The following is a 115,343-nucleotide window of genomic DNA, read 5'->3' as shown; positions in this document are numbered from 1 at the left end:
TGAATGCACGCTGTTTTAACGGGCCTAGGACATTGGTTTCAAATAAATTGAGGCATTTTCACGGTGGCAGGAATGAGTCTGTCTTTTCCTCTCATGCGTTTCTTCCGGCCCTTCCTCCGCGTTGCCCCTCGGCAAGAAAAGAAAATGAATACCCGGCCCCATTTCCACCGATATGGACATTATCACAAGCAGGAGATACCCTCTTCTCCAACCAGCCGTTCAGACTGCCGGAAAAAGTCTGCAACTGCATCCATTCCGTCCACCCCTCCTGTCAAATTATCTCTTTCCTCTCATCCGACGGAAGACTCAATATGCTGAATCCCATAAAAAGACCCTTCTCCGCCCCGTACGTTTCCGCCAGCCAAAGCCTCTTTGCCGCGTGCATGAAGAAGGGCGGTTTGAATGGACATGCAATACCCTTCAAACCGCCCTGCCTGCAGGATTTCCATGACAGAAGAAACAGCCGGTAAACGAACACCGGGTGCCCTGCCTTCAAAGATTTTACCGCCTCATTTACCGGAAACAGAAGGCACCGGGCCTTCCAGTACGGCAGTAGCGCCCCTTGGAGCCGGTGGCGCTACCTCCAGGAACCTCTCCGTCACCGTCTCTTTTCTTTCCTCCGGATGGTCGATCAAAGAGATAACACGGTCCACCGCCTCGCATGCGTTGGGGTGCATTTCCTTCCGCGCCTCCCTCACAGCGCTGCAAGCCGTCCATGTGAATTCCTCCGTATGGGCATCCGCCTGTTTCATCACAGGCGCCAGAATCATGCCCTGATAAATGATCGCTCCAATAATGATCACCAGGCCGACACACCCGCAAGTCAGCGCGCCCCTGGCAGAACCATACGTCCTGTCATCACTCCTCTTTACCGCTACCGCTCCCAGAATAATAGCCAGAATGGCACAGAGAAGGCCGGGGACAATTGCTACCCACCCCAGACATGGAAGAAAGGCGAGCAACGCGAGAATCAATCCTACAATACCCAGAACCAATGCAAGAATGGTTGAAACGGTATCGGGGACGGAACGGCGGGGATCCGAGTAGTTTATTTTGTTCATCTTTCATTTTTTCATTGGATTTCCAGACACGGAAACGCTCTAATGTTAAAGAAAGCGTGTAAAATCTGTCAAGGAACCTCCCTGTTGCCCCTTGACGGCTCTCTCCTGTTCCAACATCCCCGGCTCATGTCAAAACAAAGACCGAACGCTTCTCAATGCGCTAAAAATAAATACCATGATTGCATGGTCAATCATACTGCTTCCCTAGTTGCATGCCTTCTTCAGAACATCGCCAGTATGACAAAAAACGCATGACACATCCATGGCCCTGCACCGGTCAGGAAGTTGTTTTTCCCTTTCCGCCTGCTGTTTTTTCATCCCGGAAGACCATTTTTCTTCCCCAAGCCTGCCCTCCTCCGCCAACACCATGCCAGATAAAACACGGCAGCTCCTCCATTGAGCAGCCCTGCCATAAACCAGACCGGAGCGCCCCGGTTCCTCTCCCATGCAGCGCGTATATTTCCGCGGGCCATTTCCACATACCCGCGCGTCATGCCGCACAAAGGACATTCCCGGTGCGGCACGGCCACGGAAGCCGCCAGTGAATTCATCCCGGCAGGACTGACTGCCAGGGCCATGAGGGACGGCGCCAACAACAGTAAGGACAGGATGGCCCATGCAGGCAGCCACACTTTCCTGGTCATCCAGCTATTGCGGCATGAACGCCACGCAGAGCGCATGCAATTCATCGCCGTGCTCCCTTGAAAGCGTTTCAGAAACTACAGGTCCTGGGAACCCGTTTCATCAGCGGGGGAGGAATCCTCCGCATCCCTGAGCCTTTTCAATTGCTCCTGGTTCTGCTGCTCCATCTGTTGAAGCTCTTTCTGGATCTCCTGCGCCTTCTTTTCCACATAATCCTGGTGCTGTTCCATGTAAGTCACGGTCGCGCTGGCCATCCATGCCTGCACAATGCCTGCTGCGGCAGATGCCGCCAACGCAATAATGGCGACGACAAGAGCGCCCTTGGGAGAGCCCTTGCTCACAGCCACAATACTCATGATGAGGGCAATAATGGCCAGCAGAGCCGCAGGAATCAGGGTAATCCAGCCCAGGCACGGGAAAAATCCGATCAACGCCAGCACCAGGGCAATAATGCCGAGGACCAAAGCAGCCGTGCAGGAGGGGGAACCGCTGCAGCAGGACGGAGGGGGAGAAGAATCAGGAGCATTCATCATCGTGTTATTCTATGGAGTTCAGTGAAAATTCCCTTTGGAACCTTCATCCCTTCCCTTACTGGAAGAGAGCATTCCTGTCAAGATGCAAGCTCTGCCATTCCGGACATCCGGCTGTCATTCCACGCCTCAAAGCATCAGATACCCCACCACCACAGCGGCTGTTCCCAAGAAGGCGCTGACCAGCATTAATTTCCGCTTCCCGCGGTTTTTCCACATCAGCAGAATTCCGGTAACATACAGTATAATCAGGGAAAGAGCCGCCCCGTATCCTAACGCAGTAAACCACCATCCCGCCTTCCCCTTGTGAGCCAGCATCAGATTGGGGTAAATGCCAGGCTCCACCACTTCCGCCCGGAGGGCATGGCCTTTCCTGAGGAACAGCACATGCGTATCCGTCATAGGACCCAGGAGGTAGTTCCCTTTGAACGGCCTTACCTTTCCTTCCGGCAATGCTACTCCACGGCGTTCCAGTTCCCTGCAGGAATCCTCATAGGGCGGCTGGTCGGCGGCATTCAGCTCATGCACTTCCACATGGGAAGTGAAGTGCTGGTCCACGCCGCCCATGTACAGCAGGCCGGTCACGGCATACACCACGATCATCGGCAGGAAAAACAGGCTCAGGACCAAATGAAGGGAATGGGAAGACAACGCTTTCATCATTATTCAAGTAATTATGTTATTATCCGTGGAGCAACTCCGCCAACGCTTTTCCCAACCGCCCGATCTGGACGGTCCGATGGGCCGCCGTTACCGTAACGCGCAGACGGGCCGTTCCGCGGGGGACCGTAGGATAACGTATGGCGGGAGCCAGAAAACCGCGTTCCAGCAACGTACCCGCTGCGGCCAGGGCGGCATCATTCTCTCCCATTACCACGGGGAAGATGGAGGAAACGGGCCTGCCGGGCATTCCCAGCGCGGAGGACAAGGCATCCGCCAGCACGGAAACATGACGGCGCAGTTCCTGCCCCTCTGCGCTCCGGATCACTTCCACTGCGGCCAGGGCGGCGGCGGCCAGGGCGGGAGGCGGAGCCGTGGAATAGATCAGGGACCGCGCAGAATTGATCATCACATCCGCCCAGGCGCGGGAACAGGCTACATAACCGCCGCTCACCCCGGCGGCCTTGCTCAAGGTCCCCATCTGAAAATCTATCCGGGAGGAGACGCCCAGTTCCTCCGCCAATCCCGCCCCGTGTTCTCCCAGCACACCGAATCCGTGTGCTTCATCCACCAGCAGCAGAGCGCCGAATTCATCCTTCAGGCGCACGATTTCCTGAAGAGGCGCGCGGTCCCCGTCCATGCTGAAAACGGATTCCGTCACCACCAGGATTCCGCCGGAAGGATTCGCGCTCCGCAAATGCTCCAGCTTTTTTCTCAATGATTCCATGTCGTTATGCAGGAACGTGGACAAGCGGGCACCGGACAGCCGCGCCCCGTCAATCAGGCTGGCATGGGACAGCTTGTCCATCAGCACCGTATCCTCCCGGTCCGCAATGGAGGTAATCACCCCCAGGGAGGTTGCGTAACCGGAGGAAAAGCTGACCGCCGCTTCAGTCCCCTTCAGATCAGCCAGGGCCTCCTCTAGACCGGAATGCGCCCGGCGCGTCCCCGTGACCAGGCGGGAAGCCATGGCCCCGGCCCCGCCATCACGCGCCGCACGGGAAAAAGCCTCCGCCAGGGCCGGATGATGAGCCAGGCCCAGGTAATCATTACTTGCCAGGTTGACTACCTCCCGGCCGTCCTCCATGCGGGCCATGCCGCCGGGCAGGCAATCCACATTCCGCAGAACGCGCAGCAGTCCCGCGGACTTCAACTCTGATAAAAACTGTCCAGGATTCTTCATAAGCGTTCTCGCTCCAGAAACATGTTAGCCGCCCACGTCAAGGCTCAGCACTACATTATGGCCGCCCATGGAAGCGGCGGACTTAACCAGCATCCGCCTCCCATCCAAAGGCAATTCTTCCGCAACACAAGCCGCACCTGCCGGGGAACTTACCCAGAAAGGATTAGGTGGCAAAGCCCCCTCCCTGATAAAAGCCAGCATCAGGGCCAGTTCCAGAATGCCGCTGCCGCCAATGGCATGACCCGTCCAGGGCTTCATCATCCTTAAATCCGGAATGCCGGTTCCAAAAACCCGTTTTAAAGCGGCCCGCTCGGAAGCGGCATTCCCCGCCGTTCCACTGGCATGGGGACAGACGGTCAAAGGAACTCTTCCATCCCAATTCCGCAGGGCGGCATCCAGCAGGGCGGCAATGCTCTTTCCGTCCTCCGGCATTCCCAGCGGGCTGTAGGCATCTGAATTCACCAGATAATCCTTCACGTAAATGCCGGGGCCGGAAGACAACTCCAGCGCCATGGCCGCCCCTCCCTCGGAAATGCACATGCCGTCGGCATGGGGACCGTAGGGATCATTCATTCCGTTGCGGGAAAGCATCCCGGAAGCCCAGTACGTCCCCAGCAGCTCCCGGCACAAGGGCAAATCCAGCCCGATAGCCAGCGCCCTCCTGACAATTCCCTGACGCATCAGCATGGCCGCCATGCCCACGGCATCCAGACCGGCGGCGCAGCCGCTCGCCAGCACGTGGTAAGGCCCGCGAATCCCCAGTTCAATGCTGACGCAGGAGGCAAGCTCACTGTGCAGGGAATTGGGAACGGCCAGAATCTTCATGGACCGCCGTCCGGGCCACGGGCTCAGCCAGCCGGAGGCGTTCCCCCGGGAACTGCCCACAATCAGGGCCGCATCCTTCAATTCTTCCTCTCCCCAACCGGCTTCTTCCACGGCCTGCCGCGCCAGCAGCAGCGCCAACTGGGAGGCAGGGCCGTTCCTGCGGCTGCATAAAAGCTTCCTGTCCGGAATCCACCCGCTCAAAACATCGCCCCACGGATGCCCCGCTCCCCACAGTTCCCTCAACGGCTTCAACACGCTGCGCCCTTCCCTCACTCCGGTGAGATGGGCTGCCGCCCCCATGCCAAAGCCGGAAGCCAGCCCCAGGCCGCATACCCGCGGCTCCGGTCTTCCGTGACTTTTTCCCCCCGCAATCATGACGGCGGCCAGACTACTGCCGCACCCGGAAAAACTCAAGCTTCCGGTACGTCAGGAACAGCCAGGAAAAACGGTACCCCTGCCGTCTTGCAACGGGCTTCCTTTTATGGCAATCATAGTCCCATGACCATTCAGACCGCCGGATTTTTATCTCTTCTCTTCATGGCCATTTGCCTTCCCTCCCTCTCCTTTTCCTCACCGCAAGGAAAATTCCAGGCGGCTGACTGGGCGGTACTCCATTCCTCCCGGAACGACCAGCGGCACGTCTCCTCCCGCGGCGTCGTGCAAACAATGCTGGAAAACATTCAGCCGGCATGCGCATTCTCTCCGGACATGAGACCGGAAGACTTCCCCGCCTGGCAGAAGAAAGTCCGGGAAGCCATGGAAAAACTGATGAAATTCCCCCTTCATGACAACCTTCCCGCACCCGTCCTGGTAAAAACCGTGCAGAGGGAACACTACCGGGTAGAAAAATGGGAAGCCTATCCCCTCCCGGGCGCTGCGGTACCGTTTCTGGTACTTGTTCCGGATACCGCTTCAGAAAAAAATCCGGTTCCCGTGCTATTCTGCATCCCCGGTTCTGATCAAACCAAGGAAGAACTGGCGGCGGAAACGTCGCCGGACCTGGCCCAGCCCCCCGTACCGCAGCCGGGCAGCAACGCCATGGCCTGCCACTACGTCAAACAGGGCTGGGCCGCCGTTGTGGTGGATAACGCCGGAACGGGAGAGGAGGGCGACGCCGAGCACGCCGCCGGCCGCTCTTCCCACGACTATGAAAACCTGGCCCGTTTCCTGCTGGAAATGGACTGGAGCTGGCTGGGCTACACCTCCTATATGGACCAATGCGTTCTGGACTGGGTAAAAACACGCCCCTGGGTGCAGAAAAACCGCATCATCCTGAGCGGCTTCTCCCTGGGAACGGAACCCATGATGGTGCTGGGCGTCCTGAATCCGGACATCTTTGCCTTTGTGTACAATGACTTCCTGTGCCGTACCTTGGAACGCGCCAAAGTCATGACCATGCCCAGCAGCAGGGGAGTGCGCTCCGCGCCCAACTCCATCCGCCACCTCATTCCGGGTTTCTGGAAGCAGTTTGACTTTCCAGACATTGTGGCCGCTTTGGCTCCCCGCCCCGTAATCTGTACGGAAGGCGGTCTGGACAGGGACTTCCAACTCATCTCCGCGGCCTACCGCACAGCCGGAGCGCCGGACCATTTCCAGTACCGCCACCAGCCCCGCTTTGCAGACCCGGCCCAACGCTGGCACGGAGAACATTTGCCCGCAGGGCTGGACAGAGACGCCTTTTTCCGCCTCGCCAATGTGGACCCGAGCAACCACTTCTTCAAAAAAGACCTGGTCATTCCCTGGCTCAAGGGCCTTTTAGGCAGGGGACAGCAATAAGCGGGAAAACCATCCCGTTCTCAAACACGAGTTGTGCGGAATAACGGAACAGAACGTTTCCCCTGCCTTCAGGAATGCAGAAACAATCTGCGGCACACTTTCCGGAAGGCACGGCCCAGCTTCCCGAAAAAGCCGACGACTGCACGGGCTTCCCTGTTAACGTCCATAGTCTTGAACAAATAACGCCGTACGGCATCCACCAGGGAGCAGCCTGCATACACCGCAACAGCCATTGCCAGTACCTTCACGACCATCAACGCAGGGGAAGAAGACGCGGCCCATTCAAAGACATCCCATAAAAACCATTTGCCTATCAAAACATTGCAATGCAGCACATAAACACTGAACGAGGCGGCCGCCAGCCATGAAATGCAGGCAACCGTCCTGCGGGATGAAAAACGCATGCGGGAAAAAATCAGGAACAGGGCAACCGCCGTTCCTACAATGAACGGAGAATTATAGGCAATAAACGTTCCGCCGCCCCTTATCTGTCCAATCAGGTACGGGGACACCACGTCAAGAACCATCTTGAACGCCCAGACAAAACATACACACCCGGCATAAAGCATCCATAAGGCGCCCGTCCTCATTCCAGTCAACAGGCCATGCTTTTTAATATACATTCCCAGCATGTAGAGAACGCCCAGCCACCAGACGGAATACCCTCCCTCTACAGGAAACACATCCCTGTGAAGCAAGGTGGGAACCACGGAAAACAGAACAAAAACGGTAACCAGAAGATACTGGAACTGTGATTTGGTAAGCCGGTTCCCCAGGACATTAAGGAAAGGAATAAAGAAAAACAGCCCTACATACGCCGTCACATACCAATACTGGACGGTTAAAACGGGAAACAACGAATTCAGGACGTCATTAAAATGAACCACCTGGGAGGAAAACAGCAGCACCAGCAGCAGACTGCCCGCCGTATAAAAAATCACCTGGAACCATAAGGTAACCACGCGTTCATACCTGAACGTCCCGTCACAGCATACATACCCAGTAATCAGCGCATAACAATTCACCCCGCAATAGGCGGCAATCTCCAGAAGCCACCCTACCCGGTAGGAAGCGGAATCATGATTGTCCAGCGGCAATACATGAGTGGCGGCCAAAAGATGAAGAACCAAAACCAGCATCATGGCGACAATGCGCAAGGCGTCTATTCCATAATTCCGCGACAGGGGAATATCCAGACTACCATAGGAAGAAGACTTTCCTTTTCCCTGATCACCAGCCGACAGCAAGCTCATGGGGATATTTCAACGGATTTCTTATCCGTGGTCAAGTTCCAAGCTTGAGGGAAAAGTATTTGAGAAAAAACCTCCGCTGGTTTAAGGGTATTCCGCCGGGAACGGCAGGCTTCCGGCTTTCGGATAAAGCATAAAATCCCAGGAGTGAGAAAGCGGCATATCCTCCTGTTCATATATCTTTTCAAGGACCGGGAGGCCCTTGTTCCCAGGGATTTCCTATTCTTTTTACACATGGCGTATCATGCTGCATCCCTGTGAAGAAAGGCTTTTCTTTCGGAAAACCTTTCCATCATTGATGAAAACGCGGATAAGAAATCCGCTGCCCATGATCAGGCAATCCGGCTATCCAAATCGAACACCTGCCCGGAGGCTGCCGTGAGGACTTCCTGCAAAAACAGAATAAACGCCGCGGCCTGCTCCGGCGTATTAAACCTGCCCAGAACATGCCTGGACAAAGCAGACTCCTTCACGCTCTCCCTCAACCCGGCCGTCATCTCCGTCAGCATGAACCCCGGCAGCACCAGATTAACGCGTATTCCCTCCTTTCCCCATTCCCGCGCCAGGCTCTTCACCAAGCCTTCCAGCGCAGACTTGGAAGCGGCATAGGCCGCCTGGGACGGAGCCGGGCGAAGCGCCGCATAAGAACCCACCATTACCACCTGCCCCTCCCGCTTCTCCCTCGCCATGGCTGCGGCGGCACAGCGGGCGCACCAGGCGGCTCCCGTCACATTCACGTTCATCACCTCGTCCCACTCCTTCTCCGTCTGTTTCAGGAATGGCCTGTCTCTGGTAATTCCGGCGGCGCACACCGCCAGGTCATACGGAGCATGTTCGTCAAACCAGCGGCGCACGGCGGAACGGTTCCCTACGTCCAGTTCAGCGTGTGACGGAGCATCCGCCTCCCATCCTGCGGCGGTAAAACACTCCACGGCAGCCCGCGCCAAACCGCCGTGGCCGCCGCTGATAAACATCCTTCCCATGCTGGAACCTCTCCGGAATCGTTAAAAGCCTCACTTGGGGTTCACCCACCGCCCGTACTCCTTGATCAGGTCCACCAGCCGCTCCACGGCCTCCTCCTGGGGAATGTTGAACTTGACGGGGGTGTGCTTCACGTACAGGTTGATCTTGTTCGGCGCGCCGCCCACATAGCCGAAATCGGCGTCCGCCATCTCGCCGGGACCGTTCACGATGCACCCCATCACGGCAATCCTCACGCCCTTCAAATGCTCCGTAGCCTTCCGGATGCGGGCCGTCGCCTCCTGAATATTGTACAAGGTGCGTCCGCAGGACGGGCAGGAAACGTAATCCGCACGCGTCAGGCGCGTCCCCGTAGCCTGCAAAATATTGAATCCCAGGAAGGAAGCCAGCCGGGGATCCGATTCCCCCTGAATCAGCACGGCATCTCCAATGCCGTCGCTCAGCAGGGAGCCGATATTGCGGGCGGCCACCAGCGGCACGTCCTCATCGGAAACGGAACCGGGCATCAGCGTATCCTTCAGCAGAATCAGGTGCCTGTCTTCCATGCGGGAAGCCAGAAGGCGGAACGCATACACGGGTTCCATGTCCAGGCCGTTCTTCACGGTGACAACGGACGGTTCGGCCAGTTCCTTCAGCGGCTCCAGCTCGTCACCGCAGCGGGGGTCCACCTCAATGGCCTCCAGTTGGCCGAAGGCCAGCTCCGGCATCATGTCCCCCATCGCATCCCGTTCCGTCTGGAGGGCGTAAAACCCCGCATCCGGCACCACCACGCGCACGGGCTGCTCCCAGCCCAGGCGCACCCCGTAACACATCGCCAGCCCTCCCTGCCTTTTGGAAAACTTCAGGGGATCATAGCTCAACTCCGGTTCGGGGAAGGAAGAAACGGGATCATCGGAACGCTCCGACGGCTGGAACGGATTGGACAGGCGGTAGGCCACAGGCACTTCCCGCACGGCGTCCTCCGTCAGGGAAACGCGCAGGGTATCCCCAATGCCGTCCGTCAGCAGGGACCCGATGCCCACCGCGCTCTTGATGCGGCCGTCCTCTCCGCCCCCGGCTTCCGTCACCCCCAGATGAATGGGATAATTCCAGTCCGGCCCCAAGGCATTCATGCGTTCCACCAGCAGGCGGTAGGCGGCCACCATCACCTTCACGTTGGAAGCCTTCATGGAAAACACCAGGGAATGGTAATCCAAGTCCCGGGCAATCTGAGCAAACTCAATCGCGCTCTCCACCATCCCCTCCGGCGTATCGCCAAAGCGGTTCAGAATGCGGTCGGACAGGGAGCCGTGGTTGGACCCGATGCGCATCGCGCGGCCATGCTCCCGGCAAAACAGCACCAGGGGCGTAAACTCCTCCCTCAGGCGGTCCAGTTCCTCACGGTATTCGGCGTCCGAATACTCCCTCACTTCAAACTTCTTCTTGTCGATGAAATTGCCAGGATTAATGCGTATCTTCTCCACCCACTTGGCGGCCTCCATGGCGGCGTCCGGCTTGAAATGAATATCAGCCACCAGCGGCACATGGCAACCCGCCGCGCGCAATTCACGGGAAATATTCTCCAGATTGGCCGCATACGCCTTGGTCTGGGCGGTCAGGCGGATAATCTCGCACCCCGCCGCGGCCAATTCCAGAGCCTCCTTCACGCAGGCATCCGTATCCCGCGTATCGGACGTCAGCATGGACTGGACCCGGATGGGATTGGAGCCGCCCACCCCCACATCCCCCACCATGACTTCACGGGTCACGCGGCGCGTATAACGGTAAGGACTCGGACAATAGGAAGACTGCATGAAACCACTCTACCGCGCCAGATTCCCCTGTCAACCATCCTTCAAAAACGGAAAGCCTTTTCACGTCAACCCATCAACATTGAAAAGGGAACGGAGCCGTTCCCGCTGCACGAAGACTTGATACGCTTTACAGCAAATTAACTATAACCAAGAATAACCATCATGTTTGAACCGCTCAGGAATGTCTTCATGCGAATAGCAGAAAAAAAGCAGGTAAAACTCCCCTCAACAACACCGGGAACAAGCTTTGGCTTGACACACAAAAAATTAACCCTGGACCACATTTCCTCCATGGGAGTCAAGGCAGGACTCTAAAAAAGATAAAGCACTGCCGGTTCCCACTAATCGCATCATTTCATCAATCCCTGTCACTTCTCAAGTTACCCATAACGGCAACGGCATCAGGAAAAAGAGCGGGCATCAGACAAGTTTTTCCGCAACTAAAAGCCCTTCTGAATCCGGAACCGGGTTACAACCTGGGAAATGCGGTTACACTTCCCTATTTCCCTGCATCGTTTGGGCAGATTGTATAAAGTGGTTCCTTTTAACATCATAGGGCTGCGTTATTTCTTTGGCGCTTCTTCCCATTACCCGGACTCGAATCACCAATCGACGCACTTCCAAACTTGAGCTATTTTGCCAATATTCGCTAAGCAATTAAATTTCAATCACAAGAAACCTACCGTGTTTCTTCGGGTTTCATGAACAACTGCATATTCTTAAGCAAAGCTTCGTCCATTTGTTTTGCCAATGGCAAAACGGAAATATCCATCGTCTCGTTTTTCAGCATAACGGCCGTATTACCCCGTATGAAACTAATTGAGGAGTATTCTCCCTGGGGTACGGGGACTCCCAATTCATTGATTACCGGTTTGAGGCAGACATCGTAATCTCCCACCAGACCGGGATGTACCTGCAGGATTTTTTTCAGGATATCCGGCTTGATAAGTTGTTTTGATTGCTCCGCCTGCATCGCGAACATCGCTCTCAAGGCCTGGTCTTTCGTATGAAGATGCAGAATCGTGTAGGTGACGGGATAATCCCGTCCATTCTTGTTCACGCTAAAAGTACCGGAACATCCGTTGATATGAGATTCGTCATGACCTTTTTCCGCAATAAAAGGGATATTTACGTGCTTCTTGAGCCAGCGCACCGTTCCGATGCCGCTATTAATATTGGGTATCATTTCAGGCCCCTTGTCTTCGTTCCCGTCCGGCATATTCAGGTTGAGAATATTATCATTCCGTTGCAGCTCACGAGCATTCCGATCAATCCTGTCGTATAAGCCCTCGGGCATGCCTTTTGTTAATTTCCTTAATTCTTCTTCATGCCTGGTCCTCTTTTGATAAGGCATCTTTGAAATATCCTTCCACTTTTTCACCGCCTGCCGCGTCCTTTTCGGAAAATACCCGAATTGGCGTTTTCCATTAAGTGCGGCGAGTATGGTCTCTGATATTTCAAAAAGTTCTTTATCCTTAAGCTCTTTTCTAATAAGCGGAAAGAACCAGTGGTCAGCGGCAATGAGGGAAAACCCCTCCTGTTCTGCAAAGAATTCCCCACATAATTTTTTATCTTCGTCTAAAATAAACGGGACTTGCAGAAATGCCATTTTTATACCGTCACCAAACATGGTCCATCGGTATTCACGGTTACGGTTGACCGGAGGTCCCTGTTTTTGTGAGACAAGCATTTCATCTACTGCTTTCTGACGACTGTAGACGGGGTTTGGGGAGTAGAACATTTTGACGGCCATGTAGACGTTTCCCATGATATCGACAATGACCCAGTAATTCTGCTCATAGTCCCATCCCAGGTAGTACTGAGATATATTGAGCCCTTCCATGTCTTTTGCCGCCTCGGACTGTCCAGGAACAGGATTCCCGCCTGGTTTAATTTCCTCATACAGGTTATACAGACGGGCCTTGCGCTCAGCAGGATTGGATTTTATGGTGGTCTGGTTCCATACTGCGGCCGGTTTTATTTCCCAGACTGTTTGGCCGGGATACAGGTCATTCCCTGCAACAGGCGCCCCATGAAGAATCTGCCCTATGAGGGTTACGGCAATGAAGAAAAAGGGGAGAATTTTCATACTGTGCGTGCAAGTCATGATGGTTATTTGTTAAATGAGAAGTAGCAGCCGCCAGGTTCGGTAAAATTACTCCTGTTTTCATCGGATTTCAAATCGTCTTTTATGTAATCACTTTCCGATTTGTTGGTAGGACCTGCATTGTAGGGAACAGGGTTATGTACTTTACCTCCATAAAGGCACCAGGCATGGCCGGAGCGCCAGGATTTTGTCTCCTCCTGTCCTTGTGCGTTTGTTGTTTTTCTAGTTTCCGTCCACCCGACTCCTCTGGAACTGACTCCGCCCGAGCCGAGAACCGACGCAGAATATTCCATAAGACCGGCAGCTTCCACACAGATGATTTTTGCCGTTCCTTTGTCGATGGCATCTACCATTCCGGCTACCGACAAGGGCATGGGGTTTTGTTTCTGATCCACATACAGGGAGCCGGTTTTTCCCACTTCCGGGTTCCATTCATCGTAATAAGAAGCACTGTTGGATATACCGCGACTAAGCCTGTCCATAAGCTGATCATGGGTGGTCGCTCCGCTGAAGTTCCACTTCCCAAAAGCTGTTTTCAGCAGGGTTTTCCAAGGCTTGTCCAGATTACCCCTGTCAAGAAGAACATAGCATTTGCTGATGGTCATTTGTTCCTTGGCGGATAACTTCACTCCCAGAACAGAGAAACTCCAGGATGCATTTTCTGCGCGTCCCCGGCATTTTCTCTCCACGGCTTCCTTGGCGGTGACGACACCCTCGGCTTTTCCATTGGCAATGGACAATTCAGTTGCTTCAGAGGCAAATATTCCGTCGGTGCACGTTGCCTTGATTGTTTTCATGGAGTCCGGCAGCGCCTTGAAGGTGACAGTAAAGGAAGGAATATCCCCTGCATAGTACCCTACGGGTGATTTATCGTCATCCGGTGTTTTATCCTCCCTTTTGAATTCCGGAACCGGAACAGGCTTCCCTCTGAATTGATCGTGAATGGTGAAACCATTGCCCCCGGCATTTTCCCTGAACTTGGCGAACTGTATTTGAATTAACGGAGCTATGGCATCCATTTCATCTTCGGCCACCTCTCTTTTTCTCTTTGGACCGACCACCCCCATGTTCACCTTAACTTTGACCTTGAATTCAGTTCCCCAGTATTCTTCACTGGGAGAGCAAATTCCCGTAGAAGAAAATCCTCCCTTTCCCCTGGGAGGGTCGCTCGTCATGATTGGCGCAGGTTCCCATATATACTTTCTTGTTTTACCATATCGGTATTCTACCCATTCCTGTTCTGAGTCAGGAGTAAATTTGGCAACAGCTTTAAATTTGTAAACTTTGCCTTCCTGCTTGTCCAGTATGGCTTTATCCCCATCTTCGGACATGGCGACATTCTCGCCAGGAGTTATTTTTACTTCGCACTTGTAATCCTCCGCCGCGTGTAACGGCATCAGATGAAACAGTAATGCCGGCAAGAAGATGGCAGTAAATAATTTAATGCTCATTATTTTTTATTCTTTAACCATTCTTTCATTTGTTGAACGTCAAGTTCCGGTTTCTTGTTTGAACCCGGCAAATACTGTTTCCAATCAATTTTCAAAGCGGACATTTTTCTGACTTCATCGACTGAAAAGGGAATGGTGGTATCCGGCGCGAATGTAGCCCATTCAGAAGATCTGTAGAAATAGACCGTATCCTGCAAACTGGCCCACGCTTTTTTCATTTGTTGCCGGAAGTCCTTCCTGTCCTCCGTTTCCCATATTTTCAGTCTCCATCTCCAGTTCTTTTTGATTTCATCTGGAGCCTGGGTAGCAAGAAGGTGTCTGTAGGCATAAATTCCAAGTTTTCTTGATGAGAAGATTTCTTTCCCGTTTAACAGCCTCATGTCTTGGCTGGCAGCCCATAATTTTAAGAGGCTAGAAGAAAGTTTACTTGCCTGCTCGGAGTTCAAAGGAGGGGGAGATGGTATGCAAAGCCCATAGTAGAATGATTTTTGATTTAGTCTTTCCAGGAGTTTGTCGACAGCAATTTTCGTTTCGTCCAGGGATGAGATAAATACTCCGTTGAGGGTTGTAGAAACTGAGTAGTTTTTCAATATTCTGACGTAGTACCACCCTGAGCCTTCGACGATGAAATTCTTGTAAACTCCACATCCGGCAAATGATTTAACCCTGCTTCGCGCCAGAACAGGCAGGGGTATGTAATCCTTAAGCCCGTCATAGGAAGGTTCCCGGAATAAGTCTTCTTCCTGAACTTCCTCCTCTTTTCCAAGTCCCAGGAAGGAGTCAAAATCAAAATTGGCAGGTAGTTTTCTGATTTCGAGTATGTAATCCTTGAGGCTGTTGTCCAGATCATTGTCGGCAAGCGGGGTTGGATCATAAAAATAAAAGGAGAGGAGCTGTTTTTTGTCCGGAACCTGAATCAGCACGCCAAGGTCCGGACCGTCAAAGTCTCTGTCTACGGATTCTCCCCGGTCACTCCACCGGGCAAGCGTTCTGGTCGTGCTGATGGGGCAGTAAAGGATGTTTTCGTCACCCCGTTCATTTTCCCAGATAACTTTTCCGGATACACCGCTTTCACCCACTTTGACGTGTGGACCCTTGACGGATTCGCATCTGTATGCATTGTCAAAAGCCTCAAGGACGGAACCCATAGGACCGGCAGCTCCGCACAGGAGCATGTAACTCCGTCCATAGCGTTCGCACCAGTCGCCCCGGGTAGCCCAGTCTTCATACCAGAAAAGGGCTTTTGCAGGGGGATTTGTTTTTTTCATTCCATCAATTGCTGTCCTGGTTTTTAAAAGTTCCGACAGTTGTCCAATGCCCGGGAAAGAAGGATGCTTCACATCATTCAACGGGAAAATCCGTTTTCTCTCTACATGGCCCAAATGCAATAATCCTTTTCCATACGTTCCGGCATACAAGCTGCCATCCGGCAGAGAAGCAAAACTGGTCACGCTGACCAATTTTTCCACTTCATCGTCACAGGGCATATCCACAGTCTGAATTTTTTGTAAATTTTTCCGCACAAAAGAAACGCCCTTTTCCCTGAATCCTATCCACATCCCTTGGGAAGACGGATAAAAACAGGTGATATAATCCTCCGGCAAAAGAGAATCGTCATTGTTTTCCCTACGGTTCATTTTCAAGAGTTTTTGAGCATGCCGGACAGACGTTTTCTCATCCGGTTTCCATAGTCCTTCATTTTTCGCCCCATAGTCCCTGCCCCTCAGAAAGTTCCAGTCTGTTTTATTTTTAGAGTACCCGAGTCCGGAATTGGTGCCTACCCAAATCCAGCCCGATTCGGCACAAATCGCGTTGCAAAAATTTGAAGGCAGGCCTTTCCCTCTGGCTTCAAATGGTTGGCGAACTCTCTGCAGCGTATCCCAATACCACTTTGTCTGCACTACATTCCACCGTGAATATCCGTTGGAAGGTTCTGCTGAAGCCACTCCGGAAGTTTGAAAAGCTGCCCAAAGAGTTCCTTTTCGATCAAAGGAGAGAGAAGCAATCTGGTCCTCCGGCAAACCTTCCGCCCTTGTGTAATCTTTCCATGATTCCGTTTCCGGTTGATAAACAGTCAGGCCGCCGGAAGTAGCAATAGCCACATCTCCACTGACAGGAGATACAGCCATGGCGAAGATCCTCTCCCCCGGCAAGGCATTTGACTGGTTGTACTGTTGCCATGATTTCCCATTCCACACAGCCACTCCTTTATTGTCTGTCCCCACCCAGATACGCCCCTGCCTGTCTTCGAGAAGAGCATAGAAATTTGTTGTATCAGGCAGCCCGTTTCCTTTTTGCTGCTCCCATTTTTCCCCTCCGTATGGCAAGCGCATCAATCCCTTCCCTTCCGTCGCAACCCAAATATCTCCTGAACGGTTGCAAACGATAGACGTAATAAAGGAAGCTGGACAAGCAGGCAATTCTCCGCCATTTGAAGGAATGCCCATGTATAAAAAACAATAGATCCAAATAAATAAATAAGATCTAACAATCAGAAACATAAAAAAATAGTAAAATAAACACGTAAAAAGTCAATTGTTAAGTCTAATTGCCAAGGAGCGCAAAAAAGATGACTGAGCCACTGGTACAGATCCAGTTCAACGAAACCGGCCCAGTCTGCTGAAAAATAACTAAACTAAAAATGAACCCCTGAAAAGAGGAACACGCTTCCTCCCCCCCGGTTTGTTGAAAATTAATTCATTGGAAATAAACGTAGAAGATGTCAACGACATCGAACTTGACTCCGCGAGAAATAGTCTAAGCCGTTTTTAAGTCATTAATTTCATCATCAACAATTCCTCCGGGACATTTCACAAGCATAAGCTTTTCCCAAATCCGCGGCATGCTTTTCCGCCCCTGCGGAAAGCCGGATGGAGCCGGCAGGCGGAATGCCTTCAACGCAGGGCCTGTCCTCCATCAGCCCGAGGATTTCATCCCTGGTCAGCATCACGTCACGATGAAGCATCCCCATGATGCCGACGGCGGCATAGGCGGCCCACGGAGGAACGGGCAAAACCGGACGACGGGCCCCGTCACCTTTCCCAGCATGGAAAACAATCCACGGAACGTATACGTTTCCGGCCCCACTGCTTCAATCACGCTGTTTTACCCGTCTTCCCGCAACGCTTCCCGGGACCGCCAGGAGCGGTCAAATCCTGTACATGAACCGGCTGAAGGCGGCTTTCTCCATTCCCCGGAAACCGTTACAGCATGGACTGCACCACAAACAACACGACGGACCCCACATAAACGGCCGCCAGCACCACGGCGGCGCAACACAGAAAGAGCCTGTATCCACAGGCCAGTACCATCCTTCTGAGCTGGGATTCCGGATGCCGCCGCGCCCACCACGCATACAGCAGAAAAAGCAGAGCCGTTCCGGCTGAAACAAACAGAGATTCTTTCAACAGAGGCGGATAATAATCAAACACCACCCTGTTCCGCCCCTCCTGAAGGCGCACCGCCATCAATTCCCCCACCTTTTCCACGGGCACGTCCACCCCGTTCCGCGTGGCCTTCCATCCACGGTCATGCACCACCGGAACCATCAGCGCCTCCCCCTTTCCGGCAGAGAGGGACACTTCCACATGGCCTCCGCGTCCGTGCGCCTCCAACCCGTATTGATCCTGGCCTTTCCCCAGAACCGGAACATCCTGCTCCGGCATTCGCGCCGCAGCCGCCAGAAGAGGAGCCTCCACCAGCCGCCGCATCCTTCCCTCCACCACGGTTTCCCCGGTTACACCCGCACGCTTTAATTCCAATGCTCCATTATAGGTGCGGCACGTCCCGCCGGGGGCCTTCTGCGCTTCCGCCATGACGGGCACCGCGCGGCCATTGACGCGGAGTTCCTCCGTATCCGTCTGCGGGAAGCCGTACACCGCGCCGGGATATTCCGGCACGCTCATCCGGTAAAAGTTGCCATTCCTCTCCGTCCGCACTTCCACGGGAGCATACAGGGGGCCTTCCGCTGACGGGCAAAGCGCGGCATGCAGGGCATTGAGATTGCTGAACACGCCGGCTTCCGCATCCAGCCGCAGCCCCAGCGCGCTCTGGGGAACCACCAGCCCCCAGCGGGCGCCCGGAAGCCTGTATAAATACATGCCTTCCCGGGAAAGCACGCTCTCCATTCCTTCCACGGGACGGGACGCCAGCAAAAAGCCATGGCCCAGCAGCAGATCGGAAAACAGGGTACCCCCCTGACCATACGTGCGCGTGAATTCATCCCGGTACCCCAGGTTTTTCAGAAAACGGAAATGGCTGATGCTCGTGGTATGCCGGAAGTTGCCGATGCTCGGGACAGGCCCCAGGCAATCCGCGTTGTCCACCAGCAGGCGGTCCCTGTCTTTCACGCGCAGAAGCCCGGCGTACCCGTCCATTCCGCGCGCCAGCCATTCCGCATTCAGGGCCAGTACAGCGGCCTTTTCCTCTTCTCCCTGCTTCCAGAACGCGGCAGCCCCCACGGGCAGCCCCAGCAGAATCACGGCGGCTATGGACCACCCCAGCCTTTTGCCTTCCGCATGCCGCCAGCACAGCCACGCGCATGAAAAAAACAGCAGAGGCAGAAGGCGCGCCACCAGGTCCATATCCGTCACGTGAAGGACAATCAGGGAGACGGCAAACGCCGCCACGGGAAGGCCAAGGCTCCATCCCCAGCCCCAGCGCCGCCCCGCCGGCTGCGGCAGCCTCCCGCCGGACAGGATCCAGGCGCAGAACGACGCCACCACCAGATTGGGAATGAACCCGAACCGGACCGGAAAATCCACGTAGCTCCACAGATGGGCGGCGCGGTGAAGGGGTTCAATGAACGCAGGGAGCACGGACGCCGCCAGCAGGAGAAGAAACAGCCGCCTCCCCTTGTTCGCCGGCGGGGCCTCCTTCCTCCCGTAAACCAGATAGACGGCAGCCAAAGCGGTGCACGCCATTCCCGGCAGGCAGGAATACAGGCGTTCCAGGAATTTGGGAGGGTCAAACGGCCAGGACAGTTCAAAAAAAGTGGGGGGAGTCATGAACAGGGACCGCATGGAATCCCGGCTCATCTCCATCATGGGCAGCCAGTAATAGCAGGTCGCCAGCGTCACCGCCGCCGTGTACCAGAACACGCGCGCCAGCCGGACGCGGCGTTCTGCCGTCCCTTTCAGGGGAAGCGTGAAGGCCCACGCGAACAGCCAGCCGGTCACGACGGCCATGAAAGCGCTGTACATGGAGGTAGCCAGCAGAAAGAGGCCGACGGCATACAGCCACCCCCTCCCTCCGTTCACCAGCTGGTAAAGGCCCAGGGCAAACAGGGGGAACATGGCGGCGTGGTCCAGGAACTGCATGAACCCGTACTTGGTCTGGAAAAATCCCCCCAGGGCATAACCCGCCGTCAGCAGCACGGTCCAGCATACGGGCAGGGAGGGGAAGACGCGTCTCAGAAACCAGGAAGCCGTCAGGCAGATGCAGGCCGCGTCCGCCAGCATCACCCATACCATGTCCTTCAACAGAAAGGAGTCTCCCATCGCCACCACAATCCAGGTGGAGGGAACCAGCAGCTGGTGCGGCAGGGAGGGGCTCACGCGGATGCCCGCTCCTCCATTGACATCATAAAAGAAGGACCCGTCCAACGCTCCGGTCATCAGAGCGGAGGCATAATATTTCAAGGTGGGATACACCATCTGCCCGTTATCCATGTATTCCAGGTAATGGCCGCCAAGCGGCCAAATTCCGCGCACCGCCAGGAACAGGAACAGAACAGCCAGGGCGAACGCAACAGACGCCAGAGACGTCAATACCGGGCGGGAAGAAGCGGGTTCCATGGCTCAATCAGCGGACAAACGGTTCGGCGGCCTGGACCAGGCGCAGGGCGCGGGCGCATTCCTCCACATCATGAACACGGTGAATACGGGCGCCGTGCAAATGTCCCCATACCGTCATCACGGCGGTGCTCAGCGGCGCACGCCCCTGCTCCGCATCACCCAGAACGGCTCCCAGCATGCGCTTGCGGGAAAGGCCCAACAATACCGGACGTCCCGCCACCTCCAGCCTGTCCATATTGGACAGCAGGGCCAGATTGTGTTCCAGCGTCTTGCCGAAGCCGATGCCAGGGTCCCAGCAAATCTGCTCCGGGACCAGGCCGCGGCCCAGCAGAAAATCATAACGCTCCTCAAAATAGCCGCGCACCTCCCGCACCACGTCTTCATAAAAAGGCGCGTTCTGCATCGTTTCAGGCCGTCCCTGCATGTGCATCGCCACTACGCCGCAGCGCGCCTCCGCACACAGCTCCGCCATTCCCTCCTCCTGCAATCCGGAAATATCATTGATCACGTCCGCTCCCGCTTCCAGCACAGCCGCCGCCACGGCGGCATGGCGCGTATCCACGGAAATCACGGCGTCCGTGCATGGGCGGAGTTCCCGCACCACGGGAAGCACCCGGTCCAGTTCTTCCTCCACGGAGACCTCCGCCGCACCCGGCCTGGTGGATTCCCCCCCAATGTCCAGAATAAGGGCTCCCTGCCGCTCAAGCTCTTTTGCATGGGAAACGGCGCGTTCCACCGTATGGAAACGCCCTCCGTCGGAAAAGGAATCCGGAGTGACGTTTACAATTCCCATCAGCACGCCGCCGCGCGCCACATTCAATATGTCTCGCCTTACAAGCCAGTTCATCTAATTACGTTCTTGTCAAAGGCACTATACATCACTTTAATAAGTCAGAAACACTTTTTTCACCATGAAAACAACGCCCCTGCTTCTCATCATCCCCCTGCTCATGACGGCCGGAGCCCTGGCGGCCAGCCAGGATGATTTCAACGTCCAGACCGCTTCCTCCCGCATGGTCAAGCATGAAGACGGGTCGCGCAGCTACTTTGAAAAGACCGGGGACGGCAAGGGGATGAAAAAAACCACTTACAACATCCACAACGTTCTCGTTTCCGTAACCCTCTACAAAAGAGGCCCCTTTGGAGAACTGCGCTCATGCCTGATCTTTGACGGGCAGAAGAACGAACTCTTTTTCGTACGCTACGGTTACGACGGCAACGCCAACCTGAGGGAGGAGCAAATGTTCGATTCCAAGAGCAAGGAACTCGTGCGCCGCTTCCTTTACACATATGACGACATGGGCAACCGCAGCAAGCCCGTGTGCATCACGCTGGTCAAGAGCACCAAGGACATTGAGACGCACGCCGTTCCCACCGCTCCGGAAAAGGACCCCTTTGCCGACGATTTTAAAAAGAAGAGCAAGTAAGCGCCGGACCCGCGGGGCAATGGTTCCCCCTTCGCGCATGCCATCCGTTTTCTCCGTCTTTCAACCGGCCGCCGTCTCTGTGATGCGCGGCCGGTTTGACGTTATACCGCCGTGCGGGAAAATTGCGGCGAGTTCCGGAGACGGACGTTTTCTTTCCCCAGAAAAAGACCTGGTCCAAAGGCATGCCCGAGGTTTGAAACACGGCAAATCCGCGCCAACCACCCTGGCCAGGCGCACGACGACCCATTTAAAGGAGGAACAGCTTCCTAAAAAGCCCTTTTATTCTCCATCGCTGGCTTCCAGCCTGTTACGCCAGCGGCGGGCCACCCAGGGGCGCACCAGCCCGTAAAGCAGGTAAATGGAGAAAATGACCGCGGGCATCACCCACGGGAATTTGAAGATGCAGATGACCGTCAGCACAATGAGCACGATCGCGTACATGGTCCCCCGCGTGCGCATGTTGATGTGCTTGAAGCTGGGATAAACCACACGGCTCATCATCAGGACGGACACTCCCGCCATCGCCAGGGCAATCACGTACTTGAACACGCCCAGGTCCATGGCCCCGTCCGGAGCCCTGCCCGCCAGATACATCACCAAGTACATGGTGGAAACCACGGCGCCCGCCGCCATCGGAACGGGCAGCCCCACAAAATCGCTGCTCTGCCCCTCCTTCCGGGGAGCGGCGGCCATGCAGTTGAACCGCGCCAGGCGCAGGGCGGCGCACAGCAGATACAGGATGCCTATGCCCCAGCCCACCTCCGGCGGAGAAAGCTGGAACAGGACCGCCTTGGCCACCAGCAGCGCCGGAGCAATGCCGAAGGAGACAATGTCCGCCAGGGAATCAAACTCCCGTCCGAACGGGCCGTCCTGCCCGCGCATGCGCGCAATGCGGCCGTCAAACAAGTCAAACAGGCACGCCGCGAAAATCAGGAACGTGGCATTCTGGTAATAGGAGAAAGCCGCCACGGCGTCGCTGTCCGCCTGGTTGATCCCTTCAAAAATCGTCAGAATGGCGAAAAACCCGCACACCAGGTTCCCTGCCGTAAACAGGTTCGGCAGAATGGGAATCTCAGGTTCGTCCGGAAAAATCTTCTTGTCCATGGTCGGTGTCCAGTGGGGCGCCCCGTGAAGGGCTTACCCGTTAATGATGTTGCGTGCCGCCGCGGCCAGCGCCTGGGGATCGGCATCCTGCGGGGCGGAACCGCGGGCCTGGTCCGGCCGACCGCCCCCCTTGCCTCCGGCAAGAGCGGAAACCTCGCGGATCATATCCCCGGCGGACAATCCGTCCGCAATGGCATCTTTGCCACAATAAGCGCCCAGGAGCAAGGAAGAACTGTCCACGCACAGCAGGAAGGCGGCGCCCGCATACTGGCGCTTTTTCAACCCGTTCAGCAATTCCTGGAGCAATTCCCCGGCACCCTCCGCCACCTGGATCAGGGAGGCGGGGTCATCGGAAAGCCATTCATTCAGCAGGGCGTCAGCCCTGGCGGCGGACTGCCCGGCGCGGGCCTTCTTAAGCTTCTTTTCCGCATCCAGGGCCGTCTGCTTGAAATGCTCCACGGAAGCGTCAAAACGCGCCAGGGAATCATTCACCGTCCGGATGTCGGAAGCGCCCAGGGCGGACAGCCCCGGCTTGTCTTCAATCGTGGGAACCGGAACCTGTTCCAGCCCCATGTCCGCCAGCTCATAATTGACTTCCTTGATCTTTTCCACCGCCCTGGCGATTTCCAGGCTCCTGGCAACGACGTGCTGACGGATCATCTCCAGGGCGGCGTCTCCCGTCATGGCCTCAATGCGGCGCACGCCGGAGGCGATGGCCCCCTCGCTCTTGATCTTGAACAGGCCTATATCCTTTGTATTGGCAATGTGCGTGCCGCCGCAGAACTCCATGGAAACGCCGTCCAGTTCATTCCGGCAGCCGCCCACCTGGACCACGCGCACCACGTCCCCGTACTTGTCGCCGAAAAACTGGGCAATCGCGGAATTTCCCTTCACGTCCGCATAGGCGCGTTCCGTGCAGTGCACCGGCAGGGCCTCCTCAATCCAGCCGTTTACCTTCTCCTCAATCCGGCGGAGCTGGTCCGGCGTGACGGCGCCGCTGTTAAAGTCAAAGCGCAGGCGGTCTTCCGATACAAAGGAACCCTGCTGGGCCGCATCCGGGCTGACCACCTGGTGCAAGGCGCAGTGAAGAAGGTGGGTGGCGGTATGGTGCGCCTCCACACGGCGGCGGCGTTCCGCATCAATGCTCAGATGCACGCGGTCCCCCGGCTTCACGTCCAGCCCTTCGCGGGCTTCCACCACATGGGCGCGGGCATTCCCGATCTGCTGGACGGCCATCACATGGTAGCTGTCCCCCCCTATTTCAATCAACCCGGCATCGGAAACCTGGCCCCCCATCTCCGCGTAAAACGGGGTCTTGTCCGTAATAATGAACAGGGAATCCCCCTGGCGGCTTACTTCCAGCACCGTGGCGGCGCATTCGTCCACATCGTACCCCGTGAACTCCGTCACGGCGTCCGTCTTCAAATCCAGGGCACGCACCACCTCGCTCTTGCGGGCGGCGCGGGCGCGTTCCCGCTGCTCGTCCATCAGCCTGTTGAACCCGTCCATGTCAATTTCCAGCCCGCGTTCCTCCGCAAGCAGGGCCGTCAGGTCAATCGGAAAACCGTACGTATCATACAGCTTGAAGGCAAACTCCCCGCTCACCTTTCCGGCGGAAGCCGTTTCCGCGTCAAACAATTCCAGGCCGCGATCCAGCGTTTCATTAAAGCTGGCCTCTTCACGGTTCAGCACCTCCTTCACGGTGGAGGCGCGGGCGGCCAGCTCGGGGAACACCTGTCCGAAAGACTCCACGAGCGTATCCACCAGCTCCGCCAGGAACGGCTGGGTGAAGCCCAGGCGGCGGCCATAGCGCACGGCACGGCGCAGAATGCGGCGCAGCACATAATTACGGCCGTTGTTGCCCGGCAGAATACCGTCCGCAATGGAAAAACTGAGCGTGCGCAGATGGTCCGCAATCACGCGGAAGGCAATCGCCTCCTGAAGAGAATCATCCTGCGCGCCTACCTTCTTGGACCCGGGCGCCGGATACACGTCCGCATACTTCCGTCCGCTCAGCACCTCCAGGCGGTCAAACAGGGGGCGGAACACGTCCGTGGCGTAATTGGACGGCTTGCGGGAAAAATCCTTGAACCCGTCCGTGCACTGCATGATGGAGCACGCGCGTTCAAAGCCCATGCCCGTATCCACGTGGCACGCCGGAAGATTGCGCATGGAGCCGTCGCTCTCCGCATTATACTGGATGAACACCAGGTTCCAGATTTCTATGCACTGGTCGGAATCCTTGTTCACCAGGCTGCCCTTCGTATCCCCCTCCGGGGTCAGGTCCACGTGCAGCTCGGAACAGGGGCCGCAGGGGCCGGTTTCACCCATCATCCAGAAATTATCCTTCACGTTCCCGTGCACGATCTGCACGTCCGGGTCCAGCCCGCGGGAACGGAACAGCTCCGCCCAGTAATCCCAGGCCTCCTGGTCAAACTCTCCGGGATCGCCCTTGCTCTTGTCCGGCGCGTATACGGTGGCGTACAGCCGTTCCGCCGGGAACCCCCACCGTTCCACCACCAGCTCCCAGGCCCACCGGATGGCTTCCTTCTTGAAATAATCCCCGAAGGACCAGTTCCCCAGCATTTCAAAAAACGTATGGTGGTAGGAATCATAACCCACATCCTCCAGGTCGTTGTGCTTGCCGCCGGCGCGGATGCACTTCTGGGTGTCCGTGGCGCGGGCGGGCGTCCACGGCGGAGTCCATACCCCCAGGAAATACGGAACAAACTGGTTCATGCCGGCATTAGTGAACAACAATCCCGGGCTCTGGGGCATCAAAGAAGCAGAGGGCACGACCGTGTGCTGTTTCTCGCGGAAAAAGTCCAGGAAGCTTTGGCGTATCTCGGTGGCGGTCATCATATCAATAATAGGAAAAGTAAAAGTCGCCGGATTATGCCTGTTCTGACCCCGTTAGTAAACCGCTAATTCCTTCTCCGTCATGACGGCTGTATTTTACTTGTAAAAAATTATACAGATGTATAAATAGAGACATGAAAAAGCTGGTGATCCTCCTGATTCTTCTTTGCGCGGCAGGAGCGGCAGCCTGGTTCATTTACCGGGAGGCTCCGTCCGGGCCTGAGGATAAAGCCGTCCTTTACGGCAACGTGGACCTGCGCCAGGTGGACCTGGCCTTCCTGATCTCCGAGCGGATTGACTCCGTGCTGGTGGACGAGGGGGACACCGTGGTCCCCGGGCAGAAACTCGCCACGCTGGAAACGGTGCGCCTGCAGCAGGCCGTGGATGAAGCGCGGCAGACAACGGAGGCCGCGCGGCAGAACTACCTCCGCGTTAAAAACGGCCCGCGCGCGGAGGAGATAGCCCAGGCACGGTCAAACGTGCAGGCGGCGGAAGCCACGCTGAACAACGCCGCAGTGCGCAGCAAGAGGCTGGTGGCGCTGGCCGACACCAAATCCATCTCCCGCCAGGAGGCGGACGACGCCGTAGCCTCCCAGCAAGTGGCGGCGGCCAATCTGGACGTAGCCAGAAAACAGCTGGAACTGCTGCTGGCGGGCTCCCGCGTGGAAGACATTGCCCAGTCCCTGGCCCAGTACAACCAGGCGAAGGCCAATCTGGTCATCAGGGAACAGAACCTGAAGGATGCCGTGCTTTACGCGCCGGGCAACGCCGTGGTGCGCAACCGGATTCTGGAAAAGGGGGACATGGCCTCCCCGCAGAAACCTGTTTATAACCTCTCCCTGAACCACACCAAATGGGTGCGGGCCTATCTGACCGAATCCCAGCTGGGAAAGGTGAAGCCCGGCTTCTCCGCCACCGTGCACAACGACAGCTTCCCGGATACGGACTTCAAGGGAACGGTAGGCTTCATCTCCTCCGTGGCGGAATTCACGCCCAAGAATGTGGAAACGCCGGACCTCCGGACTGCCCTGGTCTATGAAGTGCGCATCATCGTGGACGACCCGGACAACCGGCTGCGGCTGGGCGCTCCCGCCACAGTCACCATCCCCCTGGACCAGAATGCCGGAACGCAGCCTCCGGAACAGCCCAGGCCATGACTACGGACTCCCAGCCCCTGATTGACTGCCGGAACGTCCGCAAAATGTTTCCGGACCCGGCGGGCGTTCCCTTTCCCGCGGTGGACGGCGTCTCCTTCCGCCTCTCCGCCGGCGAAATCGTGGGACTGCTGGGGCCGGACGGTGCGGGAAAAACCACGCTCATCCGCCTCATCACGGGGCTGATGAAACCGCATGAAGGCTCCATTTCCGTACTGAACTTGGACTCCGTTAAAAAGGCGCGGGCCATTCAGGCCTCCATCGGGTACATGCCTCAGAAATTCGGCCTTTACGAGGACCTTACCGTAAAGGAAAACATGGAGCTTTACGCCCGCATGCACGGCGTCTCCGGCCAGGACCGGGAAAAACGCTTCCGCAGCCTGCTCTCCATGACCAGCCTGGAACGCTTCACCACGCGCCTGGCGGGCAAGCTCTCCGGCGGCATGAAGCAGAAACTGGGGCTGTGCTGTTCCCTGGTCTCCTCCCCTCCCCTGATTCTGCTGGATGAACCCACCGTGGGGGTGGACCCGCTCTCCCGCCGGGAACTGTGGAACATCCTGGGGCAGTTCTCCCATGAGGAAGGCGTGGGCGTGCTGGTCAGCACCTCCTACATGGATGAATCCGCCTACTGCAACCGCACCCTCATCATGTACAAGGGGGGCCTGCTGATGGATGCCCCGCCCGCGGACGTCATCGCCCGCGCGGAAGGCATGTGCATCACCGTGCGCACGCCGGAAGGCATCCATGCGCGCCAGTTCCAGAGCAGGCTGGCCGCCCTGCCCGGAATTATCAACGCCACTCCCCAGGGAGGCACCGTGCGCATCATCCTGCCGCAGGACCACCCCACACGGCGGAAACTGGAGGAATACCACCCGCAGCCGGGACAGCCGGACTTTTCAGACGGCTTCATGACCCTGCTGGCCGGACAGGCGGACCTCACCCCGCAGGACATCCCCGTTCCCGCGGAAACTCCCCCTCCCGGCCAGGGAACAAGCGGGGAAACCATCATCCGGGTAACGGACCTGGTACGCAAATTCGGCAACTTTACCGCCGTCAACCACGTCAGCTTCTCCGTCAGCCGGGGGCAGGTCTTCGGCCTGCTGGGGCCGAACGGGGCCGGAAAAAGCACTACGTTCCGCATGCTTTGCGGCCTTCTTCCGGCAACCGGAGGCACCCTTAACGTGGCCGGAGCGGACCTGAGAACCGCCGCCGCAAGGGCGCGCAGAAAAGTGGGGTACGTGGCCCAGAAATTCTCCATGTACGGCATGCTCACCACGCGGCAGAACCTGGAATTCTTTGCCGGGGCCTACGGCATGGCCGGAAAGGAACGGCGGGACGCCATCCGTTCCATGGAAGAGGAATTCCACCTCACCCCGTACATGAACGCCCCCGCCGCGCACCTGCCCGGCGGCTACAAGCAGCGCCTGAGCATGGCGTGCGGACTGCTCCATTCCCCGGACATCCTCTTCCTGGACGAACCCACCTCCGGCGCGGACCCCCTGGCCCGGCGCGACTTCTGGCTGCGCATCAACTCCCTGGCGGAAAAAGGCGTCACCATCATCATCACCACCCACTTTCTGGGAGAAGCGGAATTCTGCGACAACATGCTCATCATGATGGACGGAACCACACTGGCGGAAGGCTCTCCGGATGAAATACGCCAATATGCCCCGCCCCGCGAAGACGGCGCCCCGGCCTCCCTGGAAGACGCCTTCCTGACCATCACGGAAGAACACATGCGGAAGGGAGGGGAAGAATCATGAAGGCCTCCCTCAAACGCATCGGCGCCCTCATCGTCAAGGAACTCCACCAGGTGGTGAGGGACCCCGGCAACATCGGCATCGCCGTCATTCTCCCCGCCGTGCTCCTGCTCCTCTTCGGCTACGGCATGAGCATGGACATCAAAAACGTGCGCATCGCGTACCTGGCCGTTCCGGCCTCCAGCGAATCCACCAACCTGGAAACGCGCCTCACCCTCTCCAGGTACTTCCAGACCACCCGCGTCTTCTCCTCCCGCGAGGCGGAGGAAAAGCTGCGCACCCATCAGGCGGACGCCTTCATTGCCCTGCAAAGCAACGCGCCGGACACGCTCAACGGCGGCGTTACGAAAGTCCAGATCGTGGTCAACGGAGTCAACGCCAACCAGGCTACCCTCATACGCAACTACCTCCAGGCCGTCGTCGGTTCCTGGGCGGCCTCCCTGAGCGGCGGGGCCGCCCCCGTGCTGGACGTGCAGACGCGCACCCGCTTCAATGAAGCCAACGACAGCCACTACTACCTGGTTCCCGGCGTCATCGTCACCATCATGACCATGATCGGGGCGCTCCTCACCTCCCTGGTCATGGCGCGGGAATATGAACGGGGCACGCTGGAAAGCCTCTTTGTCACCCCCGTGGGCAGCGGGGAAATCCTCACCGCCAAGGCGGCCACCAACTTCCTGCTGGGCATGGTCAGCCTGGCCATCTCCATGATCTTCGCCGCCTTCGTCTTTGACATCCCCATCCGCGGCTCCCTCACCCTGCTGCTGGCGGTCTCCGCCCTGTTCCTGATCGTGGCCCTGGGGCTGGGACTCGTCATCTCCACCGCCACGAAAAACCAGTTCCTGGCCTGCCAGTTCGCCATCATGGGCACCTTCATGCCGGCCCTCATGCTCTCCGGCTTCCTGTACGACATCCTGAACATGCCGCCCGCCGTGCGCGCCCTTACCTACATGATCCCGGCGCGCTACTACGTCACCCTGCTCCAGACCCTCTTCCTGGCAGGGGACATCCCCTCCGTCATCATCCCGTGCTGCATCACGCTGGGCGTCTTTGCCGTCGTCCTCATGGGCATCGCCCGGCTGAAAGCCCCCAAATCCCTCGAATAACGCCATGGACTTCTTCGTCAGAATAGCCTCCCTCGTCAAAAAGGAACTGCTGGCCGTGCTCAGGGACAAAAAAAGCCGCATGGCCCTGATCATCCCGCCCGTCATCCAGATATGCATCTTCGGATACGCGGCCACCATGAACGTCACGCGCGTGCCTTATGTCGTGCTGGACAAGGACGGCGGGGAAACGGCCGCCCAGTACATCGCGGACCTGGAGGGAACCGGCATCTTCCGGCGGCAGGCCGCGGCAGCCACGGAAAAGGACATCGACCGCATGATCGACAACCGGGAAATCGTCGTAGGGCTCACCATTCCTCCGGACTTCTCCCGCAACCTCCAGACGGGCCGCCCCGCCTCCCTCCAGCTCATTGCGGACGGGCGCAACGCAAACACGGCAGCCATCGCCCTGGGCTACGCCCAGCAAATCGCCTCCGGCTTCGGCGCGGACCTGACCGCCAGAAACGGCGGCGCCTCCCCGGTGGAAATAGAAGCCCGCTCCTGGTTCAACCCCAACCTCATCACGCGCTGGTTCATCGTGCCCGGCCTCATTGCCGTCCTGGCCCTGATCAACTCCATCCTCTCCGGGGCGCTCTCCATCGCCCGGGAACGGGAGGAAGGCACCTTCGACCAGCTCCTGGTGGCCCCGTACAACCCGGGGGAAATCCTGCTGGGCAAAGGCATCGCCACGGTCATCACCGGCTCCATGCAGGCCGTCTTTGTGGTGCTGGTGGCCATGTTCTGGTTCCGCATCCCCTTCCAGGGCTCCATCTGGCTGCTTGCCGCGGCCATTCTGCTCTTCATCATCACCGCGGCGGCCATCGGGCTGTGCATCTCCTCCTTCGCCCAATCCCTCCAGCAGGCCATTGTGGGAACCTTCCTGCTGCTGGTTCCCATGGTCATGCTCTCCGGCTTCGCCACCCCCATCTCCAGCATGCCGGACATCTTCCAGGACCTTACCCTGCTCAACCCCATGAGGTATGGGCTGGAACTCATCCAGCGCATCTTCCTGGAAGGGGCCGGATTCCTGGACCTCTGGCCCCTCTTTGCGGCCATCATGACTGTTACGGTGGTGGCCGTTCTGGCAGCCATCTTCTCCTTCCACCATAAAATCTCCTGACGGAAAACTCTGCTCTCCCGAGCCCGGAACATTCTGGCGCCCTTTTGCCATTAGTCTTTGGTCTTTAATATTTTCATCACGCCAATCCCGTCACCCGTATAAAAATACTTGCATCCGGCCCGTTTTTTCTATTCTATCTCTCTCGTTCCTTGGGAACATGGGCTCGTCGTTCAATGGATAGGACATCGGTTTCCGGTACCGACGATGTAGGTTCGATTCCTACCGGGCCTACCAGACTTTTCATACCGCAAGTTGCTGTTTATCAGTGCTTGCGGTTTTTGTTTGATTGAAATCGCAAGACATCGGAACGGCGTTTGATTACCCCTCCGCACCGTCTGGCGGCAACGTTCCGCCTGTGCAGGACATTCCCTGCCCCCCTTAAAGGGCGGTGCCCTTTTTCGGCATAAAAAGGCGGGACATGTCCACTCCCTCAAGCTTCAGAAGCCTGATTTTCGCGGCAATTCCGCCGGCATAGCCCGTCAGGCTCCCGCCTGCGCCCACCACCCGGTGGCACGGGATAATGATGGAAATGGGGTTATGCCCCACCGCTCCTCCTACTGCCTGAGCAGACATGCTCCTTCTATTCCCGCGCGCGGCCATCTTCCGGGCAATCTCTCCGTAAGTGGTAACCTCTCCGTAGGGAATGTCGCAGAGAATCTTCCATACGGCCTGGCGGAACTCTCCCCCCACGGGGGCCAGCGGCAATTCGGCTACCGGAGGCCTGCCGCCCGCAAAATACCTGTCCAGCCAGTCTCTTGCCGCGGCAAATACCGGCAGGCCGTCCCTTTCCTCCATGTCCCCGCTGACGGTATCTCCAAAATACTTCTGGCCCTCCAGCCACAAGCCCGCGAGATGTTCCCCATCGCTCGCCAGTGTGAGCGGACCAAGGGGTGACGAATAGTGTGTTGAGTAATACATCATCTTTCTATTATTTCAGTGTTGTTTCAGTGAATTCCATAAATTGACGGCAGCATAGCCGCGCCACGGCCTCCAGCCTTCCGCCAGAGCAAGAATTTCCTTTTGCGTGCGCGGGGAGAGCGCCTCTCTAATGCCGGGATCGGTTGAAGGAAAGGCATCCGTCCATCCAAAGGCCCGCATGGCGATATACTGCGCCGTGCATATTCCGATGCCGGGGAGCCCCGCCAGCTTTTTCATTTCAGCCTCAGGATCGGCCCGGAAACTGAAATCAATGCTCCCTTCTTCAAACGCGCGCGCCAGCTCGACAACCGCCCTGCCCCTGGATGCGGTCATTCCGGGAATGTCCCATCCGGCGCTTCCCGGGCCGCTCAGGGAAAGAATCTTCCCCGGCGCAGGAAACGCATGGGTCAGCCCCTCCATCCCCGTCCGCACGGGCTCGCCATGGCTCCGCGCCAGCCTCCCCGCCAGAGCATTCGCGGCTTTCATGGAAATTTGCCGTCCCAGCGCTGTCCGCACCGCCAGCTCGTAAGGGTCAAAACAGCCGGGCAGACGGGTTCCCGGAACATACAGTCCCGGAGACAGGCCGTTCATGGAAGCCAGCGTTTCATCCACCGCGGCCGGGTCACAGTACAAGTCAAACAAATGGCGTACCCTTGCAAGAACCTGGGACAAGGCGGGAAGCAGAGACCTCGCGATCACCACGATCAGCGCATTTTTCACGGGGCAATGGCCCACCCGTATCCAGCCATAGACATCTTTCCCCCTTCTGGTTGCAAGACGCACGGTGCGGCCATACTCCCCGCCGCGTACGGCCTCCACGCCGGGAATGGCCCGCAGCGCGAGGAACTCAAGCAGCCTCTCCCACCGGTAGGGAGGGCGGTAAGGCAGCGTCAGCGTTATTCCGGAACCCTCCTCCTCTTTTCCCCCCTTCCCCAGCTTCCGCAATGCCGCCGGGGAAAGCCTGTATTCCTTTTTGAACAATTCATTGAAGCGCCGCAAACTGCCGAACCCCGCGCTCATGGCAACGTCAAGAACAGAAAGCCTCGTGCTTGTCAGGAGATTCTTCGCCAGCAGCAGCCGGAGAGTCTGCAAATACTGGATGGGGGAAACATTGAACTCCGCGGCAAAAGCCCGGCGCAAATGTCGCCCGGTGCAGCCAAGGTGGGCGGCAAGCTCTTCCAGGCTTTCCATGTCTCCGCAATTCTCCTCCAGGAAACCGGCCGCACGGCGCGCCAGGGAAGCGGCGGCGTCCACCGGAGCGGTTCCGGGCGCCAGCTCCGGGCGGCATTGCAGGCAAGGCCGGAATCCGGCCCGTTCCGCTTCAGCCGCTGTGGCGTAATAGGTGCAATTCCCGGCCCTGGGCAGCTTTGCGCGGCATATGGGGCGGCAGTAAATGCCCGTAGACGCCACCCCCACGAAGAAATGGCCGTCAAAACGGGCATCCTTGGATTTAAACGCGGCATACCAGGCCTTTTCATTTCCTTTCATGGTTTTGCAAACTCCACGGTTGAGGCTCATGATAGCAAACCGCGGACATGATTCCCGCCATTTTCGGACATGCATCCAAAAAAATTATTTTGACATTGGGGAATAATTATATAACCAATTACGTAATCAGTTACATTTTTAACAATACAACAGGAGACGGGAATATGGATTTCTTCAACCGGACAGGAAAAATGGCCATTGGAAGCAGACTGCGGATGCTGACGGATAAAATAACGAATGACGCCGCCCTGATCTTCCGCATGTACGGCGTGGACATCCGCCCCAAATGGTTTCCCGTGTTCTTTGTCCTGTCAGAGGGGGAAGCCAAGACCATCACCTCCATTGCCAGGGAAATAGGGCATTCACACCCGTCCGTCAGCAACATTGTCAAGGAAATGGGCGCCAGGGGGCTGGTGAAAGAAAAGAAGGACAAAACGGACGGACGGAGAAACCTCGTCATGCTGTCCGCCAAGGGAAAGAAAATGTCCGATATCATGGCGGAACAATATCCCGACGTGGAAGCCGCCGTGGAACAAATTTCCCGCCAAACCCGGAACGACCTGTGGCGCGCCATTGAAGAATGGGAAGGGCTGCTGGCGGAAAAAACGCTGCTGGAACGGGTGAAGGAAGCAAAAAAGGAACGGGAAGGCAGGGATGTCTCCATCATTCCCTACGATCCCCGCTACCGGGCCGCTTTCAAGGCGCTCAATGAAGAATGGATTACGGCGCACTGGCAGATGGAAGAACCGGACCATCACGCGCTGGACCACCCGCAGGAGCACATTCTGGACAAGGGCGGCCACATCTTTGTGGCGCTTTACAGGGAAGAGCCTGTCGGCGTATGCGCCCTGTGCAGGAAGAACGATCCCGTTCATCAGTACGAACTGGCCAAACTTGCCGTCAGCCCCAGCGCGCAGGGCAAAGGCATCGGCATGCTGTTGTGCCGGACCGTCATCGCCAAGGCGAAAGAACTGGGCTGCAAAAAAATCTTTCTGGAAAGCAATACCCTGCTCCGCCCGGCCATCCAGCTATACAGGAAGGCGGGATTCAGGGAAGTGGAGATTTACCGCCCGTCCTATGAAAGGGTGGATATCCAGATGGAACTGGCGCTCCAGTAACACGCCGCCATCCCGGCCCATTCCGAAGGAAGGGCCACTATCCTTTCCTCCGGCCAAGAAATTCATGCCCCTCATATCGCCGTCAAATGGTCATCACTCGTTTTCCGGTGAAGCAGCCTGGTATCTGGTGAACAAACTTCATCAAAAGACACGAAGATGATACCCCCGGTTTGAGAGCTGCACATCAGGGCGCCAAAACAATCAAGGCCATAATCGTCCCTGACTGCGGGACAATCGATGATTTTCAGAATCACGTTATGATCCTCGCCCCCGTCCGTGGTGATATGGTCGCCTATTTCAATCTCCTCTCCGGAAAAATACCTCTTCATCGCCGTTTCCTGATGTTCGGTTTTTATCATGAAGTCACCATTTCTCCAACTGGTTCCGTGCCCGGCAGTTTTTTCTTAGGAAAAAAATCCGGAGCATGCCGTTCCTTCATGCCATGAACATAACACCTTCGCCTCAAATACCCCGTGATCAAGAAAAAAATGTGGGCAGCCAGAGCCTCTGATCTTTTTTAAAAAATCTCCCTTGTTCCGGACGATGGCGAAAGTCGCACTGCCATCAAGAGAAAAGGCAAAGGCGTCCGCGTCCTTCGCCTTTTCCATGCCCCAACGCCAACAAGTCCGTTTCCTCCGTGCAGAGGGGAAACTGCCTGCTGTTTTTCCCTCCAGCCCGTTCCCTTCATTTTTCCGCTTCCTTATCAAGTGCAGCCACTCCCTCTTTTATCGGGTTCCCGGCAAAAAAACGAATCTCCGGACTAGGAAGAAGAGAAGTTCCTTTCAGCACGGCGCGACCGGAGAAAGAGATACTTTCCCTATTAGTCTGACGGCGCTCCATTTTCCTCTGGAAATTCCGGTGCTCAACCACCTTCCTCCAAACCGTTTCATTCAAAATCGCCGCCTTTTCCAAAAACCTCCCTTTCTTTCATTTTCAAGCCTTTCTTTACCCTGTCCAACTGGACTTGGCAGGCAAATCGCGTTATGATGCGGCCGCTCCTTTCCTCATGATTTCCGCTTTAACCGGGATCATGAAGCGCACCCATGAAACAGAGAAAAATCATCCATGTGGACATGGATGCCTTTTACGCATCCATCGAACAGCGCGACCATCCCGAGTACCGCGGCAAGCCCATCGCCGTAGGAAGACCGGAGATGCGCGGCGTGGTGGCGGCGGCCAGCTATGAGGCGCGCCGCTTCGGCGTGCGTTCCGCCATGCCTTCCATGAAGGCGATGAAGCTTTGCCCCAAGCTGATTTTCACCCGCAACCGCATGGACGTGTACAAATCCGTTTCAGCGCAGATACGCTCCATCTTCCACCGTTACACGGACCTGGTGGAACCCCTTTCCCTGGATGAAGCTTTTCTGGACGTTACGGAAAACAAGCCGGGCATTCCGCTGGCCGTCGACATTGCACGGCGCATCAAGAGGGAAATCAGGCAGGAACTTCATCTGACGGCTTCCGCTGGCGTTTCCTACAATAAATTCCTGGCAAAGATCGCTTCCGACTACCGCAAGCCGGACGGCCTGTTCACCATTCATCCCTCCCGCGCGGAGGAATTCATCGCGCGGCTCCCCATTGAGGCCTTCTGGGGCGTCGGCCACGCCACCGCCGAACGCATGCGCGCCCTCTCCATCACCAACGGGGCGCAGCTCCGGGAACGCAGCCTGGATTTCCTGCTCCGCCATTTCGGCAAGATAGGGGGGATCTTCTACAACTTCGCCCGCGGCATGGACGACCGCCCCGTGGAACCTTCCCGCATCCGCAAATCCGTGGGCTGTGAAGAAACCTACCGGGCAGACGTCACCAGGGCGGAGGCCCTGGAACAACACCTTCCCCTGCTGGTGGAAGAGCTCACGGGGCGCCTGGCGCGCTCCGGCTTCCGGGGCAACACGCTTACCCTGAAGGTTAAATTCCCGGACTTCGTCCAGAAGTCCCGCTGCATGACCGTTCCGGATTCCCTGACGGAGAAGGAGGACATCCTGCCCCTGGCCCGGACTTTGATGGAAGACCTGGATTCCGGGGACCGCACGTTCCGCCTTCTGGGGCTGTCCGTCTCCCACCCCCAGGAAGAACAGCGGCAAGGAATCTGGGAGCAGCTTTGGCTGGATTTAGAGTACTAATCCTCCCACAGACTCCCATATTTTTAGTATTCTCCCCTTAAAATCAACCTTATCCACAAGATATTGGTGTATGAATGAGCGAAATCCGCTCCAACCTGGTCATAGGTACGTATGAATCAGGAAGAACGTAGACACTGGGCATCATGGATAGGAACGATTGCGGAAGGGGTGGCAGGCGTCATGGCTGTGGACGGCGGAATTCCCGCCTCCCAGGGCGTGCCTGATCCCGGCCCATCCCGAACGCGCCGTCCCCTCACGGAAACGGAAAAGCGCATCATCGAGCACCAGGGAACGGAACCGCCCTTTTCCGGGCAGTTCGTCAGCTTCTTTGAACAAGGCACCTATGGCTGCCGCAAGTGCGGGGAAGCCCTGTTCCGGTCGGAAGACAAATTCGACGCCGGATGCGGCTGGCCCTGCTTTGACGATTCCCTGCCGGACGCCGTCAGAAGCATCAACGCAGGCCAGGGGCGGCGCACGGAGATCACATGCGCCCGGTGCGGAGCACATCTGGGGCACATCTTCACCGGAGAACGCCTGACGCCGAAAAACACGCGCTACTGCGTCAATTCCCTTTCCCTGGAATTCCAGGCTGCGCCGCAGCCGGCCATGGCGAACAGCCCCCATTGACGCGCACGGCACGGAAAAAAGGACCGGACGGAAAAGCCGGGAACCGGATAAAAGCTCCGGGAAAATTCTATTTTCCGGAAGAAACGCGCCTCTGAAACATTCATTCCCGCGCCTGCGTAATGTGGTATCATGAGAATGACCACCCTGCGCATCATCCCGGTCCTGCTGGCCCTTTTCCTGGCGCACGCCATGGGCGGGGAGCCCAGAATCGCCATTTTGGGGGACAGCATCCCCTATTCCGGACAATGGCCTGCCCTGGTGGAAGCGGCCCTGCGGCAGACTCCGGCCTACCGGCACGCGGAAATCGTCAGCATGGCGCTCCCCAGTGAAACGGTCTCCGGCCTGTCGGAACCGGGCCACGCCGGGGGCGCCTTCCCCCGCCCGTGCCTTCATGACCGCCTGGATTCCATTCTCTCCAAATACGCGCCCACCCTCGTCATTGCCTGCTATGGGATGAACGACGGCATGATGCAGCCCTTTTCCGAATCAGGCTTCCAGGCCTATCAACAAGGCATGGAACGGCTGAAAAAAAGAGTGGAAGACGCCGGGGCCCAATTCATCGCCATCACGCCGCCTCCCTATATGGCGGATACCCCGGAAAAGGATGCGGCCCGTTACAACCAGGTGCTGGACACTTATGCCGCATGGCTCGCCAGCCGTAAAAAGGACGGCTGGAAGGTTGTGGACATGCGCCCGGAGCTGGGCCGCCAAATCCGGGAAGCGAAGAAAAGGAATGCCCGCTTCATTTACGCCGGGGACGGCGTCCATCCCGGGCAGGAGGGCCACTTCATGATTGCCAGGGCCATTTGGCCTCCCCTCGCCTCCATCCTCCGCGTGCCCGTCCGCGTCCGTTTTCCGGAAGGGGACGAGTTCAGGAAAGCCCTGGAGCGCCACAACCTGTACAAGCTGGCGTGGCTGACGGAAACGGGCCACCGCCGCCCCGGCATCCCGAAGGGGGTTCCGGTCTCCGTTCTTCCCTGCATCCGGGAGGGAGTGGCCGTCTCGGACTGGCACGGCTTCCCGTCCCTTCACTTCAAGGTAGCGGGCAGGAACGCCACCCTCGTTCTCCCCAAAACCCCGGCGGAAAACAGGCCGTGGATCTGGCGGCAGGAATTCTTCGGGAACGAGCCGCAGGCGGACATAGCCCTGCTCAAGGAAGGGTTTCATGTGGCTTACGTGGACGTGCAGAACATGTACGGCGCGCCCGCAGCCATGGACATCATGGACCGGTTTTATGAAACATTGGTCCGGGACTACCGCCTTTCCCCAAAAACGGTGCTGGAAGGGTTCAGCCGCGGAGGCCTCTTTTCCTTCAACTGGGCGGCCCTGCATCCCGGCCGGGTGGCCGCCATTTATGCGGACGCCCCCGTTTGCGACGTGGCGAGCTGGCCCGGCGGCAGGGGGAAGGGAACAGGCTCCCCGGAAGACTGGCTCCGCCTGCTGGACGTTTACGGCGCTACGGAACAGGAAGCCCTGAGCGGAAAGCTGAGCCCCGTCAACAGGCTGGCGCCGCTCGCCAACGCGCGCATTCCGGTACTCGCCGTGGTGGGGGACGCGGACAACGTGGTGCCCCTGGAGGAGAACATGGCCGTAGTGGAACGGAAATACCGCGCCATGGGCGGCAGCATCCGGGTGATCCATAAACCGGGAGCAGGCCACCATCCCCACAGCCTGCCGGACCCGGCTCCCATTGTGGAATTTATCCTGAAATCCGTTCGCGGGACCGGCTCCGCCGCGGCGGAACAGGGAACGCCCGTATCCGGAAAGCCCTTGTCCCCCAGCAGGAAAGCCCCTTCCGCATTCCCCGTTCGCCCCGCACTGGGGAACGGGGGGGATTAGCTTGACTTTCCTGTAATGTCGCCTATTCTGACTCAAGCATTATTTGCAACCACTCACACTTATTATGACCGACCGCAGAATTGTTATCACCGGCATCGGAGTGATCAGCCCCTTGGGCAATGATCTTGCATCCACCTGGGAAGCCATGAAGGCTGGCCGCAGCGGCATTGACACCATCAAGTCCATGGATGTCACCGACTACTCCACGAAAATCGCCGGTGAAGTCAAGGATTTCGATCCCACCCCGTATTTCAAGACGCCCAAGGACGCCCGCCGCGTGGACCGCTTCACGCACTTTGCCATGGGCGCCGCCGGAATGGCTCTCAAGGACTCCGGAATGGATCTGGAAGCGGAGGACAAAACCCGCATAGGCGTCATGGTGGGCAGCGGCATCGGCGGTCTCGGCACGCTGGAAAGCCAGCACGCCACGCTTCTTTCCAAGGGGCCGGCCCGCGTGTCCCCCTTCATGATCCCGTACATGATCAGCAACATCGCCTCCGGCCTCATCTCCATGGAATACGGATTCGGCGGCCCGAACATGTCCATCGTCACGGCCTGCGCCACCTCCAACCACAACATCGGGGAAGCCTGGCGCATCATGAAATTCGGCGATGCGGACGTCATGGTCTGCGGCGGCGCGGAAGCCACCATCCTGCCTACGGGCGTCTCCGGATTCAGCAACATGAAAGCCCTCAGCTCCCGCAATGACGAACCCCAGCGCGCCTCCCGCCCGTATGATGTGGACCGCGACGGCTTCGTCATGGGCGAAGGCTCCGGCGTCGTCATTCTGGAAACGCTGGAACATGCCCAGAAACGCGGCGCCAAGATTTACGGGGAACTCGTCGGCTACGGCATCTCCGCAGACGCCCACCACCTCACCGCTCCGGACCCGGAAGGCCGCGGCGCCGCACGCTGCATGCAGATGGCCCTGGAACACGCAGGCATGAAGCCGGAGGACATTGACTACATCAACACGCACGGCACCTCCACCCCGCTGGGGGACATCTGCGAAATCAAGGCCATCAAGGCCGTCTTTGGCGACCACGCCAAAAACGGGCTGCTCATCAGCTCCACCAAATCCATGACCGGCCACCTTCTGGGCGCCGCCGGCGGCGTGGAACTGGCAGCCTGCCTCATGGCCATGCAGGAAAACATCATCCCGCCCACCATCAACGTGGACAACCAGGACCCGGAATGCGACCTGGATTGCGTGCCCAACAAGGCCCGCGAGGCCAAAGTGGACGCCGTCCTGAGCAACTCCTTCGGTTTCGGGGGGCATAACTCCTCCGTCATCGTGAAGAGATTCGCCTGACCCTTTCAGGAAACCCCTTCCCGGCGGAAGCGCTGATGTTTGTGTCCACCGCAGCCATCGCGCTTCCGCCTTCTTCATTTCACAGCCATGCCTTCCAAAACGCACCAGGACATTCTGCTCATGCGGTGGGCCCTGTTCTCCGTAGCGGGGATCATCCTGATCGTGGTGCTGTATTCCCTGGGCGTCACCCCCGCCTGGGCGCAAGCCCTGAAGGGAGCCATGGCCTCCGCTCCGTTTCTGCTGGCTGCAGATGCTCCGGCCCTCTCCCCCGGCATGGGCTTCCTGCTGTGCATTGCGCTGACGCTGGCCCTGGTTTACGACCTGATCCTGATCCGCGGAACACTCCGTAAAACGGCCGTTCTGGCCGCCTTCCTTCTTCTGCTGGCCTGCTTTACCCCGGTGCTGGGGCTGTGGGGCATCTTCTTCAACGCCGTTCCGTGCCTGCTCTCCGCGGGGAGCGCGGGTGCGCTCGCCATCCTGTGGCCCCAGCCGTCGCCCGGCCCGCATCATTCCGAACATCCCCCCACTCATGAATAATCTGGACTATCCCCTTCCCGTGCTTGAACTGGTAACCGCCCTCAAACAGCTTCCGGGCATCGGCACCCGCGGAGCGGAACGCATGGCCTTGTGGATGCTCCAGGGGCACATGGGAGAAGCGGAGGCGATTGCCCGCACCATCGGCCAGGCGGCGGAACACGTCACGCCGTGCCCCGTCTGCGGCTTTTTCAGCACCGCCGGAGAACCCTGCGCCGCCTGCCGGGATGAAGAACGGGACAGCCGCCTCATCTGCGTGGTGGAACAGGCCACGGACGTCATTCCCATTGAGCGCAGCAGCGCCTACCGCGGGCTGTACCATTGCCTGGGCGGCAAGCTCTCCCCGCTGGACGACGTGGAGCCGGAAGACCTCAATATCCAGTCCCTGGTGGAACGCGTCACCCGGCTGCCGGGCTGTGAAGTCATTCTGGCAACGGGCTCCGACGTGGAGGGGGAAGCCACGGCCACCTACCTCCACCACCTGCTCAAAGAACTGGACTGCAAAATTTCCCGCCCCGCCCAGGGCCTGCCCGCCGGCGCCGGCCTCAGCCATGCGGACACGCTGACGCTGATGAAAGCGCTGGAAGGCAGGACGGCCCTTTGAAAACGCTCTAAAAACAAACCCGGACTCCCTTTGAAAACAATCAGTCACGCATGTAGCAACATCGCTGACAACCAATTCATTAATATACAGCAGATTAAATCTCACGGGCGTATTGTCTGGATTGACATTTGCCGGGTACTCACCATGCTGTGTATTATAGCATCCCATGCCAATGTATGGAACTATTTCAGCGATAATATAATAGGCGCTTGGTCCGTCTTCGTTTTCTTTTTCATTTCAGCCTTGTTTATTAAGCAGGACAGTAAAAAGGCGCTCAATTACAGCCGTTTTCTCAAACTGTTCATTCCTTATCTTCTCTGGTGCCTGATTGGAGCGTTGATCTACTTCAAATTCAATCTTCATGCCATCTATGCCAACATGGTTGCCGTTTTCGGCTGTAATATCTTCAACACCTTCCCCGCCTACGGAATACTGTGGTTCTTGAGGGAACTGCTGCTGTTAAGCCTTGTCAGCCCTCTGTTAAGTAAATTGAATGATGCGGCACTGTTGTTATTTACCGTCATTTTCCAAATTCTGGGGGCTGCCCCCGAATTAATTTACCATGCGGGTTTAGATGACATCCCCTTTTTATTTAAAGCACAGGGAGCGTACGGCATGTCCTGGTTCCTGCTTGGTATTTTTTGCGCGCGCAGGAAGCGCATTCATCCGTCTTCACGCATGGATTTGCGAGCACCTTGCCCTTGTTTCATCCTTGACGCTGGTAATGCTGCTGTGCGCCGCAGTTGGCAAATACGCCATGCAGGATGCCGGAGGCAGCCAGCATGTCGCCCTCATATTGATATCCGTCCAAAACATCTTCATGGTCATTTTCCCCATGGTATGCGCCATAGCCTGCACCCGGCTATCCCCGGAAACGGCTACTAAACTATCCAGCCTGGCGCCTTCCGTCTTTTTCGTCTATGTCTTCCACCCCATAGGCATTATGCTATTCTATCACAGCATACCCGCCAGCATTGAAAACAGCACGCTGCACTCCATCCTGAAATTCTTTGAACCAGTTCTTGTCTTTGCTGTTTCAGTCTTTGTATTCAACATCCTCAGACGCTTTAAAACGGTGGGAAAATGGATATGCCTTTCCACATGAAAATGCCATAACGGCTAAAAACAGAATAAAAATCCGGAGGGAGGGGCCACGGAGCCCGCATGGCAGAATCCATCCCGCAAATAAAATGGATCTGCACAAACGTACCCCTGCCGTGTGCCAAAAAGTCCACGTTCCCAAATATGAGGAGGGGAATGAAAACAGCTTGAAATATGCCGTTGGAACCTCAATCCCCCGTCATTCCGCCAGGCCGTCCACGCGGGCGCGGTCAAAATCCGCCGGGCAAATCGTCACGTTCACCCGGTCGCCCGGCTTGAGCACATCTCTTAACGGAGCGTTCTTTTTCTCCACAAAAGCCACAGTAGTCTTGCCGTTCGGCAGGGTGGCGCGGAAAGCCGTATCCGCGATGCGCTCCGCAATAACGGCCACTGCCTGCACCGTCTGGTAGGGATAAAGTTTCATCTGGAAAAATCAGGTTACAAATTCATCAATCCGTTCATCAGGTCGCTCCCGGTCTTGAGCCCCTTCTCTGCGGCGTCCTGAAGCTGGGGCATGACGGGAGCGGGAACCTGGTCTGCGGCCGGAATCCTGAACCCCCCGTTACCCTTTTCCGTGCCATCCTTCCCCCTGCCTTCCCCGGCCCCCTTGTTCAGCAGGCGCGACGCGACGTCCGCCACTTCCGCCACCTTGCCCATGCCGATCTCCGTCAGGCGGTCTCCCGCCGCCTTGATAAGCCGCGCGGACAAGTCTTCCGACGGGTTGTCCAGCGTGCCGCCAATGTTCACATTGGCCCACACCAGATTGCCTCCGGCTCCCTGGCGGGAAGCGGAAAACACGTCGGAAAAGCCCGGCAGGGCGCTCCACAGGCCGTCGGACCGCAGGCCCACCTGCAACCTTCCGTTAAGCTCGCCTCCTTTTCCGATTTCCAGCCAGCCTTCCACCCTCACCAGATTTTCGCTCTCCACCAGAATGTCGGAGACATGCCAGGCGGCTTCCTTATAGCGGAACTGGGCGGACGCCTTGTGCAGGGGGAGCTGGCGGAATCTGGAAGAACCGCAGAAGAGAGCCAGCCTGTCCAGGACGGGAAGCCCGGTCAGCATCCCGTCCTGCAATCTTACCAGCCCGGCCACATGCGTCACGCCGTCCCGGCCGCCGCGCAGGTCCACCCCGCCGCTCACACTGCCCTGGACATGCTTCTTCCAGTCATTTTCCAGGATGGAAGAGGCGGGAACGCTGTTCACCACCATATTCGCCGTCCAGGAGGAGGAAAGGCCGTCCCAGTCCCCCTTGATGTCCACATAGCCGCCGGCATCCGTGGTCAGGCGACAGGAGGGAACGTTCACCCGCCTGCTGGAATGGTTGAACTGCGCCGTGCCGGACATCAGGGAAAACTCCGGACAGCCCTTGAAGGGAAGGAGCAGCCTGCCCCCCTGCACGTCAAACTTGTACTGGCTGGACCCGGCATCATGGGTACTCTCCACACGGGTTCCGTTCAGGGCGTACAGCCTGCCGGGAACACCGTAGGAGACGGACAGGGAATCAATGCTCCCCTTTTCCAGGCGGAACGTATCCGGCAGGATATTCTTTTCCACCCAGCTCCTGGGTCCCTCTTCCTTTTCCCGGAAACGGAAGGGCGCCGGGGCCAGTTGAAGCTTCAGCTCCGCAATATTCACGGAGGTAATCACAAAGGCGCGCTTCAGCAAATCCCAGCGGCTGAACTCCGTTTCAATGTTTTTTGCCTGGAGGGAGGTTAAAAACTCATGCCCTTCCATCGTCACGCCGTCGCACCGGATGCCGGAACCGTCCCAGTCCAGCGGGGCTATCCTGGCGGCATCCACATTCATGTCGTCAACGGCGGACTGCCCCAGCATGGTTAAAAAATCGTCACTCTTCAAATAGGACCTGACATACAGGTAGGAGCCGGCTACCGCCGCCACAGCCAGCACCAGAGCCCCCAGCACGCCCCACAGCAGCAGCTTTTTCCAAATGCCTCCGGCACGGGGCTTTTTCCTGCGTATCCTCCTCATTCTGGACATGGTAACAGACTATATCAAATCCGGCGGCGGTCAAGCCTCCGGATTGGACCTCCGGCTGCCGCAAGCCACGGATAAACGGACATCCGCGCCGGTTTTCCCCCGCCTACCGCGGGCCGTGGTACACCTTGTGCCTTCCGGACGCCATGGTGATAAAGAGCAGGAACAGGGTGTAGGCCGCCAGAAAGCCCATCGGAATAACCGCGCCATGCTCCCCGCGTCCCAGCGCTTCAATGGGGGCGGCCTGCTTCACCCAGATGTTCTGGGCCAGCCAGGTCAGGAAAATCGCCAGCAGCAGCGTGGGCGTCACGAACTTCATGATGAAGCGGTAGATTCTGGGAATGCGGATGACGGAACCGTCTTCCAGATCCATCAGCCCCCGGTCCACTCCCAGCTTCCAGGAGAACAGAATCATCATCACCATGGCGCTTACAAAGAAACACAGGGTGCCCAGGAAGAAATCATACGTATCCATCGCCAGCAGGTTGCCGCTGTACCAGGCGACGATCAGCGTGCCCGTGGCCGTGAAAAAACCCTGCACCACCACGGCCATCTTGCGTTTCAACCCCATGAACTCTTCAATAAAGGACAGGCCCACCTGCATCATGGAAATGGAGCTGGTAACCGCCGCCACGGTCAGGAGCAGGAAAAACAGGCTGCCGAAGATCACGCTGGAGCCCATCTTGGCAAAGGCCTGCGGAAGCACCATGAACCCCAGCGCAAAAGTTCCCTGCCCGGCGGCTCCGGCCACCCCCAGGAACGCCACGGCGGCAGGCACCGTCATCATGCCGGCAATGCCCACCTCGCACACCTCGTTGGAGGCGGCCGCGGAAAGGCCGCTCAATGCGATGTCCTCCTTCTTCCTGACGTAGCTCGCATAAGTCAGGATCAGCCCCGTCCCTACGGAAAGGCTCAGGAACACCTGCCCGGCCGCCGCTATCCAAAGTTCAATGTTTTTCAGGCCGTCCCACAACGTCACCTCGGTCAGCCTGCGGGTTCCGCCGGACATTTCCACCTGCCGCACGGCTTCATCCATGGCCCCCCGGTGGGAGGCGGACACCATGGAAACCGTCTTCCACTCCCCGCTGTCCCGGTCCTGCTCCTCCACCAACACCTTGCTGGGATTCCACATATACCCCAGCCCCTGCTCAATGCTGCGGTCCGGATAGGATGGGTCCGGCGTGCCGATGCACAAAATGCGCACCAGCAGCACCAGGGAAATCAGCAGGAGTATCGGCATGAACCAGCGTGAAAACATCTCGATTCCCTTGCTGATGCCCCGGTAAATGATTCCCAGGTTCAGCAGGATGACCCCGCCGACGATCCAGAGCAGCCCGTTGTCGGACAGCAGGGCGCTCCCGTCCCCGTACATCCCCGTGAAACTGAAAAAGGTCTGCGCCGTTCCCTCAGCCGTGGCAAATACCTCCGGCTGGGTCAGCATCTTCCAGAAATAGCCGCAGCACCACGCCTCCACCACCATGTAGTAAAAGGCCACGGAGGAAGGGCCCAGAACCGCGAGCACCCCCAGGAACTTCCACAGCCTGGACCCCTTGGTCAGGTACCAGAATACGCCGGGGGCGCAGTGGGCTCCCATCTGGCCGCCGCGCCGCCCGATGGACCACTCCGCCCATGCCACGGGCACGCCCACCAGCACCAGCATGAGACCGTACGCCACCATGAAGGCGCCCCCGCCGTACTGGGCCGCCAGCCCCGGAAAACGCAGAAAGTTGCCCAGCCCCACGGCGCTCCCGGCCACAGCAAGAATCACGCCAATTTTGCCGGACCACTCGTCTTGTTGCGCCTTTGAGGATGACATGCAGGCAATACTGACAAAAAAAGCTTCATTTTCAAGAGAAAACAGGCCCTTTTGCCACAGAGAAGGCATCATTGCCACTTGACTTTCGTTCGTTTTTTGGAATCATTCTTTTAGAACCAAACCAAAAAACCGACCATGCTCCTCATAGGAAAACCGGCACCTCATTTCAGTGCAAACGCAGTTGTAAACGGTACCATCGTACCGGATTTCAGTCTTGACCAGTTCAAAGGCAAAAAGTACGTGATCCTGTTCTTCTACCCGAAGGACTTCACGTTTGTGTGCCCCACTGAATTGATCGGCTTCCAGGAAGCCCTGGGCGAATTCGACAAGCGTGACGTAGCCGTCGTAGGCTGCTCCACGGACAGCGAATTCTCCCACTGGGCCTGGGTGAACACCCCCCGTGACCAGGGCGGCATCCAGGGCGTGAGCTACCCCATCGTTTCCGACATCAACAAGACCATTTCCGCCGACTACGGCGTTCTGGCCGGAGACGAGGAAATTGACGAAGACGGCAACGTGGAAGTCAACGGGGAACTGATCGCCTACCGCGGCCTCTTCCTGATTGACAAGGACGGCATCGTCCGCCACCAGCTCATCAACGACTTCCCGCTGGGACGCTCCATTGATGAAGCCATCCGCGTGGTAGACGCCCTCCAGCACTTCGAACTGTACGGAGAAGTCTGCCCCCTTGGCTGGCACAAGGGTGAAGCGGCCATGACCCCGTCCCACGAAGGCGTGGCCTCCTACCTCAGCAAGTAAGCTGCCCCGACAATATTTCAAGGCCGTTCCCTTTTCCGGGGAACGGCCTTTTTGCCGCTTTTCTCTAACATATAAGTATTGACAACGGATCCTTCCGTTCTAATTTACCCGGAATGAACTACTTCATGCCGGCTTTCCTGTTGATTTCTGCCCTTGCAGGCTCCGTCTGGGCCGCAAATGCCCAAGCGCCTGAAAACATCAGGGACCTTGAAACAGCCTATCAAAAATTCTGCACCAGGCGCGGGGAAGCTCTTCTTCCCGCATTTTCAAAAAAACTTCTCGCCCTCCAGCAGCAGGCGGTCAATCAATCCGACTTTGAAAAAGCCAAACAGATACAATCCGTTCTTCAAAACATCAAAAAAGATATTCTCTCTCCGCCTTCTTCCAACACCATCGACCCGTTCTTCATAGGAAAGGCGTGGAAAAAGAACGGGGACAGCAACGAATTCACGCAGTTTCTGGATGCCGGACTGAGGCGGTTCTCAAAAGACATTAAACAAACAGCATTCCAGCCCCAGGACCAGTGGGCGGACCCCGGAAAATCCTCCCGGGAAATAGTGGTCTTCACCGGGGAGCCCCTGCGCATCTGGGTTAAAAAAGACGACTCCACCATCATTCAGATTTACAAGGACTCCAGTACTGACTGGCTCACCCTGCAAGACGGCAGGCAAAACATCATCAAATCACCGGAGCCGGGATTGAACAACCTGCATCAGGAATTCCTGACGGAATACTCCAAGGCGTGCCAGCCGTTAACCCGGAAATATCTGGCCGCCGTGGAAAAAAGGCAGAAGCAGCTGGCCCAGCAGGGAAGCATGGAGGAAGCGATCGCCATCCACAATTACATGAAGCCATTCAATTCCGAGGGCAGACCGGTGGACCAGCTGTTAAACGGAATCTGGAAGAACCAGGCGGGAGAGCTGTATGACTTTTCCAATAAATCAAAAGCGGCCAAGAAAGGCCCGGACGGTTCCCTGAAATTTTATCTGGTTTATACGTCCGCCAGTCCTGCAGGGGAATGGAAAATGGCTCGTGTGGACCGGGGGACGGAAAAGGGCATGGAAGTCATTTTCTTTTCCGCCGGAGGAAAAGTGTACCTCATTCCGAACAGGCCCTCCCGCTTTTTCTCTATCTTGACGCGCGTATCCGGTACCTGACGGCCCTTTAAGGCGCACATTCCCGGCTATCCCCCCTCCCCGGCCGCGGCCTCTCCCTTTCCGGAAATGCCGGAACTGTCATAAATCAGGAGGAATACGCGCACGCCCCTTGAGCCGCACAGGGGTGTTTGCTACATCCTTGGCATGAATATGGATTTCATGGCAGCCGCATCCTCCAGGGAAGATATCTGGACAAGAACCATGGATTTTCTGAACATGCCGGACTGGCTCAAGCTGGAGATGGTGCAGTCCGTGGGCGCCAAAATCCTGCATGTGGTGATATGGCTGGTGGTCAGCTGGATTCTCCTGAAGCTGCTCTGCCAGGTGCTCCGGAAAATCACCGCCCTGAAAATGTCCCCCCAGGCGTCCCGCCTGACCGTTAAAATAGTCAAGGAGGCAGGCTACATCATCATCGGCGTGGAAGCCTTCGCCCTGATGGGGTTCGACATCCTCACCCTGCTGGGCGCGGCCAGCATCATCGGCGTGGCGGTCGGCTTCGCCTCCCAGACCTCCCTGTCCAACATCATCAGCGGCCTCTTCCTGGTGGGGGAAAAGCAAATCAACCTGGGGGACATGATTGAAGTGGGCGGCATCACCGGCAATGTGGACTCCATCAACCTCATGTCCGTCCAGCTCCGGCTGCCGAACAACACCATGGTCCGCATACCCAATGAAATGATCATCAAAAACCCGGTGAGCAACATCACCCGCTTTTCCACGCGCCGCTGTGACCTGGACCTGGGCGTGGACTACAATTGCGACATTGAACACGTCGTGAGCATATTGCAGGAAGTGGTCAAACAGAACAAGCTCTGCCTGGACGACCCGGCTCCCGTCATCATGTTCACCGGATTCCAGGATTCCTCCCTGGGATTCAAAATCGGCGCCTGGTGCCTGAAGGACAACTTTCTGGACTGCCAGAAAACGCTTGCCCACGACATCAAGCACCGCTTTGCGGCAGAGGGCATTTCCTTCCCCTTCCCCACCCGCAGTCTGGAGAGCAGAAGCCCCATCCAGGTGGAAATCTCCGGCACGGCGGAGAAAAATCAGTAGGTGCTCTCTTTTTGCTTTCTTTTTGCCCCGTGAAATTTCAATCTTGTCTGCGTAAAATCCGCATCTATGTCTGACACATCCGCACCCGCCTATCAAAGAATCCTCCTGAAACTCAGCGGAGAAGCCCTGCGCAGCCCCGGCAGCATGGACAACATTTCCCCGGAAATCGTCGCCCGCATTGCTGAAGAAATCGCCCAGGCGCACCGCGCCGGCGTGCAGATCGGCCTGGTCGTGGGCGGCGGCAACTTCTGGCGCGGGGCTAAAGCCAGCGTGCGCGGCATGGACCGCGCCACGGCGGACTACGTAGGCATGCTCGCCACGGTGATGAACGCCCTGGCTCTCCAAAGCGCGCTGGAACGCGCGGGAGTCCCCTGCGTGGTGCAGTCTGCCATTGAAATGAAAAACGTGGCGGAATCCTTCATCCGCCTGAAAGCCCGCACCTACCTGGACAACAATAAAATCGTCATCTTCGCCGCCGGCACCGGCAATCCGTTCTTTTCCACAGACACTACGGCGGCCCTGCGCGCCAGCGAGATCAATGCGGAAGTGGTCATGAAGGCCACCTCCGTGGACGGCGTTTATGATGCGGACCCCAAGAAGGTTTCCGACGCCAAGCGCTTTGACGCCATTTCCTACCAGGAATGCCTGGAACGCCAGCTCAAGGTGATGGACTCCACGGCCTTCACCCTGTGCATGGACAACAAGAAGCCCATCATCGTATTCGACATGCACACGCCGGGCAACATCACGCGCGCCCTGCTCGGGGAACCCATCGGCACCACCATCAGCTGAACTCCGCACGCCCCTTTTTCCAACCTACAAAAAACACTTAGCACCCACCACAATCATGGACGCAGAAACATTAATATTGGAAACGGAGGAATCCATGCTCAAGGCCGTGGACTTCGCCAAACAGGAATTCTCCGGCGTACGCACGGGAAAAGCCTCCCCCGGCCTCGTTGAAAACCTGGACGTGCACGTCTCCAGCTACGGCTCCGTCATGAAGCTGAAGGGCCTGGCCGTCATCAGCACGCCGGAACCCCGCCTCATCCTCATCCAGCCCTTTGACCCGAGCACCGTCCATGACATCGGCCGCGCCATCAATGAAAGCAAGTTGAACCTCAACCCGCTGGTGGAAGGCCGCTCCATCCGCCTGCCCATTCCCGCCCTCACGGAAGAACGCCGCAAGGACCTCGTGAAGCTTGTCAAATCCCAGGCGGAAGAAGCCCGCGTGCGCGTACGCGGCGCCCGCAAGGCCGGCATGGACTCCGCCAAAAAGCTCAAGGCGGACAACATCGTCACGGAAGACGGCCAGCGCGATCTGGAAACGCAGATCCAGAAGCTCACGGACAAGTACGTGAAGGACATTGACGAGCTGGTGGCCGTCAAGGAAAAGGACATCATGACCATCTGAGCCAGAACCATCCATCCCCAACCATTTTACGACAATGACAGACAACGTAACAAACTTCCTCGCCTCCGGCATTGAAATCAAGGGAACCATCCGTTTCCAGAACGACATGCACATCGACGGCAAAATCGAAGGTGAAATCATTTCCGACAAGGGAAAAGTCACCATCGGAGAAACCGCCCAGATCAAGGGCGACATCACCGCCGGAGACGTGCGCATCTACGGCAACGTAGAAGGCAAGGTCACCTCCGACCGCTGCGAACTCAAGCAGCAGGCCCGCGTCGTCGGGGACATGAAGACCCGCAGCCTCGCCATGGAAGAAGGCGCCCACCTGCTGGGCCGCACGGAAATCGGTTAAAACCGCGAACCTCATTTTTTCATCAAGCCGTTCCTTCCTGCGCGAGGGAACGGCTTTTTTACGCCCGGTGGCAGGGCAGCCCGGCAGAAAAAGAGGAATACTCCGCTTGAAAAACCGGTAAAGACGGAAAACTCCCATCCGGGAGCGGAAGGCTCCCGCCTTTCGCATTTACGTCCGTCCGAAGCAAAGCTGGGCTTTCTTCCCTTTCTCCCGCAGCCGCACTTGATGAGGACCGGAAGGCCCTCATTCCCGGGCGGAACGCCGATTCCCACTTTTGCGGCAGGCAGGCCAGGCCCCCGGTGGAACCTGGCCGCCAACAGGGCAAAAAACGGGAGGTGGAGCAAAAGCCGCTCCGTTATCCCGCTTCCTCAGGAAAGGGGCGGACGCACGATGGACCAGGAACGCGGCTGCGCGGGGTCCAGCACCTTCTTGATAAAGGCGTTCACCTGGTCCAGCTCCATGTTCCTGATGGCGACTGTCTGCCGTTCAAACGCATCCAGGGGCAGCCCGAACAGGATATCCAGAGCCAGCATCTGGCACAGGGCTCCGTTGGACTGCATGGCCAGCAGGCGGGAGGAAAGGGCGGACGCCTTGGTGCGTTCCAGCTCCTCTTCCGTCATGCCGCGCTCATGAATCATCTCCAGAGTCTTTTCCAGCCGCCGCCCGGCTTCCTCCAGTTGTTCCGGAGAGGTGCCCAGGTAGAAGCAGATGCCTCCGGCGTCCATGCCGATGAACAGGGAGGAGCTGGCATAGTAGGCCAGCCCGGCTTCCTCCCGGATGTTGGTGAAAACGGGACCGGCCATGTCACTGCACCAGGCCTGGAACAGCAGCGCCTGCGCCATTTCCGGGGAAGCCACGTCCACGCACGGCATTCCCACCACCAGCACGGCTTGCTGCTTGTCCAGCACGGACACCTCCCGGCCAGCGCGCAGCGCGGGCGTGGGAGTCAGGACCGGCGGCATTCCGGCCCTCATTCCGCCAAGACGCTTTTCCAGAAGAGGGAGAACCTCCTCCTTCCTGACATCTCCGGAAATGCATATCACGGCATTGGAGGCGCAGATGATGCGTTCATACTGTTCCTTCACGTCCCGCACTGTCAGTGAAGAAAGGCTCTCCGGCGTGCCGGACGGGGAATTCCCGTAGGAAACATGGCCGTAGGCCACCTTCCGTTCCTGCCGGAACGCCACGGAAAGCGGATCTTCCAAATCCTCCTCCGCATCTGCCACAAAGGACTCCTTCTCCCGGAGGAAGGCGTCCTCCGGGAAGGAGGGATTCATCACCACATCCGCCATCAGCTCCAGTCCGGAATCCAGGTCTTCCGCCAGAATCTGGCAGCCCACGCTCAGGGAATTGTTGCCTGTGGAGGTATTGATGGCCCCTCCGATGTCCTCCAGAAAACGCGCTATGTCCCCTGCAGAACGCGTGGCGGTCCCTTTCAGCAGGCATTCGGACATCAAATCCGTCACCCCGGCGTCATGTTCATTCTCCGCACGGCAGCCGGCCTTGAAGGCCAGGCAGGCATAGGCCAGCGGAAGGCGGTGGTCCTCACGAATCACCACCTTCATGCCGTTGCCAAGCACATGCTCGCTCAGGGCCGTTTCCGTCCCGGCGGCGGAACCGTCTTCCTCCGCGGCGTTGCTGCCCACGGGATCCAGGCTGACTTCCGTCACATTCGGGGAGGACAGCCAGGTGGAGCACACGCGGTGCAGGTCTTCCGTGGTCACCCGTTCAATGGCTTCCTGCCATTCTGAAGACAGGTTCAAATTGCGCGCCCCGAACCAGTCCGCCCCCATTTCCGAGGCCACTCCGGCGGCGGAACTCCTGCGGCGCAGGCGGCTGACCCGCGTCTGCTTGCAAACTCTCTTCAAATCCTCCGTAAAATCCTCCTGTGCCAGATTCCGCAGTTCCTGGAGCACCAGGTCCCGCACCTTGTCACGCTGGGCGCGGTCCACGTCAATGCTGATGGTGAACGCCCCTTCGTCAGTCTCGGACTGGTTGGAATGCACCTCAATGCTGTACACCAGCCCCAGGCGGTCGTGGAACTTTTCATAAAAACGCGCGGAACGGCCCCCGCCCAGGATGCTGGCCAGGGCGGAAAGAGCCGGCGTATCCGGATGGCCTGAACAGGGCAGGCGCCAGGCAAGGTTCAGTTTGGAATAAGGCACGGCAAATTCCTTGCGCACCCTGCGGGAACCGAACTGGTGCGGTTCATGGGGAATAAGCTCCCGGTTCAGGGGGCGGGACTTTAAATCCTCCACCAGCAGTTCCAGATGGGAAAAAATCTCCGCGGCATCCACATCTCCCGCGATGGAAAGCACCACATTGTTCGGAACATAGCGGCTGGCATGGTAATCCAGCACGTCCTGGCGCGTCAGGCAGTCAAACGCGGCGGGTTCCCCCAGCACGGGCCAGCGGCGCGGATGCTTGAGATACAATGTCTGCATCAGAAGCTGGTAAGCCACGGAATCGGGATCGTCCGCGTACATGGCCATCTCCCGGCGCACCACCCCCTTCTCCCGCTCCAGTTCATCCTCCGGGAACGTGGGGAAAAACACCAGCTCCGTCAGAAGGTTCAGGAAAATCTGCCAGGAATCCGCAGGGCCGTCTATATAATACACAGTGCGGTTCACGCTGGTATAGGCATTCCAGTGGCCGCCGCGTTCCTGGACCTTGCGGGCCAGGTCCTGCCCGGAATAATGCTCCGTTCCCTTGAACACCAGGTGTTCCAGCAAATGGGAAAGGCCGCTCCCCTGCCAGTGGCCCTCATTCATGGACCCGGTGCCCACCCAGTACTGAAGGGACACTACGGGATGGGACTTGTCCTCCTTGATCAAAACCGTCAAACCGTTTCCGAAACGGCGCGTCACAGGCTCCTTGGCTGAACTCATGTTTCTTAGCGTGCCTTAAGACGGCAGGCCATGCAAGCCGCCGCTCCGTCCACGCCGCGGCACTGTCAGACTTACCCCGGTTTTAAAAAACGCAGTTGAATCGAAAACCTTCCTAAAAAAAACATGCTGACTGCACATTTTTTTGAACAAATCTTAAACTCTGTTACTCTATCAGTCGTAGAACGGCAGATTATGTGCCGTTTATCATCAACAACACCAACCTCACACATCATCATATGAAAAAGATCCTCGCTGTAGCAGCCTTTGCTTTCGCATTCAGTGTCAACGGTTACGCCCAGGAAGCCGCCGCTCCGGCCGATTCCTCCGCCCCCGCTGCTCAGAAGTGCTGCAAGAAAGACAAAAAGTGCGACAAGAAATGCGACAAGGAAGGCAAGTGCGGCAAAAAATGCGACAAGCCCTGCAGCAAAGGTGAAAAGCCCTGCGACTGCTCCAAAAAGGAAGAAGCTCCCAAGGCCTAACCTCACGGAAACCATCACAATGAACGCGAACCCTTGCCGAACCCTTTCGGCAAGGATTTTCTCCACCGGGTGGGCGTAAAACCGTCCGTCCCGTTGACCATGAAATTACTTGATTTGAACCTTCAACCCATTTTATAAATTGTCATCATGAAAACGACTTCCATTCTTACCATCGGCTGTGCGGCCATCGCGCTGTCCATCACCTCCTGCACCAACTTCGGTTCCCCGAACGCCTACAACCTGAACGAAATCGGCGGCGCACAGGAAACCTATACCGGTACGGTCACCAGTGTGGAAAACGTCAAAATCCAGGCCAATAACGCCAATACCGGCACCGGCATCGGTGCAGTGGCGGGCGGCCTGACCGGCGCCATGTTCGGCGGCGGCAACGCCAAGTACGCCACGGCAGCGGGCGGCGCCATTCTGGGCGGCATCGCCGGCAACCAGATTGACAAGGCCGTGAACAACACGACCGGGGAACGCATCACCGTGCGCCTGGACCAGAAAAGGAACGGCACCCGCAACTACACGGTCGTGCAGGTCGCCAGCAGGAACAACCCGATCCAGGTCGGACAGCGCGTGCGCGTGATCATCGGCAACAACGGTTCCCGCGTGCTGGCCTACTAATTGGCCCTCCTTCACTGACCAGCTACATACCGGCATGATCTTCGGCACCTTACCCGGCGGCGCTCCAGTAGAACTGTTTGAACTGTCTTCCGACAAGCTGACGGTACGCATCAGCAACTACGGGGGGCGCATCATCTCCGTCGTCAAGGACGGCATGGACATGATCGTAGGGCCCAAGCACTTTGAAGACATGCTGAAAGACACCTGTTATTGCGGTGCGATTTGCGGCCGTGTCGCGAATCGCATCGCAAAAGGCAGGTTCTCCATTGACGGAGACTCCCATTCCGTGGCCGTCAACAACGGCCCCAACCACCTGCACGGAGGCGTGCAGGGCTTCGACAGCAAAATCTGGCAGGTGCAGGAAGCCACGCGCAACACGCTGGTGCTTACCCTGCACTCCGCAGACGGGGAGGAAAACTATCCCGGCAATCTGGAAGTGGTAGCCACCTATACCGTGGTGGAAGAAACCCTCCACCTCCGGCTGGAAGCGTACGCGGACGCGGCCACCATCGTCAACCTCACCAACCACGCCTACTGGAACCTTTCCGGCAAGCCCACCATTGACTCCATGACGCTGGAGGTGCGGGCTTCCGCCTACACCCCGGTGGACGCCACCAACATTCCGGACGGCCGCATCCTTCCCGTGGAAGGAACGGACTTTGACCTGCGGAAGGCAGCCCTGCTGGGAGAACGCAACTCCGCCGCCCATCCGGACACCGCCGCCGGACTGGACCACAACTACGTGCTGGATTCCGAACCCGGCGACAAAATCGCCGCCATCCTTCTGGACCCGGAATCCCGCCACCGCCTGATCGTGGCGACGGACGCGCCCGGCCTCCAGGTGTATACCGGGGAATACCTGCCCCAGGCGCGCCAGGGAATCGCGCTGGAAGCCCAGGGCTTCCCCAATGCCGTCAACACGCCCCACTTCCCCAGCGTCATCCTGCGTCCCGGCCAGTCAGCCACGCGCAATATCACCTGGACCGTCAGGTAAAAGGCATATCCGCAGTCCCCTGCGCGGGAAAGGCAGGAAATGTTCCGGCGCGCCAAACTCCGGAACCCCGTCTTTCAGCTTTTCAGGCGTGCGCTGTCAAGACGCCGCATAAAGGGCTTCCGCCACCACCTTTTGCAGGCCTTCCGCCATGCGTTCCATGGAACGGCCCACAAAAATCAGGTCCGCCACGGAAATCAGATTGTCCTGATACTGTTCCGGCAGGCGCGTGAACGTATCCGTCATGGCCGCCGCATGCTCCGCCAGCGTCTCCAGCGCGGGAACCAGCTCCGCCAGAGCCTTCCCGTCCCAGGAGGAGACGGCCTTGTTCACCGCTCTGAACTGCTCCGCCATCTCCCGGTAAACGGGGTCCGCCTGGGCAGCCTCCCGGATGCGGGGGCGCTTGTTAAGCTTGTTGGCCCTCTTGGCGATCGTCACGGCCTCATCCCCGATCCGTTCATACATGGAAGACATGCGTATGGAAGCCAGCACCACCTTGAGATCGGAGGCTACGGGACTGAAAAAAGCCAGCAGATGCAGGCCTTCCCGGTCCACCGTCATTTCCAGCTCATCCAGCTCCTCATCCTCCGCAATGGCCTGGTTGGAGGCGGATTCATTCTGCTGCAGCAGCCCGGCGGCAGCCAGGTCAAGGGCGCTCTGCGCCTTGTAGGCCATCTGGAGCAAATGCGTATTCAGGGAGGAAAGGGCGGCGTCAAACTCCCTCAGGGTGTGCGCGTCGTGATTCATGATTAGGAATATTGGCTTGATGACTGGCGGCGCTTTTGCCGGCATGGTAAAAAATGTGCTGGCGGCGCAGGCTGTTCCTTTTGGCGGAGGATGCGGCCAGCCTCCGTACAACGCCGGAGGAAAGGGAAAAATGCCCGGCTCCCTTTCTGGAAGTAAACTTTGAAAAAACCATAAACAACTCTCTGTTAACTGAATCTTCCCGTGATATAATCCTCCGTTTCTTTCATGGAAGGATTGGAAAAAATCTTCTCCGTGGAATCAAACTCCACCAGCCTTCCCAGCATGAAAAAACCGGTCAGGTCGGAAACGCGGGTGGCCTGCTGCATGTTGTGGGTAACTACGATGATGGTGAACTCCTCCTTGAGCCGGTGCATCAGCTCTTCCACCCGTACCGTGGCAATGGGGTCCAGGGCGGAACAAGGTTCGTCCATCAGCAGGATGCGAGGCTTCACGGCAATGGAACGGGCGATGCACAGGCGCTGCTGCTGTCCCCCGGAAAGGCCGTTGGCGGAAGCATGCAGGCGGTCCTTCACTTCATCCCATAAGGCGGCATGCCTCAGGCTTTCCTCCACCGCTTCATCCAGAATGCCGCGGTTCCTTACCCCCGCCAGCTTCAATCCGTAGGAAACGTTCTCATAAATGGTCATCGGGAAGGGATTGGACTTCTGGAAAACCATCCCCACCTCCCGGCGCAAATGGATGGGGTCCAGGGACGGGGAAGTCACGTCCACCCCGTCAATGCGGATGGAGCCGCCCGTGACGCGGGCCTCCGGAATGCGGTCATTCATCCGGTTGATGCAGCGCAGCAGCGTGGACTTTCCACATCCGGAAGGGCCGATGAACGCCGTCACCCGGTTCCTGGGAACCTTCATGGTGACATGGAACAGGGATTGCTTGCTCCCATAACAAAAATCCAGGGAATCCACCTCTACGGCGGTCTGGTCGGCGGCGGCTGGATGCGGAGTCATGTTCGGTCAAATGGCGCGTCCTGCGCCGTTGACCGCATGGTATCCCAAAAACGAAGCTCCAGGTCTACTACGGGTTTGTGACAATTTCTTAACCTGGCTTTTTGAGAAAAAGAAAAACACGCAGCGGATTTAGAATCCGTTTACTTTTAATTGACTATAAAACTAAATGAGTGTGAATGCAAAAACACGTTTGGTCTTTTCTTTTTAGAGATACGTTTTTACTTGCAAAACGAGAACTATTTTTCTTGCCCGGAAAGAACTATTTTGTATGTTGATATGACGTGCCGGAAAACCTATTGGCAGCAGCTTTGCGTCTCCCAGTTTTTATAATAGATTTTAATAATTTTCAGGAAAATTACGATGAAAAGAACAATTCCGCAAACCCAAAGATTTAAACATATAAGCAAGGGTTTTGCCCTGATTGCCACCATCACCCTGATGATGCTCCTGGCCCTCCTCAGCGTTGGCCTTCTTACCATTGCATCCTCACAGGTCCGCATTTCCGAAAAACAGCTCTTTGCCGCGGAGGCCAAATCCCTCGCCAGGTTTTCCCTGGAAGTGGCCCTCGGGCAGCTCCAGTGTGAGCTGGGACCCGACCAGCGCGTTTCCGCCAACTCGGGCATCCTTTCCTCCGGCGCCAGCGAAGGCAACGCCCCGTACATCCTGGGCGTCTGGAACAGCTGGGACACCTGGCTCAACAAGACTAACTCCCAGGGCATGAACATTTCTTCCACCTACGATACGGGAAGAAAGTCCATGTTCCGCCGCTGGCTCATTTCCGACCCGGACCTGCGCAGGCTCAGCACGCTGGAAGCGGGCAAAAGCCTGCTGGGCAAACGTTCCCTTACCAACCAGAATTTCCGCAGTGTCGCCTTGGTGGACCATGGCACGGTGGGAACGCCCGTAGGCGCCAAGAACCAGGACAAAAAGGAAATCTACGCCCGCATGGTGCGTGTGGACGATTCATCCAAAACCATTGGCCTTAAAAGAAATTCCAGCGTGCGTAAATACATTGCGTGGTGGGTAACGGGAGAAAACCAGAAGGCGCGCATCAACCTGATGCCGCATGCCTCGGAAGAAAGCACGGATGCCCTGACGGTGATGCGCTCCACGTGGGACACGCCCGGTCCCGATTTGGAGCCCCTCAACCTTTCTTCCATGATGGCATCGAGTTCCGGAAACGACATGTCCACAGTCAGAAAACTCATCTCCCTTGATACGATACTGGCTAACAGTAAAAACGGCCGGCTGAAAGACTTGGGAGAGGTGTACCATGACATCTCCCTGGTTTCTTCCAGTCTCTTGACGGATTCTAAATTCGGTGGATTGAAAAAAGACCTGAACATCATGTTTTCACAGGAAAAACTGCCTGAAGATTTCCGTGGAGACACCTCTGATATCGGCCTCCGCCCGTACACGTCAGAGGACGGCAGCCCAACCGAGCAGAACCGCCCGATCGGTTCCTGGAACCAGCTCTACCTGTGGGCCAACGTGTGGGACTCCTCCACGAAGAGGGACGGACAAGATTCTTCCGCCGCCCTGCAATGGGACGGCCGCTCCCCCAGCACATTGATTGCGGCTGATGCCGCCGCAAACATGGAAATGATGGACAACCGCTACACGTACATGCGCCATCCCATCCTGCTGCGCTTCTACTCCTTCGTAGGGATTCAGTACGTCAAACGCGAGGCCCAGCACGGAGCCCGCGGAGGCCATATTGACGTGCGCGTTTCCGTGATCCCGGTGTATGTCTGGTGGAACCCGTATAACGTGGACATGAAATTCCAGGGAGCGGAAGGCGGTCCCTGGGGCTCTTTCTTCGGAGAGCACCGCTACATGCCGCTCATGCAGACCAATAATTATGGCCGCATGCAAGGCAATCTGATCGAAAACTGGGATCCCTCTACGGCCACCTATTCAGAATCACCCTTTTCCCCGTATTCCCCCAACGACGGCTATAACAACCGCCAGATTGCCGACTTTGGAGCCTCCTTCCGGAAAACGTCGCAATTAACCTCGGGAGGGGTAGGAAAAGCCGGGGAGCCTTCCACGCTCAAAGCGGGCGAAATCGTCATTTTCGCCCATCCCGTCGTCGAACGGATCGAACACGGCAACATGGTCACGCAATCCAAGGCAAACAAGAACGATGTGCGCGTGGACAACTTTGCTTTCAAGGAAGGCTGGGACCAGAGCCCCGGACAGGTCAGTTCCTATGCTATCAACCAGGCTGACGGCATTCAGTACCAGTATCTTTCCGGCAGCGGTTATGAAGACAGGGGAACGGCCATGATGTCCATCAAATTTGCGGAAACGCTGGACGATCTCAATTACACGCCTAACAGCGTTGTTCTCTGCACCAAGTATACAGACGAATTTTCCTCCAGTTCCAACAAACTCGGTTCCATCGTCATGGTTTCCGGCATCATGGATCCCAAGCAAATTGGCAAAGCAGGGAATTTAACCGCAAACACCGGAGCAGACATGAATGTTTTCTCCAAAGCCATGCCCTCTATTCTGAACCTGAACTGGGGCGCGTGGGAAAAACCCCTGCTTGACCAGGTCAAACTGCCTGCGGACATGTTCCTGGACAATGAAGGACCGGACGACAACCTGAAACGCCGCGGCAAATACGGCAGTGCGGCCCAGGATTCCACCTTCGTGGCCTACTACGGAGTATCGGTCAAATGGGGCAAGCCTCCGGTGATCGGAGCCTACCCGGAAGGCAAGGACTACCGCGCCAAGACATGGCAGCACTCCAGCCCTCTCTTCTGGGGTGGGCAGATGCCCACCGCCTCCGAGCTCGGACGCCTCTACAGCCCCTACCAGTTTGAAGTCAAAAACGCCAACAGCGACTTCTTCCCCATCACCATCTCCAACATCCTCTCCAACGACGGCACCAGGCTCTCCCCCTTCGGCGGACCGGGCGCCGAGCAGGTCAACAAGATCGTGGCCGCGGAACTCCCCTTCCAGCAGCCCTCCAGCCTCGCCGGCTTCGCAGGCTGCCGCCTCACCCCGGGATGGTACAGGAGCGACTCCAAGGCGGCCGTCGCCAAGCGCTTCGCCTACCAGTCCGGCGTGCCGGGCGTGGGGATCGGCAACGCTTTTGCCGACCCCATGCTCCCGCCCGACAAGGTCTTCTCCCACAATGAAATCATGGGAGACGCCTCCCTGGGCGACTTCTGGGACCACGGCCTGATGGTCAACGACGCCCTCTGGGACTCCTGGTTCGCCTCCTCCCTGGCCGCGCGCCCCTCCAGCATCGGAGGCACGGGCAGGGAGGAACTTAAAACCGTGCTTCAACAGGCCTTCTCCACGGACGCCTCCTCCAACAAGGCCGCCGGCATTGCCAACAGGCGCTTCGTGCCCGACCTCCAGGGCAAGCCCTCCGAGGCCGTCGTCGAAGAACTCTCCAAGACCGACGAAGGCTACAAGCACGCCTCCAAGTACCTCACCGTGGCCGGGGGCTTCAACGTCAACTCCACCTCCCAGCGCGCCTGGGAAGCCACCCTGCTTGGGCTCAAAAAGCGCAAGCTCCTCTACTCCCGGAGCGGGACCCCCTCCGTGCTCAACAACAGCCAGACGGCCTTCTCCCGCTTCGGGGTGGCCAGCAGCGACAAGTCCCACGTGGACGACTACGGCTCGGTGGGCGTAACCCAGGGCATCCCGGACGGGGAGGCCATGGCGTGGTCCGACCTCAGAACGCTCAGCGACTCGCAGATCAAGTCCCTGGCCCGGAACATGGTCCAGGAGGTCAAGAAGAGGGGCCCCTTCCTGAACATGTCCGACTTCGTCAACCGCCGCCTGCAGAGCGGGGAGATGGGGGTGAAGGGGGCGCTTCAGGCGGCCATCGACGAAAGCTCCATCAACAGCACCTTTGACGAACTCTCCGACATGGTCATCACGCCCAAGGGAGGGTACCCGAACCAGGACGCGGCCAAGGGATCGGTGTACACGGCGGCGCCCGGCTACCTGATCCAGTCCGACGTGCTGGCGGTGCTGGGCAATATTTTAACGACGCGCGACGACACGTTTACGATCCGGGCCTACGGGGAGCTGACCAACCGCGAGGGTGTGGTGCTGTCGCGGGCGTGGTGCGAGGCGGTGGTGCAGAGGGGGATCAACTACGTGGACCCGGTGGACAGCCCGGAGACGCCGGTCAAGAAGATCAACATGAAGAGCGGAGCGCTGGAGGAGACGGAGCTGAGCGCGGTGAACAAGGCGTTCGGGAGGAAGTTCAACATCGTCTCCTTCCGCTGGCTGTCTCCCGAGGAGGTGTAATAAAAGAGAGAGTTCTTTTTCTTCTTCCCGGCCAGCGCCGCTTCCCATCCACGGGGAGCGGCTCTTTTTGTGCTTAAGGGGAGGGAGGAAAAGCAAGATAGGGGTTATAAGGTTTATAGGGGTAATAGGGATAATGGGGGGGGTGCAATTATAGACGCATATTTTTTAAGTGAGCCTCCATTTGAGAATTACGAAAAATATAAATCTGCAAGTACGAGGCCGGCTTGCTGACATGTTTACTATCCAGAAAGAGAAGGAACGTCTTTTGTTCGAGGAACTTACAAGGCAGCCAATTAAAGAAAACAGGCCTTCTGAAATCCTGGCAAAATGGGCCTTTGCGGATTTCAAGCCGCGGGGGCCTGCATCTTTTATCCCGAACCTCCGAAAGAGGGTTTCTATCATTCCATGTAACCACCCCCGGCATGAGAATTATTCCACTGCATTCCAGAGCAGTTTTTATGTGAAGCGGGAACGGCTTTTTCACGAAATCCATCGCGACAGACAGACCAGTGCAGAGACTTCTGCATTTTTGCTCGATGGGGAAGACCTCAACGAACGAATTTTCAGGCTTTTCCCGAAGGCGAAAAAGTGAAAAGTTGTAAAGCGGATATTATTTTACTCTCCTTGCCGTTATTTAAAAGAGCCAAAGACAAGGTACAGCCCACATTCCATAGGGACGTCATTAACCCGCTTCTATAAACGTTATCCACCACTTATTTTTTAAGCTCAGCAACAGCCACTTCATGCAATATGTCAAATTCAGCAGGAGCAATTTCAGCAAGCAGTTTCATATGCTCCTGTTTCCGTGCCTATATCAAGCATATTCCGGCCACTTACACATAGTTTGCGATTGATGATTTTATCGTAAAATTCCTGCGGATAAATATCACGGAACATTGCACAGGATGCCGAAGTTCCGCCCCAGTCAAATGCTTTTCCTCCGCAGATGTCTTTATCTCACTTTTTCCGCCAAGAGGGCCCTTCCCACAAAACGCATCTTACCCGGCCAAGGCGAATAACCAAGGCTTCCTATCCTTTAAATGCAATTATTTTCCTGTGGAGATGTCACATAACTTGTTTTTCATCATTACTCCATGTACCTGCACATAAGCCATTTTATTCATTCAGATACTATTTTACCCTGTGCAGATGAGGTCATGCGTAACAGAAATGCTGAATCCGCAGGCTTTCCCGGCAGAAAAAGGGGGCCAATTACCGCTGGAATTTTCTATTTTTTATCTTCAACATCCCTACTTTGAGCTTGCACGGCCTTCCTCATTCCTGTACTTCACAAGGGATATAAAGTCCATCAAGGCTTGCGTCCGTACCCTGTTGCACGCCCCGATGGATTCAGCCTGCTGCATTCTCTCCCGCAAGACTGTCCGTCAAGGGTCCATGCGCCGGCCAAAAGCCCCCTTTTATTTTTCACTCCCCCGAATATATGCGCATTTTACCCATCCTCGCCTTTACCTGCCTTCTCGGAAGCGTTTCTTTCGTCCATGGACAGACCCGCACTCCTTCCAAGCCGGAGCCGGCTAAACCGGAAACGAACGCCCCGGCGGCTGATACCGTGGACAAGTCCCTCTCCCCCGCCGCCGTCAACGGCATCCGGTTTGTCCTTAAGACGCCCATGCCCCTCCCCTCTCCCATTTACATGCCCATTGATTCCAAAAGGCTGGAGAAAGTGGAAATCCGCGCCGCCCTTCCCGGACGCCGCAGCGTTTATCCCAGGAGCAAGATTATTACCCTGTTCGGTGGCCTGGACCAGAAGGGGATGCCGACCAACAAGCTTGTCAGCAAGCCCCTTCCGACCGACCTTGGCCCCAAAACCCTGGCGCTGGTAGGCAAGAACAGCAGCGGAGAGTTTACCCTGGATTTTATCAATGAAGCGGAACTTCCGCTTAATTGCGTTTACATTCAGAATCTGACCGGGCGCACCTTCACTCTGGAGCTTCCCAAGCCCCCCGCGGGAGAAAAGAGCGCCATTGAATTGCCCAGCAAGTCCATTTACATTTTCGGCAAGGACTCTACGGACAGCAACGTTTCCCGCACCACTGCCGCCAATTTGACGTACATGACTCGTTTGAAGAACGGCAAAGTCGTGAAGGTGAAGGACAGGGGCATGATGCTGACCACCTACCCCGGGCGGAAAGTAGTGATGATCATTTCCCCGGATTCCACCGGACGCACCGTCGTTCTAACGGAGCTGATGATTTTCAAGGAAAAACCGGTGGCAGCCTCTTCGGGCAAGTAAGTTTTCCCCCTCAGCCTCCGGCAATACGGGGGCGAAAGATATTCAAGAGCCGGAAACCAATCCGGTTTATTCGGAAAAACGGGCATTACTGCCCGTTTTTTTACGCCATCATCCCATCCTGCCGCCATTCCCGGTGAATAAAATGCTCCGCGTTTTCCCGGCAGGAGAAATTGCCGCCGCCATTTAGTTTCCTCATGCGGCAACCCATTCCTCCGGGACAACAACGGCACGATTCCCACAAGAGAAGGAAGTAAAAACAGCAGGTAAGGCAGAAAGTTCCTCCCGGTCAAAACCGGACGGCATGAAGAGCACGAAGATGCCTCGAATACTCCAGGCTCCCGGGCGGTTCATCTCTTCACCTCCCGGAAACCAACCGAGCTTAATAGACCTTAGGCACCAGTCCCTGGCGGCTCATCTTGTCCTCCACCTTGCGGCGGTTTTCCTCCAAGCGCCGTGCGTCATAGGAGTCGTCCACAGGCTGGGCATCCGGAATGTTTTCTCCGCGGCCGGCCTGGTACTGCTGCACCTGCGGAAGCACCCCTTCCACCAGTTCCCGGCATATCCAGGAGGGGAGAATGTAGGTTTCCGTACGTCCGGCGCGGCTCAGGGCCAGCCCCACAAATTTTCCGTTAACGTCAATGACCGGGCATCCGGCGCGTTCCGGGAACAACGTCATGTCCGACTGGATGACCAGCGGGAATTCGTCCCGCTTCAGGCTCATCCGGTTGCCCATGGAGTTCATCATGTCCAGGCGCTTCTGGGGGAATTTCATCACTTTGGGCCTGGGGCCCGTGAGGAGCTTCCCTTCAACCACCTGATCCCGGCGCTTCACTTCCACGGGAACCGTCTCACCGGGGCGCACCCCGACCATGGCGGCACGGATGGAGTACATGCCGTCCACCGGCTTCCCATTCAGCTTCATCAGCACATCGCCGGCCAGCAAACCGCTGCGGTGCGCTCCGCTTCCGGCCTCCACGCCGCCGATCATGACTCCCTCCCCGTCCCAGCGGGGATCGGAAACGATGCCCAGGTAAGGCTGGTCGTCCGCCCGCAGGCTGCGCTGCGCCACGGAAACAACCCCGAAGTCACTGACATGCCCCGTGGGGGACACGGCCGCAATCACGTCCCCTTCCTGCGCCTGCACGTAGGAGTTCAGGTCAATGGGGGGAGCGGGAAGCCCCGGGACGTCCATCATCAGCAGATCGTGTTCCGGCAGGGCAAAGAGCACCTTGGCGTCATACACCCGTCCGGAAGAGTCCACCAGCATGACCGGCCGCCGTTCCTTCTGAAGGTCGCTCAACTTGGTAAGCACTTTCCCTTTCCCCACCACCGTTCCCAGGGCCACCTGGGTATTGCCGGCCACCAGCGCCACCACGGACTGCCCCACAGGTACAGCCACCTTGTCCCATTCCCGGAAGATTTCCTTGGCCTGGCTATCCAGCACGATTTTGTCCTCCGGGGCTATCATCTGGTCCGGAGGGAGCGGGGACGCTATTTCCTGGGCACACGCGGAAGCCGCCGCGAATGCCGCCCATAAGTATTTCATGATCATCCTTGAGTTTGTTCCTGGTATTTCAGGCCGGACATCAGATCGCCGCGCCTGCCGAATGTAAGATCCGCCTTGTAGGCCGTACCTTTCCTCACCACTACCACCGGAACGGTTTCCCCGGGACGGTGCCTGCCCAGCTCACGGAGCATGTCCCGCACGGAACGGAGGCTGCGGCTGTCCATGTGGGTGATGACGTCCCCCGGCTTGATGCCCGCGGTATCCGCCGGAGAGTTGACCACCACGTCTTCCACTACCACTCCGTCCACGCCCAGCACGTCCATCATGGCAAATCCCAATACGGGGGATTCCGGGTCAGCCATGGGATGAAGTCCAAGCTGGCCCCAGTGCCGCCCGGAGAGCAGCTTGTCCCAGTCCCTCCGGAATACGGAGACGGGGACATGGTTGTTGATTTTCAACATGGGGCCGATGGAGGAATGAATGCCCACCAGTTTGCCGGACAGGTCAAAGAGAGGGCCGCCGGAATCCCCGCCGATGAGCGTGCATTCCGAGATGAGAAAGCGCTGTTTTCCGTCCGTGCACAGCCTTCCCATGCGGATGGGCGCGCGGCGTTCCGGGTCAAAGCCCTTGGAATGGCCCAGGGCCACCACAAAGTCCCCCACATGCAGGCCGTCGGATTCCCCCAGTTCCACATGGGGATAATTTCCGCCGTCCATGATCTGCACCATGGCGGCGTCCCGCGTAAAGTTGGCCCCCAGCACGCGCCCCTTGACTACGCGCCCGTCGGCAAAAACCACGCGCATGATTTCATCGCCGCCCACCACGTGGGCCGCCGTCAGGATGAGCCCCTGCGGAGTGACAATCACGCCGCTGCCCGTCTCCCCCCCGTCGGAAACCAGCGCTACCGTAGCGGCCGTGACCCTGGAAGCCACCTGATGCACATGCTTCTGCAAGTCCGCCATGGAAGAGACATTCCCCGCAAGACTCATTCCTCCTAACAACAGGGACACAAGCCCCCCAACGACCAAGTAATAAAAACTCGTCATCCTGAATGCTGATATCATGAAATTATCGATAATCGAATGATAGGACATATCCTACCAGATAAACGTTCAAACCGGTACGAATTTGTCTAAGGATTGCGACATGACGCTCCATCTTTTGCTTAGACCATTCCGGTTGTTTATGATAAAATTCCCTCACGGATGGGTTTAAACGACAAATCACGGAAACGAAATGCCGGCTCCTGGCGGGAACGCATCCAGGACGGTGAGGCGGCTTCCCGTCCCCAAACGGAACGCAAAAAAAGGCCTGCGCCCCGTCCGTCCTATCCCGGGCTGCCGCAGGAAGATCCCGGTCCGGCAGTCATTCCCGGCCCCACCCGCAGAACAAGAAATTCCCGCAGCGGTTCTTCCCGGCATGACACACCGCCCCCGCGCCCGCGGCGCGCTGCCCGTCCGGCTCCGCAGGAGGAGTATGAGGACTACCCTGAAGCGGAAGGAGAATCCCGTTCCGCACGCGCAGGAAGGCCGCGCAAGCCGCGCTTCACGATTTTCGGCGCCCTGCTGTTTGTCCTGCTGATGCCGTTCCGCTTCATCGGCTCCCTGACGCGGAATATCCGCTGGTTCATCAGCTGGCCCCTGCGCATCCTGCTGGGGTGCTGCTTCGTCGGCATTGTAATCGGTTCCATCCTGGTGTTCCTTTACGGAACCATTTCCAACCGCTATGACATTTCCGAGGTCAAGAGCAACATTCCGGAACGCACGGTGATTCTGGACCGCAAGAACCGGACCATCGGCACCCTGCACGGGGAAAACCGCAAGCGGGTGTCCCTCCGGGAAGTCCCCCCCATTTTCATCGACGCCCTGATTCTGCGTGAGGACAACCGCTTTTACGACCACGGCGGCGTGGACTGGATAGGCGTGGGCCGCGCCTTCGCACAGGTGCTCAAGCACAAGAGGGCCACGCAGGGAGCTTCCACGCTGACCATGCAGCTCGCCAAGATCACTTACAACCACCGGGAGCGCAACCTGCATTCCAAGCTGACGGAGGTGGCTCTGGCAAAGCGCATTGAAGCCACCTACACGAAGGATGAGATTCTGGAGACCTACATCAACCGCATTTTCTGGGGACACACTTTCCTGGGGATTGCGGCGGCGGCGCGCGGGTATTATGACAAGGAGCCCCGCGACCTGTCCCTGGCGGAATGCGCCACGCTGGCCGGCATCATTTACGGCCCGAATGATTTTTCCCCCATCAAACACCCGGAGGAAGCCAAAAAAGTGCGCGACATCGTCCTGGGACTGTTGAAAAACGAGGGCAAGATCACGGAGGTGCAGTATCAGGCGGCCCTGGCGGAACCCATCGTCACCCGGACTCCCCAGTCCCGGTCGGAGGAGAATTACGCCATGGACCTTGTGCGCCGGGAACTGGACGCCATTCTGGAAGAAGAAGACATCCGCCTGGGCGGTCTGGTGGTCCACACCACGCTGGACCTGGATTTGCAGAACGCCACGCTGGACGCCATCAACAAGCATATGGAAGCGCTGGAAGCGCGCAAGGATTTCAAGAAGCACCTGGCGTCCCTGCAAGCCAAACGTGAGAAGAAGGGAATCCTGAAGAACAAGCTGACCACCAAGGCAGAATATGAAGCAGCCCTGGCCGCCTGGAAGGCGCTGCCCGCGGAACGGAAGGAGGGAATGCAGCCTCCCATGCCCAATTACATCCAGTCCGCCGCCGTAGTCATGGACAACGCCACGGGGGCCCTCCTCGCCGTCGTCGGCGGACGGGATGCGGAGGAATCCAAGCTGAACCGCGCCATCCAGTCCAGAAGGCAGACCGGCTCCCTGTTCAAGCCGTTCATTTACGCCACGTTTTTCCAGCAGGGCAATTCCGCGGACACCCGCATTTCAGACGACCGGATCGCCTACGGGGAAGTACGCGGAGCCGCCAACTGGTCCCCCCGCAATTCGGACGGCACGTACCGGGGCATGAAGCCGGCCTCCTTCGGCCTCATCCTTTCCCGCAACACCATGTCCGTGCGCATCGGCAACCGGGCCGGGCTGTCCAACGTCATCCAGTCCGCCCAACTGGCGGGCTTCCACGGGAATATTTCCCGCACCCCGGCTCTTTACCTGGGCACGTGGGAGGCCTCCCCGCTGGACATCGCCAGCGCCTACAGCGTCTTCGCCAACGGCGGCGTGCGCCCCACTCCGTACATCATTGACCACATTACGGATTCCCAGGGCCAGCCGCGCTTCGCCATCACCAAGAGCAAGCGCACCGTGTATTCCCAGCGGGCGGCCAACATCACCTCCTCCATCCTCCAGCAGGTCTGCAAACCCGGCGGCACGGCGGGCAGGATCACCGCGCTGGGCTTCAAGTCCCCCTGCGGCGGCAAGACCGGGACCACGAACAATTACACGAACGCGTGGTTTGCCGGATATACTTCCAATCTCACGTGCAGCGTATGGGTGGGGTTTGACTCCTCCACCAAGATTCTGGAGAAAGGCTACGGCGGCACGCTGGCCCTTCCCGTCTGGGTGGACATCATGCTGGCCGCCCAGAAGGAGGGCTACCCCGCCAACGCCATCCGCACGCGGCCCGGTTCGGAAGGACAGGCCGTGCTCGTCTGCCGGGAGTCCAACCAACTGGCCCATTCCGGCTGCCAGTATGCCAAGACGGCGTATTTTGAAACTTCCGCCGGCTACCAGGCCCCCACCAGGATGTGTGAAAAGCACATCCCCATGGCGGAACCGGATACAGAAGAGAATATTCCCTATGCGGAGCCGCTGGACGGCAGCGACGACAATATTCCCCTGGCCGAACCCGTAGAAGAAACGGACGCCATCCCCTACGCCACCCCCATCTGATTGCCTTACCCTTCTTATGACTTCTCCCCTGATTCCCTGGTTTCTCGCCCTTCTGCTGCTGGCCGCCTGCGTGGCACTGCTGATTCTGCTGCTGCGCTACCGGGACCGCTCCGTCCGGCTTGAAGCGGAATCCCGCTCCTGGCAGGAACGGGCGGAGGATAGAACACAGATGCTCCACCGGGCGGAAGAGGTGCTGAAGGATTCCTTCGCCGGCATTAGCGCGGAAGTCCTCCGGAATTCGGAAAAACAATTCCTGAACCTGGCGGAAACGCGGCTGCAAAGCCAGCGCCAGCAGGCCAACCATGACCTGGAATCCCGCAAACAGGCCATTGAGTCCATGCTGAAGCCGGTGAGCGAGTCACTGAAACTCGTGCAGTCCCGGCTGGGAGAGATGGAAAAGGAGCGCGTGGGCGCCTATACGGACCTGAAAACGCAAATCCGCTACATCCTTTCCGGGAATGAAGCCCTGAAGAATGAGACCGCCAGGCTTTCCCAGGCCCTGCACCACAACAGCTCGCGCGGCCAGTGGGGGGAACTCCAACTGCGCCGCGTGGTGGAGCTGGCCGGAATGGTGGAATACTGTGATTTCACGACGCAGGAGACCCGTTCCAGGGAAGAGGACCGGGTGCGCCCGGATATGGTCATCCACCTGCCGGGAGGCCGTTCCATCATCATTGACGCGAAGGCCCCCATGTCCTCCTACCTGAATGCCGGGCAGACGGACAGGCTGGAGGAGCGCAGCCAGTGGATGTCCCGCCACGCCGCGGACGTAAAAAGACACCTCCAGCAGCTGAGCGCCAAGAATTATTTTGCCCAGTTTTCCCCGTGCCCCGAATTCGTCATCATGTTCCTGCCGGGGGAAGCCTTTTTCCAGGCGGCCCTGGAAGCGGACCCCTCCCTGATTGAATTCGGCGCGGAGAACAAGGTGATCCTTTCCACGCCCTCCACCCTGATCGCCCTGCTGAAAGCCGTCGCCTACGGCTGGAAGCAGGAGCAACTGGCGGACAACGCCAAGAAAATCTCGGAAGCGGGGGCGGACCTGTTCAATACCTGCTCCATCCTCACCGGCCATTTTTCCTCCCTGGGCAAGAGCCTGAACCAGGCAGTGACCCAGTATAACAAGACCGTTTCCTCCTTTGAGCACCGGTTCATTCCCCGGGCGCAGAAGTTGAAGAATCTGGGCGTCACTTCCACCAAGGACCTGCCCGGCTCTCTGGAAGACATCACCGTGCAGGCCAAATCCGCAGATATTCCGGACATTCCGTCCTAAACGCGCAGCAGCAACACGGCAGCCATGCCCGCGTCCGGTTCCGGGCCGGGAATGCCGCCAGCCCTTGCGTTCACTGAATTTCTTTGCATCCGCAGGATGCGCTGGTGTTCAAAAAAGCGTGTTCGCGACTCCCGCATTGTTTTGGATGCCGCAGGCCACGGAGCGCTCCAGGATTTTCAAGGGATCGTCCTGTGGGCGGAAACGGGAAACGGCAGGCTGTCTTCATCCCGCAGCCGGGCGGACAGTTCCGTTACAGAGGCGCACACCGGCACACGGAAGACGTCCAGCGCGGCGCGGGAACTGTAGCCCCACCCTACCAGAACAAGCCGCGTTCCGGCGTTCACGGCCGTGTTGCCGTCGTGGGCTGAATCCCCCACCATGCACACCTGCTCCGGCTCCATTCCCCAAGAACGGACGATGGACAGCAGGGAATCAGGCTCCGGCTTGCGCGGAAAGCGTTCGGAAAAGCCCATCACCTCCCGGAAGGGCACCTCTGGCAGGATATGGCGCACCAGCGGTCCCGTGACCACATGAGGCTTGTTGGACAGAACGCCCAGGGGGTGGCCTGCAGCGGCCAGTTCCAGCAGCATTTCACGGATGCCTGGGTACGGCACCGTGCCGTCCTGCCAGGTATGGGGGTATTCCCGCATGAATCCCCGGTGCACCGCTTCAAAGGCTTCCTCCGGCACTTCTCCGTTGAAACAGCCTTTCAGGGAAGCCAGGCAGAGTTCCCGCGCGCCCCTGCCCACCATTCCCCGGATGGCATTCACGGAGTGCTCCGGATACCCCAGGGACTTCAAGGCCAGGTTCAGGCCGCGGGCGATGCCGGGAATGGAGTCCACCAGCGTTCCGTCCAGGTCAAAGACAAAACCTGTTTTCATGGCCTCAGTGGCAGAAGCCCCGTTCGGAAGTTTCCACGAACTTGACGATTCTTTTCAGACAGGCATTTTCCGCGTAGTCCGAGTTCCGGAGCTCTTCCAGCGCTTCATGAACGGTCAGCTTCTTGTTGACGAAAAGCTTTTTGTAGCACATGCGTACGGCCCGCAGGTCTTCCTCGGAAAATCCGCGCCTCTGCATGCCGATGGAGTTGACGGAGCGCGTCACGGCCGGATGGCCTTCCACAATGGTGTACGGCAGCACGTCCTGGCTCACGCGGGCCATCGCGCCCACCATGGAGTGCTCCCCGATGCTGACGAATTGGTGCACGGCGCAGCATCCCGCCAGAATGGCGTAATCCCCCACCGTAACGTGGCCGGCGGCAGTGGCGAAGCCGGAGAAAATCACATGATTGCCGATCTGGCAGTCATGCCCGGCGTGGCAGGAAACCAGGAAGAGGTTGTTATTCCCTATCCGCGTCGTGCCGCCGATGTCCGTAGCCCGGTTGATGGTGGCGTTTTCACGGAAGACGTTGTTGTCCCCCACTTCCAGATAGGTCGGTTCCCCCTTGTATTTCAAATCCTGGCTTTTCAGGCCGAGGACGGAAAACGGAAAAAATTCGTTGCCGCTTCCGAAGGAGGAAGGTCCTTCAATGACCACATGGCTGTGCAGCACGCAGCCCGGGCCCAGCTTTACATGTTCTCCGACAACGCAAAAGGGACCGATTTTAACATCATCCGCGATCTCCGCAGTAGGATGCACTACTGCCGTTGGGTGTATTTCTGGCATGGCTGGGACGAGTATGAAACAAATTCAGGTGATTAAAAGGCTAAATCCCGCGCGGCCGGTCTTTTTGTCACATTTGCCCGGAGGCGCCCATGTACGCCTCCATTTCCGGCAGCCAGGGAATCAGCAGCACGTACATGACCTGGAGGCACAGGATGACAAGCACCAGCGTCATCACCACCTTGCGGAGGGTGAGTGAGTCGTTCAGCACGTCCGTGGTGCCCAGCTTCCTGTCCCAGGGAGTGAAGCCGAAGCGGCGCACCCACCACCAGGAAAAGAACAGGGCCAGCAGCATCAGGGAGGGGGCAAAGCAGCCCAGCCCCAGCACCATGACGAACAGGGAGCGCCGGAACGCCGTGGAGAAGGAAAGGCGCTTCCCCCGGTAGTCCCTGACGGAGACGCCCAGCATGGCTTTCCCCGGAGTGGTGCCCAGCGTTCCCAGAAAGGCGGTTTCAATGAGCACCATCGGGAGACAGAGGTAAAGGAGGGCTTCATAGGAACCGGGAAGAAAATCGGGGCTGAAGGCCAGGCCGAAGATCCTGAGCACGGCCAGATACAGCGTCATGTGCATCATCACGTCCGCCATTCTTCCCAGAAAACGGACGTACGGGTAGGGAACTACCAGAGGCGTGCCTTCCTCCACAGCCGTTTCCTCTTCTTCCGGCAGGGAATCCGCGTCCGTGGTGCCGGCGGCGGCATCTTGCGCCGCTTCATCCTCCGGCACATCTTCCTCCACATTACGCCGTTCTTCCTCTTCCTTGCGAACGGCGAACATTTCCTTCAGCGCCGGCAGGTCATGGATGCGCACCCATTCCGCGCATCCGGCATGCCACGCCCGGGCGGTTTCCGGAATGAGGCCCGCCTCCAGCATGGAGATTACCTCCACCTCCGGCAGGGGGCCCTTCTTTTCATGATCCTGAATCCAGTAAATATCCATGGGCGGTTTCCTGTTACATGCTGCGCAGGGAGCGGGCCGGGTCCTGGCGCGCCGTGATCAGGGCCGGAATGATGGAGGCCACCACGACCATGACGAAGGCTTTCACCGCCTGCCACGCCAGCTCCGCCCAGTCAATCACCACCGGAATGTTCGCCGTGCCGTGGAAAGCCACGGGGAACGGGTCAAAGCCTATTCCCGCCAGAAAGCCCTGGATCTGCATGCGGTATTCCAGCACCAGCAGTCCCAGGCCCACGCCCAGGAGAGCTCCCACAAAGCCGATGATGACCCCCTGCCACAAGAAGACGCGCACCACCTGGAACGGCGTGGCGCCCAGGGCCTTCATCACGGCGATTTCCTTTTTCCTCTGGATGGAAACGGTAAACATCACCGCCATAATGCAGAAGGCGGAAATCAGGGAGATGAAGGACAGCACAAAGCTCATCATCATGCGCTCCTTCTGCATGAGTTCAAACCACGCGTTAAAGCGGTCATGCCAGGTTTCCAGCGTCCACGCGGAAGAGGGCTTTTCCTTTTCCAGAGCCTGCATCACGGGGGACAGCATCGTTTCCACATGGTAGGGGTCGTTCACGCGCAGGGCCACGGCCTGCACCACGTCATCCTCATAACCCAGCAATTCCTGGCCGATGACCAGCGGAATGAAGAGATCCGGGCTGGGCGTATGCTGGGAGGCCCGGTAAATGCCGATCACCTCCAGATCCTTCGGCATGACCAGCTCCCTGATCTTGCGGAAGCATTCCATGTCCGCCTCATTCCTCTGCCCCGCCTTGAAGCCGCCCAGAATGGTTTCCCATTCCTTCCGCGTGCCTTCCGGGAAGGCCACCCTGCCGTTGTCCACGGCTTCCCCGTCATTCAGCACGGCAAGCAAATCCATCAGGCTGGAGCGCTCCGCATCCCTGCGGGGGACGGACAGCAGCCCGTTGAGCAGGGTGAATACCTTGTCCACGGAGGCCTTGCCGGCCGTTTCACGCTCTCCCTCCCTTTTCAGGGACTTGCCCCACTCCTTCAAATCATTGAGTTCCCGGGCGTTCTTTTCCGCCAGCATCGGCAGTTCCGTCTGCTGGTAGGCGTGGGAAATTTCCTGGAAATTGCGGGTAGTGTACACCCGGACCACATCCCCCACGTTCAGCCCCATGTTCTCCGCCACGATGGAGGAAACCACAGCCTTTTCCCCCATGTCCAGCTCCGCATTGCCGGCCACCACCAGGTGCTTCAAATCTTCCAGCTGGGCGGCGTTTTCCGTATCGATGGCCCGGAAAAAGCAGGGCCTCTGCCGTCCCTGCACGTCTACCAGCGCGTAGTCTTCTATCAGGGCATACGTGGACTGGACTCCGGGAACGTGCTTGAGCTTCTCGCTCAATTCCATCCAGTCCGGAATCACCTCCCTCACGCCGAAGTCATTCCGGTAGCACACCTGGACGTGCGGGGAGTGCGCAAACAGGTTCCCCTGGATTTCCTTCTGGAGGCCGCCCATGACGGACAGCACGACGATAAGCACCATCACCCCCAGCGATACGCCCAGCAGGCAGATCAGGGTAATGATGGAAAAGAAAGTCCGCAGCGGGTTCAAATACCGCAGCGCCAGGCTCAGGCTGATGTACCGGCTCAATAGGTTCTTCATGAATAACGCGGCACACCTTGCCTGATAGCGGCCCCCTTTCCAAGCTTAAAACATGTTCCGGGGAAGGCCGTCCGCTACTTGGCGGCGGCGGCCTGCCATTCCGTGCACAGCCAGCGGGCCATGGAGGCGATCACCTTCTCGCAGGCGGGAGCGGAATCCTTTGAATCCATGACGAACACGGAGACCGCCATTTTCCGCCCATTGGGAAGAACGATGATGCCGACGTCATTGACGGCGGTGATCACGCCCTCCGGAGTGGTGAAGCCCGATCCGGTCTTGTGCGCCACCACATAATCCTGCGGCAACTTCCCTTTCAGGCGCGTAGTCCCCGTAGCGCAGCCGGCCATCATGTCCCAGAGAAGCCGCTGCGTGTCCTTGTTCAGTATCTTACCCTCGTCAAACGCGCGCAGCAGGGCATTCATGGCTGACGGACGGCTCGAGTTGGCGTACTGCAATTCATGATTCCGCAGCATCTCGTCTTCCGTAAACCGGACGTTGATGCCGCTGATGCCCCATTCCTTCAAATCCTTCTGCACGGTCTCCGTCCCGCCGATGAGGGCAAACAGGAGGTCGCACGTGTTGTTGTCGCTCTCCTGAACGGTCACGCGCAGCAGTTCCTTTAAAGAAAAATCACCGCCCTGCGGAAAGCGCTCCCGCAGGGGACTCCACGTGTCTTTTACCAACTGCTCCGGGCGTATATGGATGATCTGTTCCAGATTCAGGGCTCCCTGGTCCACCCGCTTGAGCACGGACAGGGCCAGCACGAATTTGAAGACGCTCTGCATGGGATAGGCAGTCTCATCACCTACCGCCACGGCCTCCCCCGTGTCCAGCATCACTGCGGCCATGCCCACACGGGCTTTCAGGGAATGAGCCAGCTTCTGCACAGCGGCGGAATCAGCCGCGGGAGACGCGGCCACCACGGGCATAACACCCAGAGAAAGAGCGCAGGAGCACACCATGCAGCCACGCAGAAAAGAACCGGTGAAAGTCATGGGCGCCATTCTATACCACGCTCGCAAAAACCGCAACAGCAATCCATGCACTTCCCCCCTTTTTTCCGTCATCCGCAAGCCGGGCAGAAGCCTTGCCACACGCCTCCCTTCCTGATAAGAAGGGAGGCATGCCACCCGTCCTTTCAGAAACCCTCGTCTGGTGCGTCACCCTGCTGCTGTTCGGCATGGGGCTGATCGGCACGCTTATTCCCATGCTCCCCGGCATCATTATCATTGCGGCAGGGTGCATCTGGCAGGGAGTGATGGGCAGCAGGCACCTGGCGTGGTGGGAATGGACCGTCCTGGCGCTGATGGTTGCGGGCGGCCTGGTCATTGACAAGCTCTCCGGAGGCATGGGGGCCAAAAAATTCGGCAGCACCGCCGCCGGCATCTGGGGAGCCATCATCGGCGCCGTGGTGGGCGGCATCCTTTTCACCCCCATCGTGGGCCTTCTGTTCATGCCGTTCCTGGGGGCGCTGCTGGCGGAACTCATCTTTGCCAGAAAAGACATCATGGCCGCCTTCAAGGCAGGCTCCGGCGCGGCGCTGGGAATGCTCACCGGGCTGCTGCTGGAATTCACCTGCGGCCTGCTCATCATCGCCTGGTTCTGCTCCTGCTACTTCCTGTTTTGACGCAAAAAACAGGCCGCGGCGCTGCCTTGCGAAAGCTTCCGGCAGAAAAAACAGACGCTTTTTCTTCCGCTGAAAAAAAACCATTTCCCTAACGTATTCCCTTAAAGACCACTCTACGTACTTATCCGGGCGAGTTGCCGCGGACTTTCATTTCCCCCATTTTTCCGGCTTATGGATGCACCTATTCTGATACCCGTCGCCATGATGGCAGGCTTCATCATTCTTGGAGTCATTCTTTCCATGGGAAAATGCTCCTTCCTCATCGCAGGCTACAATATGATGAGCAAGGAACAGAAGAAGCAGTACGATGAACGCGCGCTGTGCCGGTTCATGGGAAAGCTCATGTACTGCCTGGCCTTCGCCATGCTGCTGTGGCTCATCAGCATTATCCTCCAGAATTCCGTGCTCCTGTCCGTCTCCCTGTGCCTTCTGGTGGGCAGCATAGCGTTTGCAGTCATTTATGCCGGTACCGGAAGCCGGTTTAAAAAATAGCGGCTTTTTACATCAACCTCCTCTTTTACGGGACACCCATCCTCTCTCATGACTGTCTCTACAACCTTGAAATATTTCTTCCTCCCCTGCCTTCTTGCGGCGGCCGTCCCTCTCCGGGCCGCTCCCGCCCCCATGCAGGCCACTTCCACCGAACCTGCACGGATCTGGACGGATGGCTACGGCACGGGCAACGGAAGGCTGGGCATTCTTTCTTTTGGCGTTTTTCCGAAGGAAATCGTCGTTTTCAATGAAGGAAGCATCTTCGCGAAGAAGAATTTCCAGATGAAGGAAGGCGCCGCGGAGGCCCTGGACAAGGCGCGCGAACTTTGCAAGGAAGGAAAATACCGGAGCGCGGACCAGGTGTTCCGGAAGGATATCCTTCCCCCCGGCAGCATCGCGGGGGATTACCAGCAGGGAGGTCTCCTCCAGGTGGAATTCCAGGGGCTTCCCGCCGCTGCCTCCTACCGGCGCACGCTGGACATGCAGCGGGGCAAGGCTTCCACCCGCGTTCAATTCGGCACGGGAGAATTGTCCACGGAAATCCTGGCGGCTCCGTCCAGCGATTGCGCCGCTTACCGCATCACCTGCACCCTTCCGGCCGGGTGCCACGTTGCGCTGGACTTGCAGCATCCGGACCCGTCCGCCCGGATTGACGCACGGCCCGATGGCTGGGTCCTGACGGGACAGGGAAGCAACGGGGGCACCCGGTTTGAAAACAGGGTGGTCATCCTGGCTCCCGGCGCCGCCATATCCCGCAAGGGGAAAACGGTCGTTCTGGATTCCGCGCGGGAAGTGCTGGTGCTTTCCTCCACCTCCACGGATTACAATATCCGGAAGCCGGAAGAGCCCCTGACCCATTCCCTGGCAGACAAGAACAGGCAAATTCTGGCGAAGGCACAGAAAAAAGGCTGGAAAAAACTGGCGGCGGAAACGGAAGATTATTTTTCACGTCTCATGATGCGCTGCCAGGTGGACCTGGGGGATTCCCCTCCCGAGGTTTCCGCCATGACCACCCCTGAGCGGCTGGAACGGGTCAAACAAGGGGAAAAGGATCCGGACCTTCTGGAACAGCTTTTCCAGTTCGGCCGCTTTTGCACGATTGTCCACACCAGGCCGGGGCAGCTTCCCTGCGGCTTGCAGGGATTGTGGAATCCGGAGCTGCGGGCGGCGTGGATGGGCTGCTATTTCCTGAACATCAACAGCCAGATGAACCAGTGGCCCTCCTATGCCACCGGCCTGGGGGAATTCCAGCAGCCCTATCTTGAATTCGTCCGCAGCCTGCGCCCTCATGGAGAGGAATTTGCGCGCTTCATCAAACGGGACGGATTCTGCTTCGGCCATTACACGGACTGCTGGAAACGCACCTATTTTTCAGGAAATAACCCGGAATGGGGGGCCAGCCTCATGAACGGGGCGTGGGCGTGCGCCCACCTGGTGGACAGCTACCGCTTCACCGGAGACAGGGAAGACCTGAAGAAGTCCCTGCCCATTCTGGAATCCAACGCGCGTTTCATCATGTCCTGGTTTGAGGAGGACGATCAGGGGCATTACCTTTCCGGCCCCGGCGTCTCCCCGGAAACCGGATTTTACGCGCCGGACGGCACAGGCCCCAACGTGCTTTCCTACGTTTCCAACGGGACTTCTCATGACCAGCTTCTGGGCAGGGAGTCCCTCCGCAATTACATTTACGCCTGCGGAGAGCTGGGCATACGGACGCCTACTCTGGTTAAAGCCGTTCAATTCCTCAAAAAGATTCCCCAGCCTGCCATTGGCTCCGACGGGAGGGTGCTGGAATGGAGGCAGCCTTTTGAAGAAATGCAGAAGGGCCATCGCCATATCAGCCATCTTTACGGCTTGTTTCCCGGCACGGAATGGGACGTGCTCAATACGCCTGAATATGCCGCCGCCGTGCGCAAGTCCGCCGATTTCCGGCGCAAGTACGCGGACAAGGGGAACAACGGCATCAGGACCGGCTGGAGCACCGCATGGCTCATCAACCTTTATGCCGCCCTTGGCGACGGAAACGCCGCGGAGGACAGGATGTACGCCATGCTGAGGCATTACATCAATTCCAACCTTTTCGACCTGCATCCCCCGTTCCAGATCGACGGCAACTTCGGCTTTGCCTCCGGCGTGGCCCAGTGCCTGATTCAGAGCCAGATCACGCAGGACGGCTTCCAGGTTATCCTGCTGGCTCCGGCCCTGGCGGACGATTGGAAGAAGGGTTCCGCCACGGGGCTGCGCACCCGGGGAGGGCTGAAGGTGGACCTGTCCTGGCAAAACGGCAGGGTGCAGGCCACAGCCACCGCCACCCGTCCCGGCAGGTTCCGGTTCATGCACCAGGGCAGGAAAAAGGATCTGGCCATGAAAAAGGGGGAAACGGCGCGGCTTGATTTTCCGCCGCTTCCCCACTAGCATTCCTTCCTCTCCCCACCCTCCAACTCCCCCATGAATGTCTCATCCAGAACTCTCAAGTACGGGCTGCTCACCGCGGCGGCCTGCGTCGCCCTCGGCTCCTGCTCCAAGCTTTTTTCCCCCTGCGGAAGCGGAGAAATTCCGGACACGGACCAGACGGAAACACTCCTGAAAGCACACGTGTTCCATCTGGCGGATTCCATCGGGGAACGCAACGTCTACAAACCCGGCACCATGGAGCGATCCGCCCGCTACATTGAAAAAACCCTGGCGGACATGGGCTATGCCGTCACGCGCCAGGCCGTGAACATTCCGCCCTCCGGGGAATTCGGCGCCGTGAAGGACAGGACGGCGTACAACCTCATCGCCACCAAAAAGGGAACATCCCTCCGCCCCAGAATGCTCATCGTGGGCGCGCATTACGATACCAAGGTAGGCATGGACAACTGGCACGACCACGGTCCCGCCAGACCCGCCCGTACCGGAACGCCGGGCGCCAATGACAACGCTTCCGGCGTGGCCGCCCTGCTGGAAACGGCGCGCGCCCTGACGGCCACTCCCACCCTGCACGACGTGTGCCTGGTGGCTTATGCCAATGAAGAGCCGCCCTTTTACCAGACGCCCTCCATGGGCAGCGTGGTGCACGCCAAATCCGTCGCACGCCATCCGGGCAAGGACAGAATCATCGGCATGATTGCCCTGGAAACGCTGGGCTGCTATTCCCCGCGGGTGAACAAAAAACGCCAGTCAGCCGTGGTTGCCGGATTGGCCGGGCTGCCGGACCGCTGCGACTACGTGGCCTTCATGTCCACCAACACGGGCCGCAAGCTGGCCCGCTCCTGCGCGGAGGAATTTGCCGCTTTGAGCCGCTTTCCGGTCCGTTCCGCCGTGTTCCCGTATTACACCCGCGGCGTTTCCTGGTCCGACGACTGGGGATACATGAAGGAGGGCATTCCCTCCTTTGCCGCCACGGACACGGCCTTCCTCCGCTGCGACGACTACCATGAAACCAGCGACACGGCTGAAAAGCTGGATTATCCCCAGTTTGCGGAAGTGGTGCAGGGCCTTTCCCAACTCGTCATCTCACTCGCCAATAAACCATGAGCATGAAGCTTGCCTTCCTCCTTCCCGCCCTTTTCCTGGCCTTCCCTCACGGCCACGCCGGAGCCGCGCCGTTTGAACCGTCCGTGCTGGAGGCCCTCCAGCCGCCCGCGGAACACGGAGCCTTTCATTCCGGGTGGATTTCCCTGGGGCTCAAGGCGGCGGACCTGGAGGAGAAACAAGTATCCCCCGGACATATTACGGACGTGGGGGAAGCGCAGATGCAGCTCTACTTTCCCGCCGGATGGAAGCCGCAGGACAGGCGCGCGGCCCTGTGCATTTTTCCGGGCGGGGGCTATGCCATCCAGGCCATTGAAAAGGAAGGCGGCCATATCGCCCGCTGGGCGGCGGAGCACGGCATGGTGGGCGTCGTCGTAAAGTACCGCGTTTCCGGGAGCAATGATGCCGTCGGCAGGTTTCCCGGCCCTCTGCTGGACGCCCGGCAGGCTCTGCGCGTAACGCGCCGGCATGCCTCCGCGCTGGGGGTTGACCCGCACCGCATCGGCGTCATGGGCTTTTCCGCAGGCGGCCATCTGGCTGCCATGGCTTCCACGCTCTGGAACCGCCCCCTGCCGGAAGAAGCGGAAAACCCGCTGAAAAGCGTTTCCGCCCGGCCGGATTTCTCCCTGCTCATCTACCCCGTCATCACCATGGACCCCAAAACCACCCACGGGGGCACCCGCAGCAGGATTCTGGGGCCTGCCCCCGGCGCGGATCTGGCGGAGCTGTGTTCCGCGGAACGGCAGGTGACGCCGCAGACGCCGCCCGTGTTCCTCGTCCACGCGCTGGACGACGGCGTAGCCAGCGCCAACAGCAGGCTGATGGAACAGGCCTGCCGGGAAAAGGGCGTTCCCTCCAGCCTGCATTTTTATCCCTCCGGAGGGCATGGGTACGGCATGGAGAAGCGCGGCCAGCCCACGGACAAATGGCCGGAGGCCGCGGAACAATGGCTCGCGGAACGGGGAATTCTCCCCTCCCCGGCTCCTGCCTGCGGGAATGCGCCTTCCGGTGCGGGCACCCCCCCCCGGAACACGGCGGGAATGAATGCGCTAGGCCCTGATTTGTGCCGCACCGCAGGGTTGACCGGAAACGGGCCCGGTGCTACCTTTTTCGGGCATGAGTGCGCCCGAAAAGAATTATAAAGACACCATCCTGTTGCCGGAGACCGGCTTCCCCATGAGAGGGGACCTGACGAAAAACGAACCAGTACGCCTGAAAAAGTGGGAAGACACCGGGCTGTACGAACGAATTTTGTCCCGCAGGATAGAACAGGGCGCACCCCGTTTCCTCCTTCACGACGGACCTCCCTTTGCCAACGGAGACGTGCACATGGGCACTGCCCTGAACAAGATTCTCAAGGACCTCGTCCTGAAGTCCAAGACCATGGCCGGCTACGCCGCCCCCTACGTTCCGGGCTGGGACTGCCACGGCCTCCCCATCGAATTCAAGGTGGTGCAGAAGGCCCGTGACCTGGACGCGGCTGAAATCCGCCGCCGCTGCGCGGAATTTGCCGAAGGCTTCATTGACATCCAACGGACTTCCTTCCGCCGCCTGGGCGTTTTCGGTGACTGGGAGCATCCCTACCTGACCATGAAGCCGGCGTATGAAGCCAACATTCTGCGCGTGTTCGCCAAGCTGGTGGAAGACGGCGCGGTCTACCAGAGCCGCAAGCCCGTCCAGTGGTCCTACGGGGCCTATACCGCGCTGGCGGAAGCGGAAATCGACTACAAGGAGAAGATCAGCTCCTCCGTGTTCGTGCGCTTCCCTCTGCTGGACAATCCCCTGGACCTGAAGGCCTCCATGGTGATCTGGACCACTACCCCGTGGACATTGCCTGCCAACGTGGGCATCGCCCTGCATCCGCGCTTCACGTATGTGGCCGGCAAGTTCATGAAGGACGGCCAGACGGAAACCCTCATCATCCTGAAAGACCTGCTGGACGCCTTCGCGCAGAAGACGGGCTGGGCCCTAGCGGAAACCATCCGCGAGTTCAAGGGCGCCGAGCTGGAAAACTGCGAGGCCCGGCACCCCTTCCTTCCCCGCACGTCAAAAATCATCCTGGCGGACTTCGTGACCACGGACACCGGCACCGGCGCCGTGCACATCGCTCCCGGCCACGGGGCGGACGACTACAACGTAGGCCGCCAGTACGGACTGCCCGTCCTTTCCCCCGTGGACGACGACGGCAAGTACACGGAAGAAGTGGGCGTTCCCTCCCTGGTGGGCAAGCACGTCTTTGACGCCAACAAGGACATCATCTCCATGCTGGAGAAGGACGACAACCTTTTCGGCGTGGAGGAATACCGCCACCAGTACCCGCACTGCTGGCGTTCCAAGACGCCCATCATCTTCCGCGCCGTGGAGCAGTTCTTCATCTCCATGGACAGGCTGCGACCGCAGGCCCTGGAAGAAATAGACAAGGTGCAGTGGCTGCCCGCCTGGGGCCGCAACCGCATTTACGGCACCGTGGAGGCGCGCCCGGACTGGTGCATCTCCCGCCAGCGCACCTGGGGCGTGCCCCTGCCCGTCTTCTTTGACGAAGACGGAAAGGCCGTTCTGGACGCCGCCCTGGTCCGCAAAATCGCGGATATGGTGGAGGCCCACGGCTCCAACATCTGGTTTGAGCTTTCCGATGAAGACCTGTGCGAACGCCTCGGCCTGCCGAAGACCTGGAAGAAGGGCAAGGATACGCTGGACGTCTGGATCGATTCCGGCTGTTCCCACATGGCCGTCATGGACGCCCGCCCCGGGCTGGACGCCCCGGCGGACCTGTACCTGGAAGCCACGGACCAGCACCGCGGCTGGTTCCAGAGTTCCCTGATGCTTTCCGTCGCCTGGCGCGGCAAGGCCCCGTACAAGGCCGTGATGACCCACGGCTTCGTGGTGGACAAGGACACCGGGAAAAAGACCTCCAAGTCCGACGCCAAGAGCGGCAAGCCCATTGACGCCGCCTACTACTACGACAAGTACGGCGCGGACATCGTGCGCCTGTGGGCCGCCTCCGTGGACTGGCAGAATGAAGTCCCCTTCGGGGAAGACCTCTTCAAGCAGGTCACGGAGCCCTACCGACGGCTGCGCAACACCCTGCGCATCCTGCTGGGCAACATCAGCGGGTTTGACTTCGCCACGCAGGCGGTCGCCCCGGAACACATGCCCATCCTGGACCGCTGGATTCTGGAACGCCTGAACGCCGTCATCAAGGAAACGCTGAAAGCCTATGAAGCCTATGACTTCCGCAAGGCGTTCAGCGTCATCAACCAGTTCTGCACCAGCGACCTTTCCGCCCTGTACGTGGACACCACGAAGGACCGCCTGTACTGCGACGACGTCACCTCCGTGCGCCGCCGCGCCACCCAGACGGCCATGACCATCGTCTTCAAGGCCCTGTGCCGCCTGCTGGCCCCTATCCTGGTCTTCACGGCGGATGAAGCCTGGGAATACGCCGGGTATGAAGGCAGCGTGCACGAGCAGGACTTCCCCGCGCCGATGCCGGAGTACGACACCCAGGAGGCCTCCTCCGCCATTTCCCGCCTCCAGGAAATCAAGTCCGTCATCCAGGTAGCCATTGAAGAGCAGGTGAAGGCCAAGGCGTTCTCCAAGAACAATGAGGCCTCCATCACCCTCACCGTTCCCACGAATGAAAGCGAGGACGTGGTGGCGCTGCTGGAAGACCGCGCCTTTGCCACGGAATTCTTCATCATTGCAGACCTGGACGTGAAGAGCGGTCCGGAGCTGGCGGCCACCGCCGCCAAAACGGAACACGCCATGTGCCCGCGCTGCCGCCGGTATGAACCCGCGGCGGACGGCAGCGACGTGTGCGAACGCTGCTCGGAAGTCCTTTCCTGAACTGAAACCATTCCCCGATCTTTTATGGATACCCAGACGGAAAAGGAACCCGGCCCCCATAAGAAAACGCCTCCCGGCTGGCTCTGGTGGAGCCTGCTGGGCGTAGGGCTGTATGTACTGGACCAGGCAAGCAAGCTGTGGATCGTCCACCGCTTCCCGCTGAACTACCTGAACGAGAAAGTCCACAAGTACGCCTACCTGCCGGACTTTCCGGGCTTCCACCACGTCAATGCGGACGGCACGCTGGACTTCGCCACGAACGGGCACATACCGGCGGCGGACATGGCGCAGTTCCAGGACCTGAACCCGAACACGGTGGACGCCCTGAACAGGCTGAGGGAGCTGGAACCCATTTCCTTCCTGGACGGAACGATGAACATCACCCGCGTGCACAACACGGGCGTGGCCTTCGGGCTGGGCAACGGAACGGCATGGTCCAGCTACCTGTTCCTGGCGATTCCCGTGCTCGCCATCGTGGCCCTGGTCGTGCTCTACCGGAAAAACTTCTTCCATACGGTATGGCTCAAGCTGGCCTATGTGCTGCTGCTGGCCGGGGTGGCGGGCAACCTGACGGACCGCCTGATGCAGGGCTTCCTGATTCCCTACGAACAGCCGCACGGCTTCTTCACGAAGCTCATGAACGGCTACGTGGTGGACTTCATTGACGTCACCATTCCCCTCTTCAACTACCGCTGGCCCGCCTTCAACGTGGCGGACTCCTGCATCTTCGTGGCGGCGATCATCTTCTTCATCGCCAGCATCTTCTCCGCCAGGAAGAAAGAGGAAAAACCATCCTGAAACGACCATGACCATCCGGACCATTATTCTGTCAGGACTGCTGCTGTGCGGGGGCCTCGCCTCCGGCAAAAATGAACTGTCCTTCAAGGAAACGGTGGTTCCGGTAAAGGTGGCTCCGGACCAGGACAGCATCACGGCCTCCTTCCCCTTCACCAATACCTCCGGCGTTCCCGTCACGATCAGCAAAATCCATGTCTCCTGCGACTGCACCACCGCCGGGGCGAAAGATAACAAGCTGACGTACGCTCCGGGGGAATCCGGCGTCATCAGCGCCGTGATGAAGACCGGCAACTTTTCCGGCACCGTGGACAAGGACATGACGGTGCACGCCAACGGCTCCGCCTACAAGCTGGTGATACGCGCGCAAATCCCGGACATCATCCGAATGGAACCCCGCAAGCTGGAATGGACCAGGGGAGAAGCCCCTGCCCCCAAGACCATTAAAATCACCATCTCCAAGGAACTGCCCGTCAACCTGACCACGGTGGACCTGACCGGGGACGCCTTTGACTATGAGCCCGTGACCGTGAAGAAAGGCAGGGAATACAAAATCATCATCACTCCCAGATCTACGGCCAAGCCGGCCTTCAACACCATCTGGGTGCGCACGGATTCCACCGTGCCGCGCTACAAGCGCCAGATGGGGTTCCTGACCATCAAGGAAAACTGACCTTCCCCACATGAGAGACGCCCTTTCCACCGCCCTGAAGCTCCTGCTGGCCGTATTCCTGCTGGCCGTGGGCATCGCCGCGCTGGACCTGCGCGTCATCCAGCCGTTCCGCACGCCGCCCTGCAATCCGGAGACGCTGGAGGAGGGGCACGTGTGCCTGGCCCAGGTGCTGAAGGAATGGCCGGGAAAAGTCATCTGGATAGACGCCAGAAAACAGGACGACTTTGAACGCCACACTATCACGCAGGCCCCCGTCTACCCCATCCGTCCGGCGGACGCCAATTACCAGGAACTCCTGGCCAACGCCATGGAAGCCCTGATGACGGCGGAAGACAAGGGCTGCTGCATCGTCATCTTTTGCAGCAGGGACTGCACCTCCAGCGCAGCCGTAGCCAATGAACTGAAAAAGCCGGAATACGGCATCCGCGCGCCCATCTTCATTCTGGAAGGGGGCTGGGACGAATTGCGCAAAGAACCTTCACTCGTACCATAGCCATGCTTGACACAGCAACCATCCGCCCGCAGTTTCCCATCCTGGAAACCAGCGTGCACGGCAAACCGCTCATTTACCTGGACAATGCGGCCACCACGCAGAAGCCCCTAGCCGTCCTGGATGCCACCCGGAATTATTATGAAACGCAGAACGCCAACGTGCACCGCGGCTCCCACTACCTGAGCCAGCTTGCCACGGAGGCGCATGAAGAGTCGCGGGAAACGGTGGCCCGGTTCATCAACGCGCCGGAAACGGCGGAAGTCCTGTTCACCTCCGGCTGCACCATGGGCATCAACCTGGCGGCAGACACCATCGCTAGGTCCGGCACGGTCAAGCCGGGGGACGAAGTTATCCTGACCGCCTGTGAGCACCACTCCAACATCGTCCCCTGGCAAATGCTCTGCGAACGCACGGGCGCGGTCCTCAAGGTAGTCCCGCTGACTCCGGGCCAGACGCTGGATATGGAGGCCTACCGGAACCTGCTTTCCCCCCGCACCCGCATCGTGGCCGTGGGCCACGTCTCCAACACGCTCGGAACAATCAATCCCGTGCAGGAGATCACCGCGCTTGCCAGGGAAAACAGGCCGGACACCATTGTGCTGATTGACGGCGCCCAGGCCGTCTCCCACATGAACGTGGACGTTCAGGAACTGGGATGCGACCTGTACGCCTTTTCCGGCCACAAGCTGTATGCTCCCACCGGCATCGGCGCGCTGTGGGGAAAAAGGGAGCTGCTGGAAAAGCTGCCGCCGTGGATGGGCGGCGGGGAGATGATCAAGGAAGTCACCTTTGAAAAAACCGTCTACAACGACATCCCTTTCAAATATGAGGCTGGGACGCCCAACATTGGCGGAGCGGTAGGTCTGGCGGCGGCCATCCGCTACGTCTCCGGACTGGGGCTGGACAACATCGCCGCCCATGAACAAAAACTGACGGACATGGCCGTGGAAGGCCTCAAGGCCATACCGCGCCTGACCGTGCTGGCCCCGGACGTGCCGCACAGCGCCGTGGTCTCCGTCCTGGCGGAAGGCATCCACCATTACGACCTGGGCACCCTGCTGGACCAGATGGGCATTGCCGTGCGCACCGGGCACCATTGCTGCCAGCCTCTCATGTGCGCCCTGGGAACTACGGGAACCACCCGCGCCTCCTTTGCCCTGTACAATACGGAAGAGGAAGTTCAGACCTTCCTCAAGTCCATGAACCGGGCTCTGGACATGCTCTCCTGACCTCTCCGCCCCCTTCTCTCCTTGTTCATCATGAAAACGGCTTCCGCCCTTCTTCTAGGCCTTCTCATGGGCCTTTCCGGCTGTTCCCTGCACCACCAGCAGCAGGAAAGGGCGTACGCCCATTACCAGGATGACGCCGTAGCCATCCGGGAAGCCCAGGCCGCATGGCTCATCCTCTCCTCTCCCCACCGCAGCAGGGAATGGCCGGAAGCCAGAAAAAAATACAACGCATGCATCCGGAAGCTGGCCTCCCACCTGAAAGAGGCCAAACGGGAGGGCGGCATGAATGAGAAGAAGCGTCAAAGCCTCCCCTTCATCATTGAAAAATCTCCTTACGCCAAGGACAGCAACCCCTGGTTCTACGAGGCCATCTTCATGTCCGACGAAGTGGACCCCACCTTCCGCCTGCGGGAAAGCGTAACCGTGGAGGGAATGGGCATTCCCCTGGCGGGCCTGGCGCCCCAGGGCGTCTCCCGGCCCCATGCCAACGTGCTCAAGGACAACGGGAACGTGCACACGCTGACGGCCATCCTGGACTTTGACCGCATGGTGGACGGGAAGCCCACCCTCCGCACCATTCCCCGTCTGATGAATGAGCACGTCTTCATCGGCAAAAACAAGGTGCGTCAGCCCCTGGCGGCCAACTTCTCCGTTCCCATCGCCCTTTTCTGGAAGCTTTCCGACGCGGACGGAACGGAACTGCTGGGCGCGTTCCGTCCCAAAAAGGCCATCAATACGATGGGGCTTTATTTTTCCGAACCCTATGACCCCCGGAAAATTCCCGTGGTCTTCACCCACGGCCTGATGTCCGGCCCCGCCACCTTTGCCAACCTGACCAACCGCCTTCTGGTGGATCCCGTCATCCGGGAAAACTACCAGTTCTGGTTCTTCGGCTATCCGTCCGGCCTGGCCTGGACCATTCCGGCCAGCAGGCAGCGGAAGGCCCTGGAGGAACTCATGCAGGAATACAATCCCCGCGGCGACTCCAGGGAAATGAACAACATCGTCATGGTGGGGCACTCCATGGGCGGCCTCATCACCCGCTTCAACAACTCCACCAAGCCCTGGACGCTGATGAAGGGCCTCTTTGAACTTCCCCCGGAAACCTTTGCAGACATGACGCTGGAGAACTGGAAAACCGGGCTGGAACCCCTGCACTGTGACGAGCCCATGCTTGAACAGCTCCAGAACAATTTTATCTTCTCCCCCGCCAGGGGCGTCACGCGCATCGTGTACATGGCCACCCCGCACCGCGGCTCCACCTTTGCGGACAACTGGATAGGGCGGCTGGGCCAGCGCCTGATCGACCTCCCGGCGGACATGCTGGAGGAAGTCACCCGCATCGCCACCCTCAGCCGCGGCATGTTCCTGCTCAACCCCCTGCAGCTGAAGGACGAACTCACCAGCATCCGCCAGCTTTCCCCGAACTCCTCCCTGGTCAAGTACATGTCGGAGCTGCGCGGGGACCCGAACGTTCCCGTCCATTCCATCATCGGGGACAGGGGCAGGAACGATACGCCCCACTCCTCCGACGGCGTGGTCAAGTACCGCTCCTCCCATCTGGACTGGAGCGCCAGTGAAAAAATCGTCCCGTCCGGGCACAGCGTGCAGGACGACCCCGCCGCCGCCGTGGAACTGCGGCGCATCCTCCGGGAGCACCTGGCCAAGGTCAAGGGCCGCCAGGCGCTGGAGGAAGCGGACGCACGGGCCGCCACCCCGGTATGGCAGTCCAACCCCGCCCCGCCCATCATCCTGAAAAGGCCGTAACAGAAACCGGAGCTGCTCTTCCAAAGAATCGTCCGTACCCTTTGTCTCCGGGGAAAAGGATTTCTTCATTCCACACAGTTCCTCCCCTTGCCCGTGCCGGCAAACTTAAACGGACTATACAGGCAAATTTTAAGAAAAATGTATATCGTCTTTCATCCTATTGTGGATTTTTTCTAACAAATAGATAATATTAATGTCTGTAAAAGGAAGGTACTGAGCGTAATAATTATTATATTATTTTTTGATGGAAAAAATCGTTATGTTTCATAGGCAAACAAAAATTTGCAAATAAACTTTATTGACACTGGCTCTGGATCATGCTACTGGGAAAATGATCATGGAGGATTGCTCTCCTCTAATTTCATCATCAATCCCAGTTCTTTAATGCCTTATGAATACTCCAACTACTTCTTCTGCCGGCACCCCTTCTTCCATCCCCGCTTACCGCAAATGGTACTTTGGCTCTACGGCCAAACCCATGCCGCGTGGCATGCGCGCCTCTCCGGAGCCCGATCCGCTACCGTTCGAGGAAATCCACGAACACGATGAAATTACCGTGGGACCGCCCAGTACGTCGGCGGATGGACACAGTGCTCACGGTTACTTTACCATTCCGGAAGGAGCGGACGGTAAAAAGCTCTACGGCACCTGTTCGCTCTTCCTGGGGGTGGACGACTGGGGCAGCCTGGAAGTGAAGGACTCCAGCGGCAGCGTGGTGGCGCAGGTGGACCTGAAGAAAGACTCGCAGACGGCAGGCAAGCAGGGCGGCCATAAATACCACACGGGGACCGGCGGGGCGCAGCTGCCCTCCGGCTCCTACATTTGGGAAGTCAACCAGACCAACATCGACTACAAGCCTGAAAAAGACAACGTCTCCATCTGCAACTATAGCATCGACGTGGTGCCGACGGAGCCGGGAGGCAAGGAGGAGCCCGAGAAGTGCCCGTGCGAGGGAGACACGTGTGATAACAGCGGCGGAACGCCGCCTTCCCCGTCGCTGGCCCGGTCGGGCTCCGCGGTGGGGAATAGCACGCTGGGAAACTACTCCTCCGCAGGGTGCAGTGTGAGTGCGGAAAGCACGGCCACCCTGATGTACTGGTCCTGCAACTTCGGAATGTTCCGGGGACTGGGAGGGATTCCTGCGGGCCTTGTGGAACTGAGGGCTGAGGAAACTGTCTCCGGCCTGGAAAGCCCCTCCTCACTGGCCTACAACCATCCGTTGAACAGCCGCCTGGACGTGCCCGAAGGGGGAATTGTACCCGGAGTGCGTTTTGATCTGGTGCAGGGAGACCGGGTGATTGCCATGCGCTGCTATATGAACGGGTCCGTGCTGCCCGTTGGCGTGGACACGTCGGGCGGAGGACGGGCAACGCTGGACACGGTGGAAGGACAATCCTGCCTCCGCTGGATCGTGGAAGACGGCAGCCAATACCTCTTCTCGGCGGAAACAGGAATGCTCCTCTCCTACACCACCACCGACAAGCAGGTCATCTCCAACGCGTCATCCTACCTGGACGTCAAGCATGCCGAAGACGGCTCGCTGAGGCAAATCTGGAACCTGTGGGACGGCCTGCTCAACGTGGAAAACGTCACCTCCACGGGCTACATCATCGCGCTCTACACGCCTGGGCAAATCACCGGAACGGACGAACAGGGATTTTATACGGTCACCGGGACACCCTTTAAAACATTCAACCTTTCCCTTTCCGCGGACGGCCACTTCACCGTCACGGAACAGGCGCCGGCTAGGCAGCCCTACGCCGTCACCTGGTGGAACGACGGCCTGGCGTGGAACATGCGGCAGGGCACGGGGGAAGACGCCGTCACGACCATCCGCACGCGCACGGAGCTGGAACCGGAAGACTCGGTCTGGCAGCTGGTGACGGAAATCTCCAAAGGAGGTATCGTGGCAGAGCGCACCTGCTCCATATATCAAACGACGGACGTAGGCGATCTGCTGCTCACTCAAGTGGAAGGCTATCAAAGCCAGGAAGCCCAGACCACGCAATACGCCTACGACCAGTGCGGACGGCTCAAGACGGAAACTGCCCCGGACGGCAGCCAAATTCATTACGCGTATGACCTCTACGGACGCCTGCTCTCCCGCGACGAACCGTGGGCGGAAAGCGGCAGGCGCATCACGCGCTACACCTATGCCTATTCGGGAGAAGCCGACTTCAACGACGAACCCGCCACGGAAACGGTAGACCTGCTTCCGCTGGAAGGACACGTCAAGACGCTGACCACCATTGCCTACAAGTACACGACGGCCAATCACGTCAAAAGGACGGAAAAGCGGGTCACCGGACTGGGAGTAACGGGCACGCGCCTGACGGCCACGGAACAATGGCTGGCCGGCGCGCCCGACGTCTATGCCCGCGGACGCACCCGGATGACCCGGGACCTCACCGGCGTGCAAACCTGGCACGACTACGCGGCAACGACGGAGCACGGCGCCCTCTACACGGAAACGTTGGAAACGCGCGTCAACGGGGAAACCGTGCCGGGACAGAGCACGCGCACCACGACCTGGATCACGGCGGAAGGGCAGCGCGTCAGGGAAGAAAGCTACGCCCTGCTCACCGGCGGGGAATGGGCGCTCACGGACAGCGCCTCCTATGAATTTGACACGCAGAACAGGTGGGTGAAGCGGACGGCGGGCAATGGCCGAATAACGGAGCGCGAGCTGATGTGCGACGGGCGCCTGTTGTGGGACATTGATGAAAATGGTGTAAGAATGGACTATGCCTACGACACGGCGCGCCAACTGGTGGAAACCACGCGTTCCGCCGTAATGGACGGGGAAACCGTCATCACGCCGGAAACCATCACCACCTACACCCTGGATGCGGCGGGGCGCATCCTCTCTACGCGCCGGGATACGGGGGCCATGACGACCAGCGAAAGCTCGGAGTACGACTTGCTGGGGAGGATAACTTCCTCTACGGACGTCCTGGGACGAGTCACCACCTACGCCTACAGCGAAGACGGTCTGACGACGACGCAAACCACTCCCTCCGGAGCCACGTTCGTCACGCGCAACGCGCCGGACGGAACGGTCCTGGAAGAATCCGGCACGGGACAGCGGCATATCATCTATTCCCTCGACTTGGTTGCCGACGGCGTTCGGACCTTCACGAAAGCCGTCTCCGGGGAAACGGAAACCGAACTGCAGCGCAGCGTCGCCAACGGTGCCGGGGAAATTCTGCGCACGGGCCGGCCCAACACCATCGGGGGAGTCATTTACACGAGGAACACCTATAACGCCAAGGGACAGCTGACCAAGGAACAGACAGATGCGGAAACCGCAGCTACGACGATGGCGCCGACCCTGTGGGAATACGACGACTTCGGCAATAAGGTCAAGGAAACCTGGAAGCTTGCCGATCCGGCCACCGTGTCCAACTCGCGCATCACCACGTGGAGCTATGGCGTGGAACAGGCGCAGGACGGCGTCTACCGCGTCGTCACGGCGACTAGGAACAACGGCCAAGGGACTACCTATGGCGAAACGCAGAAGACGCTGGTTTCCTCCCTCTCGTCCACGCTGGAAAGCAAAACCGTCTTCATCGGTCCCAGAGGAAATATATCCACACAGTGGAGCGAATACGGAACAGGCGCCCTGCGGACGCAAAAAAGCAGCATCCCCACTTCCAATGTCACGGCCACCGCGACGGTCATCGACGACTTTACTACCACGCAGACGGACCACGCGGGCATTACTTCCACGCAGACCCGAGCCTATGCGGAAACCGGCATCATCTACACTAACACGGACGGACGGGGCAACACCATTACGACACGTACCGACATCGCCGGGCGCACTGTTTCCGTTACCGACGCGGCGGGCAACACGGCTTCTACCGCCTACGATCCCTGGTTTGACCAGCCTTCCGCCGTCACCAACGCCCTCGGGAAAACGACATGCTACAACTACGATCTCCGGGGCCGCAATACGGCGCAATGGGGAACGGGCGCCCAGCCCCTGCTCTTCGGCTACGACGAAGCCGACAGAATGGTCAGCCTTACCACCTTCCGGGAGGACGCGGGCGACATCACCACCGACCCCACGGGACGCACGGACGGAGACGTCACCACCTGGAGCTATGATGAAGCCACGGGGCTGTTGGCGCGTAAAACCTACGCGGACGGAACGCATGAGGACACCGCCTACAATGCCCTGAACCTCAGATCCACGCTCACAGACGCGCGCGGGGTGGTCACCACCTGGGGCTACAATCTGAAGAAAGGGGTCAACACCTCCGTCTCCTACAGCGACTCCACGCCCGGCATCCAGTACGCCTACAACTGCCTCAACCAGCTGACCCAGGTGACGGACGCCTCAGGCTCTCGCACCATCACTTACACTCCCTACAACGAACCGGACACCGATAGCATCACCATAGGAGGCGCCTCCTGCCAGCTCCAGGAAAACTACGATGCCTACGGCCGGTCCTCCGGCTATACCCTGAAACAGGGAACCGACGTCCTCCAGGAAGCAAGCCAGGGCTATGAAGCCAACGGGAGGCTTGCCGGCGCCGGAATCGTGCACGTAGGAGAATAACCAACCTTCGCCTACGGCTACCTGGCGGGAAGCAGCCTGCCCTCCAGCCTCGCGATGCCCAACGGCATCGTCCGGGAACTTGCCTATGAAGAACACCGTGACCTGGCAGTGGCCATAAGCTGCCGTCTGGGGGGAACCGCGCTGGTCTCCCGCAGCCAGAGCTACGACGCATTGGGACGCCCGGTCACCCGCACCCAGCAGCGGGGAACCGAAGCAACTCGTACTGACAGCTTCAGCTACAACGGCAGAAACGAACTCACCGGGGCTACTCTGGGAACAGCCCCCTACGGTTACAGCTACGACAACATCGGCAACCGCAAGACGGCGCGGGAACTGGCCGAGGAACTTTCCTACGCGGCCAACAACCTCAACCAGTACACAAGCATCGAAGAAAAAGCGGAGGCGCCTTTTGTGCCGACGTACGACGCCTCGGGCAACCAGACCCTCATCAAAACCTCGACGGGCATTTGGACAGTAGTCTACAACGCGGCCAACCGCGCGGTGAGCTTCACCAGCCAGGGCGGCAGTACGGTGGTGGAATGCGGCTACGACTACCAGGGACGCCGCTACATGAAGAAGGTCACCGTCAACGGAACGGTCGTCAGCCATGAACGCTACCTGTACCGTGGCTACCTGCAACTAGCGGCGTTGGACATGCTGGACAACCGGAACGTGCTTCGGACACTGCTGTGGGATCCACTGGAACCGGTGGCAACGCGTCCCCTGGCCCTGGTGCAGGAAAATGCCCTTTACTGCTATGGAGTTGACTTTAACAAGAACGTCACGGAGGTGTTCGCTGGAGAGGGAGCTATTGCGGCAACTTATGACTACTCGCCATACGGACAGGTTGTTTCCACGGGGGACCTCGTCCAGCCGGTGCAGTGGTCCAGCGAGATGAACGATGTAGAACTCGCCCTGGTCTATTACAACTATCGTTATTACAATCCCGCAGACGGCAGGTGGATCAATCGTGACCCCATCGCTGAAGAAGGCGGATGGAATTTGTACGGGTTTATAGAAAATGTTGTAATAAACAAATATGACGGTTTAGGGTTAAAAAAGGGATTCACAAAAACAGGCGATCCGTGTCCGAAATGTTGTAAAGGATGTGAAAGATCGCAGGAAAGGCCAGTTATTAAAGATGCAGGAACAAAAGGAATTGATGTTAAGGCATCAGTTGAAAGTCCTATGTTCACATCCAAATGCGAACATAATGGTACATGTAATGAAAATTGTTGCTATGTAGTTTATACTTGGTTTGATTGCTATAACAAAACATGTTATAGTCAAACAGGTGATACTTTCAATAGAAAAGTCCAACCTTTGAGAGGAGTAGGAAGAGCTCGGAGTGCATTAGGAGTAAGCGTTCAAGCCTATAAATGGTGTTCCTGTAATAAGGGAAAATGGGAATGCCATAATGTATTGTTGTTAAGTAATACATTATTATATCAAGTAGATAATCCGAATAATCCGAAAGAATGGATTCTTATAATTCCTAATAAAAAATAATTAATAACTATGAATAAAATATTTTATGTAGCTTTTATATTGTTATGTACGCACTGTTCTGACATTAAACAACAAAATGTTGAGAAAAACATTTTTAGTGAATTAAGTGATAAGGCGCATTTTGATCTTATTTATACAGAATGGTTTATGTACCAAGCAGGATCCCTTCGCAATCTCGTTCCAGGAAAATATAATTTCTCTAAATTTGATGTTACTCCAAACGATATCATCGAATTTCAGAAATTAGAAATTAAAAACAAGTATAGTCAGAAAAATGATTCACAAAGAAAGAAACAAATAGAGACTTGGATAGAAGATCAAAGAAATGCAATTGCTGCATTAAATATGGAGAAGCATATAAAATTAGAAAAAACAGATATTCAGAATTTAATAAATATGCTTAATGAACAGGCGAAATATGTCAATAAGCTGTATTTACAAATGTCAGTACTGGATTTTCCTGAGAAAATAAATACTCCAACTTATGATTGCGCTGGGGCATCCGACTACCCGCACCCAGTAGCGGAAAAACGAAGTAGTCCATAGCGACAGCTTCAGCTACAACAGCAGGAACGAACTCACCGGAGCTTCTCTAGGCACGACGCCCTATGCCTCAGCTAGACAACATCGTCAACCGCAAGACGGTGTAGAAACTGGCCGAAGAACTCATCTACGCGGTCAACGAACTCAAGCACAGTACACTAGCATCACCCTCCACTCTGGATCTGGATCAACCCTTTGTTCCCGACTATAACGCTTCGGCCAACCAGACGCTGATTAGAACTTCAACGGGCATCTGGACCACAGTATACAATGAAGCTAACCGTGCGGTGAGCTTCATCAGCCAGGACGGCAGTACGGTGGTGGAATGCGGCTACGACTACCGAGGGCGCCGTTACATGAAGAAAGTAACTGACAGAGTTGAAACGATATCTATGAATCGTACATCGTATTTGGTGTTTTTGATCAGGCAATAGGCAAGTTTATACAAGAATTATCGACAACGTTAAAATGTATGATTCTTCGTGATAGGCAAAAAATACTCATCAAGAAAGAGATCAACGGCTCCAGTGCCTGGAGACATCCAATTTCTCCATAACATCTTCCTTACATACCCTGCATGACCTGCCCCCTCCCTCGGGATCAGGCATCCGCAGTCGCGGAGGCCTGGGAACGCTCCCGCCTCTCCCCCTCATCTACTCCAACTCTGAGAACGAACGCTTCCTCATTGAAATTTCAGGAAAAACCCTGCGCGTCTTCTCTCTCGCCTCCGCGAGGAATTAGTCCAATTTGACGCGGAATTCGGGGAGGAAAAGGCTCTGCACAGGAAGCGAGTAAATAAGCTTCTCCTCTTCATCCATCCGGCATACCCCGCATGTTCTGAAACGCGAAAACTATCAAAGGAAGTTCGAACCCTGCTCCTTCAAGGTCCCTTGACGCCACCCCGGCCACCGAAGAGTTTCTGAGGCGTTCAATGATAAGATTAACTTGAGGCTGCAAAAATTGAAGCTTTATCTTTCACACCCAGATTTACGATGTACTGGGACGATCGGGTTCCCTATCATGCAGAAAAGGCCGTAATGCCCGCGCTTATTTCCCGAAATTCCCCCGTTCCGCCCCATGCATGACATCCTATGGCTGCTCCTGACGTCCCTGCTGACCGGCTGGATGATGTTCAGGACAAGGAAGGAAGAACATTTTTCCGGTAAGAAACAGGTTCAGGAAATCGTTAACAAATACAAACTCCTTGCTGAGTTTGCCGGCTCCCTATTCCTCATTCTGTTATGCCTGTTGCTCGCATCCGCCGTTTTCCTGTCAAACGGATGTCCGGAAACGGCTCTTTTCCTAGCCACCCTGTACATGGTGGCTTTAACAACCGCCACAGTTATCCACCTGCTTTGCCGCATCCGCAAGAATTGGGATGAACATGATTTTTACATGGCCATGGCCAATCGGACAGGAATGTCTCTCAGGCGCCTGAAGCAACTGAAATTTTTCCTGCTGATTGCGGCTTGCTCCGGACTGGTTTGTTCAGCCTTCCGGGTTTTGCCCAGCAGGTAAGGAAAAAGTTATTTCCCGGCCACGGAATGAAGAGGAAACAACCCTTCCTGAAAACGGAGGGGGCATCCGGCTTTTCCAACAAACTTCCCCGTCAGGAAAAACCATTGCGCCAGCGGAAGGAACAGGCCCGTCAACCGTATGGATACGGAAAGAACGGCCCCTCGGGACGCCTTCTTCAAAGGAGAGCGTCCGCCCCGCCCGGAAAAGGCCGTTCCGGCCCGGCACGAGCGGTTTCCGTTCAGCGTCAGGACATCCCGCCAGCAAAATATGCCCGCTTATAGAGTTGCTTCCGGCAAGGATTTTAAGGTAGACTGTTTGCCGATACTATTCCACCTCCCTTTTCCATGCCTGCCGACGATTCCCTTTCCATGGACCAGATTTCCGCCCTCTTCCCCCAGCTGGAAAACATCCAGCTTGTCGGGGCCAAAGGCCCCCAGCAAATTTTCACCGCCACCCTGAAATCCAATTTCGCTCCCGTCATGCTGCGGGTGGTTCCCACGGAGGAAGCCGGAGTCTTCGGCTGGGATCCGGAATTCATCGTCCGCTCCCTCACCATTGTGGAACAGGCGCACCAGGGCCTTCTGCGCGTTTACGAAGTGGGACAGGCAGGACCGTTCACCTTCATCATTTCCGAACACTCCCCCTATCCGCGCCTGGCGGACCTGGAAACCCTCCCCCAGATATCCCCCCAGGCGGCGCTCAACCTGGTGCGGAACATGGCGGAAGGCCTGCTGACGCTGCACCGGAAAAACATCTTTCACGGCGGCATCACGCCCAAACTGATTTCCCTGCGCGCGGACGGCGGAGACGCCCTGCTGCTGCCCATCAACATTTATCCCGCGCAGCCCCCGGTAGACATGGGGGACTTCGCCTCTCCGGAATGGGTCACCGGGGCGGAAGCCGCCTTCACGCCGGGCATGGACATTTACGCCCTGGGGCTGACGCTCTACATCCTGCTGACCCGCAAGACGCCGATGGAAGCGGGCTTCGCCATGCCCTCCACACTGATCAAGTGCAGCGACGCCGTGGACGCCGTGGTCTCCCGGGCCATCAATCCGGACACCCGCGAACGCTACCGGAACCTGGGGGACTTTATCACGGACCTGGACAAGGCCATCGCCAGCCCCACGGGAAGAAACGCGGCAGCCATTCCTCCCCGGCCGTCCTCAACGCCCGTCCCCGCCATGAATATGCAGAAAGGGCAGACCAATGTTTACTACTACCTTATCCCGGCCCTGATCGTAGGCATTGTGCTGACCTACACCTGCATCCTGTACAAGAAGGACGTCGTCAGAATGCGCAATGACTACAACGAACAGGTGCAGAAGGAAAACAACGCGAAGGCGGATGAGGCGAGAAAAGCGAACAGGGAAGCGCGCCGCCATGCTCCGGCAACGCCTGCGCCCTCTGCCCCGGCCGTCGCGGAAAACACCACTCCGGCCCCTGCGGTTCCCGCACCTGCCCCGCTCCCGCATCCGGAACCCGTGCCTGCAGCTCCCAAACCCTCCGCCGAACCCGGCAAAGTCAACTGGAGCCTTCAGCCCGGCGTCAAGGTGCGCCAGAGCTCCAACCGCAACATACTGGGCGCCTACGGTCCGGAAAAGGCCGTGGACGGCAATACCAGCTCCGAGCTTTCCGACGTTTCCATCAGCGCCACCGGCGTGGCGGAAGGAAAAACCGCCTGGTTCGGCATCGACTTCGGCAAGGAGACCAACCGCACCATAGAAAAAGTGGTTATTTACACGCCAGCCAACCTGACTCTGCTGGGCACCATGGAGGAATTCAAGGTGATTCTGTACGACAATGACAAGAACGTGCTGGCGGAAAAAACCTTCAACACCACACCCTCGGAAAAATCCACCAACGTCACCACCTGGAAGCTGGAAGCTCCGGTCAAGGCGCGCGCCCTGCGCGTGGAATCCACCGATCCGGCCCATCCGCTGGCGCTGACGGAAGTGGAGGCATACGGCCCGGAAGAAGCGGCGGAAACACCGGCCCCCGCACCTGCGGAAGAATAATGCCTGCGGAACCGTTTTCAGCCGGAATTCCGCCCCTCCGGAAGCTCGGCGTCCTCTTGTTCCTCCTGTGCCTGTTTGCCCTGACGCTGGCCGGGGGCACCTTCTATCTGCTTTTCCACGATCTTCCCCTGATTCAGCAAGCCATCTCGGAAACGCTGGCTCAAACCATGAAGGAACTCCAGGAAGGGGACCGCGCCTCCCTTTCCCTCTCCCTTGCCAGGGCGGAGGCAGGCTCCGCCGCTCCGTTTACGCTGGACGGCGGCCTGTTTTACCTGTCCATGGCCGGGCTGGTGGTCTGCTGGCTGATGCTGGTTTACCGGCTGGCGCAGAATGCGGAAACGGTGAAGAAGGGAGCCATGCGCGCCTCTCCCCTGCTCTGCGTCCTTTCCTTCTTCCTCCCCGTGGGCAATATCTGGATGCCCCTTCAAGCCATGCTGGACGTCAACAAGGCCCTCTCCTTCCCCGGCCCTTCACGCGGAAAAGGCTGGATATGGCTGGCCTGGGCCGTCAGCGTGCCGGGTTCCCTGCTCATCTTCCTGTATACGCTGTTCCAGCCCCTGTTCCATTTCTCGGAGACGCTCCGGGCATGGGCGGAAGAAAGCCCGGAAAACGTGCTTGCGCTGGACCGGGAGCTGGAAGCCCTGCTGAACGGCATGGTGCGCCCCGTCATCATGTACAACGGAACGGCCTTCCTGGTGAGCCTGGCAAGTTCCGTGCTGATGATGCTCCACTTCTATTTCCTGCAAAAGAGGCTGGCCAACCGCCTGCCTTCCTGATTAGCTCCCTCCCCCCGGCAAAGCCCCGCCGGAAGGAACGGAAAAGCCGGAGGACTTGTTCCATCCCGTTCCTTTTTCTTGCCGGCTTTCTTTCAGCCTCTCTCCCCCTTTCCGGAACTTTCACCGGGAAAAACCGTGTTGCCCTCACAGGGGGGTTCACGAAAATTTTTTCACGCCTTCCTTTCCCGTCCGGCCCCTTCTTCCTCCGGGGTGGAATAAAACCTTCCGGGCATAAAAAACCCGGCCTCGCCTCACGGCGGGCCGGGCCAGCAAAAATAGCAATTTTTCCGATTACCGGTTGGCGGACTTCACGATCATGGCGTCCTTGCCGATACGGCCGCGCAGGTAGTGAAGCTTGGCACGGCGGACTTTGCCTCGGTTCACGACTTCAATCTTGGCGATGCGGGGGGTGTGCAGGGGGAACACGCGCTCCACGCCTTCACCGTAGGAAATCTTGCGGACCGTGAAAGCTTCATTGATGCCGGAACCGCGCTTGGCGATCACGATGCCCTGGAAAATCTGGATACGTTCCTTGCCGCCTTCAATAACACGAGTGTGAACCTTGATGGTATCACCTACGTTAAATGGGGTCACATCCGCCTTGAGTTGCTCTTGCTCGATTTTGTTGATAATGTTCATCTTGTGTTATCTATTGCTGGTGAATATCAGTAAAAGGAAAACTTACGGGACGCAGAATATGGGCCATAATCCCCTAAAAGGCAATCCAAATTTGCCGTACGGCCTTAATTTTATTTTTTAGGCGGGGGCGGCGGCGGAGCTATCCTTGCATGCCACTCCTCCAGCGCCGGGAGAAAGGCGGAGGAAGACATGAGGGCGCGGACGCTGTCCATCCGCAGCAGGAAGGCCTTGTCCCCGCCCTGGGCGCGGTCCGCCAGCAGGGACTCCAGCAGAAGACGGGCGCGGGTGCGGGCGTCCGACGCGCCGTCAAGGGCGGAGAAAACCAGCTCCCCGGCCCGTGCTGGCTCCTTCCGGTACAGGTATTCCAGCGCCAGCGCTTCATAAAGGCAGGAGGAGGGTGCCTTCCGGGCGGATTCCAGCAGGCGCGCGGAACGGTCCCGCCAGCGGTCCCCGAACTGTACAGAGGAAGCCCACCAGCCCTGGAAATAGCGGTCCTCTTCCGTCGGCTTCACGTCCATGTTCTTCATGCGGGCGTACGGACGGTAGAGGGGGTCCCCGAACACCACCCCCTGCCAGGACAGTACGGGCATGCTCATCCAGGAGGCTTCCGCCACGGTATAGCCGTCCAGCAGGCGGTCCGCAAAAATGTCAAAGCGGTGACACGCGCCCAGGAACGGTTCATACACGTTCCCCACCGTCACGTCCGCCCCCTTTTCCAGCAGGGCGGAACTCCACCCCCTGCCGGGAATCTTGAAATCGGAGGCGCTGAAGGAATGCAGGTGCATGGCGACCGCTCCGGGCCGGAAACGGAAGGTTGGGTCCGTAAACGGACCGTTCGCATTCCCGGTGTACCAGCCGCAGTAAAGCGCCGTGTCCCGGCTCAGCGGAAATTTCTCCGGAAGAGTCTGGGGCCAGTCATCCAGGTAAACGGGGATTCCCGCTTCCCGCACGCGGCGGAACACGGCGTCCAGCCACTGGTCCCCCTGGGCGTAGGGGCCGCCCCGGTCCACCACCGCCCACCCCCACAGGCCCTTCTTCTCCACCTCCGCAGGTTCCGTGACCAGCCGCAGGCAGGTATCCGCCGTCAGACCGTCCAGGCGGCACACCAGGAACGTGGGCAGGCCGGAGCCCACAAAATCCTCCTTCCTGTCAAAATAGGGGTTTCCTACCCAGGCCTTCCTCTCATAACCGTCCACCGCCAGCAGCGCCAGTTCGGAATCCACGGCGGCGCGGTCCGTCTGCATCTGGTTGATATCCTTCCCGGGAGGGGGAACGGGCGCTTCATGCCGTATCTTCATTGGCAGGTCCGCCATCAGCACCAGCGCAAAAATCTTCCGGTCCATCATGGGGGCGGAGGCAATGCCGGACGGCACCCACCACCGCTGCTCCTGCGCCGTCCGCAGCAGGGGCGCACGGATCAGGTCTTCATACTCCTTCCGGGAAATCTCGTTGGCCGAGGGGCAGTCCAGGGAAACCAGGTTCCCTTCCGGCACGCCGCGCACCCGCGCATACTCCCTGGCCATGCGGCGGCTCAGCTCGGATTTTCCGTTGTAAACCACGGCCACATGGGCGGGCAGCAGCTCATAGGCACACGCGGCGGAAAACCACGACGCCAGCAGGAACAATACGGCTAATCCCCTCTTGAACATGCCCCTACCATACCTCATCTTCCGGGGCAATCAAGCAGGTGAAACGGAGCGGGCGCGATTTCGCCATTTTTCCGCTTTTCGCTTCACATCTAAAAAAAATCCGCTTTAATGGCTCCTGATGTATTGCAGGCTTCCACCTGCATTCCCTACAACCATCATACGCATATGATTCAACAAATTGACCATATCGGCATCGCCGTCAAGAGCCTTGACGCCACCGTTCCCTACTACCGTGATGCGCTCGGACTCGGAGAGCCCCACATTGAGGAAGTGCCCACGCAAAAGGTGCGCGTCGCCATGTTTGACGTTGCCGGAGTCCACATCGAACTGCTCGAACCCACCTCTCCGGAAAGCGCCATCGCCAAGGCCATCGAGAAGAAAGGGGAAGGCATCCACCACATCGCTTTCAAGACCAACGACATTGCTGACAACATCTCCCAGGCCAAGGAAGCCGGCCTTACCGTGCTGAACGACCCGCCCGTCCCCGGCGCGCACAATACGCAGGTCACCTTCCTGCATCCCAAGTGCACCTTCGGCGTGCTGACCGAATTCTGCCAGCACCCCGGCGGTTGCGGATGCGGCAAGTAACATTCTCCGAATCCACCATACCACTATACCAATGGCTATTGATCCCAAATTGATTGACGATCTGAACAGCCGCCGCAAGAAGGTCATCCTCAGCGGCGGTCAGGAAAAGATCGACAAGAGACACGAAAAGGGCGAAATGACGGCCCGCGACCGCATGGGGTACCTCTTTGAAGAAGGCACCTTCTCGGAAATCGGCATGCATGTGCGCCACAACTGCCACAACTTCGGCATGGGCAAGAAGGAAATCCCCGGCGACGGCGTCGTTTCCGGCTTTGGCCTCGTGAACGGCCGTCCGGTCGCCTGCGCGGCCTCCGACTTCCTGGCCCAGGGCGGCTCCCTCGGCTACATGCACGCCATGAAGATTGCGGACGCCCAGAAGTACGCCCTGAAAGCCGGCATCCCAATGGTGACGGTGAACGACTCCGGCGGCGCGCGCCTCCAGGAAGGCGTGGCGGCCCTGTCCGGCTACGCCCAGGTGTTCTACAACAACGTGCTGGCTTCCGGCGTGGTTCCGCAGATATCCATGATCCTGGGGCCCTGCGCAGGCGGCGCGGCCTATTCCCCCGCCCTGACGGACTTCATCATCATGCGCAATTCCGGCAACGCCGGCATGTACATCACCGGTCCCAAGGTGATTGAACAGGTCACGTATGAAAAGTGCACGATGGACGACATCGGCTCCGCGGCCATCCACGCCTCCGTGTCCGGCAACGTCCACTTCGTGGCGGACAGCGACGCGCACGCCCTGGACATCCTGAAGAGGCTCCTTTCCTTCCTTCCCGCCAACAACGCGGAAGAACCGCCCCACAAGCTGGACACCCCGCTTGACCTGAGCGCGGACGAAGGCATGAGCGACCTGATTCCCGGCGACAACCGCACGCCCCTGGACGTCCAGCCCATCATCAGCCGCCTGGTGGATGACGGGGATTTCCTGGAAGTGCACAAGGACTTCGCCAAGAACGTCGTCGTCGGCTTCGGCCGGGTCTGCGGCGTGGTGGTCGGCATCATCGCCAACCAGCCCAACGTGAAGGCCGGCTGCCTGGACATCGACTCCTCCGACAAGGCCGCCCGCTTCATCCGCTTCTGCAACGCGTTCAACATCCCATTGGTGAACCTGGTGGACGTGCCCGGCTTCCTGCCCGGCAAGAACCAGGAACGCGGCGGCATCATCCGCCACGGCGCCAAGCTCATCTTCGCCTACTCCCAGGCCACGGTGCCCAAGGTCACCCTGATCATGCGCAAAGCCTACGGCGGCGCCTATATCGCCATGTGCTGCAAGGACCTGGGCGCTGACGCCGTTTTCGCCTGGCCCGGCGCGGAAATCGCCGTGATGGGCGCGGAAGGCGCTGTTCCGGTGCTTTACGGCCGCGAGCTGAAAGCCGTGGAAGACCCCGCGGAAAAGGCCAAGCGCCAGGGAGAACTTCTGGAAGAATACCGGGAGGCCTTCTACAACCCGTACGTGGCGGCCGGCATGGGCCAGATCACGGAAGTCATCAATCCGGAAGAAACCCGCGCCAAGATCGCCTTCGCACTGCGCACCCTCCTGAACAAGAAGGAAGTGCGTCCGGCCAAGAAGCACGGCAACATTCCGCTCTAACATCCATCTTAACGGATTCATATGTTACTTACGACACTCGCCTTTGCGCAGGGCATGGCCAACATCATGGAGAATCTGGACTACCAGATCGTCGGCATCCTGGTGGTCATGATGTGCCTGGGTGGCCTGGCCGTCATTCTGACCATCAGCGGCTCCATTGCCGCTTCCATCCAGAACAAGGCCAAAGCCAAGGCCGCAGCGGCCTCCGCCGCTCCCGCTCCTGTGCCTGCCGCCGCCCCTGCGGCAGCAGGCAAGCCGGGCATGACTCCGGAAATGCTCGCCATCCTCTCCGCAGCCGTGGACTCCGCCATGACGGAGCTCACGCCGGAAATGGTGGCCGTCATCTCCGCCGCCGTGGACGCAGGCCTGGACGGCATGAGCCACCGCATCGTGGAAATCAAGCAATCCCCGGGCTCCGGCTATGCGGCCGCAGGCAGGGCGGAAATCTTCGCCTCCCACCGCATCCGGCCCAGTCATTGAACCACTGCATTATTCACCCTTACCCCCGCCCCCGGCGGGAATCATTTAACTTAATATTCCATACCATACATTATTATGAAGAAACTTCGCATCACCGTAGACGGCAAGGTATTTGACGTATCCGTAGAACTCCTGGACCAGGTCTCCTCCACTACCTCCGCCCCGGCTCCGGCCCCGTTGCAGCCCGGCTCCCGCACCCGCAGCCTCCGCCCCTGTCGCGGCGCCCGCTCCGGCTCCCACGCCCGCCCCCGCCCCGGCCGCCGCGCAGGAGACGTGCCCAGCCCGCTCGCCGGCAAAGTCGTTTCCTGGACGTTGCCCCCGGCACCGCCGTGAAGGCCGGTGACCAGATCCTGACGCTGGAAGCCATGAAGATGAACACCATCATTTACGCTCCCGCCTCCGGCACGCTCACCGCTTTCTGCGTAAGCGCGGGCGACACGGTTCAGGAAGGACAGGCGCTGGCCAAGATTGGTTAATCCCGGCGGGAGCCGTCCGGTCCCCCTAACACAGGTCCGGACTCCGACTCAGACTAAAAACCGCTACAATAATTATTCCATATGAGTCTTTTTGATTCATTAATCACCTTTTTACAGGGGATGGGCATCTTCTCCCTATCATGGCAAATGGTAGGGATGTGGGGCATTGCCGTTCTTCTCCTGTACCTGGGTGTAGCCAAGCAGTACGAACCTCTTCTGATGGTTCCAATTGCCTTTGGCGCATTAATTGCCAACATTCCGGACAACGGAATGCTCATCACCCAGCTGAACCAGCAGGTCATCTCCTCTAATAAGGCGGGGGAAGTGACCGCCACGTCCCTCAACAACGTGGGCTACCTGCGCGTTCACGTGGCCCCGCTCCAGCAGGCCCCCGTCAAGGTGCCGGCCAACCTGACCACGCCTGAAGCGCGCGCCCAGTATCTGGCAAACATGGAACAGCCCATGCAGGTTTACCCCGGCAGCCCGCTGACCGTCTCCCAGATCAAGCCCGTGCGGGAATCCCAGGAAAAAGCCAAGGCTGACGCCGCCCTTCTGGGGGACGACAGCCTGACGGTGGACCCCAACCTGAAGGACTTCCACAACGTGACGGAAGCGGACGCCAACGATCCGGTGTACCTGCTCACGAACGGTGGAGTCACCACCGTTCTGCGCCAGAAGGGAGTCAACTACTTTGACACGGAAGGTAACCAGGTTCCGGTGAATCTGGAAACGCAGAAGCTGGAACCCCTGGTGGTCTCCGCCGCAGGCAAGTACGTGGCCGTGGGCCAGCACACCCAGGAATTACTGGTCACCTCCATCCATGGGGGTCTGTACGACTGGATCGGGCTGGGCATCAAGGCTGAAATCTTCCCGCCCATCATCTTCCTGGGCGTGGGAGCCCTGACGGACTTCGGCCCGCTGCTCGCCGCACCGCGCACCCTTCTTCTGGGTGCAGCGGCCCAGGTGGGCGTGGCCGCCACGTTCTTCATGGCCCTGTTCATGGGCTTCACGCCCAATGAATCCGCCTCCATCGGCATCATCGGCGGCGCTGACGGCCCCACCTCCATCTTCCTGACGATGAAGCTGGCCCCACACCTGCTGGGCGCCGTGGCCGTGGCCGCGTATACGTACATGGCCCTGGTTCCGCTGATACAGCCGCCCATCATGGCGCTGCTGACCACGAAGAAGGAGCGGGTCATCCGCATGAAATCCCTGCGAACGGTCAGCAAGAGTGAAAAACTGTTCTTCGCCGTGCTGGTCACCATTGTCACCATCCTGCTGATTCCGGACGCCTCTCCGCTGATCGGCATGCTGATGCTGGGCAACTTCCTGCGCGAGTGCAAGGTGACGGAACGCCTGGTGCAGGCCTCCCAGAATGAAATCATCAACATCGTCACCATCTTCCTGGGGACCTCCGTGGGCCTGACGATGCAAGGTGACCGCTTCCTGCAGAAGGAAACGCTGCTGATCATTCTGCTGGGCATTGTCGCCTTCGGCGTAGCCACCGCGGGCGGCGTGATTGCCGCCAAGCTCATGAACCTCATCTGGCGCAAGAATCCGGTCAACCCCCTGATCGGTTCCGCAGGCGTCTCCGCCGTTCCGATGGCGGCCCGCGTCTCCCACAATGTGGGCCAGAAGTACGATCCCTCCAACTACCTTCTCATGCACGCCATGGGACCGAACGTTGCGGGCGTGATCGGCACCGCAGTCATCGCAGGCTACTACATCGCCACTCTGGCGAGATAACCTGATTTGAAATTATTCCAGGCCTCGGCCCATCCCATGAATTCCACCGCCCCATCCCCCACTCCTCCAGAGGAGGAAGGACCATGCGGCGACTGGACCTATCATGAATGGGCCGAGGCTTCTTCCACCAATGACCTGGCCCGTTCCCTGCCCCCCCGCCACATTGCCGTCTGCCGCGTGCAGAAAAGCGGCCGCGGCAGGTTCAACCGCAAATGGGTAGGGGAGGAAGGCGGCCTGTGGTCCTCCTTCACCGTTCCCCTGGATACTGCGGCCGGCGTACACTGGGGCCATCTGCCCCTGGTTGCAGGGCTGGCCCTGCTCAACATGCTCCGCAGCATGGGCATTGCCAACGCGCGCCTGCGCTGGCCCAACGACGTCCTCATAGGAAAATCCAAACTGGCGGGCATTCTTGTGGAGCGCCCCTCCGCGCACATGGCCGTCATCGGCATGGGCATCAACATTTTCAATGACGTGGCCTCTATAGCCGGAGAAATCAAGGACCCTCCCGCAAGGCTCGCGGATCTTGTTCAGGACTGCCCCTCACTGCATGACGTCATGGCTTCCCTCGGCAGGCATTTGGACCAGGTTTTTTCTACCTTTGCCCACGGCGGCATCCCCACCCTTCAGGAGGGGCTGGCGCAAGCATGGGCCGGGGAAAGGCCGGTTTCCATCCTTACGGATGACGAAACCATCCGGGGAATCTTTACGGGGATTGACGATCAGGGCAATCCTGTGGTATCCCTTCCGACCGGTTCCCTCCGGACCGTTCCGGCACATCTGATCAACAGGCTTGTTGAAGAACAAGCCTGACCGCTCCGTTGACACGGAGTTTCTTTCTCTTTCATCCAACAAAAATCACTGACATGAGTTACAAGGAACTAACACCAGAAGAAGCAGCAAGCCTGATTAAACACGGCCACCACATTGGCCTGAGCGGGTTTACTCCCGCAGGGACGGCCAAGGCTGTGACGGCTGAATTGGCAAAAATTGCAGAAGCGGAACACGCTAAGGGGAACCCCTTCCAGGTGAGCGTCTTCACCGGTGCTTCCACGGGCGATTCCTGCGACGGGGTTCTTTCCCGCGCCAAGGCTATTCGCTACCGCGCCCCCTACACCACCAACGTTGACTTCCGCAAGGCGGTGAACAATGGGGAAATCGCCTACAACGACATCCACCTGTCCCAGATGGCCCAGGAAATCCGTTACGGGTTCATGGGCAAAGTAGACATGGCCATCATCGAAGCCTGCGAGGTCACGGCCGACGGTAAAATTTATCTGACGGCCGCCGGAGGGATCGCTCCCACCATTTGCCGCCTTGCCGACAAGATCATCGTGGAATTGAACGCCGCCCACAGCAAAAATGCCATGGGACTGCATGACGTTTACGAACCCATGGATCCTCCCAACCGCCGTGAAATCCCCATTTACAAACCCAGCGACCGTATCGGGAAACCATACATCCAGGTTGACCCGAAGAAGATCGTGGGCATCGTGGAAACCAACTGGCCGGACGAAGCCCGTTCCTTTGCCGCGGCTGACCCCCTGACCGATAAAATCGGGCAGAACGTGGCGGACTTCCTGGCCGCCGACATGAAGCGGGGCATTATCCCCTCCACCTTCCTGCCGCTTCAATCCGGCGTGGGCAACATTGCAAACGCCGTGCTGGGCGCCCTGGGCCGCGACAAGACCATTCCCGCCTTTGAAATGTACACGGAAGTCATTCAGAACTCCGTGATCGGTCTGATCCGGGAAGGCCGCGTGAAATTCGGGAGCGCCTGTTCCCTGACCGTTACGAACGACTGCCTGGAAGGCATTTACAGGGATATGGACTTCTTCCGCGACAAGCTGGTGCTCCGTCCCTCGGAAATATCCAACAGCCCGGAAGTGATCCGCCGCCTCGGCGTCATCTCCATCAACACCGCCATTGAAGCCGACCTTTACGGGAACGTCAACTCCACGCACATCGGCGGCACGAAGATGATGAACGGCATCGGCGGTTCCGGCGACTTCACGCGCAACGCCTATATTTCCATCTTCACCTGCCCGTCCGTCGCCAAGGACGGCAAGATCAGCGCCATCGTCCCCATGGTCTCCCACCACGACCATACGGAACATGACGTCAATATCATCATTACCGAACAGGGCGTCGCCGATCTTCGCGGCAAGAGCCCGAAAGAACGGGCCCAGACCATTATCGAGAACTGCGTCCATCCGGATTACAAGAATATCCTCTGGGATTACCTGAAACTGTCCGGCGGCAAGGCCCAGACTCCGCAGTCCATCCGGGCCGCCCTGGGCATGCATGCCGAGCTGGCCAGGAGCGGAGACATGAAGAATGTCGACTGGGCCCAGTACAAGTAACCCATGTCTGCCGTCATTGCATTGGCGTCCATGACTTCACGTTAACCCTACAGGACCGCTCCCGCGCAGGGAGCGGTCCTTTTCCTTTTTCCCGTCCTTCTCCACTTCCCGCTCCTCTCCCATGAACTGGATGATTTACCCCGCAGCCAAGGCATTTATCAGAGCCTGCACCTTCCTCTTCGGAGCAGGCGTCACGGCGACCGTCCTCATTCATCTTTTCATGCCCCTTTTCCTCCACTGCCCACGGACAGCCGCGCCCTTCCTGCTTTTGGGAACATGGTCGGAACTAATCTCCATCCTGGCCCTGTCTTTCCTCCTATCCTGGGGAAGCAGGGTCCTGCTGGCTTCCCAGGGGAGCAGGATCACAAGAATTCTAAGCGCGCTGGCCTTCCTGCCCGCCCTGTACTCCCTCCTCATTCCGTTTGCGGGGATGCCCGTCTTATTGCAATACGCGGAAATGGACAAGGTTTGGGAGTCCTTCCTCCTTCTGGCGGCCATCATTTCTTTCTTTTCCTTCCCTTATACGGCGGGATACGGATCCGCAGGCAGAAGGACATTCCTGGCCTGGGGCATTGCGGCGGCAGGCTGCGGACTGCAAAGCGTCCTGTTCTTCCTCTCCACCCTGTTGCGGCAGTGCCTGTCCTCCGTGGCTCCCTCCCTGGCAACGCCAGCTGCGTGGCTGGCCATTATCCTGTCCTGCGGCCTCGAAATCCTGCTAGCGGCCCTTTCCGTTATTCTGGTGCGGCGCCTTTTTAAAAACGCCATGTCCATAGCCTCCATGCCGGAATTGATGAATCCTTCCATGCCGGACAGCCGCCCGTAGGCCCCTCTCTCCATTCCTACAGGCTTTCCGAAAGAGTTCCTGCCTCATCCTGCGAAATGAATGCGCGCGCTCCGCGCCGCGGCCCTTCTTACAGCCCGGGTGCGGCTCCCGGAGCGCCGAAGCCTTTTACGGCTTTGAATAAAAAACCGGCGGCATCATTTATCCGTCCGGGAACACGGCCGTCCCTACGGGCAGGCACTGCAAGGGAGGCACCCACGCCCTCCGGGAATCCCGGGCTACGGCAGGGAGCCAACGCAACCCGGGCCATTTTCCCAGGCAGGGGAAACAGGAGCGCCGCTCGGAACGTTACTTCACCAATTCGTCCAAATAACAGCCGTAGCCGTTATTTTTCATGGCTCCGGCCTGAATACGCAGCGTTTCTGCGGAAATCCAGCCGTTGTTGAAGGCAATCTCCTCCAGGCACGCCACCTTGAAGCCCTGGTGGTGTTCCAGGGTGCGGACAAACATGGAAGCCTCCAGAAGGGTGTCGTGCGTGCCCGTGTCCAGCCACGTATAGCCGCGCGCCAGCTTTTCCACGCGCAGAAGGCCCTGTTTCAGGTACTCCTGGTTCACGGAGGTGATTTCCAGCTCCCCCCGGGCGGATTTGGGAATCCTCTTGGCGATCTCCACCACCTGGTTGTCGTAAAAATAAAGGCCCGTCACGGCGATGTCCGACTTGGGCTTGAGCGGTTTTTCCTCAATGGAAACGGCCTTTCCTTCTTCATTGAACTCCACCACGCCGAAACGCTGCGGATCGTGCACCTGGTAACCGAAAATGGTCGCCCCGCTCGTCAGTTCAGCGGCGCGCCTCAACTTCTCCGTCAGGCCGCGACCGTAAAAAATATTGTCCCCCAGCACCAGGGACACGGTATCTTTTCCGATGAATTCCTCCCCGATGATGAAGGCCTGAGCCAGTCCCTCCGGCCTGGGCTGTTCCCGGTATTCAAAAGTTACGCCGAACCTGCTTCCGTCCCCCAGCAGATCCTGGTACAGAGGCAGGTCCCGCGGAGTGGAAATGACGAGGATTTCCCGTATCCCGGCCAGCATCAGCACGGAAATGGGGTAATACACCATCGGCTTGTCGTAAACGGGCAGCAATTGCTTGCTGACGGAAAGCGTGACGGGATGCAGGCGCGTGCCGCTTCCCCCGGCCAGAACAATACCTTTCATATCAATTTCCTAGCCATTGGTTCCCAGACGTTCCAGACGGTATTCCCCGGACAGGATTCCCCGCCACCAGTCCTCATGGTCCAGATACCACTGAATGGTTTTCCTGAACCCGGAGGAATGGTCCTGGCGCGGAGACCAGCCCAGCTCCCTCCGTATTTTGGACGCATCAATCGCATAGCGCAGGTCGTGGCCGGGCCTGTCCTGCACAAAGGTGATCTGCTCCCGGTAGCTCCGGCCGTCCGCGCGGGGCCGCAATTCATCCAGATGGGAGCACAGCAGCTCCACCAGCTCCAGATTCGTTTTCTCGTTATTGCCGCCGATGTTGTACGTTTCGCCGGGTTTTCCGGAGGAAACGACCGTCAGCAGGGCTTCGCAGTGGTCCTCCACGTACAGCCAGTCCCGCACGTTTTCCCCCTTGCCGTACACGGGAATGGGCTCGCCGCCCAGGGCCTTCAGGACGACCACGGGGATCAGTTTTTCCGGGAACTGGTAAGGGCCGTAGTTGTTGGAACAGTTGGTAATCAGCACGGGCAGCCCGTACGTATCATGCCAGGCGCGCACCAGATGGTCGCTGGACGCCTTGCTGGCGGAATAGGGGGAATGGGGGCGGTACGGCGTGGATTCCGTAAACAGGCCGTCCTTCCCCAGGGAGCCGTATACTTCGTCCGTGGAAATATGGTGGAAGCGGAAACGCTCCTTCTTCTCCCCCTCCAAGGAACGGTAATATTCCAGGGCGGCCTGGAGCATGGAAAAGGTGCCCATGACATTGGTGGTCATGAAATCCCCCGGATCGTCAATGGAACGGTCCACGTGGGACTCCGCCGCCAGGTGCATCACCCAATCCGGTCCGTATTCCCGCAGGGTGTTCCGCATCAGGGCGGCGTCCCGAACGTCGGCGTGCAGGAAGCGGTACGCCGGAGAATCCGCCGTGCCGTCCAGGGAACGGACGTTGCCGGCATAAGTCAGGGCGTCAATATTCAGGACTTCATGGCCGCGCTCAAGCAGCAGCCTGACCAGATTGGAGCCGATGAATCCGGCGCCGCCCGTAACGATAACTTTCATAACACTGTTTTCAGGGAAAGATGCGGCGCCATCATACAGCAGCGGCAGGGTTTTTCAAAACAAATCCGCCCATGCCGCCGGGAACATGGAGGCATGGGCGCGGAAAAGCGGGGGCAGGAACCGCGGAACCGGCTAGCAGCTCAGTTCCCGGCAGAGGTTGATGATGTCCGGATTCACGGAATACTGCTGCCCGGCCACGGCGTCCAGGGAGGCATAGCCGTACTGGCCGTCATGGTACACCATGATCTGGTTGATGTCCCCGTTGTTCAGGGCTTCCACGGCGCGGGTGGCAAAGCGGGTGCCCATCAGGCGGTCGCGGGCGGTGGGCGAGCCGCCGCGCTGCACATGGCCCAGCACGGTCAGGCGGGTGTCCATGCCGGCGCGTTCCGTCAGCCAGCGGGTCAGGTACTGCGCCACGCGGGTGCCTTCCGCCACCACGGCGATGATGCAGCTTCCTTCCTCATTGATGACGGGCTGGAGGCGCTTGTAAATGGATTCCAGGTCGTAAGGGATTTCAGGGACGATGCAGATGTCCGCCGCGCTGCAAAGGGCGGTGGTCATCGCCAGGTAGCCGCAGTCCCGGCCCATCGTCTCAATCACGAAGGCGCGGTGGTGGGAGCGGGCCGTGTCGCGGACGGAGTCGATGCAGTCCAGAATCACGTTCTGGGCAGTGTCCACGCCCAGGCAGTAATCCGTGCCGGCGATGTCGTTGTCAATCGTGGCCGGAATGCCGGCGAAGGGTACTTCAAAATCGTTGAAAAAGTCGTTCAGCGCGCGGAAGGAACCGTCGCCGCCCATGATAACGAGCTTGTCGATGTTGCGGTCCTTCAGGTGTTCGTAGGCCTGCTTGCGGAATTCATAATCGAAAAAGCGCTTGGACCGGGAGGAGCGGAGGAGAGTGCCGCCCCTGTAAATCATGTCGCTGGTCAGTTCCCTGGTGGCTTCCTTGATTTTTCCATCGATCAGTCCTTCCAAGCCGTCATAGACAACGTACGGGTTCATTCCAAGCTGGCGGGCATGATCCACAGCCGCCCTGATCGCCGGATTCATTCCGGCGGCGTCACCGCCTGATGTCATAATGGCTATTCCACTCATAAGTAATAAGGTTAACTTGTCCGGGGGGAAATGTTACCGGGCCGGGCAAATAATGCAAGCGCGGAGTTTTTGCTGGCGCAATAAACGGCAACGCTTCATGATGCAGCGGCATGAACGACACCGCAGCAGCCATTCTGAAGGCCACGGCCGCCCTCCGGGACGGTACGGAGCGGCTCCAGTTCGGAGACCCGGTCCACTTTACCTACAACCCGCTCACCTACGCCTGGGCGCCGCATGAGCAGTACGTGCGCGCCTACGGGAACGGGGAAAAGAGCCACTTCTTCCTGGGCATGAATCCCGGCCCCTTCGGCATGGCCCAGACGGGCGTACCCTTCGGGGAAGTGGATGCGGTCGTCAACTGGCTGCACATCCGCGGAGAAGTCGGCAGGCCGGAGCACACCCATCCCAAGCGTCCCGTGGAGGGCTTCGGCTGCCCTCGGTCGGAAGTCAGCGGGCGCCGCCTGTGGGGGCTCTTTGCGGAAGCCTTCGGCACCGCGAAAAACTTCTTCCGTCACAATTACGTGGCCAACTACTGCCCGCTGATCTGGATGGGGGCAACGGGAGCCAACATCACGCCGGACAAATTACCGGCGGAACAGCGCGCCGCCGTGGATGCAGTATGCATGGAGCACCTGGTTTCCCTAATCACCATCCTGAACCCGCATACGCTGGTAGGGGTGGGAGCCTACGCCACGCAGAAGCTGCGGGACGCCGCCGAACGGCTCCCCGGCAAAAGCTTCACCATCGGCACCCTGCTCCACCCCAGCCCCGCCAGCCCCATCGCCAACAAGCTCTGGCCGGAACGCCCCCTCCAGCAGCTTAAAGAGTTGGGCATTTTATGAAGGGTTGAGAGTTCAGAGTGGAGAGTTTAGTGATGGAGGGAATTACTAGAGTAAAAAGCAGGAAATTTGCTGTTCGGATCGTTCGTTTGTACCAGTTTTTGTGTAATGAGAGAAAGGAGTTCGTGCTTTCAAAACAACTGCTGAGAAGCGGTACCGGCATTGGAGCCAACCTGGCGGAAGCGGAATGCGCCATCAGCAAAAAGGATTTCCTTTCCAAAATTTACATTGCCTTGAAGGAATGCTCGGAAACCCTCTATTGGCTGGATTTGCTTAAAGACACCTCTTTCCTGATGGAAGAAATGCACGCCAGCATTTACCGGGATGGAGAAGAACTCAAACGCCTCCTCACCTCCACCACAAAAACCGTCTCCCTCCAAATCAAAAAATAATTCTTAATCTAAAACTCCACTCTCCACTCTCCACTCTCCACTCTCCACTCTCCACTCTCCACTCTCCACTCTCCACTCTCCACTCTCCACTCTCCACTCTCCACTCTCCACTCTCCACTCTCCACTCTCCACTCTCCACTCTCCACTC

Annotated in this window: 95 protein-coding genes and 1 tRNA gene; 58 read left to right on the top strand and 38 right to left on the bottom strand. The window is 58.4% G+C overall.

All coding sequences use genetic code 11. From position 1 onward, the window contains the following. Positions 1-509: 509 nt before the first annotated feature. Complete coding sequence (locus M8N44_RS00485) at positions 510-1,061, bottom strand: hypothetical protein (RefSeq protein ID WP_022396259.1); 552 nt, start codon at positions 1,059-1,061, stop codon at positions 510-512. A 314-nt stretch (positions 1,062-1,375) separates the two neighbouring features. Next, positions 1,376-1,534, bottom strand: a complete 159-nt coding sequence (locus M8N44_RS14085; protein WP_417001680.1) for a hypothetical protein — start codon at positions 1,532-1,534, stop codon at positions 1,376-1,378. 19 nt (positions 1,535-1,553) lie between these two features. Here M8N44_RS14085 and M8N44_RS00480 point away from each other — a divergent pair, with 19 nt between their 5' ends. Next, positions 1,554-1,766, top strand: coding sequence for a hypothetical protein (locus M8N44_RS00480; protein WP_180975284.1), 213 nt, complete (start codon positions 1,554-1,556; stop codon positions 1,764-1,766). 14 nt (positions 1,767-1,780) lie between these two features. On the opposite strand, the gene M8N44_RS00475 is transcribed toward M8N44_RS00480, so the two are convergent. From M8N44_RS00475 to M8N44_RS00460, 4 genes are all read right to left on the bottom strand, one after another. After that, the gene (locus M8N44_RS00475) at positions 1,781-2,236 is read right to left on the bottom strand and encodes a hypothetical protein (RefSeq protein WP_102729176.1); all 456 of its coding nucleotides are present in this window, start codon (positions 2,234-2,236) and stop codon (positions 1,781-1,783) included. Between the two features lie 126 nt (positions 2,237-2,362). Further along, positions 2,363-2,896: a hypothetical protein gene (locus M8N44_RS00470; protein ID WP_022396262.1), complete on the bottom strand. Its 534-nt coding sequence runs from the start codon at positions 2,894-2,896 to the stop codon at positions 2,363-2,365. A gap of 19 nt (positions 2,897-2,915) precedes the next feature. Beyond that, entirely contained in the window at positions 2,916-4,076 is a 1,161-nt protein-coding gene (locus M8N44_RS00465; protein WP_022396263.1) for an aminotransferase class I/II-fold pyridoxal phosphate-dependent enzyme, read from the bottom strand. A 24-nt stretch (positions 4,077-4,100) separates the two neighbouring features. After that, positions 4,101-5,315 (bottom strand): beta-ketoacyl synthase N-terminal-like domain-containing protein, encoded by a 1,215-nt coding sequence (locus tag M8N44_RS00460; protein WP_146021214.1) that lies wholly within the window; start codon positions 5,313-5,315, stop codon positions 4,101-4,103. An 84-nt stretch (positions 5,316-5,399) separates the two neighbouring features. Here M8N44_RS00460 and M8N44_RS00455 point away from each other — a divergent pair, with 84 nt between their 5' ends. After that, positions 5,400-6,677 carry an alpha/beta hydrolase family protein gene (locus M8N44_RS00455; protein WP_102729174.1) on the top strand — a complete coding sequence of 426 codons (1,278 nt, stop codon included), beginning with the start codon at positions 5,400-5,402 and terminating at the stop codon, positions 6,675-6,677. Between the two features lie 68 nt (positions 6,678-6,745). Here M8N44_RS00455 and M8N44_RS00450 read toward each other — a convergent pair whose 3' ends face one another. The 9 genes from M8N44_RS00450 to folP all read right to left on the bottom strand — a co-directional run bounded on the left by M8N44_RS00450 (position 6,746) and on the right by folP (position 20,901). Then, the gene (locus M8N44_RS00450) at positions 6,746-7,930 is read right to left on the bottom strand and encodes an acyltransferase (protein WP_102729173.1); all 1,185 of its coding nucleotides are present in this window, start codon (positions 7,928-7,930) and stop codon (positions 6,746-6,748) included. 329 nt (positions 7,931-8,259) lie between these two features. Next, complete coding sequence (locus tag M8N44_RS00445) at positions 8,260-8,910, bottom strand: SDR family NAD(P)-dependent oxidoreductase (protein WP_102729172.1); 651 nt, start codon at positions 8,908-8,910, stop codon at positions 8,260-8,262. A gap of 30 nt (positions 8,911-8,940) precedes the next feature. Next, on the bottom strand, positions 8,941-10,701 hold the full coding sequence (gene ispG, locus M8N44_RS00440) for a (E)-4-hydroxy-3-methylbut-2-enyl-diphosphate synthase (RefSeq protein ID WP_102729171.1): 1,761 nt from the start codon (positions 10,699-10,701) through the stop codon (positions 8,941-8,943). Positions 10,702-11,380: 679 nt separating this feature from the next. Continuing rightward, positions 11,381-12,790 (bottom strand): hypothetical protein, encoded by a 1,410-nt coding sequence (locus tag M8N44_RS00435; RefSeq protein WP_102729170.1) that lies wholly within the window; start codon positions 12,788-12,790, stop codon positions 11,381-11,383. A gap of 23 nt (positions 12,791-12,813) precedes the next feature. Beyond that, the gene (locus tag M8N44_RS00430; protein WP_022396270.1) at positions 12,814-14,259 is read right to left on the bottom strand and encodes a hypothetical protein; all 1,446 of its coding nucleotides are present in this window, start codon (positions 14,257-14,259) and stop codon (positions 12,814-12,816) included. Further along, entirely contained in the window at positions 14,259-16,760 is a 2,502-nt protein-coding gene (locus tag M8N44_RS00425; protein ID WP_102729169.1) for a ligand-binding sensor domain-containing protein, read from the bottom strand. Before M8N44_RS00425 ends, M8N44_RS00430 begins: the two co-directional genes overlap by 1 nt. A 287-nt stretch (positions 16,761-17,047) precedes the next feature. Then, complete coding sequence (locus M8N44_RS00420) at positions 17,048-17,272, bottom strand: hypothetical protein (RefSeq protein WP_102729168.1); 225 nt, start codon at positions 17,270-17,272, stop codon at positions 17,048-17,050. Between the two features lie 190 nt (positions 17,273-17,462). Beyond that, positions 17,463-20,054, bottom strand: a complete 2,592-nt coding sequence (locus M8N44_RS00415) for a YfhO family protein (protein ID WP_102729167.1) — start codon at positions 20,052-20,054, stop codon at positions 17,463-17,465. A gap of 7 nt (positions 20,055-20,061) precedes the next feature. Continuing rightward, the gene (gene folP, locus M8N44_RS00410) at positions 20,062-20,901 is read right to left on the bottom strand and encodes a dihydropteroate synthase (protein ID WP_022396274.1); all 840 of its coding nucleotides are present in this window, start codon (positions 20,899-20,901) and stop codon (positions 20,062-20,064) included. Between the two features lie 64 nt (positions 20,902-20,965). On the opposite strand from folP, the gene M8N44_RS00405 reads away from it, so the two are divergent. Beyond that, positions 20,966-21,481 (top strand): hypothetical protein, encoded by a 516-nt coding sequence (locus M8N44_RS00405; RefSeq protein ID WP_102720996.1) that lies wholly within the window; start codon positions 20,966-20,968, stop codon positions 21,479-21,481. Between the two features lie 279 nt (positions 21,482-21,760). On the opposite strand, the gene pssA is transcribed toward M8N44_RS00405, so the two are convergent. Next, entirely contained in the window at positions 21,761-22,585 is an 825-nt protein-coding gene (gene pssA, locus M8N44_RS00400; protein ID WP_102729166.1) for a CDP-diacylglycerol--serine O-phosphatidyltransferase, read from the bottom strand. Between the two features lie 33 nt (positions 22,586-22,618). Beyond that, positions 22,619-25,447, bottom strand: a complete 2,829-nt coding sequence (alaS, locus tag M8N44_RS00395) for an alanine--tRNA ligase (protein ID WP_102729165.1) — start codon at positions 25,445-25,447, stop codon at positions 22,619-22,621. Between the two features lie 131 nt (positions 25,448-25,578). On the opposite strand from alaS, the gene M8N44_RS00390 reads away from it, so the two are divergent. The 5 genes from M8N44_RS00390 (at position 25,579) to M8N44_RS00370 (ending at position 30,815) form a co-directional block, all read left to right on the top strand. Continuing rightward, positions 25,579-26,601: an HlyD family secretion protein gene (locus M8N44_RS00390; RefSeq protein ID WP_102729164.1), complete on the top strand. Its 1,023-nt coding sequence runs from the start codon at positions 25,579-25,581 to the stop codon at positions 26,599-26,601. Continuing rightward, a complete protein-coding gene (locus M8N44_RS00385; RefSeq protein ID WP_102729163.1) occupies positions 26,598-28,361 on the top strand; it encodes an ATP-binding cassette domain-containing protein in 1,764 nt (587 codons plus the stop codon). Before M8N44_RS00390 ends, M8N44_RS00385 begins: the two co-directional genes overlap by 4 nt. Beyond that, a complete protein-coding gene (locus M8N44_RS00380) occupies positions 28,358-29,464 on the top strand; it encodes an ABC transporter permease (protein ID WP_102729162.1) in 1,107 nt (368 codons plus the stop codon). The genes M8N44_RS00385 and M8N44_RS00380 overlap by 4 nt, the downstream gene beginning before the upstream one ends. 4 nt (positions 29,465-29,468) lie before the next feature. Continuing rightward, a complete protein-coding gene (locus tag M8N44_RS00375; RefSeq protein WP_102729161.1) occupies positions 29,469-30,581 on the top strand; it encodes an ABC transporter permease in 1,113 nt (370 codons plus the stop codon). A gap of 159 nt (positions 30,582-30,740) precedes the next feature. Continuing rightward, a tRNA-Arg gene (locus M8N44_RS00370) sits at positions 30,741-30,815 on the top strand. A gap of 144 nt (positions 30,816-30,959) precedes the next feature. Here the strand turns inward: M8N44_RS00370 and M8N44_RS00365 are convergent. Together M8N44_RS00365 and M8N44_RS00360 are read right to left on the bottom strand one after the other, a co-directional pair. Next, positions 30,960-31,499 (bottom strand): methylated-DNA--[protein]-cysteine S-methyltransferase, encoded by a 540-nt coding sequence (locus M8N44_RS00365; protein ID WP_102729187.1) that lies wholly within the window; start codon positions 31,497-31,499, stop codon positions 30,960-30,962. A 15-nt stretch (positions 31,500-31,514) separates the two neighbouring features. Further along, a complete protein-coding gene (locus M8N44_RS00360; RefSeq protein ID WP_102729160.1) occupies positions 31,515-32,987 on the bottom strand; it encodes a DNA-3-methyladenine glycosylase 2 family protein in 1,473 nt (490 codons plus the stop codon). A 164-nt stretch (positions 32,988-33,151) separates the two neighbouring features. On the opposite strand from M8N44_RS00360, the gene M8N44_RS00355 reads away from it, so the two are divergent. Next, the gene (locus tag M8N44_RS00355; RefSeq protein ID WP_102729186.1) at positions 33,152-34,105 is read left to right on the top strand and encodes a bifunctional helix-turn-helix transcriptional regulator/GNAT family N-acetyltransferase; all 954 of its coding nucleotides are present in this window, start codon (positions 33,152-33,154) and stop codon (positions 34,103-34,105) included. A 71-nt stretch (positions 34,106-34,176) separates the two neighbouring features. Here M8N44_RS00355 and M8N44_RS00350 read toward each other — a convergent pair whose 3' ends face one another. Further along, positions 34,177-34,464, bottom strand: a complete 288-nt coding sequence (locus tag M8N44_RS00350) for a hypothetical protein (RefSeq protein ID WP_102729159.1) — start codon at positions 34,462-34,464, stop codon at positions 34,177-34,179. Positions 34,465-35,148: 684 nt separating this feature from the next. Here M8N44_RS00350 and dinB point away from each other — a divergent pair. The 7 genes from dinB (at position 35,149) to M8N44_RS00315 (ending at position 42,029) form a co-directional block, all read left to right on the top strand. Then, positions 35,149-36,228, top strand: a complete 1,080-nt coding sequence (dinB, locus tag M8N44_RS00345) for a DNA polymerase IV (RefSeq protein ID WP_102721005.1) — start codon at positions 35,149-35,151, stop codon at positions 36,226-36,228. 111 nt (positions 36,229-36,339) lie between these two features. After that, positions 36,340-36,855 (top strand): peptide-methionine (R)-S-oxide reductase, encoded by a 516-nt coding sequence (locus M8N44_RS00340; RefSeq protein ID WP_022396287.1) that lies wholly within the window; start codon positions 36,340-36,342, stop codon positions 36,853-36,855. A gap of 135 nt (positions 36,856-36,990) precedes the next feature. Continuing rightward, positions 36,991-38,694, top strand: coding sequence for a DUF459 domain-containing protein (locus M8N44_RS00335; protein ID WP_249852972.1), 1,704 nt, complete (start codon positions 36,991-36,993; stop codon positions 38,692-38,694). 64 nt (positions 38,695-38,758) lie between these two features. After that, the gene (gene fabF / locus M8N44_RS00330) at positions 38,759-40,006 is read left to right on the top strand and encodes a beta-ketoacyl-ACP synthase II (protein ID WP_102721008.1); all 1,248 of its coding nucleotides are present in this window, start codon (positions 38,759-38,761) and stop codon (positions 40,004-40,006) included. 87 nt (positions 40,007-40,093) lie between these two features. Continuing rightward, positions 40,094-40,543 (top strand): hypothetical protein, encoded by a 450-nt coding sequence (locus M8N44_RS00325; RefSeq protein ID WP_102721009.1) that lies wholly within the window; start codon positions 40,094-40,096, stop codon positions 40,541-40,543. Continuing rightward, a complete protein-coding gene (gene recR, locus M8N44_RS00320; protein WP_102721010.1) occupies positions 40,536-41,144 on the top strand; it encodes a recombination mediator RecR in 609 nt (202 codons plus the stop codon). The genes M8N44_RS00325 and recR overlap by 8 nt, the downstream gene beginning before the upstream one ends. Positions 41,145-41,174: 30 nt before the next feature. Beyond that, on the top strand, positions 41,175-42,029 hold the full coding sequence (locus M8N44_RS00315) for an acyltransferase family protein (RefSeq protein ID WP_102749524.1): 855 nt from the start codon (positions 41,175-41,177) through the stop codon (positions 42,027-42,029). 415 nt (positions 42,030-42,444) lie between these two features. Here the strand turns inward: M8N44_RS00315 and M8N44_RS00310 are convergent, their stop codons facing one another. The 3 genes from M8N44_RS00310 to M8N44_RS00300 all read right to left on the bottom strand — a co-directional run bounded on the left by M8N44_RS00310 (position 42,445) and on the right by M8N44_RS00300 (position 46,056). Further along, on the bottom strand, positions 42,445-42,669 hold the full coding sequence (locus M8N44_RS00310) for a S1 domain-containing protein (RefSeq protein WP_022396293.1): 225 nt from the start codon (positions 42,667-42,669) through the stop codon (positions 42,445-42,447). A gap of 14 nt (positions 42,670-42,683) precedes the next feature. Continuing rightward, the gene (locus tag M8N44_RS00305; protein WP_102721012.1) at positions 42,684-44,243 is read right to left on the bottom strand and encodes a hypothetical protein; all 1,560 of its coding nucleotides are present in this window, start codon (positions 44,241-44,243) and stop codon (positions 42,684-42,686) included. A gap of 103 nt (positions 44,244-44,346) precedes the next feature. Next, the gene (locus tag M8N44_RS00300) at positions 44,347-46,056 is read right to left on the bottom strand and encodes an SLC5/6 family protein (RefSeq protein WP_180971681.1); all 1,710 of its coding nucleotides are present in this window, start codon (positions 46,054-46,056) and stop codon (positions 44,347-44,349) included. Between the two features lie 135 nt (positions 46,057-46,191). Here M8N44_RS00300 and M8N44_RS00295 point away from each other — a divergent pair, with 135 nt between their 5' ends. The 6 genes from M8N44_RS00295 (at position 46,192) to M8N44_RS00270 (ending at position 50,794) form a co-directional block, all read left to right on the top strand. Next, a complete protein-coding gene (locus M8N44_RS00295) occupies positions 46,192-46,815 on the top strand; it encodes a peroxiredoxin (RefSeq protein WP_022396296.1) in 624 nt (207 codons plus the stop codon). A gap of 113 nt (positions 46,816-46,928) precedes the next feature. Further along, positions 46,929-47,972: a hypothetical protein gene (locus tag M8N44_RS00290; protein ID WP_102721014.1), complete on the top strand. Its 1,044-nt coding sequence runs from the start codon at positions 46,929-46,931 to the stop codon at positions 47,970-47,972. Between the two features lie 144 nt (positions 47,973-48,116). Continuing rightward, on the top strand, positions 48,117-49,025 hold the full coding sequence (locus M8N44_RS00285) for a mechanosensitive ion channel family protein (RefSeq protein WP_102721015.1): 909 nt from the start codon (positions 48,117-48,119) through the stop codon (positions 49,023-49,025). Between the two features lie 66 nt (positions 49,026-49,091). Beyond that, on the top strand, positions 49,092-49,817 hold the full coding sequence (gene pyrH / locus M8N44_RS00280) for a UMP kinase (protein ID WP_022396299.1): 726 nt from the start codon (positions 49,092-49,094) through the stop codon (positions 49,815-49,817). Between the two features lie 55 nt (positions 49,818-49,872). Continuing rightward, a complete protein-coding gene (gene frr / locus M8N44_RS00275; RefSeq protein ID WP_022396300.1) occupies positions 49,873-50,439 on the top strand; it encodes a ribosome recycling factor in 567 nt (188 codons plus the stop codon). A 34-nt stretch (positions 50,440-50,473) separates the two neighbouring features. Then, the gene (locus M8N44_RS00270) at positions 50,474-50,794 is read left to right on the top strand and encodes a bactofilin family protein (protein WP_012420356.1); all 321 of its coding nucleotides are present in this window, start codon (positions 50,474-50,476) and stop codon (positions 50,792-50,794) included. 368 nt (positions 50,795-51,162) lie between these two features. On the opposite strand, the gene M8N44_RS00265 is transcribed toward M8N44_RS00270, so the two are convergent. Then, the gene (locus M8N44_RS00265; protein WP_102721017.1) at positions 51,163-53,682 is read right to left on the bottom strand and encodes a M16 family metallopeptidase; all 2,520 of its coding nucleotides are present in this window, start codon (positions 53,680-53,682) and stop codon (positions 51,163-51,165) included. Positions 53,683-53,918: 236 nt separating this feature from the next. Here M8N44_RS00265 and M8N44_RS00260 point away from each other — a divergent pair, with 236 nt between their 5' ends. From M8N44_RS00260 to M8N44_RS00250, 3 genes are all read left to right on the top strand, one after another. Further along, entirely contained in the window at positions 53,919-54,161 is a 243-nt protein-coding gene (locus M8N44_RS00260; protein WP_022396302.1) for a hypothetical protein, read from the top strand. Between the two features lie 147 nt (positions 54,162-54,308). Next, positions 54,309-54,788 carry an outer membrane lipoprotein gene (locus M8N44_RS00255; protein WP_022396303.1) on the top strand — a complete coding sequence of 160 codons (480 nt, stop codon included), beginning with the start codon at positions 54,309-54,311 and terminating at the stop codon, positions 54,786-54,788. Between the two features lie 34 nt (positions 54,789-54,822). Then, positions 54,823-55,782 carry an aldose epimerase family protein gene (locus M8N44_RS00250; protein WP_022396304.1) on the top strand — a complete coding sequence of 320 codons (960 nt, stop codon included), beginning with the start codon at positions 54,823-54,825 and terminating at the stop codon, positions 55,780-55,782. A 96-nt stretch (positions 55,783-55,878) separates the two neighbouring features. Here the strand turns inward: M8N44_RS00250 and M8N44_RS00245 are convergent, their stop codons facing one another. Both M8N44_RS00245 and pstB read right to left on the bottom strand, forming a co-directional pair. Continuing rightward, positions 55,879-56,526, bottom strand: a complete 648-nt coding sequence (locus tag M8N44_RS00245) for a phosphate signaling complex PhoU family protein (protein WP_180970978.1) — start codon at positions 56,524-56,526, stop codon at positions 55,879-55,881. Positions 56,527-56,711: 185 nt separating this feature from the next. After that, positions 56,712-57,494, bottom strand: coding sequence for a phosphate ABC transporter ATP-binding protein PstB (gene pstB, locus M8N44_RS00240; protein WP_102721019.1), 783 nt, complete (start codon positions 57,492-57,494; stop codon positions 56,712-56,714). A 360-nt stretch (positions 57,495-57,854) separates the two neighbouring features. Between pstB and M8N44_RS00235 the strand changes: the two genes are divergently transcribed. The 3 genes from M8N44_RS00235 to M8N44_RS00225 all read left to right on the top strand — a co-directional run bounded on the left by M8N44_RS00235 (position 57,855) and on the right by M8N44_RS00225 (position 64,026). Continuing rightward, positions 57,855-61,772 (top strand): hypothetical protein, encoded by a 3,918-nt coding sequence (locus tag M8N44_RS00235; RefSeq protein WP_215709429.1) that lies wholly within the window; start codon positions 57,855-57,857, stop codon positions 61,770-61,772. 232 nt (positions 61,773-62,004) lie between these two features. After that, positions 62,005-62,364, top strand: coding sequence for a hypothetical protein (locus M8N44_RS00230; protein WP_102729056.1), 360 nt, complete (start codon positions 62,005-62,007; stop codon positions 62,362-62,364). An 849-nt stretch (positions 62,365-63,213) separates the two neighbouring features. After that, complete coding sequence (locus M8N44_RS00225; protein WP_022395928.1) at positions 63,214-64,026, top strand: hypothetical protein; 813 nt, start codon at positions 63,214-63,216, stop codon at positions 64,024-64,026. 379 nt (positions 64,027-64,405) lie between these two features. Here M8N44_RS00225 and M8N44_RS00220 read toward each other — a convergent pair whose 3' ends face one another. Together M8N44_RS00220 and M8N44_RS00215 are read right to left on the bottom strand one after the other, a co-directional pair. Next, entirely contained in the window at positions 64,406-65,572 is a 1,167-nt protein-coding gene (locus tag M8N44_RS00220; RefSeq protein ID WP_180971141.1) for a PDZ domain-containing protein, read from the bottom strand. Between the two features lie 2 nt (positions 65,573-65,574). Further along, positions 65,575-66,522 (bottom strand): S1C family serine protease, encoded by a 948-nt coding sequence (locus M8N44_RS00215; RefSeq protein ID WP_180971762.1) that lies wholly within the window; start codon positions 66,520-66,522, stop codon positions 65,575-65,577. Between the two features lie 216 nt (positions 66,523-66,738). On the opposite strand from M8N44_RS00215, the gene M8N44_RS00210 reads away from it, so the two are divergent. Continuing rightward, positions 66,739-69,405, top strand: a complete 2,667-nt coding sequence (locus M8N44_RS00210) for a transglycosylase domain-containing protein (RefSeq protein WP_102729057.1) — start codon at positions 66,739-66,741, stop codon at positions 69,403-69,405. 16 nt (positions 69,406-69,421) lie between these two features. Then, positions 69,422-70,675: a DNA recombination protein RmuC gene (locus M8N44_RS00205; protein ID WP_102729058.1), complete on the top strand. Its 1,254-nt coding sequence runs from the start codon at positions 69,422-69,424 to the stop codon at positions 70,673-70,675. A gap of 176 nt (positions 70,676-70,851) precedes the next feature. Here M8N44_RS00205 and M8N44_RS00200 read toward each other — a convergent pair whose 3' ends face one another. The 5 genes from M8N44_RS00200 to bla form a co-directional block, all read right to left on the bottom strand. Then, a complete protein-coding gene (locus M8N44_RS00200) occupies positions 70,852-71,556 on the bottom strand; it encodes an HAD family hydrolase (protein WP_102721025.1) in 705 nt (234 codons plus the stop codon). 4 nt (positions 71,557-71,560) lie between these two features. Further along, on the bottom strand, positions 71,561-72,340 hold the full coding sequence (gene lpxA / locus M8N44_RS00195) for an acyl-ACP--UDP-N-acetylglucosamine O-acyltransferase (protein WP_102727233.1): 780 nt from the start codon (positions 72,338-72,340) through the stop codon (positions 71,561-71,563). 67 nt (positions 72,341-72,407) lie between these two features. After that, positions 72,408-73,274 carry an RDD family protein gene (locus tag M8N44_RS00190; RefSeq protein WP_102721027.1) on the bottom strand — a complete coding sequence of 289 codons (867 nt, stop codon included), beginning with the start codon at positions 73,272-73,274 and terminating at the stop codon, positions 72,408-72,410. A gap of 13 nt (positions 73,275-73,287) precedes the next feature. Continuing rightward, positions 73,288-74,913 carry an ABC transporter permease gene (locus M8N44_RS00185; RefSeq protein ID WP_102721028.1) on the bottom strand — a complete coding sequence of 542 codons (1,626 nt, stop codon included), beginning with the start codon at positions 74,911-74,913 and terminating at the stop codon, positions 73,288-73,290. Positions 74,914-74,987: 74 nt separating this feature from the next. After that, positions 74,988-75,908 (bottom strand): class A beta-lactamase, encoded by a 921-nt coding sequence (bla, locus tag M8N44_RS00180; RefSeq protein WP_180975269.1) that lies wholly within the window; start codon positions 75,906-75,908, stop codon positions 74,988-74,990. Positions 75,909-76,036: 128 nt separating this feature from the next. Between bla and M8N44_RS00175 the strand changes: the two genes are divergently transcribed. From M8N44_RS00175 to M8N44_RS00085, 17 genes are all read left to right on the top strand, one after another. Further along, positions 76,037-76,540 carry a DUF456 domain-containing protein gene (locus M8N44_RS00175; RefSeq protein ID WP_022395939.1) on the top strand — a complete coding sequence of 168 codons (504 nt, stop codon included), beginning with the start codon at positions 76,037-76,039 and terminating at the stop codon, positions 76,538-76,540. Between the two features lie 171 nt (positions 76,541-76,711). After that, entirely contained in the window at positions 76,712-77,032 is a 321-nt protein-coding gene (locus M8N44_RS00170; RefSeq protein ID WP_022395940.1) for a DUF3784 domain-containing protein, read from the top strand. Positions 77,033-77,080: 48 nt separating this feature from the next. Then, the gene (locus M8N44_RS00165) at positions 77,081-79,447 is read left to right on the top strand and encodes a glycosyl hydrolase family 95 catalytic domain-containing protein (RefSeq protein ID WP_102729060.1); all 2,367 of its coding nucleotides are present in this window, start codon (positions 77,081-77,083) and stop codon (positions 79,445-79,447) included. 33 nt (positions 79,448-79,480) lie between these two features. Then, entirely contained in the window at positions 79,481-80,551 is a 1,071-nt protein-coding gene (locus tag M8N44_RS00160; RefSeq protein ID WP_102721032.1) for a M20/M25/M40 family metallo-hydrolase, read from the top strand. After that, positions 80,548-81,690, top strand: coding sequence for an alpha/beta hydrolase (locus M8N44_RS00155; RefSeq protein ID WP_102749405.1), 1,143 nt, complete (start codon positions 80,548-80,550; stop codon positions 81,688-81,690). The genes M8N44_RS00160 and M8N44_RS00155 overlap by 4 nt, the downstream gene beginning before the upstream one ends. After that, positions 81,665-84,394 (top strand): isoleucine--tRNA ligase, encoded by a 2,730-nt coding sequence (gene ileS, locus M8N44_RS00150; protein ID WP_102729062.1) that lies wholly within the window; start codon positions 81,665-81,667, stop codon positions 84,392-84,394. The genes M8N44_RS00155 and ileS overlap by 26 nt, the downstream gene beginning before the upstream one ends. A 24-nt stretch (positions 84,395-84,418) precedes the next feature. Next, positions 84,419-85,192 (top strand): signal peptidase II, encoded by a 774-nt coding sequence (locus M8N44_RS00145; RefSeq protein WP_102721035.1) that lies wholly within the window; start codon positions 84,419-84,421, stop codon positions 85,190-85,192. Between the two features lie 7 nt (positions 85,193-85,199). Next, the gene (locus tag M8N44_RS00140; RefSeq protein WP_102729063.1) at positions 85,200-85,862 is read left to right on the top strand and encodes a DUF1573 domain-containing protein; all 663 of its coding nucleotides are present in this window, start codon (positions 85,200-85,202) and stop codon (positions 85,860-85,862) included. A gap of 10 nt (positions 85,863-85,872) precedes the next feature. Continuing rightward, a complete protein-coding gene (locus tag M8N44_RS00135) occupies positions 85,873-86,355 on the top strand; it encodes a rhodanese-like domain-containing protein (RefSeq protein WP_022395947.1) in 483 nt (160 codons plus the stop codon). Positions 86,356-86,357: 2 nt separating this feature from the next. Continuing rightward, positions 86,358-87,584, top strand: coding sequence for an aminotransferase class V-fold PLP-dependent enzyme (locus M8N44_RS00130; protein WP_102729064.1), 1,227 nt, complete (start codon positions 86,358-86,360; stop codon positions 87,582-87,584). Between the two features lie 30 nt (positions 87,585-87,614). After that, complete coding sequence (locus tag M8N44_RS00125; RefSeq protein WP_146021197.1) at positions 87,615-89,351, top strand: esterase/lipase family protein; 1,737 nt, start codon at positions 87,615-87,617, stop codon at positions 89,349-89,351. A 391-nt stretch (positions 89,352-89,742) separates the two neighbouring features. After that, complete coding sequence (locus tag M8N44_RS00120; protein WP_249852971.1) at positions 89,743-93,915, top strand: RHS repeat domain-containing protein; 4,173 nt, start codon at positions 89,743-89,745, stop codon at positions 93,913-93,915. A 54-nt stretch (positions 93,916-93,969) separates the two neighbouring features. Then, a complete protein-coding gene (locus tag M8N44_RS00115) occupies positions 93,970-95,424 on the top strand; it encodes an RHS repeat domain-containing protein (RefSeq protein ID WP_249852970.1) in 1,455 nt (484 codons plus the stop codon). Between the two features lie 9 nt (positions 95,425-95,433). Then, positions 95,434-95,970, top strand: coding sequence for a hypothetical protein (locus M8N44_RS00110; RefSeq protein WP_102729066.1), 537 nt, complete (start codon positions 95,434-95,436; stop codon positions 95,968-95,970). Positions 95,971-97,044: 1,074 nt separating this feature from the next. Next, a complete protein-coding gene (locus M8N44_RS00105) occupies positions 97,045-97,485 on the top strand; it encodes a hypothetical protein (RefSeq protein ID WP_102729067.1) in 441 nt (146 codons plus the stop codon). Positions 97,486-97,829: 344 nt separating this feature from the next. Then, positions 97,830-99,503, top strand: a complete 1,674-nt coding sequence (locus M8N44_RS13855; protein WP_283938713.1) for a discoidin domain-containing protein — start codon at positions 97,830-97,832, stop codon at positions 99,501-99,503. Continuing rightward, positions 99,503-100,279, top strand: a complete 777-nt coding sequence (locus M8N44_RS00085) for a DUF4328 domain-containing protein (RefSeq protein WP_102729069.1) — start codon at positions 99,503-99,505, stop codon at positions 100,277-100,279. The genes M8N44_RS13855 and M8N44_RS00085 overlap by 1 nt, the downstream gene beginning before the upstream one ends. Before the next feature lie 291 nt (positions 100,280-100,570). On the opposite strand, the gene rplS is transcribed toward M8N44_RS00085, so the two are convergent. Continuing rightward, on the bottom strand, positions 100,571-100,918 hold the full coding sequence (gene rplS / locus M8N44_RS00080) for a 50S ribosomal protein L19 (protein ID WP_012419257.1): 348 nt from the start codon (positions 100,916-100,918) through the stop codon (positions 100,571-100,573). Positions 100,919-101,028: 110 nt separating this feature from the next. Further along, positions 101,029-102,585: a TIGR03790 family protein gene (locus tag M8N44_RS00075; RefSeq protein WP_102729070.1), complete on the bottom strand. Its 1,557-nt coding sequence runs from the start codon at positions 102,583-102,585 to the stop codon at positions 101,029-101,031. Between the two features lie 147 nt (positions 102,586-102,732). Between M8N44_RS00075 and mce the strand changes: the two genes are divergently transcribed. From mce to M8N44_RS00030, 9 genes are all read left to right on the top strand, one after another. Next, positions 102,733-103,155: a methylmalonyl-CoA epimerase gene (gene mce, locus M8N44_RS00070; protein WP_102722924.1), complete on the top strand. Its 423-nt coding sequence runs from the start codon at positions 102,733-102,735 to the stop codon at positions 103,153-103,155. A 31-nt stretch (positions 103,156-103,186) separates the two neighbouring features. Then, entirely contained in the window at positions 103,187-104,752 is a 1,566-nt protein-coding gene (locus M8N44_RS00065) for an acyl-CoA carboxylase subunit beta (RefSeq protein ID WP_022395955.1), read from the top strand. A 21-nt stretch (positions 104,753-104,773) separates the two neighbouring features. Beyond that, complete coding sequence (locus M8N44_RS00060) at positions 104,774-105,232, top strand: OadG family transporter subunit (RefSeq protein WP_022395956.1); 459 nt, start codon at positions 104,774-104,776, stop codon at positions 105,230-105,232. 75 nt (positions 105,233-105,307) lie between these two features. Beyond that, positions 105,308-105,565, top strand: a complete 258-nt coding sequence (locus M8N44_RS00055) for a hypothetical protein (protein WP_249852969.1) — start codon at positions 105,308-105,310, stop codon at positions 105,563-105,565. Beyond that, a complete protein-coding gene (locus tag M8N44_RS00050) occupies positions 105,562-105,708 on the top strand; it encodes an acyl-CoA carboxylase biotin carboxyl carrier protein subunit (RefSeq protein ID WP_249852968.1) in 147 nt (48 codons plus the stop codon). Before M8N44_RS00055 ends, M8N44_RS00050 begins: the two co-directional genes overlap by 4 nt. Before the next feature lie 81 nt (positions 105,709-105,789). After that, positions 105,790-107,454: a sodium ion-translocating decarboxylase subunit beta gene (locus M8N44_RS00045; RefSeq protein ID WP_102713851.1), complete on the top strand. Its 1,665-nt coding sequence runs from the start codon at positions 105,790-105,792 to the stop codon at positions 107,452-107,454. Between the two features lie 36 nt (positions 107,455-107,490). Further along, on the top strand, positions 107,491-108,264 hold the full coding sequence (locus tag M8N44_RS00040; protein ID WP_102729072.1) for a biotin--[acetyl-CoA-carboxylase] ligase: 774 nt from the start codon (positions 107,491-107,493) through the stop codon (positions 108,262-108,264). 53 nt (positions 108,265-108,317) lie between these two features. Further along, the gene (locus M8N44_RS00035) at positions 108,318-109,814 is read left to right on the top strand and encodes a butyryl-CoA:acetate CoA transferase (protein ID WP_102729073.1); all 1,497 of its coding nucleotides are present in this window, start codon (positions 108,318-108,320) and stop codon (positions 109,812-109,814) included. A 121-nt stretch (positions 109,815-109,935) separates the two neighbouring features. Next, the gene (locus M8N44_RS00030) at positions 109,936-110,637 is read left to right on the top strand and encodes a hypothetical protein (RefSeq protein ID WP_022397423.1); all 702 of its coding nucleotides are present in this window, start codon (positions 109,936-109,938) and stop codon (positions 110,635-110,637) included. Positions 110,638-110,943: 306 nt separating this feature from the next. Here the strand turns inward: M8N44_RS00030 and rfbA are convergent, their stop codons facing one another. From rfbA to M8N44_RS00015, 3 genes are all read right to left on the bottom strand, one after another. After that, positions 110,944-111,807, bottom strand: coding sequence for a glucose-1-phosphate thymidylyltransferase RfbA (rfbA, locus tag M8N44_RS00025; RefSeq protein ID WP_102729075.1), 864 nt, complete (start codon positions 111,805-111,807; stop codon positions 110,944-110,946). A gap of 9 nt (positions 111,808-111,816) precedes the next feature. Further along, positions 111,817-112,869: a dTDP-glucose 4,6-dehydratase gene (rfbB, locus tag M8N44_RS00020; protein ID WP_022397425.1), complete on the bottom strand. Its 1,053-nt coding sequence runs from the start codon at positions 112,867-112,869 to the stop codon at positions 111,817-111,819. 132 nt (positions 112,870-113,001) lie between these two features. Continuing rightward, on the bottom strand, positions 113,002-113,946 hold the full coding sequence (locus tag M8N44_RS00015) for a 6-phosphofructokinase (RefSeq protein WP_022397426.1): 945 nt from the start codon (positions 113,944-113,946) through the stop codon (positions 113,002-113,004). 128 nt (positions 113,947-114,074) lie between these two features. Between M8N44_RS00015 and M8N44_RS00010 the strand changes: the two genes are divergently transcribed. Then, positions 114,075-114,806, top strand: a complete 732-nt coding sequence (locus M8N44_RS00010; protein WP_022397427.1) for a uracil-DNA glycosylase family protein — start codon at positions 114,075-114,077, stop codon at positions 114,804-114,806. Between the two features lie 32 nt (positions 114,807-114,838). Next, on the top strand, positions 114,839-115,195 hold the full coding sequence (locus M8N44_RS00005) for a four helix bundle protein (RefSeq protein WP_102729076.1): 357 nt from the start codon (positions 114,839-114,841) through the stop codon (positions 115,193-115,195). Positions 115,196-115,343: the final 148 nt, after the last annotated feature.

This window comes from Akkermansia massiliensis (genome assembly GCF_023516715.1).
In the GTDB taxonomy this organism is placed as follows: domain Bacteria; phylum Verrucomicrobiota; class Verrucomicrobiia; order Verrucomicrobiales; family Akkermansiaceae; genus Akkermansia; species Akkermansia massiliensis.
This window is presented reverse-complemented; position numbering and strand designations above follow the sequence as displayed.

Coding starts and splice junctions, on each gene's coding strand:
- M8N44_RS00305 (WP_102721012.1), bottom strand. CDS start 44,243: ATGTCCAGAATGAGGAGGATACGCAGGAAAAAGCCCCGTGCCGGAGGC.
- M8N44_RS00250 (WP_022396304.1), top strand. CDS start 54,823: ATGATCTTCGGCACCTTACCCGGCGGCGCTCCAGTAGAACTGTTTGAA.
- M8N44_RS00210 (WP_102729057.1), top strand. CDS start 66,739: ATGGGTTTAAACGACAAATCACGGAAACGAAATGCCGGCTCCTGGCGG.
- M8N44_RS00135 (WP_022395947.1), top strand. CDS start 85,873: ATGAGAGACGCCCTTTCCACCGCCCTGAAGCTCCTGCTGGCCGTATTC.
- M8N44_RS00170 (WP_022395940.1), top strand. CDS start 76,712: ATGGATGCACCTATTCTGATACCCGTCGCCATGATGGCAGGCTTCATC.
- M8N44_RS00055 (WP_249852969.1), top strand. CDS start 105,308: ATGAAGAAACTTCGCATCACCGTAGACGGCAAGGTATTTGACGTATCC.
- M8N44_RS00260 (WP_022396302.1), top strand. CDS start 53,919: ATGAAAAAGATCCTCGCTGTAGCAGCCTTTGCTTTCGCATTCAGTGTC.
- M8N44_RS00225 (WP_022395928.1), top strand. CDS start 63,214: ATGCGCATTTTACCCATCCTCGCCTTTACCTGCCTTCTCGGAAGCGTT.
- pyrH (WP_022396299.1), top strand. CDS start 49,092: ATGTCTGACACATCCGCACCCGCCTATCAAAGAATCCTCCTGAAACTC.
- M8N44_RS00255 (WP_022396303.1), top strand. CDS start 54,309: ATGAAAACGACTTCCATTCTTACCATCGGCTGTGCGGCCATCGCGCTG.
- M8N44_RS00185 (WP_102721028.1), bottom strand. CDS start 74,913: ATGAAGAACCTATTGAGCCGGTACATCAGCCTGAGCCTGGCGCTGCGG.
- M8N44_RS00390 (WP_102729164.1), top strand. CDS start 25,579: ATGAAAAAGCTGGTGATCCTCCTGATTCTTCTTTGCGCGGCAGGAGCG.
- pssA (WP_102729166.1), bottom strand. CDS start 22,585: ATGGACAAGAAGATTTTTCCGGACGAACCTGAGATTCCCATTCTGCCG.
- M8N44_RS00115 (WP_249852970.1), top strand. CDS start 93,970: ATGCCCAACGGCATCGTCCGGGAACTTGCCTATGAAGAACACCGTGAC.
- rfbA (WP_102729075.1), bottom strand. CDS start 111,807: ATGAAAGGTATTGTTCTGGCCGGGGGAAGCGGCACGCGCCTGCATCCC.
- M8N44_RS00430 (WP_022396270.1), bottom strand. CDS start 14,259: ATGAGCATTAAATTATTTACTGCCATCTTCTTGCCGGCATTACTGTTT.
- pstB (WP_102721019.1), bottom strand. CDS start 57,494: ATGACTCCGCATCCAGCCGCCGCCGACCAGACCGCCGTAGAGGTGGAT.
- M8N44_RS00010 (WP_022397427.1), top strand. CDS start 114,075: ATGAACGACACCGCAGCAGCCATTCTGAAGGCCACGGCCGCCCTCCGG.
- M8N44_RS00455 (WP_102729174.1), top strand. CDS start 5,400: ATGACCATTCAGACCGCCGGATTTTTATCTCTTCTCTTCATGGCCATT.
- M8N44_RS00200 (WP_102721025.1), bottom strand. CDS start 71,556: ATGAAAACAGGTTTTGTCTTTGACCTGGACGGAACGCTGGTGGACTCC.
- M8N44_RS00105 (WP_102729067.1), top strand. CDS start 97,045: ATGCATGACATCCTATGGCTGCTCCTGACGTCCCTGCTGACCGGCTGG.
- M8N44_RS00435 (WP_102729170.1), bottom strand. CDS start 12,790: ATGAAAATTCTCCCCTTTTTCTTCATTGCCGTAACCCTCATAGGGCAG.
- M8N44_RS00405 (WP_102720996.1), top strand. CDS start 20,966: ATGAAAACAACGCCCCTGCTTCTCATCATCCCCCTGCTCATGACGGCC.
- frr (WP_022396300.1), top strand. CDS start 49,873: ATGGACGCAGAAACATTAATATTGGAAACGGAGGAATCCATGCTCAAG.
- M8N44_RS00075 (WP_102729070.1), bottom strand. CDS start 102,585: ATGAGGTATGGTAGGGGCATGTTCAAGAGGGGATTAGCCGTATTGTTC.
- M8N44_RS00355 (WP_102729186.1), top strand. CDS start 33,152: ATGGATTTCTTCAACCGGACAGGAAAAATGGCCATTGGAAGCAGACTG.
- M8N44_RS00375 (WP_102729161.1), top strand. CDS start 29,469: ATGGACTTCTTCGTCAGAATAGCCTCCCTCGTCAAAAAGGAACTGCTG.
- M8N44_RS00215 (WP_180971762.1), bottom strand. CDS start 66,522: ATGAGTCTTGCGGGGAATGTCTCTTCCATGGCGGACTTGCAGAAGCAT.
- mce (WP_102722924.1), top strand. CDS start 102,733: ATGATTCAACAAATTGACCATATCGGCATCGCCGTCAAGAGCCTTGAC.
- M8N44_RS00175 (WP_022395939.1), top strand. CDS start 76,037: ATGCCACCCGTCCTTTCAGAAACCCTCGTCTGGTGCGTCACCCTGCTG.
- M8N44_RS00130 (WP_102729064.1), top strand. CDS start 86,358: ATGCTTGACACAGCAACCATCCGCCCGCAGTTTCCCATCCTGGAAACC.
- M8N44_RS00465 (WP_022396263.1), bottom strand. CDS start 4,076: ATGAAGAATCCTGGACAGTTTTTATCAGAGTTGAAGTCCGCGGGACTG.
- M8N44_RS00245 (WP_180970978.1), bottom strand. CDS start 56,526: ATGAATCACGACGCGCACACCCTGAGGGAGTTTGACGCCGCCCTTTCC.
- rfbB (WP_022397425.1), bottom strand. CDS start 112,869: ATGAAAGTTATCGTTACGGGCGGCGCCGGATTCATCGGCTCCAATCTG.
- M8N44_RS00140 (WP_102729063.1), top strand. CDS start 85,200: ATGACCATCCGGACCATTATTCTGTCAGGACTGCTGCTGTGCGGGGGC.
- M8N44_RS00110 (WP_102729066.1), top strand. CDS start 95,434: ATGAATAAAATATTTTATGTAGCTTTTATATTGTTATGTACGCACTGT.
- M8N44_RS00125 (WP_146021197.1), top strand. CDS start 87,615: ATGAAAACGGCTTCCGCCCTTCTTCTAGGCCTTCTCATGGGCCTTTCC.
- M8N44_RS00475 (WP_102729176.1), bottom strand. CDS start 2,236: ATGATGAATGCTCCTGATTCTTCTCCCCCTCCGTCCTGCTGCAGCGGT.
- M8N44_RS00035 (WP_102729073.1), top strand. CDS start 108,318: ATGAGTTACAAGGAACTAACACCAGAAGAAGCAGCAAGCCTGATTAAA.
- M8N44_RS00230 (WP_102729056.1), top strand. CDS start 62,005: ATGTTTACTATCCAGAAAGAGAAGGAACGTCTTTTGTTCGAGGAACTT.
- M8N44_RS00235 (WP_215709429.1), top strand. CDS start 57,855: ATGAAAAGAACAATTCCGCAAACCCAAAGATTTAAACATATAAGCAAG.
- M8N44_RS00060 (WP_022395956.1), top strand. CDS start 104,774: ATGTTACTTACGACACTCGCCTTTGCGCAGGGCATGGCCAACATCATG.
- M8N44_RS00360 (WP_102729160.1), bottom strand. CDS start 32,987: ATGAAAGGAAATGAAAAGGCCTGGTATGCCGCGTTTAAATCCAAGGAT.
- M8N44_RS00385 (WP_102729163.1), top strand. CDS start 26,598: ATGACTACGGACTCCCAGCCCCTGATTGACTGCCGGAACGTCCGCAAA.
- M8N44_RS00310 (WP_022396293.1), bottom strand. CDS start 42,669: ATGAAACTTTATCCCTACCAGACGGTGCAGGCAGTGGCCGTTATTGCG.
- M8N44_RS00335 (WP_249852972.1), top strand. CDS start 36,991: ATGACCACCCTGCGCATCATCCCGGTCCTGCTGGCCCTTTTCCTGGCG.
- M8N44_RS00485 (WP_022396259.1), bottom strand. CDS start 1,061: ATGAACAAAATAAACTACTCGGATCCCCGCCGTTCCGTCCCCGATACC.
- bla (WP_180975269.1), bottom strand. CDS start 75,908: ATGACTTTCACCGGTTCTTTTCTGCGTGGCTGCATGGTGTGCTCCTGC.
- folP (WP_022396274.1), bottom strand. CDS start 20,901: ATGAACTGGCTTGTAAGGCGAGACATATTGAATGTGGCGCGCGGCGGC.
- M8N44_RS00265 (WP_102721017.1), bottom strand. CDS start 53,682: ATGAGTTCAGCCAAGGAGCCTGTGACGCGCCGTTTCGGAAACGGTTTG.
- M8N44_RS00005 (WP_102729076.1), top strand. CDS start 114,839: ATGGAGGGAATTACTAGAGTAAAAAGCAGGAAATTTGCTGTTCGGATC.
- M8N44_RS00205 (WP_102729058.1), top strand. CDS start 69,422: ATGACTTCTCCCCTGATTCCCTGGTTTCTCGCCCTTCTGCTGCTGGCC.
- M8N44_RS00165 (WP_102729060.1), top strand. CDS start 77,081: ATGACTGTCTCTACAACCTTGAAATATTTCTTCCTCCCCTGCCTTCTT.
- M8N44_RS00160 (WP_102721032.1), top strand. CDS start 79,481: ATGAATGTCTCATCCAGAACTCTCAAGTACGGGCTGCTCACCGCGGCG.
- ileS (WP_102729062.1), top strand. CDS start 81,665: ATGAGTGCGCCCGAAAAGAATTATAAAGACACCATCCTGTTGCCGGAG.
- fabF (WP_102721008.1), top strand. CDS start 38,759: ATGACCGACCGCAGAATTGTTATCACCGGCATCGGAGTGATCAGCCCC.
- M8N44_RS00120 (WP_249852971.1), top strand. CDS start 89,743: ATGAATACTCCAACTACTTCTTCTGCCGGCACCCCTTCTTCCATCCCC.
- M8N44_RS00380 (WP_102729162.1), top strand. CDS start 28,358: ATGAAGGCCTCCCTCAAACGCATCGGCGCCCTCATCGTCAAGGAACTC.
- M8N44_RS00415 (WP_102729167.1), bottom strand. CDS start 20,054: ATGGAACCCGCTTCTTCCCGCCCGGTATTGACGTCTCTGGCGTCTGTT.
- M8N44_RS00030 (WP_022397423.1), top strand. CDS start 109,936: ATGAACTGGATGATTTACCCCGCAGCCAAGGCATTTATCAGAGCCTGC.
- recR (WP_102721010.1), top strand. CDS start 40,536: ATGAATAATCTGGACTATCCCCTTCCCGTGCTTGAACTGGTAACCGCC.
- lpxA (WP_102727233.1), bottom strand. CDS start 72,340: ATGCCAGAAATACACCCAACGGCAGTAGTGCATCCTACTGCGGAGATC.
- M8N44_RS00480 (WP_180975284.1), top strand. CDS start 1,554: ATGCCGCACAAAGGACATTCCCGGTGCGGCACGGCCACGGAAGCCGCC.
- dinB (WP_102721005.1), top strand. CDS start 35,149: ATGAAACAGAGAAAAATCATCCATGTGGACATGGATGCCTTTTACGCA.
- M8N44_RS00470 (WP_022396262.1), bottom strand. CDS start 2,896: ATGATGAAAGCGTTGTCTTCCCATTCCCTTCATTTGGTCCTGAGCCTG.
- M8N44_RS00445 (WP_102729172.1), bottom strand. CDS start 8,910: ATGGGAAGGATGTTTATCAGCGGCGGCCACGGCGGTTTGGCGCGGGCT.
- M8N44_RS00285 (WP_102721015.1), top strand. CDS start 48,117: ATGAATATGGATTTCATGGCAGCCGCATCCTCCAGGGAAGATATCTGG.
- M8N44_RS00220 (WP_180971141.1), bottom strand. CDS start 65,572: ATGAAATACTTATGGGCGGCATTCGCGGCGGCTTCCGCGTGTGCCCAG.
- M8N44_RS00270 (WP_012420356.1), top strand. CDS start 50,474: ATGACAGACAACGTAACAAACTTCCTCGCCTCCGGCATTGAAATCAAG.
- M8N44_RS00325 (WP_102721009.1), top strand. CDS start 40,094: ATGCCTTCCAAAACGCACCAGGACATTCTGCTCATGCGGTGGGCCCTG.
- M8N44_RS00450 (WP_102729173.1), bottom strand. CDS start 7,930: ATGAGCTTGCTGTCGGCTGGTGATCAGGGAAAAGGAAAGTCTTCTTCC.
- rplS (WP_012419257.1), bottom strand. CDS start 100,918: ATGAACATTATCAACAAAATCGAGCAAGAGCAACTCAAGGCGGATGTG.
- ispG (WP_102729171.1), bottom strand. CDS start 10,701: ATGCAGTCTTCCTATTGTCCGAGTCCTTACCGTTATACGCGCCGCGTG.
- M8N44_RS00045 (WP_102713851.1), top strand. CDS start 105,790: ATGAGTCTTTTTGATTCATTAATCACCTTTTTACAGGGGATGGGCATC.
- M8N44_RS00085 (WP_102729069.1), top strand. CDS start 99,503: ATGCCTGCGGAACCGTTTTCAGCCGGAATTCCGCCCCTCCGGAAGCTC.
- M8N44_RS00425 (WP_102729169.1), bottom strand. CDS start 16,760: ATGTTTCTGATTGTTAGATCTTATTTATTTATTTGGATCTATTGTTTT.
- alaS (WP_102729165.1), bottom strand. CDS start 25,447: ATGATGACCGCCACCGAGATACGCCAAAGCTTCCTGGACTTTTTCCGC.
- M8N44_RS00295 (WP_022396296.1), top strand. CDS start 46,192: ATGCTCCTCATAGGAAAACCGGCACCTCATTTCAGTGCAAACGCAGTT.
- M8N44_RS00300 (WP_180971681.1), bottom strand. CDS start 46,056: ATGTCATCCTCAAAGGCGCAACAAGACGAGTGGTCCGGCAAAATTGGC.
- M8N44_RS00190 (WP_102721027.1), bottom strand. CDS start 73,274: ATGGATATTTACTGGATTCAGGATCATGAAAAGAAGGGCCCCCTGCCG.
- M8N44_RS00155 (WP_102749405.1), top strand. CDS start 80,548: ATGAGCATGAAGCTTGCCTTCCTCCTTCCCGCCCTTTTCCTGGCCTTC.
- M8N44_RS00340 (WP_022396287.1), top strand. CDS start 36,340: ATGAATCAGGAAGAACGTAGACACTGGGCATCATGGATAGGAACGATT.
- M8N44_RS00065 (WP_022395955.1), top strand. CDS start 103,187: ATGGCTATTGATCCCAAATTGATTGACGATCTGAACAGCCGCCGCAAG.
- M8N44_RS14085 (WP_417001680.1), bottom strand. CDS start 1,534: ATGGCCCGCGGAAATATACGCGCTGCATGGGAGAGGAACCGGGGCGCT.
- M8N44_RS00365 (WP_102729187.1), bottom strand. CDS start 31,499: ATGTATTACTCAACACACTATTCGTCACCCCTTGGTCCGCTCACACTG.
- M8N44_RS00290 (WP_102721014.1), top strand. CDS start 46,929: ATGAACTACTTCATGCCGGCTTTCCTGTTGATTTCTGCCCTTGCAGGC.
- M8N44_RS00040 (WP_102729072.1), top strand. CDS start 107,491: ATGAATTCCACCGCCCCATCCCCCACTCCTCCAGAGGAGGAAGGACCA.
- M8N44_RS00350 (WP_102729159.1), bottom strand. CDS start 34,464: ATGATAAAAACCGAACATCAGGAAACGGCGATGAAGAGGTATTTTTCC.
- M8N44_RS00145 (WP_102721035.1), top strand. CDS start 84,419: ATGGATACCCAGACGGAAAAGGAACCCGGCCCCCATAAGAAAACGCCT.
- M8N44_RS00015 (WP_022397426.1), bottom strand. CDS start 113,946: ATGACATCAGGCGGTGACGCCGCCGGAATGAATCCGGCGATCAGGGCG.
- M8N44_RS13855 (WP_283938713.1), top strand. CDS start 97,830: ATGCCTGCCGACGATTCCCTTTCCATGGACCAGATTTCCGCCCTCTTC.